Below are 93,901 nucleotides of genomic sequence, written 5' to 3' on the forward strand. Positions count from 1 at the left end.
GCCGCGGTTCAGGAGATCGCCTCGCGCATCAGGGCTGCGGTCTGACGACGTAAAAAAGCCGCCGGAGCGATCCGGCGGCTTTTTTATTGGTCGATCCATTTGGCTTATGCGTGGGCCACAGCCGCACCGCGCTTGGCGTCGACGGAGTAGGCGCCGGGGCCGAAGGCGGCAAGCAGGATATAAGCGCCGGCAAGTGTGATGTTCTTCACCATCATGATGCCGTTCAGCGTGTTGATCCAGCCAAGAGCCGGCTCAGGCCAGCCGGGTACGGCAACGGTGCCGCTGTGGAACACCAGACCGGTGAAGACGCAGAAGACGGCAAGCGCCCAGGCAGCGATTTTGGTCTGGAAACCAGCGAGAATGGCAAGACCGGCAACGAGTTCGAACAGGCCTGCAATATAGGCAAGCGCGGTTGCAGCGGGTAGGCCGGCACCAGTGATCATGCCGGCCGTACCGGCCGGATCGACGAGCTTGCTGAAGCCCGAGGTGATGAAGATGAAGGAAAGCAGAATACGGGCGATGAGAACGAGAACGTTCTGGCTGCTGGACATGGATATCTCCGGTAAATAATCGGCGTGTCGCCGGTTGAACTGCAATGTCTGGAGATATCAATGACCGAAAATCATCCGCCCATAAAGATGAACAATAGAAGACAAATCGTCTTCATTTTGTGAACGGCGCTGGGCGTCTGTCCCGCCATGTTCAGGCGGCGAAGCGAATATCCTCAAAGCGCGGAAACAGGAAAAGCCCTGATATGCGCCCTTGCTGGCCGTCTTCGAAGCCGGAAGATTCGCCCATGCAGATGACCGGCTGCCGCATCGCCGGCAAGATGGAGAGGCCGGATGAAAAACAGAAACGTGAAGGTGCGGTGGAAACCTGCTCGAAAAGTTCCAGAACGCGGGCGTGGTCAGCGCGGTCGTAACAGCGGACAAGGCTGAGCAATCCGCACTCGCCCGGCGGGAGGCCGTGCATGAACGATGCGTGTTCGCCGAGGCGGATGACGCCACTGGAAAGATCGCTGCTCCACTCCTCCGACATGAAGAAATGCGACAGGGTCCGGGGATCGGGCGTGGCTGTTACCGCCGCAGGCAGAGCATCGTTGCGTCTTGATATTTCAAACAAATCGCGCCCCCGCATGAACACGTGCCAGCGCCGCCTCTTCAAGCGCCACTGCAAGGTTGAACCTTTACCGCCACCCGCAGTCGAACGTATTTGCCAGGCATCGAAACCCCTTTCAATGCTGGCCGCCCCGTCGCGGAACCCTTACGGGGGGTGACTTATAGTTTATTTTCCCCTACCTACAACAACCAGCCAGTGAGAAAATCAAAAATATTATGTATTTCTTCTTCAAAATCGCGAGACATGCGAAAAAGCACAACTAAATAGCGCACTTATAAGCCGATCCGAGTGGAAATCGGCCCCGTATGGGGCGGTGATTCGCTCTTGGATGTGCCCCATTATTGCATGGGGTTGCAAAAATAGCCGGATAAAATCAGGCCTGTTCCAAAACGGGACAATACACGAACCCTTCCGCTTTCGGCCTTCAGAATTATGCAACCTGTTGATTTCATGAGGCATCTCTTGCGAGAGCGTCGATAAGGTGTGCCGCCTTCCGTCAATCACACAGGCGCGGCAAAGAAAAAGGGCGGTCCGAAGACCGCCCTTTCTTAATTCCGGTGACAGGACCGATTAGAAGTCCATGCCGCCCGCCGGGCGCGCTTGCGACGCCGGACGCACTTAACGGGCACGGGCGGCAAAGAAAAAGGGCGGTCCGGAGACCGCCCTTTCTTAATCCGGTGACAGGGCTGATTAGAAGTCCATGCCGCCCGTCGGGCGCGCTTGCGACGCCGGACCACTTAAAGGGCATGGGCGGCAACGAAAAAAGGGCGATCCGGAGACCGCCCTTTCTTAATCCGGTGACAGGACTGATTAGAAGTCCATGCCGCCCATGCCGCCGCCCGGCATTGCCGGCATCGGAGCGTCCTTCTTCGGAAGCTCGGCGATCATGGCTTCGGTGGTGATCAGCAGCGAAGCAACCGAAGCTGCGTTCTGCAGAGCCGTACGAACAACCTTGACCGGGTCGACGATGCCGAGCTGGATCAGGTCGCCATATTCGCCGGTCTGGGCGTTGTAGCCGTAGTTGTCTTCGTTCTTCTCGAGGATCTTGCCGACAACGATGGAAGCTTCGTCACCTGCGTTGTCTGCAATCTGGCGAACCAGAGCCTGCAGGGCGCGGCGGATGATGTTGATACCGGCTTCCTGGTCGTCGTTTTCACCCTTTGCGGTGATCTTCGTGGACGAACGCAGCAGGGCAACGCCGCCGCCCGGTACGATGCCTTCCTGAACGGCAGCGCGCGTCGCGTTGAGAGCGTCGTCGATGCGGTCCTTCTTTTCCTTCACTTCGACTTCCGTCGAACCGCCAACGCGGATAACGGCAACGCCGCCAGCGAGCTTGGCAAGACGTTCCTGCAGCTTTTCGCGGTCGTAGTCGGAGGTGGTTTCTTCGATCTGGGCCTTGATCTGGGCAACACGGCCTTCGATGTCGGACTTCTGGCCGGCGCCGTCAACGATCGTGGTGTTTTCCTTGGAGATCGAAACCTTCTTCGACTTGCCGAGCATGTCGAGGGTAACGTTTTCGAGCTTGATGCCGAGGTCTTCGGAAATGACGGTACCACCGGTCAGGATGGCGATGTCTTCCAGCATGGCCTTGCGGCGGTCGCCGAAGCCAGGAGCCTTGACGGCAGCGATCTTGAGGCCGCCACGCAGCTTGTTGACGACGAGCGTTGCAAGAGCTTCGCCTTCGACGTCTTCAGCGATGATGACGAGCGGCTTGCCGGTCTGAACGACGGCTTCGAGAACCGGCAGCATGGCCTGGAGGTTCGAGAGCTTCTTTTCGTGCAGGAGGATGTATGCGTCTTCGAGGTCCGCAACCATCTTTTCCGGGTTGGTCACGAAGTAGGGCGACAGGTAGCCGCGGTCGAACTGCATGCCTTCAACGACTTCGAGTTCGGTTTCAGCGGTCTTGGCTTCTTCAACCGTGATGACGCCTTCGTTGCCGACCTTCTGCATTGCTTCAGCAATGTCGAGACCGATCTGACGCTCGCCGTTTGCAGAGATCGTGCCGACCTGTGCAACTTCTTCAGACGTGTTGATCTTCTTGGCCTTGGCCTGAAGGTCCTTGACGACTTCAGCAACGGCCAGATCGATACCGCGCTTCAGGTCCATCGGGTTCATGCCGGCAGCAACTGCCTTGGAACCCTCGCGAACGATGGCCTGGGCCAGAACGGTCGCGGTGGTGGTGCCGTCGCCGGCGATGTCGTTGGTCTTGGAGGCAACTTCGCGAACGAGCTGTGCGCCCATGTTCTCGAACTTGTCTTCCAGTTCGATTTCCTTGGCGACGGAAACGCCGTCCTTGGTGATGCGCGGAGCGCCGAAGGACTTGTCGATAACGACGTTACGACCCTTCGGGCCGAGGGTTACCTTCACTGCATCAGCAAGAACGTCGACGCCCTTGAGCATCTTTTCGCGTGCTGTGCGGCCGAATTTTACTTCTTTGGCTGCCATTTTCAAAACTCCTGGTTTCGAATGGCCGGACCGGGTCCGGCTTGAAATTTAAGGAAACGATGGGTCGACTGAAATCAGCCGATGATGCCCATGATGTCGGCTTCCTTCATGATCAGAAGGTCTTCGCCGTTGAGCTTGACTTCGGTGCCCGACCACTTGCCGAACAGAACGCGATCGCCAACCTTGACGTCGAGAGCGACGACCTTGCCGGCCTCGTCACGTGCGCCGGAACCGACGGCGACGATTTCGCCTTCCTGCGGCTTTTCCTTGGCGGTATCGGGAATGATGATGCCGCCCTTGGTCTTTTCTTCGGACTCAACGCGACGAACGACGACGCGATCGTGAAGCGGGCGGAAATTGGTGCTTGTCATTGTCTAATCCCTCGATCAAATGACTGCGCGAGCTTTTGGAACTCGCCTGATGGGTGTTAGCACTCTCCTTTATCGAGTGCCAGCGGAACCGAGATAAGGAGGGCTTCTGCCGGAGTCAAGGACGCCCTGTCTGAAAAATTTCATGGCTTATGGTTATCAGCGTTCCATGACAGAAATTTCCCATACGCGGATGCGCGCCGCGACGACATTCTTTTCGTGCGTTCCGGCCGCATCGCATCTAAGGGGCATTTGTGTTCATGCTGCGTCAGGCGGGCCAAAGACCGGTCTGGCGGCGCTTTTTTCCTTGCCATCGGCGTCCCGCTTTGCGATGTCACGCTCACCCTCTTCTCGCATCCGGAAAGCATCTCATGGCCCATCGCATTCTCACTCTCGGCGAAATTACGGCTGGGTTCGACGTTATTCTTTCGGATGTCTGGGGCGTGCTGCACAATGGCGTCAGCGCTTTTCCGGATGCGGCGGTTGCGCTGCGGGAAGCGCGCGAGGCCGGCAAGACGGTGGTGCTCATCACCAATTCGCCGCGCCCCGCTCCCGGCGTCATCGCCCAGCTTCGCGTTCTCGGCGTGCCGGATGAGGCCTATGACCGCATCATCACCTCCGGTGACGTCACCCGCGGCCTGATTGCGGAAGGCCCGAAAAAAGTATTCCTGCTCGGCCCGGAGCGGGATCTGCCGTTGCTGGACGGTCTCGATGTCGAGCGTGTCAGCGAGGCGGAAGCGCAGTCCGTGGTCTGCACCGGCTTTTTCGATGACGAGACGGAAACGCCCGAGGATTATACCGAAATGCTCAAGGGCTTCATTGCCCGCAACGTGCCGATGATCTGCGCCAATCCCGATCTGGTGGTGGAGCGCGGCGAGCGCATCATTCCCTGCGCCGGCGCCATGGCCGCTTACTACGAACAGCTCGGCGGCGAGGTCCGCATTGCTGGCAAGCCGCATGCGCCGATCTATGAAGCCTGCCTTGCGGCGGCCAAAGAAGTGCGCGGCGCTTTCGCCAAGGATCGCGTGCTTGCCATCGGCGACGGCATGCCAACGGATGTGAAGGGCGCGATTGCGAGCGGTCTCAACCTTCTTTATATCAGCGGCGGCATTCACGCCGCCGAATATACGCTGAACGGCCAGACGGACGAGGCGCTTCTCAACGCCTATCTCAAGGGGCAGGGTGCTGCTCCCGGCTGGTGGATGCCCCGTCTCGCCTGAGGACATCTCGCCTCAAGGAATAGCTGGCGCAGGAATGGATCGATTGCCATGACCGTCTTTCACCGCAATGAAAAAAAGGAGCCGCTGCCGGAAGCTCTTCGCGGCGGCGTCATCGCCATCGGCAATTTCGACGGCGTGCATCGCGGCCACCGGGCTGTGCTGGATCGTGCCCTGGAACTGGCGGACGCCCGTGGCGTTCCCGCGCTGGTGCTGACCTTCGAGCCGCATCCCCGTTCCGTCTTCCGTCCCGATACGCCGGTTTTTCGTCTCACGCCCGCGCCCCTCAAGGCGCGCATCCTTGAGGCCATCGGTTTCCGCTCCGTCATCGAATATCCCTTCGACCGGGAATTTTCGCAGCGCTCGGCGGAAGAATTCGTCCAGTCCATTCTGGTCGATTGGCTCCACGCCAGCGCTGTCGTCACCGGCTTCGATTTCCATTTCGGCAAGGGCCGCGAAGGCGGCCCGGCATTTCTGATGGAGGCCGGCAAACGCCATGGCTTCGACGTGACGCTGGTGGATGCCTTCCGCGACGAGGGTGCGGATGTCGTCTCTTCCAGCCGGATTCGCTCGCTTCTATGCGAAGGCGATGTGGCGGGCGCCGCAGGCCTGCTCGGTTATCGCTTCACGGTGGAAAGCGAAGTCATCGGCGGCCAGAAGCTCGGCCGCACGCTGGGTTATCCCACCGCCAATATGGCGCTGGCGCCGGAAACGGAACTGAAAGCGGGCATCTATGCCGTGCGGTTCCGCCGCCCGGACGGTTCGATCCGCGATGGCGTGGCGAGCTTCGGTTATCGCCCGACCGTCACTGAAAACGGCGCGGCGCTGCTTGAAACATTCGTCTTCGATTTTTCCGGCGATCTCTATGGCGAGGTCTGTTCGGTCTCGTTCTTCGGGCACCTGCGCGACGAGCTGAAATTCGACGGTCTCGATCCGCTCGTCGCCCAGATCAGGCGCGATGAAGAAGAGGCGAGGGCGATGTTATCGGGCGTGCGTCCGCTCAGCGAACTGGACGCCAGGATCGCGTTCTGACCGGGTAAGGCCGGTCAGCCTCTGTTCCGGCCGATATTGCCGTCGCTTTTCTCTTCCTTTTTGCCGGAAAACCGCATAAACAACCGGCCATGTCCCAATACCGGTTGATGTTCAAAACTCAGATTGGCCGAATTATTGGCCCGGCCTTCCGCCCGCTCTGACGAGCCGGAAGGTCCGGGATTTTGGCGCTTGTCATGACTTTGGTCATGGCGCTTTCCGTATTTGCCCTCTTTGAAATTGAGACGGCGCGACCGACACGGCGCGCAACAACGGTACGATTATGAGCGACACCGCAGAAAAACTGGATTACTCCTCCACCCTCTATCTGCCGCAGACGGATTTTCCGATGCGCGCCGGCCTGCCGCAGAAGGAACCGGAAACGGTGAAACGCTGGCAGGAAATGGGCCTCTACAAACGCCTGCGCGCCTCCGCCGCCGGCCGCGAAAAATTCGTGCTGCATGACGGCCCGCCCTACGCCAACGGCAATATCCACATCGGCCATGCGCTCAATAAAATCCTGAAGGACGTCATCACCCGCTCGTTCCAGATGCGCGGTTACGACGCCAATTACGTGCCGGGCTGGGATTGCCACGGTCTGCCGATCGAATGGAAGATCGAGGAAGCCTATCGCGCCAAAGGCAAGAACAAGGACGAAGTTCCGGTCAACGAATTCCGCCAGGAGTGCCGTGAGTTTGCGGCCGGCTGGATCAAGGTCCAGTCCGAGGAGTTCAAACGCCTCGGCATCGAGGGGGATTTTGAAAACCCCTATACGACGATGAACTTCCACGCCGAAGCGCGCATCGCCGGCGAATTGCTGAAGATTGCCAAGAGCGGCCAGCTCTACCGCGGTTCCAAGCCGATCATGTGGTCGGTCGTGGAGCGCACGGCGCTGGCGGAAGCGGAAGTCGAATATCATGACGTCGAGAGCGACACGATCTGGGTGAAGTTCCCGGTCGTTGAAGGTTCTGCGGAGCTCAATGGCGCTTCCATCGTCATCTGGACGACCACGCCGTGGACGATCCCCGGCAACCGCGCCGTCTCGTTTTCGTCACGCATCGCCTATGGCCTTTATGAGGTCACGGCGGCTGCGAATAATTTCGGGCCGCAGCCGGGTGAAAAACTCGTCTTCGCAGACAAGCTGGCAGCGGAATGCTTTGCCAAGGCAAAGCTCGAATTTACACGCCTGCGCGACGTGAAGGCGGAAGAGCTCGCGGCTGTCAGCTGCGCCCACCCGCTGGCATCGCTGGGTTACACCTTCCCTGTTCCGGTGCTCGATGGCGATCACGTCACCGACGATGCCGGTACCGGCTTTGTGCATACTGCTCCAGGCCATGGTCGCGAAGACTTTGACGCGTGGATGGCGCAGGCGCGCGATCTGGAAGCGCGCGGCATCTCCTCCAAGATCCCCTTCACGGTCGGCGATGACGGTTTCTACACCGAAGACGCCCCCGGTTTCGGCCCGTCGGCCGAAGGCGGTGCTGCTCGTGTCATGGATGATAACGGCAAGAAGGGCGATGCCAATGACCGCGTCATCAAGGCGCTGATCGCGGAAAACAACCTGTTTGCCCGCGGCCGCCTGAAGCACAGCTACCCGCATAGCTGGCGCTCCAAGAAGCCGGTCATCTTCCGCAACACGCCGCAATGGTTCGTCTATATGGACAAGGAACTGGGCGACGGCACGACCCTGCGCTCGCGTTCGCTTTCCGCCATCGACCAGACGCGTTTCGTTCCGGCCTCCGGCCAGAACCGTCTGCGCGCCATGATCGAAGGCCGCCCGGACTGGGTCTTGTCGCGCCAGCGCAGCTGGGGCGTGCCGATCGCCGTCTTCGCCGACGACAAGGGCGAGGTTCTGGTCGACGAGGCGGTCAATGCCCGCATCCTCGAGGCTTTCGAGGCCGAAGGTGCGGACGCCTGGTTCGCCGAAGGCGCCAAGGAACGCTTCCTCGGCAATGATCACGACCACGCCAAGTGGCAGCAGGTCATGGACATCCTCGACGTCTGGTTCGACAGCGGCTGCACCCACACCTTCACGCTGGAAGACCGCCCAGACTTGAAGTGGCCGGCGGATGTCTATCTCGAAGGCTCCGACCAGCATCGCGGCTGGTTCCATTCGTCGCTGCTTGAAAGCTGCGCGACGCGCGGCCGTGCGCCTTACAATGCCGTTGTCACCCACGGTTTCACCATGGACGAGCAGGGCCGCAAGCAGTCGAAGTCGCTCGGCAACGTGGTCGCCCCGCAGGAAGTCATGAGCCAGTCGGGTGCCGACATCCTGCGCCTGTGGGTGATGACCACGGATTACTGGGAAGACCAGCGCCTCGGCAAGGCCATCATCCAGACCAATGTCGATGCCTATCGCAAGCTGCGCAACACCATCCGCTGGATGCTCGGCACGCTCGCCCATTTTGAGGGCGAGGAGATCGCCTATGACGATCTGCCGGAGCTGGAAAAGCTGGTGCTGCACCGCCTGTCCGAACTGGATGGCGTTGTCCGTGAAGGTTATGACGGCTTCGAGTTCAAGAAGATCACCCGCGCGCTGATCGACTTTGCCAATGTCGAACTTTCCGCCTTCTATTTCGACGTGCGCAAGGACACGCTGTATTGCGACGCGCCGTCGTCGCTGAAGCGCCGCGCCGCCCTGTCGGTCATCGCCAAGCTGTTCGATTGCCTGGTGACGTGGCTTGCCCCCATGCTTCCCTTTACCACGGAAGAAGCGTGGCTGTCGCGCTACCCGGATGCGGAGTCGGTGCATCTCGCCCAGTTCCCGGAAATCCCGGCAAACTGGAAGAACGATGCGCTGGAAGCGAAGTGGGAGAAAATCCGCAAGGTCCGTACCGTCGTGACGGGCGCGCTTGAAGTCGAGCGCCGTGAAAAGCGCATCGGCTCCTCGCTGGAGGCGGCACCTGTCGTCCACATCGCCGACGCCGATCTGCTGGCCGCGCTGAAGGATCAGGACTTCGCCGAAATCTGCATCACCTCAGCGATCACGGTTGTGGGTGACGAAGGCCCGGCCGATGGCTTCCGCCTGCCGGAAGTGCCGAAGGTTGTGGTCGAGCAGAAGCTCGCGGAAGGTGAAAAATGCGCGCGTTCGTGGCGCATCACCACCGATGTCGGGTCTGATCCGGATTATCCTGACGTTTCTGCCCGCGATGCAGCGGCCCTGCGTGAGCTTGCCGCACTCTCGTAACGAAAATGACCGGATGAATTGCGCTTTGCCTCTTCATCCGGTACACCTGCCTGAAAATGGCCGGATTTGCACGGCAATGCGGGCTGCCGCCTGCCGAAAGACGATGTCTGGCGAAGTGGGACGGACGGCTGGAAGGGTTTCAATGAAGACGATGCAGGGTAATGCGCAGGGTTTGGGCATGTTTCGCACGGTTATTGGCATCACGACGATAGGCGTGTTGCTTGGCGCGTGCACGAGCCCGACCTACGGCACGGGCAAGACGGCAGCGGAACAGCTTGTCGACGATCTTGGCAACGCGACCTCGATCACCGGCAATGACCAGGAAAAGCGCAACCTGAAATACAGCCCCCGCCCGGGCCTCGTCGTTCCTGCTCAGGCCCGTGCCGAACAGTTGGCCACGCCGCAGCAGAACATGGCAAGCCGCGAAAACAATCCGCAATGGGTCGAATCGCCGGAAGAAACCCGCGAACGCCTGCGCGAAGAGGCCGATGCGAACAAGAACAACCCGCATTATCGCTCGCCGCTGCTCGCAGGCAACGGCACCGCCGGCCAGATGACCGAAACCCAGAAATGGGAAGCCTTCCGCAAGGCCAAGGCCGAAGCCCAGGGCGGCTCCGTCGTCAACGCCCAGCGCAGGTTCCTCACCGATCCGCCGGCTGAATACCGCAGCGTTCCGCAGGATCAGCTGACCGATCTCGGCGAACCGGAGCTGAAGAAGGAAAAGCGCCGCAAGAAAGAAGCGGCCGTGGCAAATACCGGCAAGAGCTGGTGGAACCCCTTCCAGTAATAACGAATGGCTGATGGCCTGCGGGAAAGCTTGCGTCTCCCGCCGGTCGCTCAATCGTCGAGGCGTTTCTCGCGAAAAAATTGCCGCAGGATTTCCGCACTTTCGCTTTCCGCCAGTCCCGAATAGACATCCGGCGCATGGTGGCATGTCGGCTGGCTGAAGAAACGCACGCCACTCTCCACTGCGCCGCCCTTCGGGTCTCGCGCGCCGTAATAGAGCCGGCGGATACGGGCAAATGAAATTGCCGCCGCACACATGGTGCAGGGCTCCAGTGTCACGTAGAGATCGGCGCCAGGCAGGCGTTCCTGCTCCAGCGCCTCGCAGGCCATGCGGATCACGGCGATTTCGGCGTGAGCCGTCACATCGTTCAATTCACGGGTGCGGTTGCCGGAACGGGCGATGACGCGGCCGTCCATAACCAGTACCGCGCCGATCGGAACCTCCTGCCGCTTAGCCGCGGCGCGGGCTTCCGAAAGCGCCAGCTCCATGAAATGCGTCCTTTCGGCCATTGCGTTTCAATTTCCTCTTAACCCTTGTGCTTGGACCTGATAGGACAGCCCAAACAACAGGCAAACAGCAAATGACTTTTAAAGACAAGCCGAAGCGTGACGGCGGCAAGACATTTAGCCGCGACAGGAAGCCGAAAGGCCCCGGCAAGCCCGCCCCAGAGCGCGAAAAGAAACCGACCGAGGCAAAGGCCGCCCCGGTGCCGGAAACCGTTGGCGCTTCCAAGCCCGAGCGCATTTCCAAGATCATGGCGCGCGCCGGTGTGGCCTCGCGCCGCGATGTCGAGCGCATGATCATGGAAGGCCGCGTGTCGCTGAACGGCGTCAAGCTGGATACGCCGGTGGTGAACGCCACGCTGTCCGACAAGATCGAAGTCGACGGCATGCCGATTCGCGGCGCCGAGCGCACGCGCCTGTGGCTTTACCACAAGCCCGCCGGTCTGGTGACGACCAATTCCGACCCGGAAGGCCGCCCGACCGTTTTCGACAATCTGCCCGGTGAACTGCCGCGCGTTCTGTCCATCGGCCGTCTCGATATCAATACCGAAGGCCTGCTGCTGCTCACCAACGATGGCGGACTTTCCCGCGTGCTGGAACTGCCGACCACCGGCTGGCTGCGCCGCTACCGCGTGCGCGCCCATGGCGAGGTCGATCAGGCCGCACTCGACAAGCTGAAGGAAGGCATTGCCGTCGATGGCGTGCTCTACGGCGCAATCGACGCCACGCTCGACCGCACCCAGGGCCACAATGTCTGGATCAGCATGGGCCTGCGTGAAGGCAAGAACCGCGAAATCAAGAACGTGCTCGGCGCGCTAGGTCTCGAGGTCAACCGCCTGATCCGCGTTTCCTATGGTCCGTTCCAGCTCGGCGATCTCGCTGAAGGCAAGGTGCTGGAAGTGCGCGGCCGCATGCTGCGCGACCAGCTCGGCCCGCGTCTGATCGAACAGGCCGGCGCGAATTTCGATGCGCCGATCTACAATGCGCCCGTTGAGGATGAAGAAGACGACGCGCCGAAGCGGCCCGTGAAATCCGAATGGGCAAAGAGCGATGCGCCGGAAAGCAAGCCGCGCTTCGAAAAGAGCGGCAAGTCCGAGGATCGTCGTGAAAAGGCGCTCGGCCGTCTTGACACCAAGCGCGGCGACAAGCCGGCCGGCAAGTTCGGCTCCAAGCCCGCCGGGAAATTTGGCGCAAAGGGCCGCAGCGAGGATGAAGGCGACGACCGCCGCCCACGCCAGGCCGCCGGCACCAGCCGCACGGCCAATGTCTGGATGGCGCCCGGTGCAAGGCCCACCCGTGACGGCAAGGAGCGCAAGTCTTCCGCCCGCGCGGAAGCCGAAAACCTCTTCAAGAAGCCTTCCGCCCAGGATGAAGCGCGACGTAACGTCGTGCGGCATGCGGATGCCGAGGGCGAGTGGATCCGCTCAGATTCCCCCCGCGAAGAAGAAGGTGGTCGCGGACGTGGCGACCGTCCGCGTGGCGAAAAGAGCTTCGGTGATCGTGGTGGGCGCGGCGGAAAGCCGTTCGGCGACCGGCCATTCCGCGACAGGCCGCGTGAAGATGGCGACCGTCCGCGCGGTGAAAAGAGCTTCGGTGACCGCCCGGCACGCGGCGGCAAACCTTTCGGCGACCGGCCGTTCCGTGACAAGCCTCGCGAAGAGGGTGACCGCCCGCGCAGCGACCGCCCACGTGGCGAGAAGAGTTTTGGTGATCGCACCGCTCGCGGTGAAAAACCTTTCGGTGACCGTCCGTTCCGCGACAGACCCCGTGAAGACGGTGACCGCCCACGCGGCGAGCGCCCGGCGGGCGAAAAGCCCCGTGGCGGCAAGCCGGCCGGTAAATCCGGATTCGGCAAGCCATCTTTCGGAAAGTCGGGCGAGCGTGGCGAACGTTCGGGTTTCTCAGGCAAGAGCAAAGGCCCCGGTGGTCCCGGCGGCGGCAAGCCGGGCGGCAAAGGCCCGGGTGGCAAACCTTCTGGAGGCAGGGGAATGACACGTAATGCGGATCGTAGGCGGTGAGTTCCGCGGCCGGAGTTTGGCCGCGCCGAAATCGAATTCCATTCGTCCGACCATCGACAGGACGCGGGAAAGCCTCTTCAATATTCTAAGCCATGCCTATCCGGAAAGTCTGGATGGCACGCGCGTTCTGGACGTTTTTGCCGGAACCGGTGCGGTCGGTCTGGAGGCGCTTTCGCGCGGCTGTCGCGTGGCGCTCTTCGTCGAAAACGGCGTGGAGGGCAGGGGGCTGCTCTGGGAAAATATCGATGCGCTGGGTCTGCATGGCCGCGCCCGCATTTTGCGGCGTGACGCTACCAAGCTCGGCGGCGTCAACAATATCGAGCCCTTCGATCTTCTCTTCGCCGATCCGCCCTATGGCTATGGCCATGGCGAGAAGGCTTTCGCGGCCGCCCATGGCGGCGGCTGGCTGAACCCCGGCGCCCTCGCCATTCTCGAAGAGCGCGGCGATGTGACGGTCAAGGTCGATCCGGTTTTCAAGCCGCTCGAAAGCCGCATCTTCGGCGATACGAAAATGCATTTTTACCGTTACGAGCCTTAAAGCATTTCCAGCAAAAGTGGAGCCCGGTTTTCCGTCCGGAAATGCGACAGAACAAAGAGTTAGAGTGTTTTCGCGATTCTAAGAAAAGCGAAAATGCTCTAACAGGAGCGTTTCCCGTCACGCCACGGTCTTGTCTTGTTTGCGCAATAGGCAGAGTCTTTGCCGTGGAAAGAATTTGGGTATTCGCATGGAGCAGGGTGTAAACGAGAGCATAACGATTGTCCGCGCCGGGGAAGAGGTTCTCGAAGGCGACGGCTCGAGTGGCCAAGAGCCGACTTTCGGACTGGCGCTCGGCGGCGGCGGCGCACGCGGCATCTGCCACATCAACGTCATCGAGGCGCTGGACGAACTCGGCATCCGGCCCGTGGCGATTTCCGGTTCGTCCATCGGCTCCATCATCGGCGCTGGCATGGCGGCCGGCATGACCGGCCGGGAAATCCGTGAATACACGCTTGAGCTGATGGGACGAAAAGGCTCGGTTGCCAACCGGCTCTGGAGCCTCGGCCCGGCATCGATGCGCCATGCGGTGGACGGTTTTCGCCTCGGGCAGTTCAACCTCGAACTCATCCTGCACGCCCTGATGCCGCAGGCTCTGCCGAAGGATTTTTCCGAGCTTGCCATTCCGCTCAAAGTGATAACCACGGATTATTACGCCCAGTCCGAAGTGGTGGTGGAACGCGGCGAGATCATCCAGGCGCTGGCCGCATCCGCCGCCATTCCCGCATTGTTCATGCCCGTGCGTATCGATGGCCGCATCATGATCGACGGCGGCATTTTTAATCCGGTGCCCTATGAGCATCTGCTCGATCACGCCGATATCGTCATCGGCGTTGATGTCGTCGGTGGCCCGGAAGGTGATGGAACCACCATGCCGAACCGGCTGGACAGCCTGTTCGGCGCCAGCCAGCTGATGATGCAGGCGGCGATTGCCCTGAAACTGAGGCTACGCCCGCCGCATATTTTCCTGCGCCCGCCCGTGCACCGTTTCGGTGTGCTGGATTTCCTGAAGTCCGAAGAGGTGCTGAACGCATCGGCCGGCATCAAGGACGATCTGAAGCGGCAGATCGACATGCAGGTGGAACTGTTTCACCGCGGGCAGGGTGTGGAGGCGTGACGAATGAGGCGAGTTTTCTTCTCCCCGGCGGGGAGAAGAAACAAGCGCTGCGCTCCCAGTCACTAAGTTGAACTCAATTCACAGCGAAACTTCCGTCTCGCTGTCCTCTGCATTCTCTTCTTCTTCCCACTTTTCCGCCTTGGTCTTCGGCTTCATCAGCGGTTCGGGCTTCACCTCGCGCACCGGCTTGTTGTGCAGCATCTGCCGGCCGGCGGCGAGGCCTTCCACGGCCTGTAGCTGCAACCGCTCCTCGTCGCGCTCGCGAATGTCGTCGGCAATCGCCAGCGCCCTTTCGCCCTCCATATCCAGCCCCTCCAGAATGCGCCTGCCGAACAGCAGACCCGATTCCAGCGTTTCGCGGATTTCATATTCCACGCCCTTTTTTCTGAGGTCGAGGGAATGCACGCGGTCATAGGAGCGGGCATAGATGCGCACGCTCGGAAATTCCGACTGGATCATGTCGATGATACGGTCGGTCACCTCCTTCTTGTGGGTGCAGACCGCAACGAGATCGGCCCGCTCGATGCCGGCGGCGATCAGCACGTCCTTGCGGGTACCATCGCCGAAAAAGATGCGGAAGCCGAAACGGGCGGCCTGGCGCACACGGTCGGCCGAGCTGTCGATGACAGTCACGTCGCGCCCGCCGGCGAGCAGGATCTGCGAGGCGATCTGGCCGAAGCGGGAAAAACCGATCATCAGCACATCCGCGCCCGCCCCGTCGAAATCCTCTTCCAGCTTGTCCTCGTCCGCATCCTCCGCCGTCAGCCGGCGTGAAATCACCGCCAGAAGCGGCGTCAGCGCCATGGAAAGCGTGACGACGGCAACGAGGATCGAGGCCGTCGCCTGCGGAAACAGCCCGGAGGCGGCAGCCGTGGTGAAGAGCACGAAGCCGAATTCGCCGCCCTGCGCCAGAAGCAGGGCGATGCGGCTCGATGCATAACGCGACGAGCCGGCGATGCGGCAAAGGCCATAGATCAGCGCCGCCTTCACCGCCATCATCGCCGGCACGGCGATCAGGATGAGCAAAATATGCTCATAGACGATATGGATATGCAGCGACATGCCGACCGCCATGAAGAACAGCGCCAGAAACAGGCCGCGAAACGGCTCGATATCGGCCTCCAGCTCGTGCCGGTAAGAGGATTCAGACAGCATCAGCCCCGCCAGCAGCGCGCCCATGCCCATCGACAAACCCACCGCCTCCATGATGGCGGCGGCGCCAATGACGACGAAGAGGGCGGCGGCGATCATCACCTCCCTCGCACCGGTGCGGGCGATGATCTGGAACATCGGCGTCAGCAGATAACGCCCGGCCAGCACCATGCCGGCCACGGCAACGACGGAGGCGATGAGATCGGACACCATCGAATCCGTCGGCACATCCGGCCGGTTGGAAAGAATGGTGACGAGTGCAAGAAGCGGCACGATGGCGAGGTCCTGAAACAGCAGGATCGAAAAGGAGCGGTTGCCGTGCCGCGTATTCATGTCGCCGTCATCGGCAAGGATTTGCAGCGCAAAGGCGGTGGAGGAAAGCGCAAGGCCGAAACCGGCGACGAGGCTGCCGCGCCAGTCGATCAGCCCTGCCCACCAGGCAATGGCCGCCAGCACGCTGCCTGTCACCAGCACCTGCGCCATCCCAAGCCCTAAGATATGCGCCGCATCTGCCAGATGCGCGACGGCTTCAGTTCGAGACCGATGATGAAGAGCAGGAAAACGACGCCAAGTTCCGAGACGTTGAAGATGTCCTTCGCATCCGTGACCAGATGCAGGAACGGCCCGATGATGATGCCTGCCACCAGATAACCGAGCACGGTGCCGAGCCCGAGCTTGCGGAAAACCGAGGCCGCGATGACCGCGCCGGCCAGAAGCAGCAGGGGTTCGGAAAAGAGAGCGTCGTGCTCGGTCATGCGGGCGGACTTTCGAATAGGGTGGCGACAATACCGTCCGAATGGAGAAAGCGGCGTTTCGCCCTTGATGCGGGGTTCTTGGCACAATAAATGGAACAGGAATGAAAGGCCAACTCATGTCCTCAGAAATAGATTCTTCCAAACTTCTCGATCGCGCCAGCCAGCTTGTCGATCTTGCCCGCGCCGCCGGTGCGGATGAGGCGGATGCCGTTGTCGTCCGCTCCCGCTCGCAATCGGTCGGCGTGCGGCTTGGCAAGGTGGAAAGCACCGAATCCTCCGAAAGCGACGATTTTTCCCTGCGCGTCTTCGTTGGCCGCCGGGTGGCAAGCGTTTCGGCCAATCCGGGCTTCGACCTGAAGACCTTGGCGGAACGGGCCGTCGCGATGGCGAAGGTTTCGCCGGAAGACCCGTTTGCCTGCCTCGCGGACAAGGAACGGCTGGCCACTTCCTATGACGATCTTCAGCTTTTCGATGCGACGGAAGTGTCGGCCGATCAGCTGCGCGAGGCAGCCCTTGCTTCGGAAGAGGCAGCACTTGCGGTCAAGGGCGTCAGCAATTCCTCCGGCGCCGGCGCATCGAGCGGCATGGGCGGCCTCGTGCTTGCCACCTCGCACGGTTTTTCCGGCAGCTATATGGGCAGCCGCTTCAGTCGTTCCGTCAGCGTCATCGCCGGCGAAGGCACGAAGATGGAGCGCGACTACGATTTCGACAGCCGCCTTTATTATGCCGATCTCGATGCGGCTGAAGAAATCGGCCGTCGAGCCGGTGAAAAAGTCGTGCGCCGTGTCGGCCCGCGCCAGGTCGATACCGGCAGCAACATCACCGTGGTTTTCGATCCGCGCATCGCCCGCGGTTTTGTCGGTGCGATTGCCGGTGCCATCAATGGCGCTTCGGTTGCCCGCAAGACCAGCTTCCTGCGCGATAAAATGGGCCAGCAGGTTCTTAAAAAGGGCCTTTATCTCACCGACGATCCGCAGATCGTGCGCGGCCCGTCCTCGCGTCCCTTCGATGGCGAGGGCGTGCGCGGCGAGAAGATGACGATGATTGAGGACGGTGTTCTCAAGCACTGGTTCCTGTCCACCTCGGCGGCGCGGGAACTCGGCCTTGAAACCAACGGTCGCGGCGTGCGCGGCGGCACGGCGGTTTCGCCGGCCTCCACCAATCTGGCGCTGGAGCCAGGCGATCTCTCGCCGGAGGACCTGCTGCGACAGGTCGGAACCGGCTTTTACGTCACCGAGTTGATCGGCCACGGCGCCAATATGATCACGGGTGAATATAGCTGCGGGGCGAGCGGTTTCTGGATCGAGAACGGCGAAAAGACCTTTGCGGTTTCCGAGGTCACCATTGCCTCGAACCTGAAGGACATGTTCATGCGGGTCACGCCGGCTAACGATATCGACCGCAAATACGGCGTCGCGGCCCCGACGCTCGCCATTGAAGGCATGACGATCGCGGGCAAGTGAGACGGCCTGCGGGTTGTTTTCGCCGGCACTTTGTGTGCAAGTGCGAGAAGAAAAACGGGCGCGCCGTGTGAGGCGCGCGGAAAAGACGGCAAAATGAACGATATGGCTGAGGCCCGCTGGGCCTCCGATCTGAGGCTGGTGCTTGAAGCCGCCCGCAAGGCGGGCGAGACGGCCCTCGGTTTCTTCCGCAAGGATCCCGAGGTCTGGTGGAAGAATGGCGGGCTTTCGCCGGTCAGCGCGGCCGACTACGCCGCCAATGAAATTCTCGAAACCATCCTGCGCTCCGCCCGGCCGGAATACGGCTGGCTCTCCGAAGAGACGGATGACGATACGGACAGGCTTTCCCGCTCCACCGTCTTCGTTGTCGACCCCATCGATGGCACCCGCGCCTTCATCGGTGGCCGGGATACCTGGTGCGTCAGCGTCGCGGTGGTGCATGAGGGCCGGCCGGTGGTCGCGGCCCTTGTAGCCCCGGCGCTTGCCGAGGAGTTCACCGCATTGGAAGGCGGCGAAGCGCTGAAAAACGGAGCGCCCGTTTTTGCCGCGCGTGAAAATGCCGGCATCTTCCATCTGGCGGCGCCAGAAGACGTGATCACGCATCTGCCGGAAGAGGTGCGGGGTGGCGTCAAGCGCATTCCGCACGTACCCTCGCTCGCCTACCGGCTGGCCATGGTGGCGGATGGCCGCATCGACGGAACGCTGGTCAAGGCCAACTCGCACGAGTGGGATCTCGCCGCCGCCGACCTCATTCTGGAGAAGGCCGGCGGCCGGCTGGTCGGGCTGGATGGAAAACCTCTGATGTATAATCGCCGGCAGGTGAACCACCCCGCATTGTGCGCTGCAGCAGATTATGCGCTGCCTGCACTTTTGAAAGCGTTTTCACATCTGTCTGACAGTTGACGTTTGCCGGGAAATCCCGCAGATGAAGGCCTCTCTCAGAGTTTAAGAAAGAGACAAAGACATGACGGAATCTGGCAAACAGAAACAGCTGCTGCACCTCGTATTCGGCGGCGAACTGGAAAACCTTCAGGATGTTCAGTTCCGGGATTTGAACGCGCTCGATATCGTCGGTATCTATCCGGACTATGCTTCCGCGCTCACCGCATGGAAGTCCAAGGCGCAGATGACCGTCGATAACGCCCATATGCGTTATTTTATCGTGCATATGCACCGTCTTCTCAATCCGGACGACAAAATTTGAGTCCTTTTGCCCTTGCGTTGTAATACTATTGGGTGAAAGCGAGTTTTTCCGTGATTCCTGCGCGAGCGGCGCAGGCCGGGAATACCGCGGCGAGAAAATGTGATCGCGCTTTCGTTTCCGATGACAAAAAATGACGCAATTTGAGAAGAAGTAGGCGGCGATAACAACCAAAAACAGGGGAAGGGCATTGCGCGGAATGATCAAGGGCAGAATGTCATGAGCAGCCGTATCGCACGTTTCGCTCTTTCCGGTTACCGCATTGCCGGTATCGCCGCTTACCCGTTCGCGAAGCCCTATCTTTCCTATCGGGCGGCGAAGGGCAAGGAAGACAAGCGCCGTCGGCTTGAGCGTTTCGGTTATGCCAGCGCCGAGCGCCCGCGCGGGCCGCTGGTCTGGTTCCATGCCGCAAGCGTGGGTGAAACGCTGGCGCTTATTCCGCTGATCCGCGAAATCCGCAAGCGCGATATCTTCGTGCTTTTGACCACCGGAACCGTCACATCGGCCGAACTGACCCGCACGCGGCTGGGCGACGATGTGATCCATCAATATGTGCCGCTCGATATCAAAATCGCGGTCAACCGTTTCCTGACCTACTGGGCGCCGGATGCCGCCATCACTGCGGAATCGGAAATCTGGCCGGTGACGATGATGGAGCTGGAACGCCGGCACATTCCGCAGATCCGGGTCAATGCGCGCCTCTCCGACCGTTCCTTCGACCGCTGGAAAGCCCGGCATGACATTGCTGAATCGCTGTTTTCCAAGCTGGCGCTGGTGGTTGCGCAGTCCGATCTCGATGCCGAACGTTTCCGCGATCTCGGCTCCTGGCCGGTGGTGATTTCAGGCAACCTGAAGGGCGACACCGACCCGCCGCCATGCGACGAGGCGCTGCTGGAGAGCTATCGCAAGCAGGTCGGCAATCGCAAGACATGGGCCGCCATCTCCACTTTCGACGGCGAGGAGAAGGCTGCCGCCACCGTGCATGCGGCGATCAAGTCGCGCAATGGGCAACTGACCATCATCGTGCCGCGCCATCCCGAGCGTGGGGACGATGTCGAGGCGATGCTGAAGGGCATGAATCTTTCGGTCGCCCGCCGCAGCCGCAATGACGTGATCACCCCGGAAACCGATATTTTCCTCGGCGATTCCATCGGCGAAATGGGGCTTTACCTGCGGCTGACCGAGCTTGCCTTCGTCGGCCGCTCCTTGACTGCCGAGGGCGGGCAGAACCCGCTGGAACCTGCGATGCTCGGCTGCGCCGTTCTGTCTGGCGCACATGTGCAGAATTTCCGCGAGGCCTATCAGAAACTGATCCGCGCCGGCGGCGGTCGTATCATCCGCGATGTGGAGATGCTGGCCAAGGCGGTGCATTATCTGCTGGTCAACGACAATGAGCGTTACAAGATGATCGATGCCGGCAACCGGGTCATTCAGGATATGCGCGGTGCGCTGTCCTCCACCGTCAAGGCGCTGGAACCCTATATCAATCCGCTTACCGTTTCCGCCAAGCTGCAACCGCGGAGCGCCATCGGTTCATGGTAGCGGATATCGAACTCAACGCGGCGCAATCGATCGCCGCAGTCCTTTTCGACAAGGACGGCACGCTTCTCGGCTATGACGCCAGCTGGGGTCCGGTGAACCGCGAGCTTGCGGCGATTGCCGCTAAAGGCGATCCCGTTCTTGCCGACCGGCTTCTTTCCGCCTGCGGCATGGACCCCGTTACCGGTCATGTGGTGCCGGACAGCCTTCTGGCCGCCGGCAATACGGCGGAAATCGCCGCCGGTCTGGTTGCCGCCGGCTCGCCCTGCGATGTCGGGGAACTGACGGCGCGCCTCGACCGCTTGTTCACCGAGGCAGCGGATAAATCCGTGCCGGTGACCGATCTCAAGGCGTTCTTCGCAAGGCTGAAGGCCCGCGGCTACAAGCTCGGCATCGCCTCCAGCGACAATGAAAACTCCATCCGCCAGACGGCCATCCGCTTCGGTTTTGAAAAGGACGTCGATTTTGTCGCGGGATATGACAGCGGTTACGGCACCAAGCCGCAGCCCGGCATGGTTCTTGGTTTCTGCGAGGCGATAGGCTTCCCGCCGGAGCGTGTGGCGGTGGTCGGCGACAATAATCACGATCTGCATATGGCGAAGAATGCCGGTGCCGGTTTGCGTATCGCCGTTTTGACGGGAACAGGCTCGCGCGAAAGCCTCGGCGCGGATGCCGATTTTTGTTTCGATGACATCACGGCGCTTGAAGCGCTTTTGCCGGAACGGGCTCTCTGAGCCCGGTGGAATTTCCGCCGGGCCGGGTGCGGCTCCATCAAGCCCGTTTATTCCATTTTTGCAATTTACGGTTTTTTCTGGCAAACAACCTCCTGACATGTGACGGGCGAACGGAATGCCGTGGGCGACGCGGCCGGGAGCGGGAATAGATGGTTTCTGAAGCGCCGCCGTTCTGGTGGCAGAAAGCGGGCTGGCAGGCGTGGCTCCTGTCTCCTTTCTCGCTTCTTTACGGCAAGATCGCCGGCCGGCGGATGCGAACGGCGAAGAGGGCAAGCGTTGCCGTTCCGGTCATCTGCATCGGCAACTTCACCGTGGGCGGCGCCGGCAAGACGCCGACGGCGATGGCAATTGCGAGAGCCGCCGTTGCAAAGGGCCTGAAACCCGGATTTCTCAGCCGCGGTTACGGCGGCACGCTCGACGTCACCACCCTTGTCGATCCCGGACAGCACCGCTCGGCCGATGTCGGCGATGAGCCGCTGCTCCTGGCGCGGGAGGCGGTCACGGTCATTTCCCGCAAGCGCGTGGAAGGCGCACACCGGTTGGTGAAGGAAGGCGTCGATCTCATCATCATGGATGACGGTTTCCAGAGCGCACGCCTGACGCTGGATTATGCGCTTGTCGTCATCGATACGATGCGCGGCATCGGCAACGGCCATCTCGTGCCGGGCGGCCCGGTGAGGGCGCCGCTTGCCGAGCAGATGCGGCACATGACCGGGCTCCTGAAGGTCGGCAATGGCCATGCGGCCGATGCCCTGGTCCGGCAGGCGGCAAAGGCCGCCAAACCCGTCTTCGTGGCGGCGATCACGCCGCAGGAGCCGCAGGATTTCAGGGGAAGACGCGTGCTGGCCTATGCGGGCATCGCCGACCCGGCCAAGTTCTATCGAACGGTCGAGGCGCTCGGCGGCGATATCGTGCTGCAGCGCTCCTTCCCGGATCATCACCATTTCAGCGACGACGAGATCGCCGATCTTCTGCAGGACGCCGATAAAGAGAACCTGCAACTGGTGACGACGGCCAAGGACGCGGTACGGCTTAACGGGCACCACGGCCGGGCGGAAGAATTGCTGTGGAACAGCCTGGTGATCGAAATCGACATGGTGTTCGACGACCCCAACGCGGCCGCGACGATCATCGATACGGCGGTGAGGAACTGCCGTGCGCGTCTGCTGCGGGACAATGCGCGGACGTCGCTTTAGAGCACCGAAGAAGATAAACCGCCGTATACTCACTTCCCCTCATTCCTGTGCTTGTCACAGGAATCCAGTCGACGCGCGTCCGCGCGGCGGGGAGAGTTCTTTCAGTCCAAGGACTTGGGCTGGCTGGATCCCTGTGACAAGCACAGGGATGAGGGGAGGCACACGCGCCATACTCAATGCGCCGCTTCCCAACTCACGCCGGCAAATTGCCAGCCTTCTTTTCGGCTTCCAGCGAAGCCGCCGCATCCACATAGGCTTCCTGCCGCGCCACGCTCCAGTAGCGCAACTCATCTACGGGGATTGTCTTGCCTGTCACGGAGCAGATGACGTGCGAGCCGGTCTGGACGATGCGGAAGTCACCGTCGAGATATTCGATGACGGCGAGGCGGTTGCCGCCTCCTTCAAATCTGTTCATCCGTTTTCGTCTCCTGCTCTGTCCCGTCAGGGCACCCAGTCCGAAACGGCGCAGCGTTTTCCTGAACAATTGGGTGCTCCAGTTTCTCAAATTTATATAGCCCGGCGCGGCGCAAGGCCAGCCCCACCGTTCGTGCGTGTATGAAGCGTCAGCTACGGCCGAAGAGCCGTTCTATATCGGAAAGTTTCAGTTCGATATAGGTCGGACGGCCGTGATTGCACTGGCCGGAACCCGGCGTGTTTTCCATCTGCCGCAGAAGCGCATTCATCTCCTCCGGCCGCATGCGCCGGCCGGACCGCACCGAGCCATGGCAGGCCATGGTGGCTGCGACATATTCCAGCTTGTTGGCAAGCGTGGAGGCGGCGTCCCATTCGGCGATCTCGTCGGCAAGCTGGCGCACCAGCCCCTGCACATTGACCTCGCCCAGCATGGCGGGCGTTTCGCGAACGGCAACCGCGCCCGGCCCGAAGCGCTCGATGACAAGCCCCAGCGCATCGAAACCGGCGGCATGATCCATCAGCCGGTCGCAATCCTCTTCCGGCAGGTCGATGATCTCGGGGATGAGCAGCACCTGCGAAGGCGGCCGCCTGGAATGCAGCGCATTGCGCATCTGTTCGAACACCAGCCGCTCATGCGCGGCATGCTGATCAACGATGACGAGGCCGTTTTCCGTCTGCGCGATGATGTAGTTCTCGTGCAGCTGCGCCCGTGCCGCTCCAAGCGGATACACCAGCGGCTCTGGTGAAGAGTCAGGGGAGGCCTCGTAAGCCTCGCGCGGTTCGGCCCGCGCCGTCGGCATGGTGATATCGGAAAAGCGCGATTGCACCGCTTCGGCAAATTGCATGTTTCCGGAAACGGCGAGCGGCCGCGACGGGGACGTGGCCGCGGACCATGGCGCGGGGGCCGCCATGGAAGGCGAGGGCCGGAGGCCGGACGGGCTGTAGCCGGGGCGGAAGGCGTTCATCATCTGGCTCGCACCCGTCGTTGCGGCCCTGTCGCCGTCGCGGGTCAGCGCCTGCCGGATCGCGCCGACGATAAGCCCGCGAATGAGGCCTGGATCGCGAAAACGCACATCGGATTTTGCCGGGTGCACGTTCACGTCCACAAAGGCGGGGTCGAGCGTGATGGACAGCACCGCGACCGGATATCGCCCATGCGGCACGGTTTCGGCATAGGCGCCGCGAATGGCGGATAAAAGCAGCTTGTCCTGCACCGGGCGGCCATTGACGAAGACATATTGATGCGCCGAGTTACCGCGATTGAAGGTCGGCACGCCGGCAAAACCGGAGAGCGTCACATCCTCGCGCCCGGCATCGATTTCGATGGCGTTGTCCTTGAACTCGGCACCGAGGATTTGCGCCATGCGGGCAAGATGGTCGTCACCGGTCGAAGGGATTTCGAGCGTCGAGCGGTCGGTGCCGGAGAGCACGAAACGGATATGCGGAAAGGCGATTGCCATCCGTTTGACGACCTCGGTGATGGCCGCCGCCTCCGCCCGTTCCGTTTTCAGGAATTTTAACCGCGCCGGCGTGGCGAAGAACAGGTCGCGCACCTCGACGATGGTGCCGGCATTCGAGGCGGCGGGCCGCACATCGGACACCTTGCCGCCGGTGACGGAAATCACCGAACCCTGTTCCGCGCCCTGTTGGCGGCTGGTAATCGTCAGCTTGGCGACCGAGCCGATGGAGGGCAGCGCCTCGCCGCGAAACCCGAGCGTGCGGATATCATCAAGCGTATCGGAAATCTTCGAGGTGCAGTGACGCCTGACCGCAAGCTCCAGATCGGCGGGCGACATGCCGCAGCCGTTGTCGGTGATCCGCACCAGCCCCTTGCCGCCGCCCGCCGTGGCGATCTCGATCCGGGTCGCGCCGGCGTCGATGGCGTTTTCCACCAGTTCCTTCGTGGCGCTGGAAGGTCTTTCGATGACCTCGCCGGCGGCGATCTGGTTGATGAGGGTTTCTGAAAGCTGCTTGATGGCCATGATCGTCATTTTCGCGGATTCGCCGTGGCTTCGAAAGCAAAAAACTCGAACTGCGGAAATTTGCACATGTTTTGCGGCCTGTCCGGCATTCGATCATTTCCGTCAACTTGGCGTTAAGCGTTAATCCGCCTTTAATCGGCCTTGATTATGGTGAGGCGGCTTGAAATGACCGCAGGAACGGGGCCGCCTTCGCCGGGCGGTGTGTGACGTCGACTATGGGTGAGCGTCATCTTCCCCTCAAGACTGCTTCAAGTTGCAAACCCTGATGTCTCTTTTTCGGAATTTTTCGTTTCATCCCGGCATCAGCTCCGGACGATTCCACTAGAAACATAAGCCTGACCCCTGAAAAACAGGCGGGAGTTTGCAGTTGAGTGATTTGGCGTCCTCTGGCGCGGGCGTTCATACGGTGATGCTTGATGCCCTTTGCGACGCGCTTGGCGCGGCGATCGTCGTTTACGACCGGAACGATCACATTATTTTCGCAAGCCGGAAACTCTTGAGCTTTTTTCCGCTGGAAGAGGCCGTCGTTGGCCCGGGCGCACGGCTGCGCGACTATCTGAGCGCGCTTTACGATTGTTATCTGCTCGAGGCGGAAAGCCTCGCCGCCAATGCTCGCCCGCTCGGCCGGGAGGAATGGATCGGCGAGCGGCTGGCGCTGCACTGGAAGGAAAGATCGGAAAAAACCGAGCGGCTGAAGGGAGAACGCTTCCTGCGCTTCGTCATGAACCGCCTGCCGTCGGGCCTCGGCATCAGCGTGGTGGCGGATATTTCCGAACAGAAGAAGCGCGAAGAGCAATGGCGCATCGACCTCGAGCGCGTGCAGCTCATCGAGGATATTCTCGACAATCTGCCGTTTCCCGTCTTCGTCAAGGACCGGAACATGGCCTATGCCGCCGTCAACAAATCCGCCTGCGCCTTGGTCGAAACCAGCCCCGAGAGCATTCTCGGCCGCACCGTTTTCGATCTCCATTCGCGCAAGGTCGCCGGACGGATCGATATTGCCGATCGCATGGTGCTGGATAGCGGCACGCCGAGCGTCATCCCCGAAAGGGTGCGGCGGCTGAACGGCGAAGAGGTGCTGACCATCACCCGCAAACAGCGTGTGGGCAGGCCCGGCCGATATTTCCTGGTGACGACGATGGAGGACGTGACCGCTCTCGCCACCATCGATGCCAACGGCATGCCCGTCATCCCCTCGCTGGAACATGTCCCTTTCGTCGCCTCCACTTACGGCAGGGATGAGGAAACGGACAAGCGCAGCGGCGTTTTAAAGAGCAAGGCGGTGCTGATCGTCTCTGAAAACGGACGCTTTGCGGAAGCCGCCGGTCGCCGGCTGACGGCAGGCGGCATGGACCATGCGGCGGTGACGAGCGAGGACGAGCAGCGTGCCTTCATCGACGTCGCGGCCTCCGCCGGTGTGAGCATCGATGTGGTCGTTGTCGACGCCCAGATGAGCGTCGCCTGCCTCGATATTGCCGCCGCGCATGATCTGCCCGTCGTCACCATCGAGGAAGAGGAAATAGACGCTTCGCTGTTGCATTATCTTGCGGCCGGGCTGCAATCGTCCCCGAAGGAAAAAACCGCCGACGAGGACTGGGAGATCATGACGGAGGACCTGCCTGAAATCCTCAAGACCGGCGGCGTCTGCGATATACTTCTCGTCGAGGATAACAGGGTCAACCAGATCGTCTTTTCGCAGATACTCGAGGGTCTCGGGCTTTCCTGGCGGCTTGCCACTTCGGGCGAGGAAGCCCTGCGTCTCTTTGCCGAACAGCCGCCTTCCGCCGTCCTGCTCGACACGACGCTGGGCGATATCGACGGCTTCGAGGTCGCGCGCCGCATGCGCAGCCTTTGCGGCGAAAAGCACATTCCCATCGTCGGTGTCATCACCCACGCTTTCGAGGGCGATCTCGATAAATGCCGGGCGTCCGGCATGGACGACATGCTGCTGAAGCCCGTCAGCCCGGATATGGTCGAGGCGGTTTTCCTGCGGCTTTTCGGCAAGGATGTCCTGCGGCTGCAGGCATGACGTAGCCTTTGTCAGGAGGCTATGGCTTTTTTAATACTTGCCCTGCATTGTGAGCGCGGTCGACACAGGATTCACGAGATGCAGGAATGAAACGGGCAGAGCCGCAAACGTTGCAGGTCAGCCAGAACGAGCTGCAGGCGATGGCCTACAGCGACCCGCTGACGGGGCTCGGCAACCGCTACCGTCTGCGGGACAAGATTCGCATGCTTGCCAGCGAGCGCTCCAGCGATCCCGCGCCCTTCACGGTCGGCATCGCCAATATAGACGGCTTCAAACCCATCAACGATCTGTTCGGTGTGCAGGCGGGTGATGAAATCCTCTGCCAGGTCGCGCACCGGCTGAAGGCCTGCATTCCCGATGGCGCGGTCGTGACGCGCCATGACGGCGACGAATTCGCCTTCGTGCTGCCGCTGGTGTTCGAGCGCACGGGCGCCGAGCGCATCGGCAACATGATCAAGGACGTGCTTTCGGCCCCTTACGATCTCGGCGACCGTAACGTCCGCCTGTCCTCCTCCTTCGGTTTTGCCATCTATCCCTTCGCCGGCGATGAATTCGAGGATTTGCTGAAAAGCGCCGAGACGGCGCTCTATCGCTCCAAGAGACGTGGCCGCGGCCAGATCACGGTCTATTCGCGCGAAATCGCGCAGGAAATGAAGCGGGCCACGCAACTGGAACAGGCGCTTAGAAACGCCATCATCACCGATGCCATCGACGTGCATTTTCAGCCCATCGTCAGGCTGGAAGAGGCGAAGGTCATCGGTTTCGAGGCGCTGGCCCGCTGGAACGATCCGGACCTCGGTTTCGTATCGCCCGCGGTTTTCGTGCCGCTTGCCGAAGAGCGCGGCTTCATCGACGCGCTGTCGGAAGCTCTGCTCCGAAAGGCGGCGGAGGCAGCCCTGTTCTGGCCGCGTGAACTCTTCCTGTCCTTCAACCTCTCTTCCGCGCAATTGATGGACCCCAGCACGGCGGACAATATTCTCTCCATCCTCTCGCGTGTCGGCCTAGATCCGCACCGGCTGGAGCTTGAAATCACCGAAACGGCTGTGATGACTTCCGCCGATACCGCCCAGCGCATCATCAGCGAGTTGCAGAGCGCCGGCGTTCGCATTTCTCTGGATGATTTCGGCACCGGCCAGTCGAGCCTCGGCCGCTTGCGCGATTTCACCTTCGACAAGGTGAAGATCGACCGCGCCTTCGTCTCGCGCATCAGCAGCGACCGCCCTTCCGAACATATCATCAAGGCCATCGTCGCCATGTGCGAAGGGCTCGATCTCGAAGTCGTGGCCGAAGGGATCGAAGAACGGGCGGAAGAGGAAAAGCTGCGCGCACTCGGCTGCGCCATGGGCCAGGGCTATTTCTACGGCCGCCCCGCCGATGCCGCCGCGACCCAGCGCTATCTGCACGAGAATTACCGCGAGATATTGTCGGATATTTCCTGAGGCGGTACGGCTTGGCCGTGACGCTTGTTGGAGAAAACTGCATCTCGGCCAAGCTTGTGTGCGCCGGCGCATCCCCACAACCCTCATTCCTGTGCTTGTCACAGAAATCCAGCCGACGCGCGTCTGCGCGGCGAAACGACTCCTTTCAGCCCAAGGACTTGGGCTGGCTAGATTCCTGTGACAAGCACAGGAATGAGGGAGGTCGTTTCGGGAACAACCCTTGCCAGAAGGCTCTCCACGTTTTGTTGCGTGCGGCCTGCGCCGCGCCTTAGAGCCTGTAAAGCGGCTCGAACCGGCCCTTCACCTCAACCCCCAGCTCGAACGTCAACCCATGCTGCGGGTTCGCGGCAAGGGCGTCGTCATCGAGATTTTCGCGCGCCGAGGTGACGAGAAGGCGCGATGCGTCGGGGCCGATGAAGGCCGGGCAGGTCGTCTGTGTGCCGGGCACCTCATATCGGGCAATGTGATTGCCGTCCGCATCGTAACGATCCACAGCGCCCACGCCCCAGCGGGCGTTCCAGATATGCCCTTCGGCATCGCAGACCGACCCGTCGATGCCGCCTTTGATACCGGTGGAATCGATGAAGACTTCAGCCTTGCCTGCGGGAAGGCCGGTCTCGGCATCGAGCGGCACCCGCATCAGCTTGTTCACCTTGGTATCGACGTAATATCCCGTCGCGCCATCGGGAGAAAAGCAGATCGAATTCGGAATGCTGATCTCGGCAAACAGCTTGGTCACGGTGCCCTTCGCGACATGATAGATGCTGCCCGCGCCGGTCTCCGCCTTGCGGCCCATGGTGCCGATCCATAGCGCGCCGGAGGGGTGCATGCGCCCGTCATTGGAGCGGTTGCCGGGCAGGTCCTTTTCCAGCTCCGCATGCAGCGTCAGCACGCCGGTAGCCGTGTCGCGCAGGAAAAGCCCGTCATCGGAGGCGATCAGCTGCTTGCTGTCGCTGACCTTGGCGAGCGCACTGCCCATGAAGGGCAAAGCGTGCACGGTCTTGCGGCCGGAGGCGAGGTGCAGCTCATGCAGTTCCCGCTCGAGAATATTGAACCACCAGGCGGTGCCGGTCGCAGGGTCGAAGGTCGGGCCTTCGCCGAGCAGCATCGGCGTTTCATCCAGAACACGTCCGGCAAAGGGAAAAACAGTCGCCAAGCTCTTATCCTCCGATGGCTGCATCATAGGCTGAAAGTGTGACAGTGGCGCGTTCGCGCACCTCCGCCGCCGTCATGCCCGGCTTGTAAAGGCTGGTGCCAAGCCCGAAAGCCACGATACCGGCCGAGGTATATTCAGCGAAATTCTTGTCCGAGACGCCGCCGACGGCGGCGATGACCAGATCCTTCGGCAGGATCGTCCGGATCGCATTGATGCCGGCGGGGCCGATGATGCTGGCGGGGAAGAACTTCAGCCCTGTCGCACCGGCCTTCGCGGCCACCAGCGCCTCGGTGGGGGTTAGAACACCCGGCATCGTCACCATGCCCTTGACGCGCGCGGCAACGATCACATCTGCGTCGGCATTGGGGCTCACCATCAGCTTGCCGCCGGCCGCATCCAGCGAGGCCACGTCTTCCACGCTGAGCACGGTGCCAGCGCCGATCAGGCAATCGGCGGGCGCCATCTTCGCGGCGATCTCGATGGAGCGGAACGGATCGGGCGAATTGAGCGGAATTTCAATGGCGCGGAAGCCGGTTTCGATCAGCGCGCCGACGACGCCTTCGGTTTCCTCGGGTTTCAGACCGCGCAGGATGGCGATCAGCGGATATTTGATGGAAGGGAAGGGAATACGCATGGTCGATCTTTCTTCTTATGGCCAGATGGCATTTGCAGCGGCCAGCAATCCGCGCCGCACGGCCTCGTCTGCATCGATGACCGTATAATGAATATCAAGGGCGGTGAAGGCGCCTTCGTAAAGCGCGCCGAGCGCACCGGAACCGATCAGCACCACCGGTGTCTCGCGCCGGGCGGTTGAATGCGCGCCGGCGATTTCCAGCCCGATCATGATGCCGGAAAGCTTGGCCTTGGCGTCGGTGGCGGTGAGGCCGTGCAGCAACTGGCCGGAGCGAAGGGTGAAAAAGCGATTGGTCGCAAGCTGCGGATTGGCATAGATGTCGCGCACCGCCGCCGTGAAAGCCGCATGCTCGCCGGTAAAGGTTTCGGCCTCGGCCACCGCATGGGAAAGGATGGTCTGTTTCGAGACGACTTCGAACAGTTCGCCGGTCATGAACGTGGCGAAGCCGGTCACGCCGCCATCCTTCACGGTCACCCATTTGGAATGGGTGCCGGGCATGCAGACAAGTTTCTCACCGGCGTCCGAGGAGGCGAGAGCGCCGAGCAATTGCGTTTCCTCGCCGCGCATCACGTCGGGCGCGTTTTTATCCCGCTGCGCCAGCCCCGGCAGAATGCGCACATCCCGCGCCTGGCCCGGCACGCGAACCGCGCCATCGAGAACCGCCGAAAGCGATGCCGGCACATCGATATAACCCGCCTCGACCCAGCCCTGCCGCGCGCCTGCCATGCCGCAGACGAGAACCGGCAAACCTTCCGGCGCGCCGATGGCGTCGAGATGCGATTGCAGCACATCGGCAAAACCGGTCCGCATGGCGGTGGTCATGCCTTCCGTGCTTCTGCGCTCCGCCAGCACCGCGCCCGATCGGCTCATGAGCCAGAGCCGGAAACTGGTCGTGCCCCAGTCGACGGCGATGAAAGCGGGTTCAGACATTATAGGAGGCCTCCGTCTACGATTATGGATTGTGCCGTGATGGCGCTCGATGCCGATGATGCGAGAAACAGGCACGGACCCGCCAGATCGGCGGCGACGAGCGTGCGTTTCAGACATTGCCGCGCGGTGGTGGCGGCAATGCCCTCATCCGTCAGCCATAGTTCCTTCTGTCGCTCCGTCACGATCATGCCGGGCAGCAGCGTGTTGACGCGGATGTTTTCCGGGCCCAGCCGGCCGGCGAGGCTTTTCGTCAGCCCGATAATGCCGGCCTTGGCCGCCGCATAGGAGGGCAACTCGCCCATGTTGAGCAGAAACGAGATGGACGAGAAATTGACGATGGAGGCGTCCTTCGACTGCCGCAGATAGGGCACGGCTGCCTGAACCGTGAAGAACATCTGCTTGAGATTGACTGCTTGATTGGCGTCCCAATAGGCTTCCGTCACCGTGTCTATGTCGTGGCGGTCGTCCCAGGCGGCGTTGTTGACAAGCACCTTGATGCCGCCGGTGGCGGAGGCCGCGGCCTCCACCGTCTGTCCGATCGCCGCAATATCGCGAAGGTCGGTTTTGAAGAAGTGGACGGGATGCTGCGTCGTTGTCGCAAGCCGCTTGACGAGCGCCAGGCTCGGCTCTTCGGCGATATCGATGAAAGAAACCTTCGCGCCCTGCATCGCAAAGGCTTCCACCAGCGATGCCCCGATGCCGGAACCGCCGCCGGTGACGAGCACGCCCGCATCCTTGAGGTCCGGAAATTGGGCTTGCGTCATCGGCGTCATCTCGTCCATGAAAGGCTTGATTGTTCCATTATTTGGAACTAGATTTTACTAAATGGAATTATTCTCTTGGCGTCACGCTTATGTCAAGGCAGATGATGGTGGCTGTTGCCATGCCCGATGATAAAAAGCCCAATAGGCAAAAGCCTGATGCGGTTCCGGTGATGCAACGGAAAACCGGAGTTGAGACGGGCACGCTCGGCAAGGCCGTCTCGCTGCTGGAGTTGATCGCATTTGCTGAAAAACCGATGCGCTTTACCGATGTGGTCGAAGCCTGCGGCCAGCCGCGCGGCACGGTTCATCGCCAGCTCGCCCATCTTGTCGCCGAAGGCCTTGTCGATCACGCTGCCGATCAGACCTATGCCGTGGGGCTGAGGTTGCTGCAACTGGCCGCGAAGGCCTGGAGCGGCAACGACCTGCGCAGCGTCGCGGCCCCCCATCTGGCGGCCTTGCAGGAGGTGACGCAGGAGTCAGTGCATCTCGCCGTGCTGAACGGCAGGCAGGTCACCTATCTCGACAAGATGGAGGGGCAGCATACATTGCGCATGCATTCGCAGGTCGGCAAAACCTCGCCAGCCTATTGCACCGGGGTGGGCAAGGCGGCGCTGTCGCTGCTCTCCGCCGACGATCTGGCGCAGCTGGCCGCGGAGCTGGATTTTCATCGCTTCACGGAAAGCACGCTCACGACGCCGGAAGCGCTGATGGCGGAGGTGGCGACCATTCGCGACAACGGCTACGGGTTCGACCTTCAGGAGCACGAGATCGGAATTCACTGCGTCGCAGCACCCGTCCGGGCGCCCGGCCGCAATTTTCGCGCGGCGATTTCCGTCACCGGTCCGGCCTATCGCGTGGATGTGGAACAGCTTCGCAAATGGGCCCCCCTGGTGCGCGAGACGGCCGACAGGATTTCCGACGATCTAGCCTGCAGATTATCCCCGGTTGCGGATGGTTGAAGAAAACAGGGCGCGCAGTCCCTGGATTTGCCCGTCCGGAACCGCCGGCCATGTACCCATTCTTATGCGTTCGACATTATTTTCGACTATTATGAATTAAGTTTTCAACTTTTGTTTGCATGAATCGTTTTGCTGAGTAACATCCGCAACGATTTCCGGGCAAGGGCGGGCCTTTGCGGCGGCATTTTCTCATTCTCGAAGAACAGCTTTGATGCAGAAAACAGAGACGGCCGCCGTTCAGTCGATTGGTGTTGATTGCGTTCGCGAGATCGCCGATCTCAACACGCAGTTCGATATATTCCGGTTTTTGAAACGGCTGACGGAGGCCTGGGAATTCAAGGCTTTCATGGTACTCGACCTGTCTTCGGAAGTGGCGAGCGAACTGTCGCAATATACGATCATCACCAGCTGGCCGGCCGAGCTTCTGCAGCGTTACGATGAAGAGGGCATGCTCCAGACCAGCCGGGTGATGGCGCAGTTGAAAAAATCGACCGTGCCCTTTTCCGTCTCCATGGATTTTCTGGTCAGGGGCGACGGAGAAATCGCCAGGAAAACCGTAATCAACCTTTTCGAACGGTTCGAAATGATCAATTCGGTCTGGTTCCCCGTTCACGACATCACCATGCGACGGGGCGCGGTATCCTTTTCCGGCAACAAGACGGCTGTGCCCGCCAGCCGGCTTGCGGAGCTTTTTTACATTTCCAGCCATGTCTTTGCCCGGCTGTCTGAAATCCGTCGCCTCGATCTCAGGGTTCCCGAAACCTTGAGCGAGCGGGAGATTGACTGCCTGAACTGGACCGCCGCCGGCAAGACCAGCGCCGAAATCGCTGAAATCTTGATGCTGTCGGAACATACCATCAATCATTACCTGAACCGTGCGACGAAAAAACTCGACACGGTCAACCGCACCCAAGCCGTCGCAAAAGCGCTGCGGGTCGGCCTGATAAAATAGCGAAATCTTAATTTTATCATTGTGATAAACCGCTTCCTGGGCGATCCTCTTTTCGAATCACCGGAAAGGAGAAATCGTTTGCCGGAACGGCATAAGGTAAAAGCAGGATTTTCTCCGACTATCGATTGCGCCGTGCTGATAGCCGCTGCCGAAAAAGGCTTTGCTGCCGATGAAGGCATAGAACTCGAACTTTTCCGAAAACAGTCCGCCCGCGCCGTGCTTGCGGCGCTTGGCGAGGATGGCGTTCACGTCGCGCATCTGCCCGCTCCGGTTCCCGTCGGCTCCGCTGTCGGCCTCGATGACCTGCCGGCCGATATTGTCGGCGTTTTCACGCTTTCGCTCGGTGGATCCGCAACGACCGTTTCCCACGGATTTTATGACGAGCTCTACCGCGAAGGGCTGAAGCTGCCGGACCCGGCGACTTTTGGACGCGCCATGGCCCGTGTCTGCGCCGCGCGCCGGGCGGCGGGGAAAAATCCGCCGGTCTTTGCGGTCGAGGATATCGTCTCCACGCCGTTTTATGCGCTGCGTTACCTGCTCGGAAGCTGCGGCGTGCTGCTCGGCCGGGACATGGAAATCGTCGAGGCCCTGCCGAAGGCGATGCCGGCGCTCCTGGAAAGCGGCGAGGTCGATGCGCTCTGTACCGCCGAACCCGCGGGCAGCGCCGTGGTGCTCGGCGGCGCGGGCCGGATCGTCACCACCGGCGCGTTGATCTGGCATAATGCGCCGGAAAAGATACTGGCTGCGAAGAAGCGCTGGGTGGAGGACAATCCCGCCCTTCTGGAAGGGCTGCTGCGTGCCCTTTACCGTGCCGGCGAATGGTGCGCCAATGCCGCCAATATCGAGGAACTGGCCGGCATCCTCGCCGCCCCTCAATATATGGATGAGAACGGCGAATTCCTGCTGCCGGCGCTGACGGGCTATATTTCAACCTCGCAGCGGGACATGCAGCGTTTTCAGGAGTTTTTCGTGACCAGCGCCAAGGCCGCCAATTTTCCATGGCAGAGCCAAGCCCTGTGGTTCTTCAGCCAGATGTTGCGCTGGGGCGAGGTTTCCGCCGATTACCGGTTCGATCCCGCCGTGGTGGAGGCGGCCCGCAACGCCTACCGGCCGGATATTTTCCGCAAGGCGATGAAGCCGCTTTTCGTGCCGGTGCCGGGTGCTAATCTGAAGCTCGAGGGCACGCTGCGCGAGCCTGTTCACGTCGGCGCATCGCGAACGGGTCTGGTGCTCGGCCCCGACTGTTTTTTCGACGGCCATGTTTTCGATCCGGAAACGCTGGCGATGGACGACGAAATCTGAAACCGCAGCGTTAAATCGTCGCGAATGCCGGACTGTCGCGCTTTGGCATTGGCGAAGCGCTCCGGCTTCTCTATGGATGGCACGCAATACCGGTCGGATGATGAAGCGGAGCAGGAATATGGCAGAGGTCAGCAAGAGCCAGGTGGAAAAGGCGCTGGAAGCGGTAATTTATCCCGGCAGCGGCAAGAGCATCGTCGCACTCGGCATGGTCTCGGAAATCTTCATCGCCGATGCGAAGGCCTATTTCTCGATCACTGTCCCGGCCGACAAGGCTGCGGAGATGGAGCCGCTGCGGCTTGCCGCCGAACAGGCGGCCAAAAGCGTGGAAGGTATCGTCGGCGCGGTCGTGGCGCTGACGGCCGACCGCAAGCCTGGCCAGCAGCAACCCGCACCCGCGCGCCCCGCCGCCGCAACCGGCCGGCCGGCCCAACAGCCCGGCTCCTCGAAGGTCGGCGTTCCGGGTGTGCGGGCCATCATCGCCGTCGCCTCGGGCAAGGGCGGGGTGGGCAAGTCGACGACCGCGGTCAATCTGGCGCTCGGTCTTCAGGCCCTCGGCCTCAAGGTCGGTATGCTCGATGCCGATATTTATGGCCCTTCGCTGCCGCGACTGCTGAAAATTTCCGGCCGCCCGCAGCAGCAGGAAGACCGCATCATTCTTCCCATGGAAAATTATGGGCTGAAGGTCATGTCCATGGGCTTTCTGGTGGATGAGGAAGCCGCGATGATCTGGCGCGGGCCGATGGTGCAGTCCGCCCTGATGCAGATGCTGCGCGAAGTGGCCTGGGGCGAACTGGATGTGCTGGTGCTGGACATGCCGCCCGGCACTGGCGATGCGCAGCTGACCATCGCGCAGCAGGTGCCGCTCGCCGGCGCCGTCATCGTTTCCACGCCGCAGGATCTGGCGCTGATCGACGCACGCAAGGGCATCACCATGTTCCGCAAGGTGGAGGTTCCGCTCCTCGGCGTCATCGAGAATATGAGCTATTTCATCGCGCCCGATACCGGCGCGCGCTACGATATTTTCGGCCATGGCGGCGCGAAGGCGGAGGCTGAAAGGATCGGCGTGCCCTTCCTCGGCGAAGTGCCGCTCACCATCTCCATCCGCGAAATGTCGGACGCCGGAACGCCGGTCGTCGCCGCCGAGCCCGATGGCCCGCAGGCCGCGATCTATCGCGATATTGCCGAAAAAGTCTGGGCGCGCATCGGTGCGGGCGAGAGAAAAGCGGCGCCGAAGATCGTTTTTGAGTAGCGCGGCAATCATGGGCGCAAAATCGGGCAGGTGTCTGGCCGCTTTGAAAAATCCTTTGAAAACAGAAGATTAATCGCCAGTATCGGGCAGGCTTTCCGGATTTGAACTGCAGAAATGCTTCACCTGCAATGCTGTCGAGAAAAAATATTGCTTGATTGCATCTCGCTTTGGGCGCATACGCCTGCGCCGTTTGGCTCTTGGTCCATCGGGCTGGCGAGAAATCCCGCCCGTTCCGGCGTTCCCTGAAGTGTCGTCCAAGGGTTTGCCGAGCGCAAACAGGATATGTTAAGCAGCATTGCGGCTGAAGCCTGCAATGTGGAGCGGAGAAACGGATTGATAAAAGCCTATCGCGCCAATTGCGAGGCGATCAGCCTGTCGTCAGACGACGGCTCCGGACAGATTCCCGACGACATCGTCTGGATCGATCTCGTCAATCCGGACAGGGCGGAAGAGCAGCATGTGGAAAAGCTGCTGGGCGTGGAACTGCCGACGCGCGAAGACCTGAAGGATATCGAGCCTTCCAGTCGTCTCTATATGGAAGACGCCAATGTCTTCATGACCGCGTCTCTGGTATGGAAGGCGGATTCGGATGATCCCCGTCTCACCGACGTCGCCTTCGTTCTGGTTGGCAAGCGTCTGGTGACAATCCGTTATGCCGAGCCGAAATCGTTCCACCTTTTCATTGCCGCCATTACCCGCGCGCCGCACGAAATGCGCAGCGGCACGGCGCTGCTTTTGAAGCTGCTCGAAACGATCGTCGACCGCACGGCGGAAATTCTCGAAAACTCTGTCGCCGGCATCGACAATCTCGCTGCCGACATTCTCGGCAGCCAGGCTCGTTCCAAACGCAAGGCGCCGCGCTATCTCGAAGACCGCCTCGGCAACATCGCCGCCTATCACCGTCTGATATCGAAGGTCCGCGTGAGCCTTGCATCTCTGGCGCGCCTGCAGACCTTTCTGTCCACCAGCGATCAGGTGCGCGAAGACAAGGGCGCGCGGGAGCAGGGCAAGTCGATAGGCCGCGATATTCAGTCGCTGAACGAACATGCCTCCTTCGTTTCCGGCAATCTGACCTTCCTGCTGGATGCCTCGCTTGGTATCATCAACATCGAGCAGAACAGCATCATCAAGATTTTCTCCATCGCTTCGGTGGTGTTCCTGCCGCCGACGCTGGTGGCATCTGTTTATGGAATGAACTTTCAGCTCATGCCGGAGTTGAACTGGACATTCGGTTACCCACTCGCGCTCATCGTCATGCTGATGTCCGCCATCATCCCGTTTCTCTTTTTTCGTTGGAAGGGCTGGCTCTGAGGAGCCAGGATCATCATGTCCCAGATCGCTGACAAGGATGTTGCCGAGAAACCGGATGCGGATGACGAGCACAAGAACAAGGGGCTTTATGCCGCGATCCTTGGTTCCATCGGCGTCGTTTATGGCGATATCGGCACCAGCCCGCTCTACGCCTTCCGCGAGGCGCTGCGGCCCATCGCCTATGACGGCGTGACGCAGGAAGAAGTCATCGGCCTCACATCGCTGATGATCTGGTCTTTGACCATCATCGTCACCTTCAAATACATTACCCTGCTGCTGCGCGCCGACAATGACGGAGAGGGCGGCACGCTGTCGCTGCTGGCGCTGCTGATGAAAACGGCGGGCACCCATCGCGGCGTTCTCATTGTACTCGGCCTCATCGGCGCGGCACTGTTTCTGGGCGACGCCATGATTACCCCGGCGCTATCGGTGCTTTCGGCGGTGGAGGGCCTGAAGCTCGTCACGCCGGAAATGGACGCCTTCATCATCCCGATCTCAGTCGGCATTCTCATCGGCCTTTTTGCCATCCAGTCCCACGGCACGGGCACGGTGGCGAAATTCTTCGGACCGATCACTGCCGTCTGGTTCATCGTCATGGGTCTGGCCGGTCTCCTTCATATTGCCGATGATTTCAGCATCCTCTTCGCCTTCAACCCGTGGCATGCGGTGGAGTTTCTGGCCAGTGAAGGCTTCTACGGCATCGTTGTGCTTGGCGCGGTTTTCCTGACGATCACCGGGGCGGAAGCGCTTTACGCCGATCTCGGCCATTTCGGCCGCCGTCCCATCCAGTGGGCGTGGTTCTGTCTGGTTTTCCCGGCATTGACGCTGAACTATCTCGGGCAGGGCGCGCTGGTGCTGAAAGACCCGGCGGCGATGTCCAATCCCTTCTACCTGATGTTCCCGCAATGGGCGATCCTGCCGGCCGTCATTCTGGCGACCGCCGCCACCATCATCGCCAGCCAGGCAGTCATAACAGGTGCGTTTTCGCTCGTGCGTCAGGCGATCCATCTCGGCTACCTGCCGCGCATGGAAATCCTCTTCACCTCGGAAACCAATACCGGGCAGATTTACCTGCCGGCCGTCAACACCATCCTGCTGTTCGGCGTTGTGGCGCTGGTGCTCACCTTCAAGAGTTCGGATGCGCTGGCCACCGCTTATGGTATTTCCGTCACCGGCGCGATGGTCGTCACCAGCCTGATGTTCTTCGAATTCGTGCGCAAGCGCTGGCAATGGTCGGTCTGGCTGGCCATTGCCGTGCTGGCTCCGCTTCTGGCGCTGGAGCTGATCTTCCTCGGCGCGAACCTCTTGAAGATTCACGACGGCGGTTATGTGCCGGTGCTGCTGGCAATCGCCTTCACCGTCATCATGACCACCTGGCAGCGCGGTTCGAGAATCCTCTTCGCCAAGACCCGCCGCACCGATGTGCCGTTGAAGGCCTTCGTCGCCTCTGTGGAAAAGGAAAGCCCGCATGCGCCGGTGCGCGTGCCCGGCACCGCCATCTTCCTCACCGGCGATCCCGAGACAGCGCCGGCCGCACTGTTGCACAATCTCAAGCATAACCACGTGCTGCACGACAAGAACGTCATCCTGACGATCCGCACCGAAGACCAGCCCCGCGTCCATCCTGCCGAACGATATACGCTGACGAAACTGAGCGACCGTTTCGCCGTGGTCGAACTGCATTTCGGCTTCATGGAAACCCAGAACGTCACCCAGGCGCTGGGGTATCTCCGGCGCACCGGCTACAAGTTCGACATCATGTCCACCTCGTTTTATCTCGGCCGCCGCAAGCTGGTGCCGGATCCGAAATCGGGCATGCCGGGCTGGCAGAACCGCCTGTTCATCGCGCTCGCCGAAACCGCCGCCGATCCGTCCGATTATTTCCGTCTACCGGCCAACCGCGTGGTAGAACTGGGCTCGCACGTCGTCGTCTGACTATTCGAAGATGATTACACATTAACGTGAAGCCGCGTCCACGCGCGGCGTTAACCAAGCATCAAGGTTAATAAGAGATTCTCGAACACCTGTAGCAAATATGGTTGTCGGTGTTCGGAGTGCTGGTTTTGCGTTCGAAAAGAGTAATGCGTCGTCGGTCCCCCGTGTCCCTTCAGGGGTGGGCGTCAAAATGGACCTCGCCTGTCGTCTTCGGCCTTGCCGCCTGGCTCGTTTTTCCCTCCCTCGCTGCGCGCGCGGATCTGGCCTCGCTTCTGGCTGGTCTGGACAAGGGCGGCGAGCAATGGCGCATGGTGCTGACGGCCTCTCCGGCGGGCTCGGTGCACAATGCCTCGCTCACCTTTAACGATGCGGCAGGGGAGGCGGCGCTGCACGGCGGCGGCATGACCCTGCCCAATGGCAGCAAGGTTGCCTTCGTCACCAACAAGAAGGGCGAGGCAACGACGCCCGACAGCGAGCGCGTCAACCGCGCCGCCAAGAAGGGCCGCATCGTCGCCACCGAAATCATGCAGCCGCCCAAGGCCTTCACAGCCGGTTCCGTCCTGCAGCGCACCAGCATGCTGGATATCGAGCCGCTGAAGCGCAAGGACCGCACCGCTTTCGTCAAGCCGAAGCGCGGCAAGGACGTGGAACTCGCCTCCTTCTATTTCCGCCGTGAGGAAAAGAAGGCGGACAGAAGCGTCTCGCCAATGCTGGCGGAGCTCATCACCAATCGCACGCCGGATATTCTCGCCACGGCCTATGCGCCGGCCGAACCGGATTTCGCCCGCGAGTCGCCCTTCGACGCCATTCTCAAAAAGCCCGAGGCTGGCCGTTTCGTGCCGCAGATCGCCGAGGACGACCACGCCTGGGCAGCCACCCCGCTGCCCGCCACCGTGTTTTCCGCAGCCGAACAGCAATGCCTTGCCTCCGGCATCTATTTCGAGGCGCGCGGAGAATCGGTGAAGGGACAGGCGGCGGTGGCGCAGGTCATTCTTAACCGCGTGCGCAATCCCGCCTATCCGAAAACCATCTGCGGCGTCGTCTATCAGAACAAGGACTGGCGCAACCGCTGCCAGTTTTCCTTCGCCTGCGACAATATCAAGGACCGCGTGAATTCCGAACGCCACTGGAAAATGGCGCGCGAAGTGGCCATGGCCACCACCGCCGGCAAAATCTGGATGAAGGAAGTGGGTTCGGCAACCCATTATCACGCCGTTTATGTGCGTCCCGCCTGGGGCCGCACGATGAAGAAGGTCGGCAGAATCGGATTGCACGTCTTTTACCGTACCTATGGTGGCGGCTGGAGCTGATACCACCGCCGATTTGTCGCATTTTGCGTGTCAAAAATGCCGATTCCTTTGCGAAACATCGCGGTCAAACGGCGATTTGAGGTCAAGCTGTTGTTTTTGCGTGATTAATTTGTGCTGCAACAACCGTCGCCAGTGCCTTGACTAGAGAAGCCCCTAAAACTATGTTGCGCGCGACTTCAGAGCGGGCTGGAACAGGCTTAATCCGTCACCGTTTACAACTCCAAAGGGTTCTGGCATGGCTGGAACGGAGAAAATGGGTGGGATTTTAAGATGACTGGCAACCGTGACGATAGTCTGGACGAGCGCCGCAAGCGCCTTGCTGACGAGTTGGCCAAGGTGAAGGCGGAGGATGAGGCGGAAGTGAGGGCGGAGACCAACGCTGCGGAAAGCCGGAAGGGCTTTGCGATGGCGGTTAAGCTCTCATCGGAGTTCATTTCGGCCATCGTGGTCGGCGCTATGCTGGGTTATCTTCTGGACTATTTTGCCGGCACGACGCCGTGGGGGATGATCGTTCTTCTTCTTCTCGGTTTCTGCGCAGGCGTATTGAATGTGTTGCGCTCGACGGGCGCGGTGGCCAAGCCGCCGCTGCTGGAGAAGGCGGACAGGCGAGACGAGGGTGGAAAAGGCGGCGTTTAAGCTGTTTTTTCTTGCAGTTGAGATGCCGCGACAGGCGGCGACAGGTAAAGAGGGCAGCCGGTGGCAAACGATCCGACCCATCAGTTCTTGGTGCAGCCGATCATTCCGATCGAAATTGGCGGCGTCGATTTTTCCTTCACCAATGCGTCGCTCTTCATGGTCGCGACCGTGGCTGCGGCTTCCGGTTTCCTTTATTTCGCAACGTCGAACCGCGGTCTGATCCCGACCCGCATGCAGTCCGTCGCTGAAATGTCCTATGAATTCATCGCCTCCATGCTGCGCGAAGGCGCCGGCAAGAAGGGCATGGTGTTCTTCCCCTTCGTCTTCTCGCTGTTCATGTTCGTGCTGACGGCCAACCTTCTCGGCATGTTCCCGTATTTCTTCACGGTCACCAGCCAGATTATCGTCACCTTCGCGCTCGCCTGCCTCGTCATCGGTACGGTCGTGGTTTACGGTTTCTGGAAGCATGGCCTGCATTTCTTCGGCATCTTCGCCCCCTCGGGCGTGCCCAAGGCGCTTTTGCCGCTTGTGGCGTCGATTGAAATGATCTCGTTCCTGTCGCGCCCGATCAGCCTTTCGGTTCGTCTTTTTGCGAACATGCTGGCCGGCCACATCACGCTCAAGGTTTTCGCAGGCTTCGTCGCCTCCATGAGCGCGCTCGGCGCGCTCGGCGTCGGCGGTGCAGTCCTGCCTCTCATCATGACGGTCGCCATGACCGCTCTCGAATTTCTCGTTGCCTTCCTGCAGGCTTATGTCTTCGCGGTACTGACTTGCATGTACCTGAACGACGCCGTGCATGGTGGTCACTGAGAAGTAAAGTCGCTGGCCCCGGCAACGGGCGTCAAAAACAGCCGCAACAACCAATATCTCAAGGAGTCTCACATGGAAGCGGAAGCAGCAAAGTACATCGGCGCAGGTCTCGCATGCCTCGGCATGGCTGGTACGTCCCTCGCACTCGGCCGTATCTTCGGTGATTACCTGTCCGGCGCACTGCGCAACCCCTCTGCTGCCGACAGCCAGTTCGGCCGTCTGGTATTCGGCTTCGCCGTTACGGAAGCTCTGGGCATCTTCTCGCTGCTCGTTGCTCTCCTTCTCCTGTTCGCTGTCTAATATCGGCATCAGGTCTGGATCACGGCCCGCAAATGGCGTGCCGTGATCCTTCGCATTTGCAGTACCCCTGGAGGTGAGCATGTTCGTGACCGAGGCTTATGCCCAGTCAGCACCGACCGTAGGTGAAACGCATACGGAAACTCCGGCTGTCGGCCAGCCGCAACCGGAAGCCACGCACACGGAAACCGGTGTGGCGCACGGCGCCGAACACGGCGCTTCCGGCGTATTCCCGCCGTTCGACCAGTCTACTTATGCATCGCAGGTTCTCTGGCTGGCGATCACGTTCGGCCTTTTCTACCTGCTCATGCAGAAGGTCATCGTTCCGCGCGTCGGCGGCATTCTCGAAAACCGTCATGGACGTATCGCACAGGATCTCGATGAAGCGGCACGGCTGAAAAGCGAAGCCGACGCTGCCGTCGAAACCTATGAAAAAGAACTCGCGGCAGCCCGCGCCAAGGCAGGCTCCATCGGCGCTGCGGCCCGTGACGCCGCAAAGGCGAAGGCAGATGCCGACCGCGCCGCTATCGAAGCCGGTCTTGCTGAAAAGCTCACCGCCGCCGAAAAGCGCATTGCCGGCATCAAGGAACAGGCATTCGCCGATGTCGGCGCAATCGCCGAAGAAACCGCGACCGCGATTGTCGACCAGCTGGTCGGCGCCAAGGTCAAGGACACGGACGTGAAGGCAGCGATTGCCGCCGCTTCGAACGTGAAGGGAGCCTGATATGGCATTTGATGCATCATTTTTCGCTCTCGTCGGTCTCGTCCTCTTCTTCGTTCTGGTCGCCTATCTCAAGGTTCCCGGCATGCTCGCCAAGTCTCTGGACGAGCGCGCCCAGAACATTCAGGACGAGTTGGCCGAAGCCAAGCGCCTGCGCGAAGAGGCCCAGCACCTGCTGGCCGAATATCAGCGCAAGCGTAAGGAAGCAGAAGCCGAAGCCGCAGGTATCGTTGCCGCCGCCGAGCGCGAGGCCGCAGCCCTGACGGAAGAAGCCAAGCAGAAGACGGAAGAATTCGTCGCCCGCCGCACGGCCCTTTCGGAACAGAAGATCAAGCAGGCCGAAGACGACGCCATCGGCGCCGTCCGCGCCGCCGCCGTGGATATCGCCATTGCCGCTTCCGAGAAGCTCATTGCCGAAAAGACCACCGCCGCCGCAAAGGCCAAGCTTTTCACCGCCACGATCGGCGAAGTGAAGTCGAAGCTGAACTGAGATTTATCTCGGTATTGTTCAAAACCCCTCCGGCGCAAGCCGTGAGGGGTTTTTTTTTGGAAAAGCTGTTTCGGGATATGGTGCGGCCTGTACTATGAAAATGCGACATGCGCTCCAGCAGGCCTCCCTCGGAGGTGGCGGTGATTGGCTTTATTGTTTGTGATGCTGAATGTCGGATTGCGCTTCCGCTTTGCGCCAGAAGCGGATGGATGAAGTGTGCGTCGCCCGATTGCCGTGGCGCCGAAAACGAAGGCGGCCATTCCATTCCTGCCGAAGCATTTTCCGAGGGTTGACCGTCAACAGCGTGGGCGGAGCCGCCGTTCGCCTAATCGTTGAGGCTCTTTAGAACTTGTTGATAGAACGCGCCTTGTGCATTCTCAGCAGTGGACCTTACGACCCATTCCCAATCCAAATTCAGTTTTCCTGCCGGGACCAGTTGCTGCGCGATTTCAGCCGGTGTGGTTTCATCGCTGGTTCCGTTCTCCCAGTCGTGAAAGGCTGATGAGTATCGAACGACCGCTCCGCTGATCGGCAAATCGAGCAACCCCCCCTCGGCAAAAAAATTCAACCCGTCGCCCATTTCTTCTCCGATGAGTTTGAGCCTACGTCCCAAACGATGTTTGAGGATGGCTACAAACACTATCGCTGCGGAAAACGTGAATTTGTCGACAAGCACAGCAACCCGCCTGCTAGCGTTTTCAGAGATGGCGTCGATCAATGGCATCGTTTGAAGGAAGTCGCCACCGGTGTTTCCGCGAACGTCAATCAAGAGTTTTTGGTTTGAGCAGGTGCTTACATGCTCCGCTGCACCAGAGATGGCCTTCGGCAGCGCAGTTTCGCCTGGATCGAAGAAACTTGGCAATGATATTGAAAGCCCAAGCCCCTGCCAGTCCTTGATCTCCACAAATCTCTCGGGCTTCCAGGCCGGATCAGCCTTGCCATGCTCGTTTCTCGGGTAGAGCATCGATGCAGGAACCGTATGCCCGTTCTCCACTTTCAAATCGGTTATTCGCCCATTCTCGTCTTTCACGCGATATTCGGTCGTATTCTCTTTTGAAGAAAAACCGAGATGGGCCAACGCATACGGCCATGCCAGAAGAATCGGTCCGATGACCCGCTTCCTCTGGCGCGTTCCCGCCAGAAATTTCTCTGCGGCGGCTTCAATATGGCCCAAAGGTCTGCCGTTGACTGCTATCAGCTCTCCTCTTGGCGCAGTCGTTTCCAGTGCCGTGTCAGTTAACTGCACCACCGTCCCGACGCTCACAAATCTCAGCGGGAGCACCGCGATGGAATCGTTCGGGATCAGCCGTGTGTGTCCGTTGTCGGGAAGTGCGAGCAGGCGCATCGCGGAGAACAGAAAGGCCTCTTTGGAGCCCTCCAAAGCGTATCGTCGAGTGTCACAAATGCAGTTGTCTATCGTCGCCTGCTCGATCCGCCGAAAGCTGGGATCGGTTGGCAGGACAGTTTCCAGAATTTTCTCGAGGTCTTGCGTCAGGGACATGATTTACGGTGCGCATAGTTGCTCGTCGATGTCCAGATCGGGTCGATAGCGGAGGTTCTGGTTGGAACTCCATTACTTGTCATCAATCCCGCTTCAGCGGCCTGAAGCTCATCCGGTGCAGCGCGCAGGGCCCGTGGCTTTCTATAGCGCGCAGGTGGGCTGGCGTGCCGTAACCGGCATGGCCTTCAAAGCCGTAGGATGTGTGCACCACACCCGCGCGTTCCATCATCCGGTCGCGGGTCACCTTGGCGATGATCGAGGCGGCGGCGATGGAGAGGGAGCGGGAATCGCCCTTGATGACGGCTTTGGCCTCGCAGGCGATGCCGGGCGGGCGGTCGCGGCCGTCGGCCAAAACGAGGGCAGGGGAGATTTCGAGACCGAGCACGGCGCGGCGCATGGCGTCGAGGCTGGCGCGCAGGATATTCATATTGTCGATCAGGCCGGGGCCGGAAGAGGCGACGGATACGATCGAGGTTTCCATGATCTGTACGAACAGGCTTTCCCGCTTCTGCTTCGTCAGCTTCTTGGAATCGTCCATCCCCTCAGGAATATTGTTCGGATCGAGAATGACGGCTGCCGCAACCACCGGTCCGGCCAGAGGTCCCCGTCCTGCCTCATCCGTGCCGGCCACGGGCCAAAGGCCCTTCTTTTTCGCTTCCAGTTCGAAGGAAAAATCCGGACCGGTATCGGCAATATCAAAAAGAGCAGGAGAATCGGGTGTGGCCGTGCGTTTCATGCGGCGAAACTGGCACACACACCCGATCTCCTGCAAGCCCCCGGAAGCGGGCGATGACAGGTGCGGTGAGCCGGGGTCAAGGGGCGTGGCTCAACGCGCCCCGAAGGTCATCATGACCTTTGATCCTCCAACGGGGCGGCGGAGGAAAAACGATCGCACGCGAGGCGGCGGTTCCGGGAGCGATGTCCGGCGGGCCAGGGAAAACCTGCCGGGCATGTCGTGGGAGCGTGGCCAGTCTAAAAAAGAGGCCGCCGCTTCCTGTCATGTTCTGCCTGATATCGCCGCACGTTCCGTATGGTGCTTCGATCAGGCGGAGTTGTTTTCAGCCTCGGTCTTTCAAAGCAGCGACAATTGCACGCCTGCACCGCCCGGCGGCACGAAGAGATCGTCGCGCAGATGGATGCCGCGGCGGATGAGGCCGAGCCTTTTTGTCGCCATCTCGAAACGCCTGCCGATCTGCCAGGCATAGGGGCCGGCGCCCTTCATGCGTTTTCCGAATTCCGCGTCGTAATCCTTGCCGTCGCGCATGGAGCGCACCAGCGACATGACATGACGGTAGCGGTCCGGATAGTTGCGCAGCAGCCAGTCGCGGAACAGCGGGCTCACCTCCAGCGGCAGGCGCAGCAGCACGTAGGACGCTTCGGTTGCGCCGGCGGCCTTGCCGGCCTCGAGGATACGCTCGATCTCATGATCGTTGAGCGCCGGGATGACAGGCGCCATCATAACGGCCACGGGAATGCCGGCATCGGTCAGCGCCTTGACGGCTTCCAGCCGCTTCTCGGGCGTGGCGGCGCGCGGTTCCATGTTGCGCGCGAGCTTCCGGTCCAGCGTGGTGACGGAAATACCGACCTTGGCTAGTCCCTTTTTCGCCATGGGCGCCAGAATATCGATATCCCGCTTGATCAACGCCGATTTGGTGACGATGGCGACGGGATGATCGGCCTTGGCCAGCACTTCCAGTATCTGCCGCATGATGCGCCATTCGCGCTCGATCGGCTGATAGGGATCGGTATTGGTGCCGATGGCGATCACCCGCGGCTTGTAGCCCGGTTTTGCCAGTTCCCGTTCCAGCAGCTTCGCCGCATCCGGCTTGGCGAAGAGCTTGGCTTCGAAATCCAGCCCGGCCGAAAGCCCCATATAGCTGTGCGTTGGGCGCGCAAAGCAATAGATGCAGCCATGTTCGCAGCCGCGATAGGGATTGATGGAGCGGTCGAAGGGAATGTCGGGCGATTCATTGCGTGTGATGATGCTGCGCGGCTTTTCCACCTGCACCTCGGTGCGGAACTCCGGCATGTCCTCGAGAGTCTGCCAGCCATCGTCGAAAACCTCGTGCTGCAGGGTCTCGAAGCGTCCATCCGGGTTCAGCCCGGCGCCACGACCGCGACGGCGGTCGATCTCAATGCGCAGGCCGGATGCATCGGCCAGCGCATTGGCAATATCCGGCATATGGCTCGGCTGGAAGGCAGCCTGCCCCGAAAGCGTATGGTTTCTCATCTGGATGCTCCCAGGACGCCGCACGCCTCTCAAGGCACGCTCAACGCCCTAAACCGTTTCCGTCCGGACAGGCTTTCAACCGCCTTCCGAATGATTAAATTCCTACATCAGGAATGAGAACAATACAAGAACAAAATTGCAAATTTGGCCGTTCTCCCGAGATGGATGGGTGACCGCGACAGGCAGGGCCACGTCGGAGACCGTGCGGTCGGTGGGCATGGGAAGCCGCGGACTTTTACCGCGATGAGTATAGTGGCAATTTATTGTGCGATGCGTTAGAGCTATGCAGATGTTGACAGTCATAATGGAATGCCGGGATCACGAGCCGGAACTGGCGCACACCTTGTCTGCGCTTGTAACCGGGGCCGTGGAAGGGCTTGTAAGCGATGTTGTGATCCTCGATCACGGCTCGCGCGATGGATCGTCGCGCGTCGCCGATGCCGCCGGCTGCCGTTTTTATGGGCAGTGGGACATCGAAGACGTGGTGAAGTCCGCACGCGGCGGCTGGCTGCTTTTGATCGAGCCGGGCGCGCGCCCGCAGGCGGGCTGGATCGACGAGATTCTCGAATATGTGGCGATCTGCGCGCAGCCTGCGCGTTTCTCGCCCTCGCGCTATCACCGGCGCAATGTCTTCAGCCGTATGCTGCGGCGTATTCCGCCATTGGAACATGGATATCTTCTGCCGAAGAAGCATGCGGTGTCGATTGCGAAATCGGGCATGAGCCTGACGCAATTTGTTGGCGCGCAGAAACCGCGCCGGCTGAATGCGGAAATGGTGCCCGCCTGGGCGCTGCGGGCCTCGGCCTAACCTCGGGGCTGCTTTACCCGGCCAGAACCTTGCCGGGGTTCATGATGCCGGCGGGATCGAAAGCGTGCTTGATGCGCCGCATCAGTTCCATTTCGATGCCGGGGCGGATGGCGGCCAGTTCGTCGCGCTTCAATTGCCCGATGCCGTGTTCGGCCGAAATGGAACCGCCCAGCGACAGCACGATGCCATGCACGATCTCGTTCATGTCCCGCCAGCGGCCGATGAATTCGGCCTTGTCGGCACCCACCGGCTGGGAAATATTGTAGTGAATATTGCCGTCGCCCAGATGTCCGAAGGCGCAGACGCGGGCGCCGGGTATGGCGGCAAGAACCGCCTTTTCCGCCGTCGCCATGAATTCCGGTATTTTCGACACCGGAACGGAAACATCGTGCTTGATCGAGCCGCCTTCGGGTTTCTGCGCCTCCGACATGCTTTCGCGCATGTGCCAGAGCGCCTGCCGCTGCGCTTCGGACGCGGCGATCACCGCATCCTGAACCAGCCCGGCCTCAAAACCGCGCTCCAGCAGCGATTGCATCATGCTATCCGCCGTCTCGGCCGAGTCGGAGGTGGAAATATCGATGAGCGAGTACCAGTCATGCGGCTGTTCCAGGGGATCGCGCACGCCGGGAATATGCCGGGCGGTGAATTCGACGCCGATTCGCGGCATGAGTTCGAAACCGGTGAGCGCCGTGCCGCAAAGGTTGGAGGCCATCTCGAACAGCTTCAGCGCGTCTTCGGTGGAGGCAAGACCGGCAAAGGCCACCTGATGGCCGAGCGGTTTCGGGAAGAGCTTCAGCACCGCGCCGGTGATGACGCCAAGCGTGCCTTCGGAACCGATGAAGAGATCGCGCAGATCGTAACCCGTATTATCCTTTTTCAGCCGGCGCAGCCCGTTCCAGATTTCGCCGGTCGGCAGCACCACTTCCAGCCCGAGGCAAAGCTGGCGCATGTTGCCATAGGCGAGCACCGCCGTGCCGCCGGCATTGGTGGCGAGATTGCCGCCGATGCGGCAGGACCCTTGAGAGCCGAGCGACAGCGGGAACATCCGCTCCACGGAATCAGCAGCCTTGTGGATGTCATCGAGAATGCAGCCGGCATCGGCGACGATGATGTTGGCAACGGGATCGATATCGCGAACGCGGTTCATGCGCTCCAGCGACAGGATGATGTCCGTTCCTTCGGCGCGTGGCGTCTGGCCGCCCACGAGGCCGGTATTGCCGGTCTGCGGCACGATGGCGGTGCCGGTCTCGCTGGCGAGCTTCAGGATGGCGGCAACTTCTTCAACCGAACCGGGCTTGATGAGCAGCGGCGAGGCGCCGCGATAAAGCCCGCGATTTTCCACCAGACGCGGCGCCATTTCCGCCGGGTCGCGGACCGCGTTTTTTTCGCCGACAATGGCGGTGAAGCGGTCGAGGATGTCGGAGGAGGGGATGGCGGTGGTCGTCATGGGCGGCGTCTCGCTGTCTTTTGAAACATGGGCGAAAGGATTGGGTGCCGTCAGCCTCGCGGCGCGGCGGCGCGGGAAAGGCGGTCGTTGATCGCCTCTCCAAGACCATGGGTGGGAATGGCGGTGATGGCGATCATGTCTGCGCCGCTTGCATCGGCGGCTTTCAGATAATCGAAGAGATTGGCGGCGGCCTCGGAAAGATCGCCGGAAGGGCTGAGATCGAGCACGGTGCGCGCCGTCTCTTCGCCGGCAACGGTGATGCCGCCGAAGCGGATCAGCGCTTCGCCCGGCAGAACGGATGTGGCGTGAAGGCGCACGGCCGCACCCGGCGCGTAATGCGAGGCCAGCATTCCCGGCGCTTCAATGGCGGCGGCTGCTTTTTTCGGCCGTTCAAGCCGTTTGCCGGCAATGCGCTCTATGTCCGCGGTAACGATGCCGCCGGGACGAAGCAGCCGCACCCGGCCATCCTCTTCCACCTTGACGATGGTGGATTCGACGCCGACAGCGGCCGCGCCCCCATCGAGAATGAGATTGATCTTCTGGCCGAGATCCGCCTCCACATGGGAGGCACTTGTCGGGCTGATCTTGCCGGAACTATTGGCGCTGGGGGCGGCGAGAGGCCTGTCGAAACGGCGGATCAGATCGCTGGCAAAACCCTGCGGCACACGAATGCCGACCGTATCGAGGCCAGCTGTCGCCAGCGAATGAATGTCGCTCGCCGGTTTCAGCGGCAGCACCAGCGTCAGCGGGCCGGGCCAGAAGGCTTCTGCCAGCTTCAGCGATATGGGGTCGAAGACGGCGTAACGTTCGGCCATGGCGATATCGGCCATGTGGCAGATCAGGGGGTTGAACTGCGGCCGGCCTTTTGTCTCGTAAATGCGGGTAATCGCCGCCGGATTGGTGGCGTCGGCGGCAAGGCCGTAGACCGTTTCGGTCGGCAGGGCGATGGGCTGGCCGGCGGCAAGCTCCGCCACGGATGCCTGCAGGGCCGTTTCCCGCTCTTTCTCTATATCGATATGACGCGCCATGATGCTGCCTTTCAGGGCGGTCAATAGCGTATTTCAGAGGCCTATGGAAAGTTTTATATCGCCTTGATGATCCTGCGCATCTCCTCGGACCGCGCGCCGAGCATGAGCACGTTTTTCAGCGCCACCCGCGGATCGTGGGTCTGGAACAGCAGGCCGCCGCGATGCACGGAGGTATCGACGGCGAGTTCCTGATCGGGAAGCGCGTTGATGGCGACGGCGAAATACATCCGGGAATAGCGCGCATCGATATTTTCGAAGAAGTTTTCGGCCCCGCTCAGCTCAGCGAAGAAATTCGCGAAATAGAAGGACCAGAGCACATGGCGCTCGGCATCGAAGCTGGTTTTCGCCGCCGTGACGTGACAATAGCCGAGATGCGGCCGGTCATTGAGCAGATGGTGAAAAACCATCTTGGGAAAACGGATGGACTGGTGAAAGCCGTTCAGACGGCTATGGGTGGCATCGGCGGCAGCTTCCAGCTTTCGCCCGGTCAGCGCAGCCACTTCGTCATGGCTGTAATAGACGCGTTCTTTCGGCAGCCATCGTTCTTCATAACGGCTGATACGCCCTGTCCGCAGGAAATCGGAATGCGCGGTCTTCGAGCGTATCGGTGTGACCGAATGCCTGCTCGCATCGAAATAGCGTATGCGTGTCGCCTTCTCCACCGGGAACACCCTCGTTGCTGTCGATCCGGCAAGATAATTTAGGGCGCGTTAATACTCCGTTGCGCCGCATCCCCCGTTTTCTAACGGGTGGGGAGCAGGACGCGCGCCATCATGCGTCATATTGCGACGTCATTTCCGTCATTGAATAGCTGTTGGATTTCCCAGCGGAATGGGCTGAGAGGGCGAATTGCGCATGTCGCAATTTGTCGCCAATGCGGAAGGTAATGTCGCTGTTTGTGCTGCCGCAAATGAGCGCCGGTGTTTAGATGAGCACATGCTTCCGCAACCCCGCAAATGGTGTCGGGCAGGGCGGTTTGATCGAGGATTTGGCCATGGAATTGCGTGATACCGTATTGCGCCAGCTGAAAAACCGCCGCGAAGGCTTCAGCCTGGAACAGCCCTTCTACACGGACCCGGATTATTTCAAGCTGGATATGGAAACGATCTGGTATCGAGACTGGCTGTTTGTCGGCCATGATTGCGAAGTGCAGAAGTCCGGCAGCTATTTCACCGTGCAGGTCGGCGCCTATTCGGTGGTCATCGTTCGCGGCCGTGACGGGCAGATCCGCGCCTTCCACAATTCCTGCCGCCATCGCGGCTCGCGCGTCTGCACCACGCAGAAGGGCCAGTCTGCCCGCCTCGTCTGTCCCTATCACCAGTGGACCTACGATCTTGACGGCAAGCTGCTGTTTGCGCGCCATATGGGCGAAGAGTTCGACAAGGGCGATTTCGGCCTGAAGCCGGTCGCCTGCGAAACCGTCGCCGGTTACGTCTTCATCTGCCTTGCCGATCAGCCGGCCGATTTCGAGCCCATGCGCAAGGAAGTCGAGAGCTACATGGCGCCGCACCGCATCTGGGAGGCGAAGGTCGCGCATGAGAGCACGATCATCGAAAAGGGTAACTGGAAGCTCGTCTGGGAAAATAACCGCGAGTGCTACCATTGCGCCGCCAACCATCCGGAACTCTGCCGCACCTATCCCGAAAACCCGAGCGTCACGGGAACGGACGGCGGGGCGAGCGATCCCGAGATCGGCGGCCACTGGGCGCGCTGCGAGGCCGCCGGCCTGCCGAGCCGTTTCAAGATCGACCCAAAGGGCCAGTTCCGCGTCGCCCGCATGCCGCTGATCGGCGAGGCGGAAAGCTACACCATGTCCGGCAAGCGCGCCGTGCGCCGGCCGCTGTCTGACGATGTCAGCATCAGCCATATCGGCGCGCTGCTCCTGTTCCATTATCCGACGACCTGGAACCACTTCCTCGGCGACCACACCATTTCCTTCCGGGTGCTGCCGCTCAGCGCCACGGAAACCATGGTCACCACCAAATGGCTGGTGCACAAGGATGCCGTCGAAGGCGTGGATTACGATCTCGAGGACCTCACCCATGTCTGGAACGAGACCAACGATCAGGACCGCCGCATCGTCGAGGAAAATGCCTTCGGCATTCGTTCCCCTGCCTATGAGCCGGGCCCCTATTCCATGGAGGACGAGGGCGGCGTGATGCAGTTCGTCAACTGGTACTCCGATTTCATGGTCGACCGGCTCTCCGGCGATAAGGCCCGGCTTTCGGCTGTAGCGTGATGCGAAGATGAATATGGTTGTGACCTATAAGCATGTTGACGAGATGAAGCCATGGAGCGACAAGCTCCAGCTTCTGGAGTGCATCTCGGTGACGCCCGAGACGCCTGATGTGATGACCTTCCTGTTCCGCTCGGAGGATCAGAACTGGTTCCGTTATCTGCCGGGGCAGTTCGTCACGCTGGAATTGCCGGTGGGCAAGGAGCCGCTTTACCGCACCTACACATTGTCCTCCAGCCCGTCGCGACCCTATGCGCTGTCGGTGACGGTCAAGGCGCAGGCCAACAGCATCGGCACGCGCTGGATGTTCGACAATCTGAAGCCCGGCATGAAAATCCGGGCGCTCGGGCCGCTCGGCGACTTTTCCTACGTCAAACATCCCGGCGACAAATATCTGTTCATCTCGGCAGGCTCCGGCGTTACGCCGATGATGTCGATGGTGCGCGATATGAGCGACCGCGCCCCGCAGAGCGATATTGCCTTCATCAATTGTTCGCGCACACCCGGCGATATCGTCTTCCGTCACGAGCTGGAATATCTCGCCCGCTTCATGCCGAACCTGTCTCTCGGCTTCATTGTCGAGAAATGCGGCCGCACCGATCTGTGGTCCGGCCTGAAGGGCATGGTCGACAAGGCCAAGATTGCGCTGCTCGCGCATGATTTCATGGAGCGCACCGTCTTCTGCTGCGGGCCGGAGCCGTTCATGGCCGCCGTCCGCTCGATGCTCGATGCCTCCGGCTTCGACATGAGCCGCTATCATCAGGAGAGCTTCGCGCCGGCCGCGCCGGTCACCGTTGGTGAAACAGTTCTCACCGGTGTGGATGGCGAAACGCTGTCGATGGTTGGTTTCACCCTTTCCGGCAAAGAAATGCCCTGCCAGCCCGGCCAGACGGTTCTGATGACGGCGCGCGCCGCCGGGGTCCGTATCGGGGCGGCCTGCGAATCGGGGATTTGCGGCACCTGCCGGGTGCTGAAGCTTTCCGGTGAGGTAGAGATGAACCACAATGGCGGCATTCTCGATGAGGAAATCGAGGAGGGCTATATTCTCGCCTGCTGCTCACGCCCGTTGACCGACGTAAAGGTGGAAGCCTGATACGAGCAGGCGTTTCATTTCATACGTCTTTCACCGGATGGGTGTCTTGGAACCAAATTTTCCGAAACTCGTTTGCACGTCATCGAATTCTTCTCGGGCAAGGGGCTGACCCTGATCTCCGGCAAGAGGGCGGTGAAAGGCGCTGACAAAGGCGTCAAAGCAAATGGAGGAAGATCATGCTGAATTTCCGGACAACGAGCGTCGCTACAGCGATTGTCGTGTTCTTCACCAGCTTCACGCCATCGCAGGCGTTTCAGGTGCCGGTGCCAATCTCCAAGCCGGCGGTAGCCACCGAAAACGTTGTGCCCGTACAGTACCGTGAGTGGGATCGCCGCCGCCATTGGGACGGTCGTCATATGCGTCGTCCGCCCCCGCATCGCGACGGGTTTTACAATGGTCACCGCGGCTACCGTGACCGTCGTCCGGGCTACCGTTATCACAACGGTTACTGGTTCCCGCTCGCTGCTTTCGCCACCGGCGCTATCATCGGCGGCGCAATGCAGCAGCCCCGTCCGGCGTATGGCGGCAGCCATGTCTCCTGGTGTCAGAACCGCTGGCGTTCGTATCGCGCCTACGACAACACCTATCAGCCCAACAGCGGCCCGCGTCGCATCTGCGTCTCGCCATACAGCCGTTAATTGCAAAAGCAAAAGCCCGGTCTTTACCGGGCTTTTGTCTGAGCCCGGAATTGTCGGGGTTTTGATAAACGAAGCGTGATCGCTCCGTTAATCGTGGGTTCAGCCACACGTCCCTAGGCTGTAGAAGTATACGACACCGCCCACACAAAGGCGGAAATCAGAACAACAGAAATTCACGTTATACGGCCTGTCGACCGTCGTGAATGGAGGAAGTCAGATGAAAAGCTATGTGAAGAATATCCTGGCTGTCGGTCTTTCTGCAATCGTGGTTGCAGGCGCGATCGTTCCGGCCGAAGCCGCCATGCCGGTGCCCGTCGCGCCGAAGAGCGTTGAATCCACCGGCAACGACGCCAGCAAGAACATCGTCAACGTCCAATACTGGCGTGATCGCGATGGCTGGGGCGATCGCCGCGGCTGGTATCGCGGCCACCGTGGTTATCGCGATTACCGTCCGGGCTATCGTCACCATGACGGTTACTGGTTCCCGCTCGCAGCCTTTGCGACGGGCGCGATCATCGGCGGCGCACTCTCGCAGCCGCGTGAAGTGTACCGCCCGGTACCGGAATATCGTCCGCGCCCGGTCTATCGCGAATATCGCCCGGTCCGCCGCGGCGGGCTGAGCCAGGCGCATGTGAACTGGTGCTATGGCCGTTATCGTTCCTACGATGCCTATAGCAACACGTTCCAGCCTTACCATGGTCCGCGCCAGCCCTGCTATTCGCCTTACAGCTGATAGAATACAGGCTGAAATTGAAAGAGCCGTCCGGTCATTGCCGGGCGGCTCTTTGCGTTACAGGATTCGCGCGCGTTTCAGCACGAACCAGGCGAGAGCAACCGAAATCGCGATGAAGATGCTGGCCGACAATGTGCCGCCCGTGCCGACGGTAAACGGCAGCTCATCCGTATTCATGCCGAAGAAACCGGTGACCAGCGAGGGCGGCAGCAGGAATGCCGTCATCAGCGACAGGATATAAAGGTGCCGGTTGGTTTCGGACGAGAGTTTGGAATCGATTTCTTCATGCAGCAGCCTTGCCCGCTCCTGCAGGGCGTAGACATCGTGGTCGACAGCCTCCAGACGGCCCATCAGGCGTGAGGCGACATCCTCGAAACCATTCGGCATCTCGTCATCATCGGCGGCCGAAGCCCGCCGCATCAGGGTCAGCACGGTGCGCAGATGCCGGTGCAGGCGAACCACCGTGCGGCGCAGCGGGGCAAGACGCCGCCGTTCGTCACGGTTCTCGCTGTCATAGACCATATCCTCGATGGCGTTCAGTTCTTCCGTCGTCTCCATCACCAGATTGATGAGCGAGCGCTGGAATTCCGCCACCAGCCCCTCGAACACATGCGATGGCGTGAGGTAACGGTTGGAATTCTTGTCGATCGCCGCTTTCAGCCGGTCCACCGAATGCAGCGGCTGCAGGCGGGTGGTGATGATGAAACGGTCGCTCACCGCAAAATGCAGCCAGCCGAAATCGCGCGTTTCCTTGTCGAATTCCCGCTGGAAATCGACAAGCGTGCCGTAAAGCGATTTTTCATCGACCACGATGGACGGATGCGTCTCATGGGTCGTAAGGCTTGCCCGCGCCGCCGGATCGAGACCTTCGATGGTCTCGAGAAAAGCCGCCACACGCTGATCGGCGAGGTTGAGATGCAGCCAGAAGAACCCTTCGCACTCGGCCATTTCGTGAAAGCCGGCATCGGGCGCGAGCCGCCGGCACGGGGCTGTGCCGGGATGAAACTGATAGGCCCAGACAAGGCCGGGAATAACGGGCGTTACGAGATCCATCGTGGCAGTCCTGACCGGCTGGATGGGAGGAGGGAGGCGTCCGTCGTTCCGGTGTGGGAGCGGCGGCGGCGAGGCGCCTTTCAGCGCATGCTGAGCAAATTCATATGACAGTTTTATAACAATCCCGCCGAAATGACGGGAATTTTCAAATTGACGTTTACGTAAAAATCATTTAGCCCGAAGGCAGTAGCAAGATGCCAGAGCTTCGGGAGGAGGCAGCATGTATAGCGCGCCGGTGGACGATATCGCCTTTACACTCAAACATGTAGCGGGTCTTGAAGACGCGCTGTCTGCGGGTGCGCTGGGAGACCTTGGGGAAGATCTGGTCGATGCCATTCTGCACGAAGCCGGCCGTTTCGCCACCGCAGAGGTCGCGCCGCTCGCCGAGATCGGCGACCGCCAGGGCGCAAAGCTTGCCGACGGCGAGGTGACGACTCCGGATGGCTGGCCCGATCTTTACCGCCGCTGGGCGGAAGCGGGCTGGAACAGCCTGACGGCGCCGGAAGAATTCGGCGGCCAGAACCTGCCGCATATGCTGAATGTCGCCGCACTCGAAATGTGGAATTCCGGCTCCATGGCCTTTGCGCTGGCCCCGACGCTGACCATGGGCGCGGTGGAAGCCCTTGTCGCCCACGGCAGCGATGACCTCAAGCGCACCTATCTGCCGAAACTCGTCTCCGGCGAATGGACCGGCACCATGAACCTCACCGAGCCGCATGCGGGTTCGGATCTCGGCGTCCTGAAGACCCGGGCGGAGCGCAATGGCGACGGCACCTACCGCATCTTCGGCCAGAAGATTTTCATCACCTGGGGCGAACACGACGCGGCGGACAATATCATCCACCTCGTTCTCGCCCGCCTGCCGGATGCGCCGGCCGGCACGCGCGGCATCTCGCTTTTCCTCGTGCCGAAATTCCTGCCCGATGACAACGGTGCGCCGGGCAGCCGTAACGATCTGTTCTGCCATTCGCTCGAACACAAGCTCGGCATTCACGGCTCGCCCACCTGCACGATGATCTTCGGCGATGGCAAATTCGGCGAAGAGAAGGGCGCTCTTGGCTGGCTGGTCGGTGAAGAGAACAAGGGTCTCGCCTGCATGTTCACCATGATGAACAACGCCCGCCTTGCCGTCGGCATGCAGGGCGTGGCGATCTGCGAAGCCGCCACCCAGAAGGCCATCGAATACGCCAGGGAGCGCACGCAGGGCAAGGCGCCCGGCTGGCAGGGTTCCGGCATGAGCCCGATCATCGAACACCCCGATATCGCCAGAACGCTTCTGACGATGAAGGCGCTGACGCAAGGATCGCGGGCAATTTCCTTCAGCTGCGCGCACGCCATCGACATGGCGCATGCGAGCGAAGACGCCCCGCAGCGCGCTCACTGGCAGGAGCGCGCTGCCCTTTTGACACCCATCGCCAAATCCTTCTCCACCGATGCCGGCGTCGATGTCGCCTCCATGGGCATTCAGGTGCATGGCGGCATGGGCTTTATCGAGGAGACCGGTGCTGCGCGTTATCTGCGCGATGCCCGCATCGCGCCGATTTATGAAGGCACCAATGGCATTCAGGCCATCGATCTGGTGCTGCGCAAGCTGCCGCTCTCCGAAGGCGCGCAGGTGCGCGGTTTCATCGCCGAATTGCGTGAGGTCGCCGCCCGCACAGCCGCTTCGAACCGCGACGATCTCGGCGAGACAGGCCGTTATCTCGAAGCAAGCCTTGCCGATCTGGAAACGGCGACCGACTGGCTGCTGGACCGCATCAAGGCAGGCGAAACCGAAACCGCGCTCGCCGGCGCGACACCCTATCAGCGCCTTTTCGGCCTGGCGCTCACCGGCGCCTATCTCGCCAAGGGCGCTTTGGCCGCCGTCGATGATGGCAGGAGCGGGCATCGCGCAGCCCTTTGCCGTTTCGCGGCGGAAAATCTGCTGGCGGAAACGGCAGCGCTGAAGGACCGCGTTATCGCCGGCGCGGCAAGCCTTGCCGCCGCCCGCACCGTATTGGCTTGAGGAGGCTCAGATGTCGGACGAACACATTCTCGTCGAGCGCGTCGGCCATGCGCCGGAAGTTTTGACCATCCGCTTCAACCGGCCGGACAAGAAAAACGCCATCACCGATGCCATGTATCTGCGCATGGCAGACGCCCTCCACGCTGCCAATGCGGACCCGGAAATCCGCGTCGTCGCCTTTCTCGGCACGGAAGGCTGCTTCTCCGCCGGTAACGACATGGCCGATTTTCTGGCCTTCGCCATGTCGGGCGGAAAGGGCAAGCTCGCCGCGCTCGAGCTTCTGAAAGCGCTCGTCGCTTTCGAAAAGCCCATGGTATCCGGCGTCGACGGGCTCGCCATCGGCATCGGCACGACGCTGAACCTGCATTGCGACCTGACGGTCGCTTCCAGCCGCAGCCTGTTCAAGACCCCATTCGTGGATCTCGCTCTGGTGCCGGAAGCGGCCTCCAGCCTGCTCGTGCCGAAACTCATGGGACACCAGCGCGCCTTTGCACTGCTTGCCATGGGCGAAGGTTTTACTGCTGAACAGGCGTTGCAGGCCGGGATGATCTGGAAAGTCGTCGCCCCTGAACATGTGGAGAGCGAAACGCTGGCGCTTGCCACCCGGCTCGCGGCCAAACCGCAGCAGGCGCTGAAGATCGCCCGCGATCTGGTTCGCGGCAACCCGGACGATCTTCTCGCCCGCATCGAAGAGGAAGGCCGTCATTTCATTGCGCAGCTGCAAAGCGCCGAAGCGCGCGCCGCCTTCGAGGCATTCATGCGCCGTTAAGCGTTCCGGCAGGAATTCCTTGCGGTTAAGCAACCGGGCAATATGGGTTGGGTTAAATAATGCAACGTCATCGCCCGAAAGCCACCCGCATGCGTCACGTCGTTTTCGCCCTGTCCGTCTTCCTCTGCGCCGCCACTGTCACTGAAGCGGCGGCGATAACGCGCCCTCCGGCGGCTTCCGCCGGCAATGTCATTCTGGCGCAATCCGTCATTACCGAAGACGATGGCTCGGATTATTATTCCGGCCGCAATCGCGACCGCCAGCGCCGCGCCCGTTTCGTCTGCGTCATCACCCCGCCGGAGAGCGCCAATCGCCGCCGGCCCTATGTCTGCCCCATCGAGCGGGGCCGCGTGGGCGGCGCCTGCCGCTGCTCGGGCGTGGTCGGTAACGGCACGGTCGATACGGCCTGGTGATTATTTCTCCAGCGTCGCCACCGCTTCCACATGCGGCGACCACAGGAACTGGTCGACCGGCGTGACGCGGGTGATGCGATAGCCGCCTTCCATAAGGATGGTGAGATCGCGCGCAAGCGTCAGCGGATTGCAGCTTACCGCAACGATCTTCTTCACCGTGCTGCGGGCCAGTTCCTTGCACTGGAATTCCGCACCGGCGCGCGGCGGATCGAACACGACTGCATCGTAATTCTTCAGTTCGCTTGTCATCAGCGGTCGGCGGAAGAGATCGCGTTTCTCGACGCTCACCGGTTTGAGGCCCTGCGTGTTGCGGGCGGCAAAATCCAGCGCCTTCAGCGGCTTGTCTTCTGCTTCCACCGCATGCACCTTGCCGATGCGTGCGAGCCTCAGCGCGAAGGTGCCGGAACCGCAGAAGAGATCGGCAATGCGCTTCGATTTGCCGATATGGGCAAGCACCAGCTCGGCCATGGCGTCTTCCGCCTGCTTCGTCGCCTGCGTGAAACTGCCGGCCGGGGGTGAAACCGCAACGCCGCCGAATTCGATGATCGGCTTTTGCGGTTCGATCAGGATTTCACCTGAGAGCGAAACACGGGCAATGCCGCGCATGGCGAGCACCGTTTCCGTGAGGGTGCGCCGCTGCTTGTCGCTGACCGACTTGATGCCTTCGACCGAAATATCGAGACCCGAGAGCGTTTCGAGAACGGTCATGCGGAATGGTTCGGCATTCGCCACCATGGAAAGCCCGATGGCGCGGATGGCATCCAGCCGCGAGACGATGCCGGGCGAGGTGACGGGACATTCCTCGATAGCGACGATGTGATGGCTGTTCGCCTGGCTGAAACCGAGCAGCAGACCCTTTTCCGTCTTGCGGGCGGCAAACACCGCGCGGCGGCGCTCGCCGGGGCGACAGATGACGAGATCGTCCACCGGCGGCGTCAGGCCCTTTGATTTCAGTGCCGAAACCACCAGCTCCCGCTTGTAGGCATGGTAAGGTTGATCGGAAAGATGCTGCAGCGAACAGCCGCCGCAGGTGCCGTTCTTGCCATCGGGGCCGAAATGGCGGCAGGCCGGTTCACGGCGCTCCGCCGAGGCCTCCGTTATCGACATGACGGTGCCGTGATCTTTCACCTTCGCAATCGCGACCGTTTCGCCGGGCAGCGCGAAGGGCACATAGACCGGGCCGTCGGGACAGTGCGCGATGCCGTCGCCCTGCGCGCCGAGGCTCTTGATGGTGACGGTCTGTGTGCTCATGGCTTTTCGCCTCCGAGAAGAAATTCGATGTTGCCGTCGCCGCCGGAAATCGGCGAGGGAATGAGGCCGAGGCTTTTCCAGCCCATGTCCTCGGTCAGCCAGCGTTCCAGTTCGGCGGCCACGGCAGGCGCCGTTTCCGGTTCTTTCAACAGTCCGGCCTTGCTGATGGCGTCACGCCCCGCCTCGAATTGCGGCTTCACCAGCAGAACCGCGAGAGCGCCGGTTTCCGCAAGCTCGAGTGCCGGCGCAAGCGCAAGCTTCAGCGAAATAAAGGACACGTCGGAGACGATGAAGCCGATGGGCCGGTCATCGATATCTTCCGCCGTCAGGAAGCGCGCATTCAGCCCTTCCAGATTGGTCACCCGCGGATCGTTCTCGATTCTGGCATGCATCTGCCCGTGGCCGACATCGATGGCGGTGACGTGTTTGGCGCCGCGCTCCAGCAACACCTCGGTGAAACCGCCGGTCGAAGCGCCGACATCGAGACAGTCATGGCCCTTCGGATCGAGCCGGAAATGATCGAGCGCGGCCACGAGCTTCAGCGCTGCGCGCGAAACATAGGCCTGCGCCGGATCGCTGATGGCGATTTCGGCATCGCCGGCGACGGTCTGGCTCGGTTTGGTGACGATTTTACCGTTGACGCTCACGGTGCCGCGTGCAACCGCGTCGCGCGCACGCGAGCGGCTGGCGAAGTGGCCGAGCGACACGAGAAGCTGGTCAAGCCGTTCATTTTCAGATGTTTTGGACATGGTCCCGTGTCAATGACCGCCAAACCCCGCCGATGCAAGCGATTTATCGCTGAAAGGGACCGACGATGCCCGCTGTCGCCCATTGATGTTGCACCGCAAAGTCAGAATGTTCGATTAATCCAATATAAAGGCTTGTATTGCACTTTGTGCACAAGGCCCGTGCGGCCACCGGAACCTGCCATGACGGCATCTCCTCCCATCCACAAAATTGCGGCCGTTGCAGCGCAGACGCTTGCTTCGAGGCATCGGGTCGCCGAGAGAGTTTGCGATGTCGCTTAAAAACCTCCCCATCAATCTGAAGCTCATAGCCACCTTCTGTGCCTTGATGAGCGTGTGCCTGCTCGCTTCCGCGGTCGTATTCTGGCAGACGCTGGGGAGCGAGCGTGTCACGATCGAAAACAACCGTACCAAGGATATCATCCAGGCCGTGGATGGCGCGACGGCAGCCATGCTGGAACAGGCCGTCAATCAGCGTGGCTTCCTGCTGTTTCGCAGCGACAGCACCTATAACGATGTATTCGCCCAGCGCGACCTGATGCTGAAGAAGCTCGATGAGGCCCGCGCGCTGGCCGTCGGCCGGCCGGACATTCTGACATCCATCGACGACATGCAGAAATCCGCCACCGTGTTCTTCAAGGAACTGGCGGAACCGCAGATCGCCGCACGCAAGACGACCGAAGCGCCGATTTCCGAAATCATCGAAATCGGCCGCAATCAGGCCAAGGGCCAGCTCGATGGCTTCCGCGCCTCCGCCGCCAAGATCAAGGAACAGTTGAACGGCCTGTCCACCGCTTACGCGGCAGAACAGCAGGCCGCCGCAATGAACCTGAAATATGCGCTTCTGGGTGGCGGTGCCGTTGCCGGTCTTCTGGCCGTTGCCCTCATCTGGGCGCTGTCGCGCTCCATCGTCACGCCCATCGTTGGCATGACGGCGGCAATGAGCAGGCTTGCCGATGGCGATCTGACGACGGAAGTTCCCGCTACGGATCGTGGCGACGAAGTCGGCAAGATGGCGAAGGCCGTTCTGGTCTTCAAGGAAGCCGGGCTGGAAAAATCCCGCCTTGCCGGCGAGACCGACCGCATGCGCTCCGCGACGGAGGCTGAACGCCGCCGCAACGAGGAAGAAAAGGCAAAGGACGAAGCCGCCAGCGCTTTTGCCAGCGCCGAGCTTGGCAAGGGCCTTGCCGCTCTCGCGGATGGCGATCTTTCCTATCGCATCGAGACGCCCTTTGCGCCCGCCATCGACCCGGTTCGCGTGAATTTCAACAGCGCCGTCGAAAAACTCCAGCAAGCGCTGCGCACCGTCGGTGAGAACGCCGCCGCGATCAATGCCGGTGCTTCGGAAATGCTCTCCGCCGCCGACGACCTGTCGCGCCGCACCGAACAGCAGGCGGCCTCCATCGAGGAAACCGCCGCAGCCTTGGAAGAAGTCACCACCACGGTGCGCGACAGCGCCCGCGGCGCGGAAGATGCCGGCAATCTGGTCCAGCGCGCTCGCGCCGGTGCGGAAAAGTCCGGCGTCGTGGTCCGCAAGGCGGTCGCCGCCATGCGTGAAATCGAGAAGTCTTCCGGCGAAATCGGCAACATCATCGGTGTCATCGACGATATTGCCTTCCAGACCAACCTGCTGGCGCTGAACGCCGGCGTCGAAGCCGCCCGCGCCGGTGATGCCGGCAAGGGCTTTGCGGTGGTTGCGCAGGAAGTCCGCGAACTCGCCCAGCGTTCCGCCAATGCCGCCAAGGAAATCAAGACGCTGATCGGCGCTTCCAGCCAGCAGGTGGAAAACGGCGTCAATCTGGTCGACGAGACCGGCAAGGCTCTGGAACTCATCGTGGCGGAAGTCGAGGAGATCAATGCCCATGTCAGCGCCATCGTCGTTGCTGCCCGCGAACAGGCCACCGGCCTGCAGGAAATCAATACGGCCGTGAACACCATGGACCAGGGAACGCAGCAGAATGCCGCCATGGTGGAACAGCAGACCGCCGCCAGCCATTCGCTGGCCCGCGAAGCGGAAGCGCTGAACAGCCTGCTCGGCCAGTTCAGAATGGATGGCGCACGCGCTGCCGTTGCCAGTGCCGGCGGCTATTCCGCGCCGCGCCAGTCTTCCGCCAGGCCCGCCTTCCAGTCCGCGCCGGCCGCACCGGCCCGCAAGGCTCCGGTAAAATCGGCCTCCGCAACCGCAAGGCCTGTCGCCTCGCCGGCCCGTGCGCTTGGCCAGAGCCTCGCCCGCGCCTTCGGCGGTGCGGCCGAAGCACCGGCTGCCAAGGATCAGGACTGGACGGAGTTCTGAGTCGGGCTTTCAGATTGAACCTATGGATTGGGGGCCGAAAGGCCCCCTTTTTGCATCGGTCATTTCAAACGGGAAACGCCGCTTGGAGTTTTTTCGCTTTTCTTCGAAGCACGAAAACACTCTAACTCTTTGTTTTGGCACATTTCCGGACGGAAAGCCGGGGTCCACTTTTCCTGAAATGCTCTATGTGCCCTGTAGCCGGAACATCCGCGCAAAGAACAGCTCGTCCGACAGGCGGTGAAGCAGGGCGGCAATACCGGCGGTCGCGGCAATGGCGAAAACAAGCCGCCCGGCGAGAACGCCATAAACATCCGCGCCAAGCGACATCACCACGAGCGTGTCCTCGATCACGCTATGGGCAAAACCCATGAACACGCAGGACAGAAACACCTGCCGCGGCGAGATCGTCCCCGATTGCGCCTCGCGGATCAGGAAGCCGGCGCCGTAGGAAATGCCGAGAAACAAGCCGATCGCGGTAAGATGTTCAGCCTCGCCGCGAATGCCCGCAAGACGCAGCAGGGGCGAGAGCGCTTTCATCATTAGCGCCAGCACGCCCGTTAGTCTTAGGATTTCAAGGCAAAGGGAAAGTGCAAGCAGGATGACGAGCATCCAGACCATGGTTTCCCCGAGGCCGAGGAAATAGGCGGTCCATTCAGGCGTGGCGCTCATCGCAATCCAGGTGGGGTTTACCGGGCCTGACAGCCATCCCATCGCCTCCAGAACGTAATGCAGCATGAAGGCATAGAGCAATCCGCCGCCGACGCGCAGCGCCGTGGTGACGATCATGCCCGGTCCCGCCTTTTCAATGATCTTCTGTTCGATGGGCAGGCCATGGGCGAACAGGATCAGTGCCGAAAAAACGGTGATATCCGCAACGGTGAGCGACGATGCGGGCACAAGCGTGAAGATGAGCGGCACCGCACCCCATATGCCGACCAGCATTGCTGTCAGCCAGGCAAGACCAAGCTCCGGCGGCAGCCCGATGAGGTTCATGACCGGCGCAAAGGCAGGCGCCACCGCCTCGATCGCGCCCATCCTCGACAAGAGCTCGGTCAGAATGGCAATCGGAACCGTGATCCGCACAAGCACCCAGTAGATTGCAAGCGTTTCCCGCGTTTTTTGCCAGACGGGCAGGAAAAGTGGCATGTGAGGCTCCCTGAAGGTTGTTCCCATTCACTAATCCCGGCGCGTTCGCATTTGCGGTCAAAGATTGCAGTTTCATGCAATTTTATTGCAAATCTAGTGGCGAGCGATATGCTGCCGGCATGGATCGGATCGACCGGAAACTTCTGAACCTTTTGCAGAACGATGCGTCGCGCACGAATGTGGATATGGCCGATGAAGTCGGGCTATCTCCATCCAGTTGCCTGCGCCGCCTGCAGCGGCTGCGCAAGTCTGGCGTGATCGACCGCATCGTGGCGATCCTCAACCCCGCAAAGGCGGGACGGGTGATCAAGGCTCTGGTGACGGTGGAGCTGAAATTGCACGGCGAGCAGCATATGCGCCGCTTTCTGGATATTGTGAGCGCCGAAGAGGCCGTGTCGCAGGCCTATGCCGTGACCGGCGCAACCGATGTCGTGCTGATGCTGCGCTTGCGGGATATGGAAGAATTCGACGCCCTGTGCGACCGGCTCTTCCGCGACCAGCACAATGTTGCGCGCTTTGTCACCATGGTCGTCATCAAGACGGCGAAAGAGGAAACGGCCATAAGGCTTTAACCGGAGCCCTTCGCGGTTTTCCAGAAAGGTAATTTCCAGATGGCGCCTCGCGTTAAGCTACACATTCTGGACGGTTCATATGGGATAGCCCGGCTTCATGCGTCCGAAGCCATTCCGGCATGGGCCGATGGCGGTGGATTTGTCAGTGTCACCCGGACCGATGACGAGCTTTCCATCGTCTGCCGGGCAGAGCGCATACCGCTTGATGTGCGGGTCGATGCGGGTTGGTCGTGTTTCAAGTTTCAAGGCCCGTTTGCCTTTGATGAGACCGGTATCGTTTTGTCGGTCATCGCGCCGTTGTCGACCAATGGAATAGGAATATTCGTGGTTTCGACTTTCGATGGCGACCATCTGCTGGTGAAGTCGAACGATCTGGAGAAAGCGCTCGACCTGCTGGCAAATGCAGGACATTCCCTCGTCTAGGAATCCATTTCGCCACGATGTTTTTTGAAGAGGTGCGTTTTGAATAGTGAAATCGAACTGCCGGTGCAAAAGCAGCTTGAGGCCTACAATGCCCGTGACATCGATGCCTTCATGCTCTGGTGGGCGGATGATTGTCAGTATTACGCTTTCCCGGCGACGCTTCTGGCAGGAAGCGCGGCAGAGATTCGGGAACGTCACATCGAGCGCTTCAAGGAACCGGATCTCTATGGGAAACTGCTGACGCGCATTGTCGTTGACAATGTCGTCATCGACCACGAAACGGTTACCCGCAACTTTCCGGAAGGAAAGGGAGAGGTCGACGTTGCCGGCATCTATGAAGTTGAGAACGGCAGGATCGCCAAGGCTTGGTTCAAAATCGGCGAACCGCGGATATTGTCGCGAAAATCCTAGCGCCTTTAAAAGGATGCACGCGTGAGATTCCTTACGATTCACGTCGCTATGCGGCGTAATCCGCCCGCATGGGGTGCCAGACGGAAATATCGCGTGGGGCGTCCAGAAGCCCGGGCAGGGCGTCGTGCCATGCCTGCCGATAGGGGCGGTGAATCTGAACGTCGATGACGTCCTGATGGTCGCTCCAGGTCTCATGCAGCAGGAAGCGGTTCTCGTTTTCACCGTCCCGGTGCAGGGTTGCGTTCACGAAGGTCTCTTCGTGCCGCATGGCGTCGAGCAGTGCATTCAGCAATTCGAGAAAGCGCTCGCGCTGGCCGGGGCGGACCTGAAAGCCGATGAGATAGGTGGTGTGCACGGGTCTTACTCCTTGGTGCCTTGCATCAGTGCTTCGCGGGTTGCCGCGTCGGCGGGATAAAAACACTCCAGCACCAGTTCGGACAGCGTGACGTCTGTGGCCGTTCCGAAAACCGTGGTGGTTGAAATGAAGCTCAATATGCCGCCCGAAGACGGATCGCGAAGCTGGAGCGGTATGGCCAGGGGGTCGGCCCCGGCGGCATGGGGCGAGGCCTTTGGTGCAGGATAGGCCGCAAGCTCCGCATGCAGCCGGGAAAGCACCTCGTCTCCCGTCTCTTCGACCTGGCGACGCAGGCGTTCCAGCAGGTGATGACGCCATTCGGCGAGGTTGACGATGCGCGAACTCAGGCCCTGCGGATGCAGGCTCAGCCTCAAGGCGTTGAGCGGCGGGAGAAGCAGCTCTTCTGAAACGCCGGCCAGGCGCGACGTGATCGCGCCATTGGCGAGAACGACGTTCCAGTGCCGGTCAACGGCAAGGGCGGGGAAGGGCATATGCCCGTGCACCACAGTTTCGACCGCCTGCCGGGCCGCCGCCATGTCGGGCGCGTCCATCGGCCGTTCGGAATGAACAGGCGCATAACCCGCCGCCAGCATCAGCCGGTTGGCGGCGCGGGCGGGCATGGAAAGCTGCTCCGCCAGTTTCACGAGCATCTCGCGGCTGGGGGATGATCGCCCGCTTTCCACGAAACTCAGATGGCGCGCGGAGATATCCGCCTCCATCGCCAGATCGAGCTGGCTCAACCTGCGGCGCGCACGCCATTCCTTCAGCACCTGGCCGACATGTTCTCGATGATGTGTCATGCCCCGCAGCCTAGCAGAAGAGAGCGGCAATGCGATTACCTCTGAGGTAATTGTTCCGCTTCCCGACCCCCGGCATGTTTGGGCCGCCAACCAGAAGGAGCGCAATCATGACGCAGCATCTCGCAATCGCCGAAACCTATCTCGCAGCATGGAACGAGGAGGACAATGAACGCCGCAGGCATCTCGTCGGTCAGGAATGGGCAGAAAATACGCGCTATGTCGATCCGCTGATGCAGGGCGAGGGACAGCAGGGGATCGCCGCGATGATCGAAGCGGCGCGGGAGAAATTTCCGGGATATCGTTTCGTTCTTGCCGGCACCCCGGATGGCCACGGCAATTTCACCCGTTTCTCATGGCGGCTCATTTCGCCTGATGGGGATGATGTCGCTGGTGGAACCGATGTCGTCAGCCTGAATGCGGAGGGGCGGATCGAAAACGTTGTCGGTTTTCTTGATGGCGCTGCATCCTGAGGCAGAGGCGGGATCGTCCCGCCTCCTGTCCCCGCAATCTTTCAGCCCGCAAATCCCACGCCGGCCTGACGCTGGCCAAGTGCATTGAACACGGTGGAAACGATGCCGGCCCGGTCGAGGCCGGCATTGGCATACATGGTCTCCGGCTTTGCCTGCTCCACCCACTGGTCGGGCAGGGTCAGCGTCCGTACCTTCGGACCATGGTCTAGCAGGCCGGCGCTCGCCATGAAATGCAGCACATGCGCGCCGAAACCGCCGACGGAGCCTTCCTCGATGGTCACCAGCACTTCGTGATGGGCCACAAGCTGGCGGATAAGGTCGAGATCGAGCGGTTTGGCGAAGCGCGCATCGGCAACCGTGGTGGAAAGGCCAGCCGCATCGAGATCTTCGGCAGCCGCAAGGCATTCCGCCAGCCGCGTGCCGAAGGAGAGCAGCGCGACCTTCGTGCCTTCCTTGATGATACGGCCCTTGCCGATCTGAAGAATCTCACCGCGCGCGGGCATCTCGACGCCCACGCCTTCACCGCGCGGGTAACGGAAGGAAATCGGGCCTTCATCGTAAGCCGCTGCCGTGCGGACCATATGTTTCAGCTCCGCCTCGTCGGCCGCCGCCATCACCACCATGCCGGGCAGGGTGGCGAGGAAAGTCGTGTCGAACGAACCGGCATGGGTCGGCCCGTCAGCACCGACAAAACCGGCGCGGTCGATGGGGAAACGCACGGGCAGGCTCTGGATGGCCACATCATGCACCAGCTGGTCGTAACCGCGTTGCAGGAAGGTGGAATAAAGCGCACAGAAAGGCTTGTAACCGTCCGCCGCAAGCCCCGCCGCAAAGGTGACGGCGTGCTGTTCGGCAATGCCGACATCGAAGGTGCGGGCCGGGAAAAGCTCGGCCATCTTGTCGAGGCCGGTGCCGTTCGGCATGGCGGCCGTCACACCGATGATCTTGTCGTCGAGGGTGGCTTCCTGAATCAGCGCTTCGGCAAAGACGCTGGTATAGCTCGGCGCATTCGGCTTGGCTTTCGCCTGCGCGCCGGTGATGACATCGAACTTGTTGACGCCGTGATATTTGTCAGCCGCCGCTTCCGCCGGCGCATAACCCTTGCCCTTCTGCGTCACCACATGGATGAGAACAGGGCCTTTCTGATTGTCGCGCACATTGCGCAGCACCGGCAGCAGATGATCGAAGGAGTGACCGTCGATCGGGCCGATGTGATAGAAACCAAGCTCCTCGAACAGCGTGCCGCCGGTCACATAACCGCGCGCATGGGTCACGGCGCGGGTAATGGCGCGGTCGATGGTCTTGCCGAGATAGGCGGTGAGTTTCTTGCCGAAATCGCGGAAGCCCATATAGGTGCGGCCGGAGGCGAGGCGCGCCAGATAAGCGCTCATCGCGCCCGTCGGCGGCGCAATCGACATGTCGTTGTCATTGAGGATGACGATCAGTCGTGCATCGAGCGCACCGGCATTGTTCAGCGCTTCGAACGCCATGCCCGCCGACATCGAGCCGTCGCCGATGACGGCGATCACCTTGCGGTCGCTCTGATCCAGACCCGCCGCCACCGCCATGCCGAGACCGGCGGAAATGGAGGTGGAGGAATGGCCGGCGCCGAAATCGTCATAGTCGCTTTCGGCCCGCCGGGTGAAGCCGGAAAGCCCGCCTTCCTGCCGCAGCGTGCGAATGCGGTCGCGACGGCCGGTGAGGATTTTATGCGGATAACATTGGTGGCCGACATCGAAGATCAGCCGGTCTTCGGGCGTGTTGAAGACCTTGTGGATGGCAATCGTCAATTCCACCACGCCAAGCCCGGCTCCCAGATGGCCACCGGTCTTCGACACCGCGTCAATCATCTCGTCGCGCAGTTCCCGTGCCAGTTCCGGCAGGTCGCGATCGTCGATCTCCTTGAGATCGGAGGGGAAATTCACCCGGTCGAGCAGTGGGGTCTGGGGCATTCCGGTCAATCGTTCGGCCTTTTCTCGTGGTCAGCAGGGGGCACCGGAGCGGCTTTCATGGTGAAAGCCGAAGGTCCATTCCTGCATGTCGTACACTTCTATAGAATTTCAACCTTCCGGCAAAGGGACAAACTCTTCTTCGTCGCCGGGAACGATATCGAAGCGTCCGGTTCTCCACTCCTGTTTGGCCTGCTCTATGCGTTCTTTTGATGACGAAACGAAGTTCCACCAGATGTAGCGGCGCTGATTGAGCGCCGCCCCGCCGAAGATCATGATGTGACAGCCATTGCTGCCGGCCTGAAGCGTGATGTCGTCACCCGGCCGGAAGACGAGGAGCTGATCGGCGGCGAAGATATCGCCCGCCACATCCAGCGAACCGGACAGAATATAGATCGCCCGCTCCTCGTGATCGGCGGAGAAGGGAAATTTCACACCCGGCTCCAGCGTCAGGTCGACATAAAGGGTATCGGTAAAGGCCGAAACCGGGGAGGTGAGGCCTTCGAATTCGCCGATCACCACCCGGCCGGTAGCGCCCTTGATATCGATCAGCGGCATGTCTTCCCTGGCCGTATGGGCAAAGGCGGGGTCGATTTCTTCCATGTGGTCTGGCAGGGCAAGCCATGTCTGCAGGCCGGACATGGAAAGGGGATGGCCGCGCAGGTTTTCGGGCGTGCGTTCCGAGTGAACGATGCCGCGCCCGGCCGTCATCAGGTTGATGTCGCCGGGGCGGATGACGAGTTCGGTGCCGAGACTGTCGCGATGCTTGATTTCGCCGTCGAACAGATAGGTGACGGTGGAAAGCCCGATATGTGGATGCGGTTTGACGTCGAGTGCCTCTCCGGCCTTCAGGATCGCCGGGCCCATGCGGTCGAAAAAGATGAAGGGGCCGACGAGACGCCGCTGCCGGGTCGGCAGGGCGCGGCGCACGGCAAAGCCGCCAATGTCGCTGGTGCGCGGAATGATGAGGTTTTCGATGGCGTCGCAGGCAAAGGCGTCACCCGCGACGGGATCGTTGCCGGGAAAGAAGGACATATTTTGCTCCTCGTATCTTCGAACGGGAGTTTATCACAACTGATGGTGCGGGGGAGCATCGGGATATCGAACGCTGTGTTTGTGCGTCGTTAGCGGATGAGGGGGGAGCGAATTTAACTCTGCTTAACCTACAAACTCCCTCATTCCTGTGCTTGTCACAGGAATCCAGCCAGACCAAGTCCTTGGGCTGAAAAGACTTTTCCCGCCGCGCAGACGCGCGTCGACTGGCTTCCTGTGACAAGCACAGGAATGAGGGAGGGTGGGGTCGTTTGTCGAATCAACCAAACGTTCCGCCTGCCGGACAATCACTCCCCGTCCAGCGGCTCCACACCCTGCGGCTTGCCGGCCCGGTCGAGGCGAATCTTCTCGATTCGCTTTTCGGCAGCGTTCAACAGTGTTTCGCAATGCTTCTTCAGGGCTTCGCCGCGCTCATAGATGGCGATGGATTCGTCCAAGGCCACGTCTCCGCGTTCCAGGCGTGCGACAATGCTTTCCAGCTCGGCGACGGCTTTTTCAAAGGAATAACCGCTGACATCGGCTGTGTTGGCATTTTCCGTCATGTTCAACCCTTCATCATTCTCAAAATATGCATGGCTGCCGATTCCGCCAGCCCTTCCAGATCATAACCGCCTTCCAGCAGGCTGACGACCCGGTTCGACGTGTATTTATCGGCCATTTCCAGAAGCCGGCCCGTTGCCCAGTCGAAATCCTCGCCCACCAGATTGATCTGCGCCAAGGGATCGCGGTGATGCGCGTCGAAGCCGGCGGAGATGAGGATGAGATCGGGCGAAAAATCGGCAATCGCCGGCAACACGCGGGATTTGAAGGCCTCGCGGAAATATTCGCTGCCGGTGTTGGGCGAAAGCGGCGCGTTGACGATGTTGTTCTTCACGCCGGTTTCGTTTTTGTCGCCGCTCCACGGGTAAAGCGGCATCTGGTGGGTGGAACAGAACAGCACGGAGGTGTCGTTCCAGAAGATATCCTGCGTGCCGTTGCCGTGATGCACGTCCCAGTCGATGACGGCGACGCGCTCCGCGCCGTGCGCATTCTGCGCATGGCGGGCGGCAATCGCCACATTGTTGAAAAGACAGAAGCCCATGGCCTTTGCGGTTTCCGCATGGTGGCCGGGCGGGCGGGCGGCGACGAAGACATTGTCGGCAGCGCCGGTAAACACGTCATCCACCGCCGCCATGGCGGCACCGATGCCGGTCAGTGCCGCCTGCAGGCTTTTTTGCGAGACGTAGGTGTCGGCCTCGACGCGGTTGATCTCGCCATCCTCTTCGGGGATCTGCCGCATGACGGCAAGCAGATGCTCCTCCGGATGCGCCAGCAGCACCGCATCCTCATTCGCCTGCGGCGCTTCTTTGCGTTCCAGCCGCTCGAAATTCGGGTGTTCGAGCGCGATGTTCAGCGACCGCAGGCGGTCCGGCCGCTCGGGGTGGCCGGATGGCGTGATATGCTCCAGGAAGATCGGATGTTCGTATAAACGCGTCGCCATTCTTTTCCTCCCGAAGAAAGTCCGTTCAGGCGCGCTGCGGCAGAAGCGGATAACCGGCCATCACGGCGCGGCCGGCAAGTGCGGCAAGCACGGCCTTCAGCGCATCGCCCGGAATGAAGGCGAGCGAACCCATGAAGGCCTTTTCGAAACCGAGCCCGACGACCAGTGCCAGATAGGTGATGCCGAAAGCATAAAGCACGACCACGCCGCCAATCAGGCTGGCGACGAAGAAACCGATGCCCTGTGTGAGAGCGGACTGGCCGCGATTGACGAGTTTTTCCGAGAGCGTGCCGGTGACGAAGGCAGCTGCGATCCAGCCGATCAGGAAGCCGGTGGTCGGCGTCGTGAAGATCGAAAGGCCGCCGCGTCCGCCCGAAAGCACCGGCAGGCCGATGGCGGCAATAAGTATCGTCAGGAGAACCGCCAGCGTACCGCGCTTCGCGCCCAGCACGACACCGGCCAGCATGACGCCGAGCGACTGCGCGGTGATCGGCACGGGAATGAAACCGAGCGTGATCGGCGGCAGAAGCCCGAGTGCGATGATGATGGCGGAAAACAGCGAAATCAGCACAAGGTCGCGGGTCGTCATGGCTCGGAAACTCCGGATGGTTATCTGGCCGTCAGCTTTGGCCTCTGAAACCGCGCGCGTCAATGGCGTCGGCAATGGCATCGGCATCCTTCAACGTCATAATCACCAGCGGCACGATGATGGTGGCCATCCGCACAGGCAGGCCGCGCGCCCGATGCGCATCGCGCACCGCATGGTAACGGTTGACGATTTCAGGCACGAACCGCACGACGAGCCCGACCGAAAGCCCGATATCGGCGGCATTCACCAGCCCCAGCCTTTCCAGCGGGGCGGCGGCAAGCGCGATCTCGTCCATGAATTGCGAGATGCTGACAGTGATGGTGACGGCGGTGGCAAGCAGCGCCAGCGCCGTCAGCCGCAAAAGATTGACACTGGCATCATGGGCCGGAAGCAGGAGGTAGCTGAAGGCGGCGACGAGGAAGATTGTCAGCATCACCGGCCGCAGCCGCAGGCCGATATCCTTGAAAGGCAGTCGCGTAGCGCCCAGAATAAGGGCGGCCAGAACCGTCGCGCCTGCGAGAACCAGCTGATCGCGGGTGAGGAACAATGCGATGCTGAAACCCATGAGCGTCAGCAGCTTGAGGCGCGGCGAGACGCGGTAGAGCCAGCCAGTGCCTTCCACATGCAGCGATTTCATCGCGATGCCACCTCCAGATAGCACGCCACCGCTTCCTCGGGTGCGGCGTCGGCGACCAGCGCGCCTTCATGGAACACCAGCACCCGGTCGAAACCCGCAACCAGCGGCAGATCGTGGGTGATGACGATCAGCGCCTGCGACAGCGCCGCCATGGTCTTTTCCACGGTGGCTCGGTTTTTGAGATCGAGCTGATTGGTCGGCTCATCGAGAATGAGGAGCTGCGGTTCGGTGACCAGAAGCGCCGCCAGCGCCGCCAGTTGCAATTCGCCGCCGGAAAGCTCATGCGCGCGCCGTTTTTCGAGGTGAGGGATGCCGAGCCGGGCGAGAACGGCTTTCACCCGGGCTTCGGTTTCGGCCTTGCCGAGACCGAGCCGTTTCAGCCCGAAGGCGACATCGTCGCGCACGATCGGCAGGATGATCTGGTTCTGCGGATTCTGGAAGATAAAACCGACCGTCTGCAAGACCGCCTTGGCGTCGCTCACGGTGTCGAGGCCGTTCACCGAAACCTTGCCCTCGCTCGGTTTGTTCAGCCCGTTGATCAGCCGGGCAAAGGTGGTCTTGCCGGAACCATTGAGGCCGATTACGCCGATGCGCCGTTCCGTCAATGTCACAGACAGCGGCTGCAGGGCCTGGCGGCCCTCGAAAGCGACGCCGGCGGCGGTAAAACGGATTTCCAAGCTTACATCCTCGCGTACTTTTTCCGGTTCTATACCCCGTCATCAGCAGAAGTGAAACAAGGAACAAAAAAAGAACATTGCAATCGCGAAAAAGCCGTCATACCTTCTGCTCCATGGTGATCAAGGTTTCAAACGAAGCGGCAAGACGAATTTTTCTGGCGCGGCAGGGGCTTTCCTCTCCGCCCGGCAAGGCGCTTTCCAAGGATGGCCTGTTGCAGCTCATCACCGATATCGGTTTTGTGCAGGTGGACAGCATCGGCACGGTGGAGCGCGCCCACCACCAGATTATTTTCGCCCGCAACCAGACCTACAGGCGCGGCCATCTGACCACGCTTTTGGAAAAGGACCGGGCGCTTTTCGAGCACTGGACGCATGACGCCTCCATCCTGCCGACGGAATTTTATCCCTATTGGAAACATCGTTTCCGCCGCCGCGAGCCGATCATTCAGGAGCGCTGGCGCAAATGGCACGGCGAGGGCTTCGATGCGGCTTTCGGGGAAACGCTGGAGCGCATCGCCGCCACCGGTCCGGTTCTGGCGCGTGAACTGAAGGAGGAGGGGCATCAGTCCGGCGGTTGGTGGAACTGGCATCCCTCCAAAACCGCACTTGAATATCTCTGGCACACCGGCAAGCTCGCGATTGCCGGCCGCGTCAATTTCCAGAAGGTCTATGATCTCGCCGAACGGGTCATTCCCGGCGAGCATCACGAAACCGAAGTAGAACACGCCGAATTCGTTGACTGGGCCTGCCGTGAGGCGCTGAAGCGGCTGGGTTTCGCCACCCATGGCGAAATCGCCGCCTTTTTCGATCTCGTCACCCCGCAGGAGGCGAGGGACTGGGTCAAGAACCATCGCGATGAACTCTGCGAGGTCTCGCTTCTTTCCAGCGACGGGGACAATGCCCGCCCGTCTTTTGCCTTTGCCGATTTCACCGCCGACCTGACAGACGTGCCGCAACCTTCCGCCCGCGTCCGTGTCCTCAGCCCCTTCGACCCGCTGCTGCGTGACCGAAACCGCACGGAGCGGCTGTTCGGCTTCTATTACCGCATCGAGGTCTTCGTGCCCGAGCCGAAACGGCAATATGGCTATTATGTCTTCCCGCTTCTGGAGGGTGACAGGCTGATCGGCCGCATCGACATGAAGGCGGATCGCAAGCGCGGCACGCTGGATGTACGCCGCCTGTGGCTGGAGCCGAGCGTGCGTGCTTCGGCCGGTCGGCTGGAGAAGCTCGACGCGGAACTGGTGAGGCTGGCGAAGTTTACCGGGGTGGAGAGCGTGAATTATCTGGAGGGCTGGCGGGAGGTATAATTGCTTCCCAGGCCACGGTCTTTCGTCATGCTCGGGCCTGTCCCGAGCATCTGCAACGGACAACGTGTTGAAAGCGTTCGCAGATCCTCGGCACAAGGCCGAGGATGACGTAGAGCGGGCGGAGAGCGCACCAAACCGAAGCGCTCCCGCGACGACCCCAAATCAACCGATATCAGTCGCCGAAATCTTGATGCCGAACCCCTCGAGACCGACGTAATGCCGCTCGCGGGTGGTCATCAGCTTGATGGAGCTGATGCCGAGGTCTTTCAGGATTTGCGCGCCGAGGCCGATTTCCAGCCATTCGTTTTCGCGCGAACGGGCCTGCGCATGCGCCTCATCCGGATCACGGGCCTTGCGACGTCCGGCCACCTGGCCGACGCCGACCGAGCCTTCGCGCAGATAGACGATGACGCCGCGGCCTTCTTCGGCGATCTTCTGCATATAATGCCGCACCGGCTGGCGGTCGCCGAACACATCGTCGGCCACGTTTTCGGGGTGCAGGCGCACGGGAATGTCGATGCCGTCGCGGATATCGCCGAAAATCACCGCCATATGCTGCATCGGATCCCAGGGCAGGGAATAGGTCTGCGCCTTGGCGGGTCCGAAGGGCGTCTCGATGGTGAAGGAGGACTCCATCTCCACCAGCGTTTCCTTGCGCTGGCGATAGGCGATGAGATCGGCGACCGAAACGTGCTTCATGCCGTGTTTTTCGGCGAAATCCAGCACCTGCGGTCCGCGCATCACCGTGCCGTCGTCATTCACCAGCTCGCTGATGACGCCGATGGGCGGCAGGCCGGCGAGCCGGCAGAGATCGACCGCCGCTTCGGTATGGCCGGAGCGCATCAATACGCCGCCCTCGCGGGAAATCAGCGGGAAGATGTGGCCCGGCCGGGTGAAATCGGAGGCACCAACATTGGGATTGGCAAGGTTGCGCACCGTGAGCGTGCGGTCATCGGCGGAAATGCCTGTCGTGGTGCCGTGCTTGAAATCGACGCTGACGGTGAAGGCCGTGGTATGCGCGCTGTCATTTTCCGCCACCATGGCGTTGAGGTTCAGCCGCTTGGCTTCCTCGCGCGGCATGGGCGCACAGACGATACCGGACGTGTGGCGCACGATCAGCGCCATTTTCTCCGGCGTGCAGTGAACCGCCGAAATGATCAGATCGCCTTCGTTCTCACGGTCGTCATCATCGGTCACGACAACGATTTCACCGGCTTCGAAAGCGCGGATGGCGTCCACGACGCGTTTCTGGTCATAGGCCATGGCGATATCCCCTCACTTCAAACGGCCGGTCTGGCCGCGATCCCTCAGATAATGGTCGGCAACGGTGCAGGCGATCATCGCTTCGCCGATAGGCACGGCGCGGATGCCGACGCAGGGGTCGTGGCGGCCCTTGGTGCGCACATCCACATTGTTGCCGTCGGTATCGATGGAAAGACGCTCCGTCAGAATGGAGGAGGTGGGCTTGATGGCGAAGCGGGCGATGACAGGCTCGCCGGTCGCAATGCCGCCCAGAATGCCGCCGGCATGGTTGGAGAGGAAGATCGGCTTGCCGTCATTGCCCATGCGCATCTCATCGGCATTTTCCTCGCCGGAAAGCTCGGCGGAGGCGAAACCTTCGCCGATCTCCACGCCCTTGACGGCGTTGATCGACATCAGGCTGGAGGCGATATCCTGATCGAGCTTGGCATAGATCGGCGCGCCGATGCCGGCCGGAACCCCTTCAGCCACCACTTCGACGACGGCCCCGATGGAGGAGCCGGCCTTGCGGATGCCGTCGAGATACTCTTCCCACACTGGCACCATGGCGGCATCCGGGCAGAAGAACGGGTTCTGGTCGACCTGAGCCCAATCCCAGTTGTCGCGGTTGATTTTGTGCTTGCCGATCTGCACCAGCGCGCCGCGCACATTGAGGCTCGGCACCACCTTGCGGGCAATCGCACCGGCCGCGACACGCGCCGCCGTCTCGCGCGCGGAAGAACGTCCGCCGCCGCGATAGTCGCGAATGCCGTATTTCAGGTCATAGGTGAAATCCGCATGGCCGGGACGGAAGCGCTTGGCGATCTCGCCGTAATCCTTGGAGCGCTGGTCGGTATTTTCGATCAGCATCGAAATCGGCGTGCCGGTGGTTATCATCGTCTCGCCGTCCTCATCCAGCATCACGCCGGAGAGAACCTTGACGATGTCATCCTCGCGGCGCTGCGTCACGAAACGGCTTTGGCCCGGTTTGCGTTTGTCCATCCAGTGCTGCACCTCGGCAAGGGTGAAGCGAATGCCGGGCGGGCAGCCATCCACCACGCAGCCAAGTGCAGGCCCGTGGCTTTCTCCCCAGGTGGTAACGCGGAAAAGATGACCGAAACTGTTATGCGACATATTTTCAAAACCGGAAAACAGGGCGCCTGCGGGGAGCGCCGTTTAAGACAAGCGGATTTGTCTTAGTGGAAAATCCGGGCAAGGCAAAAGCCTTTCTTTCGCTACCGTGGGATAAGTGCAGGGCACGGCGCCCTGACTGGAGACCCGCATGTCCGCGCCCTCATTTCTGGCGTGGCACGGGGAAGAGGGCAACGGGGCGATTCGCGCCGGCCGGAGACGTTTTTCGAAATGACGAAAATGTAAAAGCGCCGTCGTTTTCCACGTTAATCCGGAGTTTTCCAATATTGCCGGGAAATGCGGTGTAAAAATCACTAACGGCTTGAACACGATCCCAAATCCGTTCATCAATTGGGCCGAAAATGTCATGGTTGCGGGCAATTTCCGCCACATTCGAAAGGCAATTCTTCATGCATGTAAGGTTTTCACGCAAATCCACGAAAGCTAGATCGATGCGTATGATGATTGCCGCCCTTCTGGCCACCGCCAACCTCCTGATGCCCATCAACGGCTACGCCCAGAGCGTCGACGTGGAAGGCACGATCAGCAAGATCGATGCCAATGGGCTGAGCATTACGCTCAACGACGGCAAGACCTATCGCGTGCCGGAAGAGTTCAATTTCGAAGGTCTGAAAGCGGGCGTGAAGGTCGTGGTTTTCTACACGGAAGTGGATGGGAAACGCGTGGTCGACGATCTTCAGGTCGTGCAGTAAGCACCAGCCCCTCACGCCAAAACCTCCGTTGTGAAACGAGCGGATGCCTCTTGTTTCTTCCCCGTCGGGGAGAAGTCCGCGGCAGCGGGATGAGGGGGCAAGGGTGCGGTCTATAGCTATAGTTGCCCCCTCATCCGACCCTTCGGGCCACCTTCTCCCCGACGGGGAGAAGAAATACGCGGCGGCCTTTGCGCCAAATATACGGGCTGCTCGAGTAGGACGATGCAGAGGGTTATGCCCCGTGATCTCTCACCAAATCCACTCCGCACTATTCCTGTCGATCTCGACCTTCAAAATCCGGTCCTGCGGAATTTGCGTCCTTGACGCCTCGTCCTTGTCCATGCCGGAGACCAGCCGGAAGATCGAGCGGATGACGCCGCCATGGCAGACGCATATCGTCGGAACCTCGACGGAGGAAAGCCATGCGCCGATGCGCCAGGAGAGGATTTCATAGCTTTCGGCATCCTGGCCGGGGGGAATGAAATCCCATTTGTTGGCCTTGCGCGCCTTCACCCGGTCCGGGAACTCTTTTTTCAGCTCCGGCAGGGTTTGCCCTTCCCAGTCGCCGAAGGAAACTTCGATCAGGCGATCGTCGGTACGATAGGCCTTGGGATCGAGGCCCATCGCGCCGCGCATCAGTTCCATGGTCTCGCGCGTGCGCCCGAGCGGGCTCGCCACATAGTCGAAATCCGTGGCCTGTTCTCCCAGCAGCTGCGCAAGCAGTTTGCCGTTACCGACCGCCTGCTGGCGGCCGAAATCGTTGAGCGGAATGTCTTTCTGGCCCTGAAGCCGGCGTATCGCATTCCAGTCCGTTTGTCCGTGCCGGATCACATAGACGAGCAAGGCGATACCCCGTTCTTCACACTTTTCAGGCTTAGTCCTTCACCACCGAAATGTCAGGCGCATCCACCGCCTTCATGCCGATGGTGTGGTAACCGGAATCGACATGGTGGATTTCGCCGGTCACGCCGGTCGAAAGGTCGGACAGCAGGTAAAGCGCCGACTTGCCGACTTCCTCGATGGAAACGGTGCGCTTCAGCGGCGCATTATATTCGTTCCACTTCAGAATATAGCGGAAGTCGCCGATGCCGGAAGCTGCAAGCGTCTTGATCGGCCCGGCGGAAACGGCGTTGACGCGGATGCCGCGATTGCCGAGGTCGACGGCGAGATAACGCACGCTGGCCTCGAGAGCAGCCTTGGCCACGCCCATGACGTTGTAGTTCGGCATGACCTTTTCCGCGCCGTAATAGGTCAGCGTGATGATCGAGCCGCCGTCGTTCATGACCGGCTCGGCGCGCTTGGCGACGGCGGCCAGCGAGAAGACGGAAATGTCCATGGTGCGGTTGAAATTGTCGCGGCTGGTATCGAGGTAACGGCCGGTCAGCTCATCCTTGTCGGAAAAGGCGATGGCGTGCACGACGAAGTCGATCTTGCCCCAGTGCTTTTCCAGCCCGGCAAAAACCGCATCGATCGTCTCGAGATCGGTCACATCGCAGTGACCGGCCATGAAGGCGCCCAGTTCCTGCGCCAGCGGCTCGACACGCTTCTTCAGCGCGTCGCCCTGCCAGGTCAGCGCAACTTCCGCGCCCGCGTCGGCACAGGCCTTGGCGATGCCCCAAGCGATGGAACGATTATTGGCGACACCCATGATGAGGCCGCGTTTGCCAGCCATGAGGCCGGATGCCTGAGCCATTTTATGCTCCCTAGTACTTTTGATCGGTCCTGCCTATGGCATAGGCTGCAATCCTGTTCAAGATTGCCAAAGATCATCAACTGTTAGGGAGCGTAACAAAGGGTGCGTTGTCCCGGCTATTCGCAAAACTTTCACAAATAAAGGCCTTCGCGCATGTGCCGCATCAGGTCGGTCACCTTTTCATCCGGCTTTTCCAAGAGAACGATGCGCAATTCGATGACGAGATCGCCCTGTCCGCCCTTGCCGTCGGCGAGCCCCTTGCCGGTAAGCCTCAGCACACGGTCCGAGCCGGACCAGGCCGGAATGGTGATGTTTTCCTCACCGAGCGGAGTCCTGACTTTCGTTTCACACCCCAGAACCGCGTCGCTGAGCGATATCGGCACCGTCGTGTGAATATCGAAGCCACGAAGGGAAAACGCGTCGTCACGGGCGGTCAGCAATGTCACGGCAAGATCGCCGCGCGCCATGTTGGGTAGCTTCAGCCCCTGTCCCTTCAGCCGGACCACGTGTCCGTCGCTCATGCCGGCTTCGAGCTGGAAACGAACCTCGCGTTCGTCGGCAAGCGACACGGTAATCCACTTGTGTTCCAGCAGATCGGCGACCGTGACGGTGGCCTCCGCGGTGATGTCCGGCGCTTTTTCAGGAGCCGGCTGCGGCGTGCGGAAACGGCGCACCAGAGCGCTGAAAAGATTGGCGGCGAGCGATGCGGGCGCTGTCCTGTCATCGGCGGCGCCGGGCTGCGCGGTCTCGCCGGCACCCGGCATATCGCTTTTTGCGGGGCCTGCAGCAGCCTTTGCCGCTTCCGCCGCCTGCTGCACCTTGGGATCGTTTTGTGCTTCCGCGCCAAAAATCCGTTCGACGATATCTTCGGCGGTTTCCGCCTTGGCGTCGGTTTTCTGGCCGGTCTGCGCCCGGTTGCGGGCGTCCGCACGGGCCAGTTCCTCCATCAGCTTTTCGGCGGCCTTGGCGCGCTCGGCAGCCTCGCGCGCGGCTTCCCGCTGCTGCATGATGGTTTCGCCGCGCTGCTTCTTTTCGGCTGCCCTGCGGGCCTGATCGTAGAGATCGCGCTTTTTCGGGTCTTTGAGAAGATCATAGGCCTGCCCGATCTCGGCGAATCGCGCCGAGGCGTCGGGATCGTCGCGATTGGCGTCCGGATGGACGGTTTTCGCCTTCGTGCGCCAGGCGGCCTTGATTTCCTCGTGGCGGGCGTCACGTTTTACGCCGAGGATAGAATATGGATCGCGCATGCGAAACACCAGTTACGTTGGCTCAGGTGCTGCCGCCCTTCATGGCGCAATCCTGAAACTAACCCCTCCGAAAAGGGATGCCCGCGATCATTCGCCTGCACGCCCTCGGCTTAATCAACGTCGACTGTTGCAATAAGTTGCTAATCACTCCTTTACGGAGGAAGCGCGCCGCACCCGGGCCGGCTCTATTCCATATTTAAGGGTAAACAGATTATTTCTGCTCGAAGCGGGTCAGCAGCCATTCGCCGGTTTCCGACAGGCAGGCCTGTCCCGCATAGCTCGCAACGCCCTCGAAGGAGTGTCGCGTCGTCCTGAAATCGCGGCAGACGAAGCCGCTGGATTTGTCTTCGTGAATGGCGGTGACGACGCCGGCGCTGCCGGTGGCGGCATTGGCCCAGGGCAGCGGCTGGTCGGCGAGCTTGGCGAGATCGGCCGACGTCACCGCATTGCGGATCGTCGCATCGTCCGTCTGCGGCGCATTGTTCGGCTGGTTGGGAATGGAGGCCGTGGAAAGCGAGCGGTCGACCTTGTCGCCGCCGAACAGGTCGAGGCTGACGCAGCCGCTCAGCACCACAAGCATTGACACGACGGCGGAAACTTCCGCTACCGACGAAAGGAGGCTCTTTGTTCGACTGTTCGACTTTGCTATGACGGTCACCATCTTTCACCAGAGATCATCTCTGGGGTCCAAATCAGCTCGGGAGCATTTTAGTCAATATGTCGGAAACGGGGTTAACATCCAGTGACTTCACGGAAGAAAATGAACCGTTCACGCTTTTTGCCGAATGGCTGAAGGATGCGACGGCTTCCGAAATCAACGATCCCAACGCGGTAGCCCTTGCCACCGTGGACGAAAATGGCCTGCCGAATGTGCGCATGGTGCTGCTGAAAGGCGTCGACGACCGCGGCTTTGTTTTCTACACGAATTTCGAAAGCCAGAAGGGCCAGGAGATCCTCGGCCAGAAAAAAGCGGCCATGTGTTTCCACTGGAAAAGCCTGCGGCGACAGGTGCGCCTGCGCGGTGAGGTGGAGATCGTGAGCGACGAGGAGGCGGATGCCTATTACGCCTCGCGCCCGCGCGGCAGCCGCATCGGCGCCTGGGCTTCCAAGCAGTCTCGGCCGCTGGAAGGTCGTTTCGCGCTGGAAAAGGCCGTGGCGGAATATACCGCCAGATATGCCATCGGCGATATTCCGCGTCCGTCCTACTGGTCCGGCTTCCGCATCCGCCCCGTCAGCATCGAATTCTGGCACGACCGCAAGTTCCGCCTGCATGATCGCATAGAATTCCGCCGCGAGACGCCTGACGGTGCATGGTCCAAGGTCCGCATGTATCCCTAAGGGCGGTCAGGGCAGGCCATTTACGGCCTGCCTATTTCAGCAGCGAATCGAACAGCGGCAGGCCGATGACGGCGGATATGGCGATCAGCCCATAGCAGATGCGCCGGAACGCCGCTTCGTCGGCAAGCCCGTGCAGTCGCGCGCCGGCATAAAGTCCGGCCCCGTAAAAGGGCAGGGCGAGCAGGAAAAAGACGAAGACATCGGCGGTGAACAGGCCGCTGACGAAATAGCTGCCGGTGGAGATCACGGTCGAAATCGCGAAATATAAGATGACATTGGCGCGCACGAAGGCGCCTTTGAGCGCGCCGCCGAGCCAGTAGGCGACGACCGGCGGACCGCCCAGTTGCGCAGCACCCGAAAACAGCCCGGCCAGAAACCCGGTGAAGAGGGTCAGCGGCGTCTTCGGCCGGCCGCTGTAACGCCAGCCGGAAAGCAGAAACAACAGTAGCATCACGACGACGGCGGAGATGATCCAGCGCAGCGTCAGCGGATCGCCGTTGGAAAGCAGCATGGTTCCAAGCGGCACGCCGACAAAGGCGCCGGCCGCCATGATGAAGACTTCGCGCCGGTCCGCCATGCGCCATGCGGGCGGTATCATGCCGAGCGTCAGCACGGCGTCCACCACCAGCAGCACTGCCGAGGCGACACGCGGCCCGACGATGGCGCTTGCGAGCGGGATGAAGATGAGCGCCGCACCGAAACCGGAAAAGCCGCGGGCAAGGCCGGCGAGAAAGGCGGCGCCCGCAAACATGGCGATCAGCGTCGGACTATGTGCGGTGATGAGGGACGAGAAAAAATCGAGGTTGGACATGGGCGATGGCACCATTGTTCGAATAGCTTTTCTCTATCCCGCTTGCATGTACATGTCGCGGAAATTTCAGTTCATGGCGGCGTGACGCCCTGACGGGTCGACGCCGTCAGAGAATCATGATTAGAGTTGTAGCGCATGAACAAAGGATGAACAAATGTTTGCTGATATGATGCCTCGGTTTGAAGAGGCCTCGCAAAAATATGCCGCTGAAAACGGAATATTCCGCGACCCGGACTGGTACATGCTGAAGCTTCAGGAAGAGGTTGGCGAGGTCACACAGGCCTGGAATCGGCTGACAGGACGGGGGCGCATTAAGGGCAGGAGCAAAGAGGAGATGAAGCGGGATCTGGCCGATGAAGCCGCCGATCTGCTCGGCCATGTGCTGTTGCTGGCCCATTATAACGGTCTCGATATTGAAGGAGCGATCGAGCGTAAGTGGCGCTTTACGCCGTCAAAACCCTGAAGGCTCCAGCTTTTCCAACATGGCCGCCACCGCATGCAGGTCGTTTGCAACGGCAATGCACTTCTCCCGCATTTCCTCTGTCGGCGGCGCCACGTCCGGCACCATGATCGTCATCATGCCCGCCGATGTCGCGGAGCGCACGCCTGAGTACGAATCCTCCAGCGCAAGGCAGCGGCCCGGATCGAGCGAAAGCCGTCGGGCTGCGGTGAGATAGGGCATGGGTGCGGGTTTCGGCTCGGTATAGTCGCCGCGTGCGACGATGGTGTCGAAACGTTTGAGAAGATCGTGAGGCCCGAGATGGCGCGTCACCGAATCGTGCCGCGATGAGGTGGCGATGGCGCGGCGGATATTGAGCCGGTCGAGCAGATCGAGAATGTCGATGACGCCCGGCTTCAGCGCCACGCCCTCCGCCATCATCATGCCAAGATGCCGGAGCCAGGCGTCGCGGAAGCTGTCGATGGGAAAATCCGCACCATAATCGGCAAAGATGGTGCCGGTGATGACGTCCCACGGGCTGCCGCAGACCTTCTGATAGGTCTCGACCTTCATGCCGTGGCCGCCTTCATCCGAGGCAGCCAGAAATGAATCGCGATAGAGCCTCTCGCTCTCGATCAGCAATCCGTCCATGTCGAAAACCACGGCCTGCGGAAGAAAAGGCAGCATGGCTTAACCGAACCGGAAGGGGCGTTCGCCGAGGCTCTCGAACGGGCGGATCAGATAACCGTCCGGATCGGCGACGATGAATTGCCGGTTGCCCACTTCGACCGTGCCGCGCCTGTACCATTTTTCCTCCAGCGGCATGACGAGGTCGATGGAGGATCGCTCCAGCCGGGAGAGAATGGGTTGCAGGGAAGGGACGGCAAGTTGCAGGTTCATGCCGCGGCCGAGCGGAAATTCGAGCGCGGCATTGTCCGTCACGAATGTCCGGGTCGCGCCGATCTGGTCGATCATCAGCTGGGCATCCCCCAGCGCCAGATAGGTGAAACCCTCCTCGGGGCGCTCATAGACCACATGAAAACCGATCAGGTCGCAATAAAAGGCGCGGCTTTTCTGCCAGTCGCTGACGGCAAGTTCAGGAACGAGGGCATTTCGTATGATGGTCATGGTCTCCTTTGCCGCGCAGGCCCGGGGTGGGAGGAGGGGCCTGCCATGAGGGATGATCTTACCGTCTTACCGGCCGCATGCCAGAGGGAACCTCATCATGGCAGCCATGTGTGGGGTTAGGGGCTGACGGGATGGCGACGCTGCGGGTGAGGACTGTCGCGGCAGTTTCGACATTTCCCGCGGCCGCGCATGCGCCGCGGAACTAAGCCTTCGTACCGCCGACGGTGATCTGGTCCATGCGCAGATGCGGCTGGCCGACGCCGACCGGCACCCATTGTCCGGCCTTGCCGCAATTGCCGATGCCGGTATCGAGCTTGGAATCGTTGCCGATCATCGAGACGCGCTTCATCGCATCCGGCCCGTTGCCGATCAGCATCGCGCCCTTTACCGGCGCGCCGATCCTGCCGTTCTCGATGAGGTAGGCCTCGGTGCAGCCGAACACGAATTTGCCGGAGGTGATATCCACCTGGCCGCCGCCGAAGGAAACGGCATAGATGCCCTTCTTCACGGAAGCGATGATCTCTTCCGGCGTCTTGTCGCCTGATAGCATGTAGGTATTGGTCATGCGCGGCATCGGCACATAGGCGTAGCCCTGCCGGCGGCCGTTGCCGGTGGGCCTGGCGCCCATCAGCCGGGCGTTCTGCCGGTCCTGCATGTAACCGACCAGCCTGCCGTTCTCGATCAGCACATTATAGCCGGAAGGCGTCCCTTCATCGTCGATCGTCAGCGAGCCGCGGCGGCTGTCGATGGTGCCGTCATCCACGACGGTCACGCCGGGGGCGGCAACCATTTCGCCCATCAGGCCGGCGAAGGCCGAGGTTTTCTTGCGGTTGAAATCGCCTTCCAGACCGTGGCCCACCGCCTCGTGCAGCATGACGCCCGGCCAGCCGGAACCGAGCACCACATCCATGGTGCCGGCCGGCGCATCGATGGCGGTGAGGTTGACGAGCGCCTGGCGCAGCGCTTCATCCGCACCGCGCTGCCAGTTTTCCGTGGTGATGAAATCGCTGAAACCGACGCGGCCGCCAATGCCGTAGGAGCCGCTTTCCTGCCGGTCGCCTTCGCCGGCCACGACGGAAACATTGATGCGGGTCATCGGCCGGATATCGCTGACGCGATGGCCGTCGGCCCGCAGGATGTCCACCACCTGCCAGCTTGCCGAAATGGTCGCCGTCACCTGCCGGACCTTGTCGTCCTTGTCACGCAGATAGGCATCGATATCGGTGAGGAGCTTCACCTTTTCCTCGAAGCTCGGGCTGCCGATGGGGTTCTCGTCGCCATAAAGCTTCTTGTTGGTGCGCTGCGGTGCGGCGGCATAAGAGCCGGAATAACCCTTGGTCACCGCGCCCACTGCATCGGAAGCACGTTTCAGCGCACTTTGCGACAGCTCGCCCGCATGGGCATAGCCAACCGTCTCGCCTGCGACGGCGCGCAGGCCGAAACCCTGATCGGTGTTGAAAGAACCGCCCTTCAGCCGGCCATTATCGAAAGTAAGCGATTCGGCCTGGGCATGTTCGATGAAAAGCTCGCCATCGTCAGCGCCGGCAAGCGCCTCGCCGACGAGCTTGCGCAATTGCGTTTCGTCGCAATCGAAGAGTTTTACAAGATCGTCGGTCATGGGAGGCTCCAGTCATTATCGTTCAATGACCGATTTAGGCACTGGAGCGGACGGACGCAAGGCTGTCCGGCAATGGCAGGCTTTAAGGAAGCGCGTCATATCCCTCGGCAAAGCCGGAAAGCTCGATCGGAATACCCACGCGATCCTGATCCACGGCTTCGCGCAGTGCGAAAACGGCATTCTTGCCAGCGCGCAGAACCTTCAGCAACTCGTCGTCGATATCCACTTCCACATAGCAGCCTTCGGAGAAGCAGCGGGTGAAATAGGCGCGGCCGATATTATTATTGTCGATATAAAGCTCCATGCCATCCTTCAAAAGCACGCCAAGCGGTGCGAGGATGCGCAGGATGCGCGACTTGCGGTCGGCCGTCTTCAGCACCACCACCGAAAGCCCAACTTCCGGGCGGTCATCGGCGATCACGTTCTGCATCAGCGCGCATTGTTCTTCGGACGCGCCCGCCGGCTTGTCGCAGATGACAGACCATGCTCCATGCGTCGACTTCGGCGTGCCGGGCGGCTGCTGTTGCGCCAGCGCCGCAGCGGCGGGAGCGATGATGGCAAGACCGGCGGCGGCAAGAAAAGTGCGCGCGAGCGGGGAAAGACGCATGGATACCTCTGGGATTCGAATCAGTGCGGCTATTTTGACGCCATAATCCGGAAAAAAAAGCCTCAGGCCTTCAATTCCAGCGGAGTTGGGCGGAAATAGGACCTGTCTTGCGGTATGGGCGTCTGATTTGCCCGGCGTGACATTCATTATCCGGCGATGAAACTGGCGGCAAAACCGGCTGTGAGAAGGGGCTTTGTCGCATTTGGGCTGTTTGGAACCGCGTTCGGCCGGTCCGGCGAGACATGAGGTGAGAGAAAGTCGCCGTGGATTGACCAATGGCAAAATTGGGGCGCATCCGTGTCCCGACGCATATTGCGGCAGAGGACAAACTGTGGTTTGAAGTTAGTACCATAAGCATGGATTCTGCGTCTGTGATTGATCTAGATCAGACGCGTGAGGGAGAGGGTACCGTGACGAATAGGATTTACGCAGCACTGGCGGGGATGACCTGTCTGCTCACGGCTGTCGGCGCCCACGCCGATCAGCCGGTGCATTGGCAAATGGGCATGCAGGAGGCCGCCACGCCGATCATGCACGAAATACGCTGGTTTGAACAATATACGCTCTGGTTCATTGTTCCGGTTACGCTTTTCGTTCTTGCGCTGCTCATCGTCGTCGCCCTGAAATTCCGCGCCGCGAAAAATCCGGTGGCTTCCAAGACCAGCCATAACACGGCGATCGAGGTGGTCTGGACGCTGGCGCCGGTTCTCATTCTTCTGTTCCTTGCTTTCCCGTCGTTCAATCTCTTGAACGCGCAGCTCACGCAGCCGGAAAACCCCGACGTGACGCTGAAGGCGACCGCCACGCAATGGCTGTGGAGCTATGAATATACGGCCGCCGAAGGCGCCGAGCCGGTTTCCTTCGACAGCTACATGCTGAAGGACCAGGATCGCGCCGCCGCAGGCAAGGAAGACAGGGCCCGCTATCCGCGTCTTCTGGCGGTAGACAATGAAATGGTCGTTCCGGTCGGCAAGACCGTTCGCCTGCTCGTCACCGCCGCGCCGACGGATGTGATCCATTCCTTCGCCATGCCGGCTTTCGGCGTCAAGATCGACGCCGTTCCCGGCCGCCTGAACGAAACCTGGTTCAAGGCGGAAAAAGAGGGCCTTTATTACGGTCAGTGTTCCGAGCTTTGCGGCAAGGACCATGCCTTCATGCCAATCGCCATTCGGGTGGTTTCCGAACAGCAGTACAACACCTGGCTCACCGCCGCCGCTTCTGACCTGAGCGGCGCGAACCGGGCGCTGATGGCCTCTGTCGATGGCGCTCCGCGCACCGTCGACGTTGCCGCCAACGAAACCAACTGACTCTGGAGTGAGGACAATGGCTGGACCTTCCGCACACGACGATCATCACTCGCATGGTCATTCCGCACATGACGATCATTCGCATGATGCGCATCATTCCCATACGCCGGGCTTCTTCGCCCGCTGGTTCCTGTCGACCAACCACAAGGACATCGGCACTCTCTATCTGATCTTCGCGATCATCGCCGGCATCGTCGGCGGCGGGCTTTCCGTCGTCATGCGCATGGAGCTGCAGGAGCCGGGCATCCAGATTTTCCACGGTCTGGCGTCCATGGTTTACGGCTTCGAGGGTGACGCCGCCATCGATGGCGGCAAGCACATGTTCAACGTGTTCACCACCGCGCACGCGCTGATCATGATCTTCTTCATGGTCATGCCGGCGCTGATCGGCGGTTTCGCCAACTGGATGATCCCGATCATGATCGGCGCTCCGGACATGGCTTTCCCGCGCCTGAACAACATTTCCTTCTGGCTGATCGTTCCGGCTTTCATCCTTCTCATTCTCTCGCTCTTCGTCGAGGGCCCTGCGGGCGCCTACGGTGTCGGTGGCGGCTGGACCATGTATCCGCCTCTATCGACCAGCGGCATGCCGGGACCGGCGGTGGATCTGGCGATCTTCGCGCTGCACGTTTCGGGCGCGTCGTCGATCCTCGGTGCGATCAACTTCATCACCACCATCCTCAACATGCGCGCCCCGGGCATGACGCTGCACAAGATGCCGCTCTTCGCCTGGTCGGTCCTCGTCACCGCGTTCCTGCTGCTGCTTTCGCTGCCGGTTCTGGCAGGCGGCATCACCATGCTTCTGACCGACCGCAACTTCGGCACGGCATTCTTCTCGCCGGAAGGCGGCGGTGACCCGATCCTTTACCAGCACCTGTTCTGGTTCTTCGGCCATCCGGAAGTCTACATCCTGATCCTGCCGGGCTTCGGCATCATCAGCCACATCGTCTCCACCTTCTCCAAGAAGCCGGTCTTCGGTTACCTCGGCATGGCTTATGCCATGGTTGCCATCGGCGCCGTCGGCTTCATCGTCTGGGCCCACCACATGTACACGGTCGGCCTGTCGCTCGAAGCGCAGCGTTATTTCGTCTTCGCCACCATGGTCATAGCGGTGCCGACGGGTATCAAGATCTTCTCGTGGATCGCGACCATGTGGGGCGGTTCGCTGACCTTCTCGACCCCGATGGTCTGGGCGATCGGCTTCATCTTCCTGTTCACGGTCGGCGGCGTCACCGGCGTCCAGCTCGCCAATGCCGGTCTCGACCGTTCGCTGCACGATACCTATTACGTGGTGGCGCACTTCCACTACGTTCTGTCGCTCGGCGCGGTCTTCGCGATCTTTGCCGGCTGGTATTACTGGTTCCCGAAGATCACCGGCTACATGTACAGCGAGTTCCTCGGCAAGCTGCATTTCTGGGTCATGTTCGTGGGCGTGAACCTCGTGTTCTTCCCGCAGCACTTCCTCGGTCTTGCGGGCATGCCACGCCGCTACATCGATTATCCCGATGCCTATGCCGGCTGGAACATGGTATCCTCCTACGGTTCCTACATCTCGGCCGTCGGCGTGCTGATCTTCCTCTTCTGCGTCTGGGAAGCCTTCGCAAAGAAGCGGATCGCCGGCAACAACCCCTGGGGTGAAGGTGCGACGACGCTCGAATGGCAGCTGTCTTCGCCGCCGCCCTACCACCAGTGGGAACAGCTGCCGCGCATTCGCTGATGCGCGGGCCGGAAGGAGCGGGCAGGGCCTGCGAATTCCCGGCGCTGAAAATGAGGGACGGCGCGGTTCGGTCCGTGCCGTTTCCCGAACGGGCAGTTTGTCCTGCCGCGTGACATTTTGTCCAAGCGATGCCTGCCGTCCGACGTGATACATGCCCCGGACGTGATAAATGCCAAATCTGGCCTTTATGAAATGCAAGCGCAGACGAATGGCGGCAGGGTGCGGCGAAAAGCCGGAAAATGGCATCGGTTTTGCCCGGCGCCGCTCATGCCAGGACGTTCGGGACCCATGAATTGACGCATCGCGCATGCCGGAAATCACATTTGTTTTCGGGCCGGTGCAAGGGACGTCGCTTCACGCGGCGTTCGAAGGAAACAGGACAGGAAATGAGCATTATCGACAATCGCGACATGCTGGGCGTGAAGGGCTCCGAACTTTCGGAAGCCGGCGCGCGCGATTATTTCGAATTGCTGAAGCCGCGCGTCATGTCGCTCGTCGTCTTCACGGCTTTTGCGGGTCTCGTGCTGGCGCCGGGTGAAATCAACCCGGTGCTCGGCATCATCGCCATTCTCTGCATCGCCGTTGGCGCGGGCGCATCCGGTGCGCTCAACATGTGGTACGATGCCGATATCGACGCCGTGATGAGCCGCACCGCCCGGCGGCCGATCCCGTCCGGCCGCATCGCGCCGCGCGAGGCGCTGGCCTTCGGGCTGACGCTGTCGGCCTTTTCGGTGGTCATTCTCGGCCTTGCGGTCAACTGGTTCTCCGCCGGCCTGCTCGCCTTCACCATCTTCTTTTACGCCGTCATCTATACGATGTGGCTGAAACGCTCGACACCGCAGAACATCGTCATCGGCGGCGCGGCCGGCGCTTTCCCGCCCATGCTCGGCTGGGCCTGCGTCACCGGCGGCGTTTCGCTGGACAGCATCATCCTGTTCCTCATCATCTTCCTGTGGACACCGGCGCATTTCTGGGCGCTGGCGCTGTTCAAGATGCGCGATTACGGCGCCGTCGGCATTCCCATGATGCCGAACGTGGTCGGCGAACGCTCCACCAAGAACCAGATGATCGTTTATGCGGTGCTGACGGCGGCCGCGGCCGTCGCGCCTTATTTCACCGGCCTTGCGAGCGCCGGTTATGGCATTTTCGCCGCCGTGCTGAGCGCGATCTTCGTTTACTGTTCGCTCGATGTCCGGCGCATGCCTGAGGGCGACGAGAAGATGCTGCCGGCCAAGAAGATGTTCGCCTATTCGGTGCTTTACCTTTTTGCGATTTTCTCCGGCCTTCTGGCCGATCATTTCGCGCCGGCCCTGAAGGCCGTCATGTCGGGAGTCCTGTGATGGAAACGGTGGAACTGAGCGCGGCGCAGAAAAAATCGAGACGTGGGCGCAACATCGCGCTCGGCGTCCTGCTCGCCGGCCTGGTGGTGCTGTTCTACATCATCACCATCATCAAGATCGGCTCGCACTGACGCGCTGATTGAGGGGAGAGGAGGAGGAGATGGCGAATATGGAAGCGCAGACGGCAGGGACCGGCAGGCAGCGGGTGAGCAATCGCTCCATCCTCGTGCTTTGTCTGGTGTTTTTCTGCGCCATGATCGGCATGGCCTATGCCGCCGTACCGCTTTATACGCTGTTCTGCCGTGTCACGGGCTATAACGGCACCACCCAGCGCGTCGAGCAATATTCCGACGTCATCCTCGACAAGACCATCAACGTCACCTTCGACGCCAATACGTCGAACGGCCTCAACTGGGATTTCCAGCCGGTCGACAAAAAGGTCATGCCGAAGATCGGCGAAACGGTGCAGGTGACGTTCAAGGCGACGAACCGCTCACCCGTGGCGACCACGGGTACGGCGGTCTTCAACGTCACACCGATGGAAGCCGGCGCCTATTTCAACAAGGTGGAGTGCTTCTGCTTTACCGAAACGACGCTGCAGCCGGGTGAAACGCTGGAGATGCCGGTGGTGTTCTTCGTCGATCCTGACATCGCCACGGCGCGCGAGACCAAGAGCATTCATACTTTAACGCTGTCCTATACGTTTTATCCGGCCAAAACCGAAAAACCGGTTGCGTCCTTGCCGGTAAAGACTTCATCTGGCGAAAGCAAATTGTGAGAGGAGATCTGGCCTTTTATCGAAGGCCGGATCAGGGAAGAGACATTCGGGGATTGTCGCAATGGCAGATACGCATCAGAAGAACCACGACTACCACATTATCGATCCAAGCCCCTGGCCGCTTCTGGCCTCGATCGGCGCCTTCATCCTGACCTTCGGTGGCGTCTGTTATATGCGTTACCTGTCGGGCGGCTCCTTCAAGCTGTTCGGCGCGGAACTGGCCAATCCCTGGCTGTTCTATATCGGCCTCGTCATCGTGCTTTACACCATGTACGCATGGTGGTCCGACACGATCAAGGAAGCCCATGAGGGCAACCACACCCGCGTTGTCTCGCTTCACCTGCGTTATGGCATGATCATGTTCATCGCCTCGGAGGTGATGTTCTTCGTGGCGTGGTTCTGGGCCTATTTCGATGCCAGCCTCTTCCCGCACGAGGCAATTCAGGCGTCGCGCCTCGAATATACCGGCGGGCAATGGCCGCCCAAGGGCATCGAGGTGATCGATCCCTGGCACCTGCCGCTCTATAACACCGTCATCCTGCTTTTGTCGGGCACCTGCGTCACCTGGGCGCACCATGCCCTGCTGCACAATGACCGCAAGGGCCTGATCACCGGTCTGTTGCTCACCGTCGCGCTCGGCGTCCTGTTCTCCACCGTGCAGGTTTACGAATACATGCACGCGCCGTTCGACTTCAAGAATTCGATCTACGGCGCGACTTTCTTCATGGCCACCGGTTTCCACGGTTTCCACGTCTTCGTCGGCACGGTCTTCCTGCTGGTCTGCCTGTTCCGCGCCGTTGGCGGCGGTTTCACGCCCAAGCAGCATTTCGGTTTCGAGGCGGCTGCCTGGTACTGGCACTTCGTGGACGTCGTCTGGCTGTTCCTGTTCTTCGCCATCTATATCTGGGGTGGCTGGGGCGCGCCGCTGCACGGCTGATTGCGTCGGATAGAGGACTGGGTCCGCAGCAAGGCATCCTGTGGAGCGAGCAGGTGCCACGTG

Annotated in this window: 92 protein-coding genes and 1 pseudogene; 50 read left to right on the forward strand and 43 right to left on the reverse strand. The window is 60.9% G+C overall.

All coding sequences use genetic code 11. From position 1 onward, the window contains the following. Positions 1–104: 104 nt before the first annotated feature. The 4 genes from AGR7B_RS03120 to groES form a co-directional block, all read right to left on the reverse strand. The gene (locus AGR7B_RS03120; RefSeq protein WP_003519535.1) at positions 105–551 is read right to left on the reverse strand and encodes a DoxX family protein; all 447 of its coding nucleotides are present in this window, start codon (positions 549–551) and stop codon (positions 105–107) included. A gap of 151 nt (positions 552–702) precedes the next feature. After that, complete coding sequence (locus tag AGR7B_RS03125) at positions 703–1,137, reverse strand: hypothetical protein (RefSeq protein ID WP_065654369.1); 435 nt, start codon at positions 1,135–1,137, stop codon at positions 703–705. A gap of 792 nt (positions 1,138–1,929) precedes the next feature. Next, the gene (gene groL, locus AGR7B_RS03130) at positions 1,930–3,564 is read right to left on the reverse strand and encodes a chaperonin GroEL (RefSeq protein ID WP_063947704.1); all 1,635 of its coding nucleotides are present in this window, start codon (positions 3,562–3,564) and stop codon (positions 1,930–1,932) included. Between the two features lie 74 nt (positions 3,565–3,638). Further along, positions 3,639–3,935 carry a co-chaperone GroES gene (gene groES / locus AGR7B_RS03135; protein ID WP_004440196.1) on the reverse strand — a complete coding sequence of 99 codons (297 nt, stop codon included), beginning with the start codon at positions 3,933–3,935 and terminating at the stop codon, positions 3,639–3,641. A 368-nt stretch (positions 3,936–4,303) separates the two neighbouring features. Between groES and AGR7B_RS03140 the strand changes: the two genes are divergently transcribed. The 4 genes from AGR7B_RS03140 to AGR7B_RS03155 all read left to right on the forward strand — a co-directional run bounded on the left by AGR7B_RS03140 (position 4,304) and on the right by AGR7B_RS03155 (position 10,152). Continuing rightward, on the forward strand, positions 4,304–5,152 hold the full coding sequence (locus AGR7B_RS03140) for a TIGR01459 family HAD-type hydrolase (protein WP_078051202.1): 849 nt from the start codon (positions 4,304–4,306) through the stop codon (positions 5,150–5,152). A 48-nt stretch (positions 5,153–5,200) separates the two neighbouring features. Continuing rightward, positions 5,201–6,181 carry a bifunctional riboflavin kinase/FAD synthetase gene (locus AGR7B_RS03145; RefSeq protein WP_078051201.1) on the forward strand — a complete coding sequence of 327 codons (981 nt, stop codon included), beginning with the start codon at positions 5,201–5,203 and terminating at the stop codon, positions 6,179–6,181. A gap of 280 nt (positions 6,182–6,461) precedes the next feature. Further along, positions 6,462–9,365, forward strand: a complete 2,904-nt coding sequence (gene ileS, locus AGR7B_RS03150; protein ID WP_080855999.1) for an isoleucine--tRNA ligase — start codon at positions 6,462–6,464, stop codon at positions 9,363–9,365. 142 nt (positions 9,366–9,507) lie between these two features. Then, positions 9,508–10,152, forward strand: coding sequence for a hypothetical protein (locus AGR7B_RS03155; protein WP_162934031.1), 645 nt, complete (start codon positions 9,508–9,510; stop codon positions 10,150–10,152). Between the two features lie 50 nt (positions 10,153–10,202). On the opposite strand, the gene AGR7B_RS03160 is transcribed toward AGR7B_RS03155, so the two are convergent. After that, the gene (locus tag AGR7B_RS03160; protein WP_059760756.1) at positions 10,203–10,661 is read right to left on the reverse strand and encodes a nucleoside deaminase; all 459 of its coding nucleotides are present in this window, start codon (positions 10,659–10,661) and stop codon (positions 10,203–10,205) included. A 71-nt stretch (positions 10,662–10,732) separates the two neighbouring features. Between AGR7B_RS03160 and AGR7B_RS03165 the strand changes: the two genes are divergently transcribed. The 3 genes from AGR7B_RS03165 to AGR7B_RS03175 all read left to right on the forward strand — a co-directional run bounded on the left by AGR7B_RS03165 (position 10,733) and on the right by AGR7B_RS03175 (position 14,325). After that, entirely contained in the window at positions 10,733–12,673 is a 1,941-nt protein-coding gene (locus AGR7B_RS03165; RefSeq protein WP_080856000.1) for a pseudouridine synthase, read from the forward strand. Further along, on the forward strand, positions 12,654–13,211 hold the full coding sequence (gene rsmD / locus AGR7B_RS03170; RefSeq protein WP_035259743.1) for a 16S rRNA (guanine(966)-N(2))-methyltransferase RsmD: 558 nt from the start codon (positions 12,654–12,656) through the stop codon (positions 13,209–13,211). Before AGR7B_RS03165 ends, rsmD begins: the two co-directional genes overlap by 20 nt. Before the next feature lie 187 nt (positions 13,212–13,398). Next, positions 13,399–14,325, forward strand: a complete 927-nt coding sequence (locus AGR7B_RS03175) for a patatin-like phospholipase family protein (protein ID WP_080856001.1) — start codon at positions 13,399–13,401, stop codon at positions 14,323–14,325. A gap of 78 nt (positions 14,326–14,403) precedes the next feature. Here the strand turns inward: AGR7B_RS03175 and AGR7B_RS03180 are convergent. After that, positions 14,404–16,232: pseudogene (locus AGR7B_RS03180) on the reverse strand (monovalent cation:proton antiporter-2 (CPA2) family protein). Between the two features lie 116 nt (positions 16,233–16,348). Between AGR7B_RS03180 and AGR7B_RS03185 the strand changes: the two are divergent. The 6 genes from AGR7B_RS03185 to lpxK all read left to right on the forward strand — a co-directional run bounded on the left by AGR7B_RS03185 (position 16,349) and on the right by lpxK (position 22,362). Next, positions 16,349–17,695, forward strand: coding sequence for a TldD/PmbA family protein (locus tag AGR7B_RS03185; RefSeq protein WP_003522934.1), 1,347 nt, complete (start codon positions 16,349–16,351; stop codon positions 17,693–17,695). 93 nt (positions 17,696–17,788) lie between these two features. Then, entirely contained in the window at positions 17,789–18,595 is an 807-nt protein-coding gene (locus AGR7B_RS03190; RefSeq protein ID WP_080856002.1) for a 3'(2'),5'-bisphosphate nucleotidase CysQ, read from the forward strand. A 61-nt stretch (positions 18,596–18,656) separates the two neighbouring features. Continuing rightward, positions 18,657–18,896 carry a DUF4170 domain-containing protein gene (locus AGR7B_RS03195; protein ID WP_003494094.1) on the forward strand — a complete coding sequence of 80 codons (240 nt, stop codon included), beginning with the start codon at positions 18,657–18,659 and terminating at the stop codon, positions 18,894–18,896. Positions 18,897–19,112: 216 nt separating this feature from the next. Then, entirely contained in the window at positions 19,113–20,435 is a 1,323-nt protein-coding gene (waaA, locus tag AGR7B_RS03200) for a lipid IV(A) 3-deoxy-D-manno-octulosonic acid transferase (protein ID WP_003521024.1), read from the forward strand. Next, positions 20,429–21,166, forward strand: coding sequence for an HAD family hydrolase (locus AGR7B_RS03205; protein WP_080852597.1), 738 nt, complete (start codon positions 20,429–20,431; stop codon positions 21,164–21,166). Before waaA ends, AGR7B_RS03205 begins: the two co-directional genes overlap by 7 nt. Before the next feature lie 149 nt (positions 21,167–21,315). Next, positions 21,316–22,362, forward strand: a complete 1,047-nt coding sequence (lpxK, locus tag AGR7B_RS03210) for a tetraacyldisaccharide 4'-kinase (RefSeq protein ID WP_080856003.1) — start codon at positions 21,316–21,318, stop codon at positions 22,360–22,362. A gap of 193 nt (positions 22,363–22,555) precedes the next feature. Here lpxK and AGR7B_RS03215 read toward each other — a convergent pair whose 3' ends face one another. Both AGR7B_RS03215 and mutL read right to left on the reverse strand, forming a co-directional pair. Beyond that, on the reverse strand, positions 22,556–22,777 hold the full coding sequence (locus AGR7B_RS03215; RefSeq protein ID WP_080856004.1) for a DUF2093 domain-containing protein: 222 nt from the start codon (positions 22,775–22,777) through the stop codon (positions 22,556–22,558). 148 nt (positions 22,778–22,925) lie between these two features. After that, positions 22,926–24,758, reverse strand: a complete 1,833-nt coding sequence (gene mutL, locus AGR7B_RS03220; protein ID WP_080856967.1) for a DNA mismatch repair endonuclease MutL — start codon at positions 24,756–24,758, stop codon at positions 22,926–22,928. Between the two features lie 409 nt (positions 24,759–25,167). On the opposite strand from mutL, the gene AGR7B_RS03225 reads away from it, so the two are divergent. Further along, positions 25,168–26,787, forward strand: a complete 1,620-nt coding sequence (locus AGR7B_RS03225; protein WP_162934147.1) for a response regulator — start codon at positions 25,168–25,170, stop codon at positions 26,785–26,787. 86 nt (positions 26,788–26,873) lie between these two features. Next, positions 26,874–28,226 (forward strand): putative bifunctional diguanylate cyclase/phosphodiesterase, encoded by a 1,353-nt coding sequence (locus AGR7B_RS03230; RefSeq protein WP_003521030.1) that lies wholly within the window; start codon positions 26,874–26,876, stop codon positions 28,224–28,226. A gap of 268 nt (positions 28,227–28,494) precedes the next feature. Here AGR7B_RS03230 and AGR7B_RS03240 read toward each other — a convergent pair whose 3' ends face one another. From AGR7B_RS03240 to AGR7B_RS03255, 4 genes are read right to left on the reverse strand one after another with little or no spacing between them, the layout of a single operon-like run. After that, on the reverse strand, positions 28,495–29,382 hold the full coding sequence (locus AGR7B_RS03240) for an SMP-30/gluconolactonase/LRE family protein (protein WP_080856007.1): 888 nt from the start codon (positions 29,380–29,382) through the stop codon (positions 28,495–28,497). Positions 29,383–29,386: 4 nt separating this feature from the next. Continuing rightward, on the reverse strand, positions 29,387–30,016 hold the full coding sequence (locus tag AGR7B_RS03245; protein ID WP_003521032.1) for a 2-dehydro-3-deoxy-6-phosphogalactonate aldolase: 630 nt from the start codon (positions 30,014–30,016) through the stop codon (positions 29,387–29,389). 15 nt (positions 30,017–30,031) lie between these two features. Further along, complete coding sequence (locus AGR7B_RS03250) at positions 30,032–30,946, reverse strand: 2-dehydro-3-deoxygalactonokinase (protein WP_080856008.1); 915 nt, start codon at positions 30,944–30,946, stop codon at positions 30,032–30,034. Beyond that, entirely contained in the window at positions 30,946–31,728 is a 783-nt protein-coding gene (locus AGR7B_RS03255; RefSeq protein ID WP_162934032.1) for an SDR family NAD(P)-dependent oxidoreductase, read from the reverse strand. Before AGR7B_RS03255 ends, AGR7B_RS03250 begins: the two co-directional genes overlap by 1 nt. Positions 31,729–31,799: 71 nt before the next feature. On the opposite strand from AGR7B_RS03255, the gene AGR7B_RS03260 reads away from it, so the two are divergent. The 12 genes from AGR7B_RS03260 to AGR7B_RS03315 all read left to right on the forward strand — a co-directional run bounded on the left by AGR7B_RS03260 (position 31,800) and on the right by AGR7B_RS03315 (position 43,682). After that, positions 31,800–32,669, forward strand: a complete 870-nt coding sequence (locus AGR7B_RS03260) for an IclR family transcriptional regulator (RefSeq protein ID WP_162934033.1) — start codon at positions 31,800–31,802, stop codon at positions 32,667–32,669. A gap of 211 nt (positions 32,670–32,880) precedes the next feature. Further along, positions 32,881–33,621, forward strand: a complete 741-nt coding sequence (locus tag AGR7B_RS03265; protein ID WP_080856009.1) for a helix-turn-helix transcriptional regulator — start codon at positions 32,881–32,883, stop codon at positions 33,619–33,621. 78 nt (positions 33,622–33,699) lie between these two features. Further along, positions 33,700–34,923, forward strand: a complete 1,224-nt coding sequence (locus AGR7B_RS03270; protein ID WP_078051190.1) for a CmpA/NrtA family ABC transporter substrate-binding protein — start codon at positions 33,700–33,702, stop codon at positions 34,921–34,923. 118 nt (positions 34,924–35,041) lie between these two features. Then, positions 35,042–36,172, forward strand: coding sequence for an Mrp/NBP35 family ATP-binding protein (locus tag AGR7B_RS03275; protein WP_080856010.1), 1,131 nt, complete (start codon positions 35,042–35,044; stop codon positions 36,170–36,172). A gap of 333 nt (positions 36,173–36,505) precedes the next feature. Then, entirely contained in the window at positions 36,506–37,483 is a 978-nt protein-coding gene (locus AGR7B_RS03280) for a magnesium transporter CorA family protein (protein ID WP_065654349.1), read from the forward strand. 15 nt (positions 37,484–37,498) lie between these two features. After that, entirely contained in the window at positions 37,499–39,418 is a 1,920-nt protein-coding gene (locus AGR7B_RS03285) for a potassium transporter Kup (RefSeq protein ID WP_065654348.1), read from the forward strand. Positions 39,419–39,564: 146 nt separating this feature from the next. Continuing rightward, on the forward strand, positions 39,565–40,728 hold the full coding sequence (locus AGR7B_RS03290) for a cell wall hydrolase (RefSeq protein WP_065654347.1): 1,164 nt from the start codon (positions 39,565–39,567) through the stop codon (positions 40,726–40,728). 270 nt (positions 40,729–40,998) lie between these two features. Beyond that, positions 40,999–41,364, forward strand: coding sequence for an AtpZ/AtpI family protein (locus AGR7B_RS03295; RefSeq protein WP_035261818.1), 366 nt, complete (start codon positions 40,999–41,001; stop codon positions 41,362–41,364). A gap of 60 nt (positions 41,365–41,424) precedes the next feature. After that, positions 41,425–42,174 (forward strand): F0F1 ATP synthase subunit A, encoded by a 750-nt coding sequence (locus AGR7B_RS03300; RefSeq protein WP_080856012.1) that lies wholly within the window; start codon positions 41,425–41,427, stop codon positions 42,172–42,174. 72 nt (positions 42,175–42,246) lie between these two features. Then, a complete protein-coding gene (locus tag AGR7B_RS03305; protein ID WP_003494147.1) occupies positions 42,247–42,474 on the forward strand; it encodes a F0F1 ATP synthase subunit C in 228 nt (75 codons plus the stop codon). A 79-nt stretch (positions 42,475–42,553) separates the two neighbouring features. Further along, positions 42,554–43,195 carry a F0F1 ATP synthase subunit B gene (locus tag AGR7B_RS03310; protein ID WP_080856013.1) on the forward strand — a complete coding sequence of 214 codons (642 nt, stop codon included), beginning with the start codon at positions 42,554–42,556 and terminating at the stop codon, positions 43,193–43,195. A gap of 1 nt (position 43,196) precedes the next feature. After that, positions 43,197–43,682, forward strand: coding sequence for a F0F1 ATP synthase subunit B (locus AGR7B_RS03315; RefSeq protein WP_020810758.1), 486 nt, complete (start codon positions 43,197–43,199; stop codon positions 43,680–43,682). Positions 43,683–44,007: 325 nt separating this feature from the next. Here AGR7B_RS03315 and AGR7B_RS03320 read toward each other — a convergent pair whose 3' ends face one another. From AGR7B_RS03320 to AGR7B_RS03330, 3 genes are all read right to left on the reverse strand, one after another. Next, on the reverse strand, positions 44,008–45,183 hold the full coding sequence (locus tag AGR7B_RS03320; RefSeq protein ID WP_080856014.1) for a S41 family peptidase: 1,176 nt from the start codon (positions 45,181–45,183) through the stop codon (positions 44,008–44,010). Positions 45,184–45,265: 82 nt separating this feature from the next. Next, the gene (locus AGR7B_RS03325; protein WP_080856015.1) at positions 45,266–45,919 is read right to left on the reverse strand and encodes a ribonuclease HII; all 654 of its coding nucleotides are present in this window, start codon (positions 45,917–45,919) and stop codon (positions 45,266–45,268) included. A gap of 336 nt (positions 45,920–46,255) precedes the next feature. After that, entirely contained in the window at positions 46,256–47,413 is a 1,158-nt protein-coding gene (locus tag AGR7B_RS03330; RefSeq protein WP_161987664.1) for a PA0069 family radical SAM protein, read from the reverse strand. A 289-nt stretch (positions 47,414–47,702) separates the two neighbouring features. Between AGR7B_RS03330 and AGR7B_RS03335 the strand changes: the two genes are divergently transcribed. Next, positions 47,703–48,221, forward strand: coding sequence for a glycosyltransferase family protein (locus AGR7B_RS03335; protein ID WP_003521054.1), 519 nt, complete (start codon positions 47,703–47,705; stop codon positions 48,219–48,221). 13 nt (positions 48,222–48,234) lie between these two features. Here the strand turns inward: AGR7B_RS03335 and AGR7B_RS03340 are convergent, their stop codons facing one another. The 3 genes from AGR7B_RS03340 to AGR7B_RS03350 are packed head-to-tail and all read right to left on the reverse strand — an operon-like array spanning position 48,235 to position 51,358. After that, positions 48,235–49,668, reverse strand: coding sequence for an FAD-binding oxidoreductase (locus tag AGR7B_RS03340; RefSeq protein ID WP_080856016.1), 1,434 nt, complete (start codon positions 49,666–49,668; stop codon positions 48,235–48,237). A 50-nt stretch (positions 49,669–49,718) separates the two neighbouring features. Then, complete coding sequence (locus tag AGR7B_RS03345; RefSeq protein WP_080856971.1) at positions 49,719–50,696, reverse strand: L-threonylcarbamoyladenylate synthase; 978 nt, start codon at positions 50,694–50,696, stop codon at positions 49,719–49,721. A gap of 53 nt (positions 50,697–50,749) precedes the next feature. Further along, on the reverse strand, positions 50,750–51,358 hold the full coding sequence (locus AGR7B_RS03350; RefSeq protein ID WP_065654341.1) for a DUF6656 family protein: 609 nt from the start codon (positions 51,356–51,358) through the stop codon (positions 50,750–50,752). Positions 51,359–51,690: 332 nt separating this feature from the next. On the opposite strand from AGR7B_RS03350, the gene AGR7B_RS03355 reads away from it, so the two are divergent. From AGR7B_RS03355 to AGR7B_RS03370, 4 genes are all read left to right on the forward strand, one after another. After that, a complete protein-coding gene (locus tag AGR7B_RS03355) occupies positions 51,691–52,935 on the forward strand; it encodes an aromatic ring-hydroxylating oxygenase subunit alpha (protein WP_078051484.1) in 1,245 nt (414 codons plus the stop codon). 13 nt (positions 52,936–52,948) lie between these two features. Beyond that, complete coding sequence (locus tag AGR7B_RS03360; RefSeq protein WP_425352579.1) at positions 52,949–54,025, forward strand: FAD-binding oxidoreductase; 1,077 nt, start codon at positions 52,949–52,951, stop codon at positions 54,023–54,025. 176 nt (positions 54,026–54,201) lie between these two features. Continuing rightward, positions 54,202–54,663, forward strand: a complete 462-nt coding sequence (locus AGR7B_RS03365) for a BA14K family protein (RefSeq protein ID WP_065654339.1) — start codon at positions 54,202–54,204, stop codon at positions 54,661–54,663. A gap of 217 nt (positions 54,664–54,880) precedes the next feature. Continuing rightward, a complete protein-coding gene (locus AGR7B_RS03370; RefSeq protein ID WP_065654338.1) occupies positions 54,881–55,396 on the forward strand; it encodes a BA14K family protein in 516 nt (171 codons plus the stop codon). 57 nt (positions 55,397–55,453) lie between these two features. On the opposite strand, the gene AGR7B_RS03375 is transcribed toward AGR7B_RS03370, so the two are convergent. Next, positions 55,454–56,449: a transporter gene (locus AGR7B_RS03375; RefSeq protein ID WP_080856017.1), complete on the reverse strand. Its 996-nt coding sequence runs from the start codon at positions 56,447–56,449 to the stop codon at positions 55,454–55,456. A 220-nt stretch (positions 56,450–56,669) separates the two neighbouring features. Between AGR7B_RS03375 and AGR7B_RS03380 the strand changes: the two genes are divergently transcribed. From AGR7B_RS03380 to AGR7B_RS03390, 3 genes are all read left to right on the forward strand, one after another. Then, a complete protein-coding gene (locus tag AGR7B_RS03380; RefSeq protein ID WP_080856018.1) occupies positions 56,670–58,454 on the forward strand; it encodes an acyl-CoA dehydrogenase family protein in 1,785 nt (594 codons plus the stop codon). Between the two features lie 10 nt (positions 58,455–58,464). Then, on the forward strand, positions 58,465–59,223 hold the full coding sequence (locus AGR7B_RS03385; RefSeq protein ID WP_003521065.1) for a crotonase/enoyl-CoA hydratase family protein: 759 nt from the start codon (positions 58,465–58,467) through the stop codon (positions 59,221–59,223). A gap of 89 nt (positions 59,224–59,312) precedes the next feature. Further along, positions 59,313–59,636: a hypothetical protein gene (locus AGR7B_RS03390; protein WP_003521066.1), complete on the forward strand. Its 324-nt coding sequence runs from the start codon at positions 59,313–59,315 to the stop codon at positions 59,634–59,636. Here the strand turns inward: AGR7B_RS03390 and AGR7B_RS03395 are convergent, their stop codons facing one another. After that, a complete protein-coding gene (locus tag AGR7B_RS03395; protein ID WP_080856019.1) occupies positions 59,637–60,887 on the reverse strand; it encodes a class I SAM-dependent RNA methyltransferase in 1,251 nt (416 codons plus the stop codon). After that, positions 60,884–61,636 (reverse strand): TlyA family RNA methyltransferase, encoded by a 753-nt coding sequence (locus tag AGR7B_RS03400; protein ID WP_065654332.1) that lies wholly within the window; start codon positions 61,634–61,636, stop codon positions 60,884–60,886. The genes AGR7B_RS03395 and AGR7B_RS03400 overlap by 4 nt, the downstream gene beginning before the upstream one ends. Positions 61,637–61,904: 268 nt before the next feature. Between AGR7B_RS03400 and AGR7B_RS03405 the strand changes: the two genes are divergently transcribed. Further along, a complete protein-coding gene (locus AGR7B_RS03405) occupies positions 61,905–63,926 on the forward strand; it encodes a methyl-accepting chemotaxis protein (protein WP_078051178.1) in 2,022 nt (673 codons plus the stop codon). Positions 63,927–64,109: 183 nt separating this feature from the next. Here the strand turns inward: AGR7B_RS03405 and AGR7B_RS03410 are convergent, their stop codons facing one another. Further along, a complete protein-coding gene (locus AGR7B_RS03410; protein WP_080856020.1) occupies positions 64,110–65,072 on the reverse strand; it encodes a nucleoside recognition domain-containing protein in 963 nt (320 codons plus the stop codon). 119 nt (positions 65,073–65,191) lie between these two features. Between AGR7B_RS03410 and AGR7B_RS03415 the strand changes: the two genes are divergently transcribed. The 3 genes from AGR7B_RS03415 to AGR7B_RS03425 are packed head-to-tail and all read left to right on the forward strand — an operon-like array spanning position 65,192 to position 66,478. Next, a complete protein-coding gene (locus AGR7B_RS03415) occupies positions 65,192–65,644 on the forward strand; it encodes an Lrp/AsnC family transcriptional regulator (RefSeq protein ID WP_078051176.1) in 453 nt (150 codons plus the stop codon). Positions 65,645–65,683: 39 nt separating this feature from the next. Beyond that, a complete protein-coding gene (locus tag AGR7B_RS03420; protein ID WP_080856021.1) occupies positions 65,684–66,067 on the forward strand; it encodes an ACT domain-containing protein in 384 nt (127 codons plus the stop codon). Positions 66,068–66,106: 39 nt separating this feature from the next. Further along, complete coding sequence (locus AGR7B_RS03425) at positions 66,107–66,478, forward strand: nuclear transport factor 2 family protein (protein WP_080856022.1); 372 nt, start codon at positions 66,107–66,109, stop codon at positions 66,476–66,478. Between the two features lie 46 nt (positions 66,479–66,524). On the opposite strand, the gene AGR7B_RS03430 is transcribed toward AGR7B_RS03425, so the two are convergent. Continuing rightward, the gene (locus AGR7B_RS03430; RefSeq protein ID WP_080856023.1) at positions 66,525–66,833 is read right to left on the reverse strand and encodes a putative quinol monooxygenase; all 309 of its coding nucleotides are present in this window, start codon (positions 66,831–66,833) and stop codon (positions 66,525–66,527) included. Positions 66,834–66,838: 5 nt separating this feature from the next. Beyond that, entirely contained in the window at positions 66,839–67,633 is a 795-nt protein-coding gene (locus tag AGR7B_RS03435; RefSeq protein ID WP_080856024.1) for a helix-turn-helix domain-containing protein, read from the reverse strand. A gap of 107 nt (positions 67,634–67,740) precedes the next feature. Between AGR7B_RS03435 and AGR7B_RS03440 the strand changes: the two genes are divergently transcribed. Continuing rightward, positions 67,741–68,103 (forward strand): nuclear transport factor 2 family protein, encoded by a 363-nt coding sequence (locus tag AGR7B_RS03440; RefSeq protein ID WP_080856025.1) that lies wholly within the window; start codon positions 67,741–67,743, stop codon positions 68,101–68,103. A gap of 41 nt (positions 68,104–68,144) precedes the next feature. Here the strand turns inward: AGR7B_RS03440 and dxs are convergent, their stop codons facing one another. The 7 genes from dxs to AGR7B_RS03480 form a co-directional block, all read right to left on the reverse strand. Beyond that, positions 68,145–70,064: a 1-deoxy-D-xylulose-5-phosphate synthase gene (gene dxs / locus AGR7B_RS03445; protein ID WP_080856026.1), complete on the reverse strand. Its 1,920-nt coding sequence runs from the start codon at positions 70,062–70,064 to the stop codon at positions 68,145–68,147. Between the two features lie 99 nt (positions 70,065–70,163). Then, entirely contained in the window at positions 70,164–71,087 is a 924-nt protein-coding gene (locus tag AGR7B_RS03450) for a pirin family protein (RefSeq protein ID WP_065654322.1), read from the reverse strand. 305 nt (positions 71,088–71,392) lie between these two features. Beyond that, complete coding sequence (locus AGR7B_RS03460; RefSeq protein WP_003503059.1) at positions 71,393–71,647, reverse strand: exodeoxyribonuclease VII small subunit; 255 nt, start codon at positions 71,645–71,647, stop codon at positions 71,393–71,395. Between the two features lie 2 nt (positions 71,648–71,649). Then, entirely contained in the window at positions 71,650–72,585 is a 936-nt protein-coding gene (locus tag AGR7B_RS03465; protein WP_080856028.1) for a histone deacetylase family protein, read from the reverse strand. A 25-nt stretch (positions 72,586–72,610) separates the two neighbouring features. Beyond that, positions 72,611–73,174: a biotin transporter BioY gene (locus AGR7B_RS03470; protein ID WP_080856029.1), complete on the reverse strand. Its 564-nt coding sequence runs from the start codon at positions 73,172–73,174 to the stop codon at positions 72,611–72,613. 31 nt (positions 73,175–73,205) lie between these two features. Beyond that, positions 73,206–73,811, reverse strand: a complete 606-nt coding sequence (locus tag AGR7B_RS03475) for an energy-coupling factor transporter transmembrane component T family protein (RefSeq protein ID WP_080856030.1) — start codon at positions 73,809–73,811, stop codon at positions 73,206–73,208. After that, positions 73,808–74,488 carry an energy-coupling factor ABC transporter ATP-binding protein gene (locus tag AGR7B_RS03480; RefSeq protein ID WP_080856031.1) on the reverse strand — a complete coding sequence of 227 codons (681 nt, stop codon included), beginning with the start codon at positions 74,486–74,488 and terminating at the stop codon, positions 73,808–73,810. The genes AGR7B_RS03475 and AGR7B_RS03480 overlap by 4 nt, the downstream gene beginning before the upstream one ends. A gap of 113 nt (positions 74,489–74,601) precedes the next feature. On the opposite strand from AGR7B_RS03480, the gene AGR7B_RS03485 reads away from it, so the two are divergent. After that, complete coding sequence (locus AGR7B_RS03485) at positions 74,602–75,795, forward strand: winged helix-turn-helix domain-containing protein (RefSeq protein WP_080856032.1); 1,194 nt, start codon at positions 74,602–74,604, stop codon at positions 75,793–75,795. Between the two features lie 162 nt (positions 75,796–75,957). Here AGR7B_RS03485 and ribB read toward each other — a convergent pair whose 3' ends face one another. From ribB to AGR7B_RS25795, 3 genes are all read right to left on the reverse strand, one after another. Beyond that, complete coding sequence (gene ribB / locus AGR7B_RS03495; RefSeq protein WP_003521085.1) at positions 75,958–77,058, reverse strand: 3,4-dihydroxy-2-butanone-4-phosphate synthase; 1,101 nt, start codon at positions 77,056–77,058, stop codon at positions 75,958–75,960. A 12-nt stretch (positions 77,059–77,070) separates the two neighbouring features. Continuing rightward, positions 77,071–78,168 carry a chorismate synthase gene (gene aroC, locus AGR7B_RS03500; RefSeq protein WP_080856033.1) on the reverse strand — a complete coding sequence of 366 codons (1,098 nt, stop codon included), beginning with the start codon at positions 78,166–78,168 and terminating at the stop codon, positions 77,071–77,073. Between the two features lie 160 nt (positions 78,169–78,328). Next, positions 78,329–78,577: a hypothetical protein gene (locus AGR7B_RS25795; protein ID WP_162933995.1), complete on the reverse strand. Its 249-nt coding sequence runs from the start codon at positions 78,575–78,577 to the stop codon at positions 78,329–78,331. A gap of 40 nt (positions 78,578–78,617) precedes the next feature. Between AGR7B_RS25795 and AGR7B_RS03505 the strand changes: the two genes are divergently transcribed. Beyond that, positions 78,618–78,878 carry a DUF1344 domain-containing protein gene (locus AGR7B_RS03505; protein ID WP_003521088.1) on the forward strand — a complete coding sequence of 87 codons (261 nt, stop codon included), beginning with the start codon at positions 78,618–78,620 and terminating at the stop codon, positions 78,876–78,878. 249 nt (positions 78,879–79,127) lie between these two features. Here AGR7B_RS03505 and AGR7B_RS03510 read toward each other — a convergent pair whose 3' ends face one another. From AGR7B_RS03510 to AGR7B_RS03525, 4 genes are all read right to left on the reverse strand, one after another. Continuing rightward, positions 79,128–79,721 (reverse strand): histidine phosphatase family protein, encoded by a 594-nt coding sequence (locus AGR7B_RS03510; RefSeq protein ID WP_065654316.1) that lies wholly within the window; start codon positions 79,719–79,721, stop codon positions 79,128–79,130. Between the two features lie 31 nt (positions 79,722–79,752). Next, positions 79,753–80,571, reverse strand: a complete 819-nt coding sequence (fabI, locus tag AGR7B_RS03515) for an enoyl-ACP reductase FabI (RefSeq protein WP_003521090.1) — start codon at positions 80,569–80,571, stop codon at positions 79,753–79,755. Positions 80,572–80,702: 131 nt separating this feature from the next. Beyond that, complete coding sequence (locus AGR7B_RS03520; protein WP_080856973.1) at positions 80,703–81,818, reverse strand: DnaJ C-terminal domain-containing protein; 1,116 nt, start codon at positions 81,816–81,818, stop codon at positions 80,703–80,705. Positions 81,819–82,029: 211 nt separating this feature from the next. After that, on the reverse strand, positions 82,030–82,479 hold the full coding sequence (locus AGR7B_RS03525; protein ID WP_065654315.1) for an RT0821/Lpp0805 family surface protein: 450 nt from the start codon (positions 82,477–82,479) through the stop codon (positions 82,030–82,032). 56 nt (positions 82,480–82,535) lie between these two features. Between AGR7B_RS03525 and pdxH the strand changes: the two genes are divergently transcribed. Beyond that, complete coding sequence (pdxH, locus tag AGR7B_RS03530) at positions 82,536–83,156, forward strand: pyridoxamine 5'-phosphate oxidase (RefSeq protein ID WP_078051160.1); 621 nt, start codon at positions 82,536–82,538, stop codon at positions 83,154–83,156. Positions 83,157–83,187: 31 nt separating this feature from the next. Here pdxH and AGR7B_RS03535 read toward each other — a convergent pair whose 3' ends face one another. Beyond that, the gene (locus AGR7B_RS03535; protein ID WP_162934034.1) at positions 83,188–83,967 is read right to left on the reverse strand and encodes a sulfite exporter TauE/SafE family protein; all 780 of its coding nucleotides are present in this window, start codon (positions 83,965–83,967) and stop codon (positions 83,188–83,190) included. 154 nt (positions 83,968–84,121) lie between these two features. Between AGR7B_RS03535 and AGR7B_RS03540 the strand changes: the two genes are divergently transcribed. After that, positions 84,122–84,430 (forward strand): pyrophosphohydrolase domain-containing protein, encoded by a 309-nt coding sequence (locus AGR7B_RS03540; protein ID WP_065654313.1) that lies wholly within the window; start codon positions 84,122–84,124, stop codon positions 84,428–84,430. Here the strand turns inward: AGR7B_RS03540 and AGR7B_RS03545 are convergent. From AGR7B_RS03545 to AGR7B_RS03560, 4 genes are all read right to left on the reverse strand, one after another. Then, positions 84,419–85,093, reverse strand: coding sequence for an HAD family hydrolase (locus AGR7B_RS03545; protein ID WP_080856034.1), 675 nt, complete (start codon positions 85,091–85,093; stop codon positions 84,419–84,421). The two genes, AGR7B_RS03540 and AGR7B_RS03545, sit on opposite strands and share 12 nt — an antisense overlap. A gap of 3 nt (positions 85,094–85,096) precedes the next feature. After that, positions 85,097–85,534, reverse strand: coding sequence for a bleomycin resistance protein (locus tag AGR7B_RS03550; protein WP_003521098.1), 438 nt, complete (start codon positions 85,532–85,534; stop codon positions 85,097–85,099). A gap of 202 nt (positions 85,535–85,736) precedes the next feature. Then, positions 85,737–87,152 carry a metalloprotease TldD gene (gene tldD / locus AGR7B_RS03555; protein WP_080856035.1) on the reverse strand — a complete coding sequence of 472 codons (1,416 nt, stop codon included), beginning with the start codon at positions 87,150–87,152 and terminating at the stop codon, positions 85,737–85,739. Between the two features lie 82 nt (positions 87,153–87,234). Continuing rightward, on the reverse strand, positions 87,235–87,759 hold the full coding sequence (locus tag AGR7B_RS03560) for an invasion associated locus B family protein (protein ID WP_003521101.1): 525 nt from the start codon (positions 87,757–87,759) through the stop codon (positions 87,235–87,237). 443 nt (positions 87,760–88,202) lie between these two features. On the opposite strand from AGR7B_RS03560, the gene coxB reads away from it, so the two are divergent. The 6 genes from coxB (at position 88,203) to AGR7B_RS03590 (ending at position 93,838) form a co-directional block, all read left to right on the forward strand. Continuing rightward, complete coding sequence (gene coxB, locus AGR7B_RS03565; protein ID WP_003521102.1) at positions 88,203–89,066, forward strand: cytochrome c oxidase subunit II; 864 nt, start codon at positions 88,203–88,205, stop codon at positions 89,064–89,066. Between the two features lie 16 nt (positions 89,067–89,082). Next, positions 89,083–90,783, forward strand: a complete 1,701-nt coding sequence (gene ctaD, locus AGR7B_RS03570; protein ID WP_003521103.1) for a cytochrome c oxidase subunit I — start codon at positions 89,083–89,085, stop codon at positions 90,781–90,783. Between the two features lie 386 nt (positions 90,784–91,169). Next, a complete protein-coding gene (gene cyoE / locus AGR7B_RS03575; protein ID WP_003521104.1) occupies positions 91,170–92,123 on the forward strand; it encodes a heme o synthase in 954 nt (317 codons plus the stop codon). Continuing rightward, entirely contained in the window at positions 92,123–92,254 is a 132-nt protein-coding gene (locus tag AGR7B_RS26410; RefSeq protein WP_003521105.1) for a cytochrome c oxidase system small membrane protein, read from the forward strand. The genes cyoE and AGR7B_RS26410 overlap by 1 nt, the downstream gene beginning before the upstream one ends. 29 nt (positions 92,255–92,283) lie before the next feature. Then, positions 92,284–92,901, forward strand: coding sequence for a cytochrome c oxidase assembly protein (locus tag AGR7B_RS03585; protein WP_065654310.1), 618 nt, complete (start codon positions 92,284–92,286; stop codon positions 92,899–92,901). Between the two features lie 61 nt (positions 92,902–92,962). After that, the gene (locus AGR7B_RS03590; RefSeq protein WP_003521107.1) at positions 92,963–93,838 is read left to right on the forward strand and encodes a cytochrome c oxidase subunit 3; all 876 of its coding nucleotides are present in this window, start codon (positions 92,963–92,965) and stop codon (positions 93,836–93,838) included. Positions 93,839–93,901: the final 63 nt, after the last annotated feature.

It is taken from the genome of Agrobacterium deltaense RV3, assembly GCF_900013505.1.
Taxonomy (GTDB): Bacteria; Pseudomonadota; Alphaproteobacteria; order Rhizobiales; family Rhizobiaceae; genus Agrobacterium; species Agrobacterium leguminum.

What these genes read in the sequence shown, in the direction of transcription:
- AGR7B_RS03120 (WP_003519535.1), bottom strand. Translation starts at nt 551, where the DNA reads ATGTCCAGCAGCCAGAACGTTCTCGTTCTCATCGCCCGTATTCTGCTT.
- AGR7B_RS03125 (WP_065654369.1), bottom strand. Translation starts at nt 1,137, where the DNA reads ATGCGGGGGCGCGATTTGTTTGAAATATCAAGACGCAACGATGCTCTG.
- groL (WP_063947704.1), bottom strand. Translation starts at nt 3,564, where the DNA reads ATGGCAGCCAAAGAAGTAAAATTCGGCCGCACAGCACGCGAAAAGATG.
- groES (WP_004440196.1), bottom strand. Translation starts at nt 3,935, where the DNA reads ATGACAAGCACCAATTTCCGCCCGCTTCACGATCGCGTCGTCGTTCGT.
- AGR7B_RS03140 (WP_078051202.1), top strand. Translation starts at nt 4,304, where the DNA reads ATGGCCCATCGCATTCTCACTCTCGGCGAAATTACGGCTGGGTTCGAC.
- AGR7B_RS03145 (WP_078051201.1), top strand. Translation starts at nt 5,201, where the DNA reads ATGACCGTCTTTCACCGCAATGAAAAAAAGGAGCCGCTGCCGGAAGCT.
- ileS (WP_080855999.1), top strand. Translation starts at nt 6,462, where the DNA reads ATGAGCGACACCGCAGAAAAACTGGATTACTCCTCCACCCTCTATCTG.
- AGR7B_RS03155 (WP_162934031.1), top strand. Translation starts at nt 9,508, where the DNA reads ATGAAGACGATGCAGGGTAATGCGCAGGGTTTGGGCATGTTTCGCACG.
- AGR7B_RS03160 (WP_059760756.1), bottom strand. Translation starts at nt 10,661, where the DNA reads ATGGCCGAAAGGACGCATTTCATGGAGCTGGCGCTTTCGGAAGCCCGC.
- AGR7B_RS03165 (WP_080856000.1), top strand. Translation starts at nt 10,733, where the DNA reads ATGACTTTTAAAGACAAGCCGAAGCGTGACGGCGGCAAGACATTTAGC.
- rsmD (WP_035259743.1), top strand. Translation starts at nt 12,654, where the DNA reads ATGCGGATCGTAGGCGGTGAGTTCCGCGGCCGGAGTTTGGCCGCGCCG.
- AGR7B_RS03175 (WP_080856001.1), top strand. Translation starts at nt 13,399, where the DNA reads ATGGAGCAGGGTGTAAACGAGAGCATAACGATTGTCCGCGCCGGGGAA.
- AGR7B_RS03185 (WP_003522934.1), top strand. Translation starts at nt 16,349, where the DNA reads ATGTCCTCAGAAATAGATTCTTCCAAACTTCTCGATCGCGCCAGCCAG.
- AGR7B_RS03190 (WP_080856002.1), top strand. Translation starts at nt 17,789, where the DNA reads ATGAACGATATGGCTGAGGCCCGCTGGGCCTCCGATCTGAGGCTGGTG.
- AGR7B_RS03195 (WP_003494094.1), top strand. Translation starts at nt 18,657, where the DNA reads ATGACGGAATCTGGCAAACAGAAACAGCTGCTGCACCTCGTATTCGGC.
- waaA (WP_003521024.1), top strand. Translation starts at nt 19,113, where the DNA reads ATGAGCAGCCGTATCGCACGTTTCGCTCTTTCCGGTTACCGCATTGCC.
- AGR7B_RS03205 (WP_080852597.1), top strand. Translation starts at nt 20,429, where the DNA reads ATGGTAGCGGATATCGAACTCAACGCGGCGCAATCGATCGCCGCAGTC.
- lpxK (WP_080856003.1), top strand. Translation starts at nt 21,316, where the DNA reads ATGGTTTCTGAAGCGCCGCCGTTCTGGTGGCAGAAAGCGGGCTGGCAG.
- AGR7B_RS03215 (WP_080856004.1), bottom strand. Translation starts at nt 22,777, where the DNA reads ATGAACAGATTTGAAGGAGGCGGCAACCGCCTCGCCGTCATCGAATAT.
- mutL (WP_080856967.1), bottom strand. Translation starts at nt 24,758, where the DNA reads ATGGCCATCAAGCAGCTTTCAGAAACCCTCATCAACCAGATCGCCGCC.
- AGR7B_RS03225 (WP_162934147.1), top strand. Translation starts at nt 25,168, where the DNA reads ATGCTTGATGCCCTTTGCGACGCGCTTGGCGCGGCGATCGTCGTTTAC.
- AGR7B_RS03230 (WP_003521030.1), top strand. Translation starts at nt 26,874, where the DNA reads ATGAAACGGGCAGAGCCGCAAACGTTGCAGGTCAGCCAGAACGAGCTG.
- AGR7B_RS03245 (WP_003521032.1), bottom strand. Translation starts at nt 30,016, where the DNA reads ATGCGTATTCCCTTCCCTTCCATCAAATATCCGCTGATCGCCATCCTG.
- AGR7B_RS03250 (WP_080856008.1), bottom strand. Translation starts at nt 30,946, where the DNA reads ATGTCTGAACCCGCTTTCATCGCCGTCGACTGGGGCACGACCAGTTTC.
- AGR7B_RS03255 (WP_162934032.1), bottom strand. Translation starts at nt 31,728, where the DNA reads ATGGACGAGATGACGCCGATGACGCAAGCCCAATTTCCGGACCTCAAG.
- AGR7B_RS03260 (WP_162934033.1), top strand. Translation starts at nt 31,800, where the DNA reads ATGTCAAGGCAGATGATGGTGGCTGTTGCCATGCCCGATGATAAAAAG.
- AGR7B_RS03265 (WP_080856009.1), top strand. Translation starts at nt 32,881, where the DNA reads ATGCAGAAAACAGAGACGGCCGCCGTTCAGTCGATTGGTGTTGATTGC.
- AGR7B_RS03275 (WP_080856010.1), top strand. Translation starts at nt 35,042, where the DNA reads ATGGCAGAGGTCAGCAAGAGCCAGGTGGAAAAGGCGCTGGAAGCGGTA.
- AGR7B_RS03285 (WP_065654348.1), top strand. Translation starts at nt 37,499, where the DNA reads ATGTCCCAGATCGCTGACAAGGATGTTGCCGAGAAACCGGATGCGGAT.
- AGR7B_RS03290 (WP_065654347.1), top strand. Translation starts at nt 39,565, where the DNA reads ATGCGTCGTCGGTCCCCCGTGTCCCTTCAGGGGTGGGCGTCAAAATGG.
- AGR7B_RS03295 (WP_035261818.1), top strand. Translation starts at nt 40,999, where the DNA reads ATGACTGGCAACCGTGACGATAGTCTGGACGAGCGCCGCAAGCGCCTT.
- AGR7B_RS03305 (WP_003494147.1), top strand. Translation starts at nt 42,247, where the DNA reads ATGGAAGCGGAAGCAGCAAAGTACATCGGCGCAGGTCTCGCATGCCTC.
- AGR7B_RS03310 (WP_080856013.1), top strand. Translation starts at nt 42,554, where the DNA reads ATGTTCGTGACCGAGGCTTATGCCCAGTCAGCACCGACCGTAGGTGAA.
- AGR7B_RS03315 (WP_020810758.1), top strand. Translation starts at nt 43,197, where the DNA reads ATGGCATTTGATGCATCATTTTTCGCTCTCGTCGGTCTCGTCCTCTTC.
- AGR7B_RS03320 (WP_080856014.1), bottom strand. Translation starts at nt 45,183, where the DNA reads ATGTCCCTGACGCAAGACCTCGAGAAAATTCTGGAAACTGTCCTGCCA.
- AGR7B_RS03325 (WP_080856015.1), bottom strand. Translation starts at nt 45,919, where the DNA reads ATGAAACGCACGGCCACACCCGATTCTCCTGCTCTTTTTGATATTGCC.
- AGR7B_RS03330 (WP_161987664.1), bottom strand. Translation starts at nt 47,413, where the DNA reads ATGAGAAACCATACGCTTTCGGGGCAGGCTGCCTTCCAGCCGAGCCAT.
- AGR7B_RS03335 (WP_003521054.1), top strand. Translation starts at nt 47,703, where the DNA reads ATGTTGACAGTCATAATGGAATGCCGGGATCACGAGCCGGAACTGGCG.
- AGR7B_RS03340 (WP_080856016.1), bottom strand. Translation starts at nt 49,668, where the DNA reads ATGACGACCACCGCCATCCCCTCCTCCGACATCCTCGACCGCTTCACC.
- AGR7B_RS03345 (WP_080856971.1), bottom strand. Translation starts at nt 50,696, where the DNA reads ATGGCGCGTCATATCGATATAGAGAAAGAGCGGGAAACGGCCCTGCAG.
- AGR7B_RS03355 (WP_078051484.1), top strand. Translation starts at nt 51,691, where the DNA reads ATGGAATTGCGTGATACCGTATTGCGCCAGCTGAAAAACCGCCGCGAA.
- AGR7B_RS03360 (WP_425352579.1), top strand. Translation starts at nt 52,949, where the DNA reads ATGGTTGTGACCTATAAGCATGTTGACGAGATGAAGCCATGGAGCGAC.
- AGR7B_RS03365 (WP_065654339.1), top strand. Translation starts at nt 54,202, where the DNA reads ATGCTGAATTTCCGGACAACGAGCGTCGCTACAGCGATTGTCGTGTTC.
- AGR7B_RS03370 (WP_065654338.1), top strand. Translation starts at nt 54,881, where the DNA reads ATGAAAAGCTATGTGAAGAATATCCTGGCTGTCGGTCTTTCTGCAATC.
- AGR7B_RS03375 (WP_080856017.1), bottom strand. Translation starts at nt 56,449, where the DNA reads ATGGATCTCGTAACGCCCGTTATTCCCGGCCTTGTCTGGGCCTATCAG.
- AGR7B_RS03380 (WP_080856018.1), top strand. Translation starts at nt 56,670, where the DNA reads ATGTATAGCGCGCCGGTGGACGATATCGCCTTTACACTCAAACATGTA.
- AGR7B_RS03385 (WP_003521065.1), top strand. Translation starts at nt 58,465, where the DNA reads ATGTCGGACGAACACATTCTCGTCGAGCGCGTCGGCCATGCGCCGGAA.
- AGR7B_RS03390 (WP_003521066.1), top strand. Translation starts at nt 59,313, where the DNA reads ATGCGTCACGTCGTTTTCGCCCTGTCCGTCTTCCTCTGCGCCGCCACT.
- AGR7B_RS03395 (WP_080856019.1), bottom strand. Translation starts at nt 60,887, where the DNA reads ATGAGCACACAGACCGTCACCATCAAGAGCCTCGGCGCGCAGGGCGAC.
- AGR7B_RS03400 (WP_065654332.1), bottom strand. Translation starts at nt 61,636, where the DNA reads ATGTCCAAAACATCTGAAAATGAACGGCTTGACCAGCTTCTCGTGTCG.
- AGR7B_RS03405 (WP_078051178.1), top strand. Translation starts at nt 61,905, where the DNA reads ATGTCGCTTAAAAACCTCCCCATCAATCTGAAGCTCATAGCCACCTTC.
- AGR7B_RS03410 (WP_080856020.1), bottom strand. Translation starts at nt 65,072, where the DNA reads ATGCCACTTTTCCTGCCCGTCTGGCAAAAAACGCGGGAAACGCTTGCA.
- AGR7B_RS03415 (WP_078051176.1), top strand. Translation starts at nt 65,192, where the DNA reads ATGGATCGGATCGACCGGAAACTTCTGAACCTTTTGCAGAACGATGCG.
- AGR7B_RS03420 (WP_080856021.1), top strand. Translation starts at nt 65,684, where the DNA reads ATGGCGCCTCGCGTTAAGCTACACATTCTGGACGGTTCATATGGGATA.
- AGR7B_RS03435 (WP_080856024.1), bottom strand. Translation starts at nt 67,633, where the DNA reads ATGACACATCATCGAGAACATGTCGGCCAGGTGCTGAAGGAATGGCGT.
- AGR7B_RS03440 (WP_080856025.1), top strand. Translation starts at nt 67,741, where the DNA reads ATGACGCAGCATCTCGCAATCGCCGAAACCTATCTCGCAGCATGGAAC.
- AGR7B_RS03450 (WP_065654322.1), bottom strand. Translation starts at nt 71,087, where the DNA reads ATGTCCTTCTTTCCCGGCAACGATCCCGTCGCGGGTGACGCCTTTGCC.
- AGR7B_RS03460 (WP_003503059.1), bottom strand. Translation starts at nt 71,647, where the DNA reads ATGACGGAAAATGCCAACACAGCCGATGTCAGCGGTTATTCCTTTGAA.
- AGR7B_RS03465 (WP_080856028.1), bottom strand. Translation starts at nt 72,585, where the DNA reads ATGGCGACGCGTTTATACGAACATCCGATCTTCCTGGAGCATATCACG.
- AGR7B_RS03470 (WP_080856029.1), bottom strand. Translation starts at nt 73,174, where the DNA reads ATGACGACCCGCGACCTTGTGCTGATTTCGCTGTTTTCCGCCATCATC.
- AGR7B_RS03475 (WP_080856030.1), bottom strand. Translation starts at nt 73,811, where the DNA reads ATGAAATCGCTGCATGTGGAAGGCACTGGCTGGCTCTACCGCGTCTCG.
- AGR7B_RS03485 (WP_080856032.1), top strand. Translation starts at nt 74,602, where the DNA reads ATGGTGATCAAGGTTTCAAACGAAGCGGCAAGACGAATTTTTCTGGCG.
- ribB (WP_003521085.1), bottom strand. Translation starts at nt 77,058, where the DNA reads ATGGCCTATGACCAGAAACGCGTCGTGGACGCCATCCGCGCTTTCGAA.
- aroC (WP_080856033.1), bottom strand. Translation starts at nt 78,168, where the DNA reads ATGTCGCATAACAGTTTCGGTCATCTTTTCCGCGTTACCACCTGGGGA.
- AGR7B_RS25795 (WP_162933995.1), bottom strand. Translation starts at nt 78,577, where the DNA reads ATGAAGAATTGCCTTTCGAATGTGGCGGAAATTGCCCGCAACCATGAC.
- AGR7B_RS03505 (WP_003521088.1), top strand. Translation starts at nt 78,618, where the DNA reads ATGCGTATGATGATTGCCGCCCTTCTGGCCACCGCCAACCTCCTGATG.
- fabI (WP_003521090.1), bottom strand. Translation starts at nt 80,571, where the DNA reads ATGGCTCAGGCATCCGGCCTCATGGCTGGCAAACGCGGCCTCATCATG.
- AGR7B_RS03520 (WP_080856973.1), bottom strand. Translation starts at nt 81,818, where the DNA reads ATGCGCGATCCATATTCTATCCTCGGCGTAAAACGTGACGCCCGCCAC.
- AGR7B_RS03525 (WP_065654315.1), bottom strand. Translation starts at nt 82,479, where the DNA reads ATGGTGACCGTCATAGCAAAGTCGAACAGTCGAACAAAGAGCCTCCTT.
- pdxH (WP_078051160.1), top strand. Translation starts at nt 82,536, where the DNA reads ATGTCGGAAACGGGGTTAACATCCAGTGACTTCACGGAAGAAAATGAA.
- AGR7B_RS03535 (WP_162934034.1), bottom strand. Translation starts at nt 83,967, where the DNA reads ATGTCCAACCTCGATTTTTTCTCGTCCCTCATCACCGCACATAGTCCG.
- AGR7B_RS03540 (WP_065654313.1), top strand. Translation starts at nt 84,122, where the DNA reads ATGTTTGCTGATATGATGCCTCGGTTTGAAGAGGCCTCGCAAAAATAT.
- AGR7B_RS03545 (WP_080856034.1), bottom strand. Translation starts at nt 85,093, where the DNA reads ATGCTGCCTTTTCTTCCGCAGGCCGTGGTTTTCGACATGGACGGATTG.
- AGR7B_RS03550 (WP_003521098.1), bottom strand. Translation starts at nt 85,534, where the DNA reads ATGACCATCATACGAAATGCCCTCGTTCCTGAACTTGCCGTCAGCGAC.
- tldD (WP_080856035.1), bottom strand. Translation starts at nt 87,152, where the DNA reads ATGACCGACGATCTTGTAAAACTCTTCGATTGCGACGAAACGCAATTG.
- AGR7B_RS03560 (WP_003521101.1), bottom strand. Translation starts at nt 87,759, where the DNA reads ATGCGTCTTTCCCCGCTCGCGCGCACTTTTCTTGCCGCCGCCGGTCTT.
- coxB (WP_003521102.1), top strand. Translation starts at nt 88,203, where the DNA reads ATGACCTGTCTGCTCACGGCTGTCGGCGCCCACGCCGATCAGCCGGTG.
- ctaD (WP_003521103.1), top strand. Translation starts at nt 89,083, where the DNA reads ATGGCTGGACCTTCCGCACACGACGATCATCACTCGCATGGTCATTCC.
- cyoE (WP_003521104.1), top strand. Translation starts at nt 91,170, where the DNA reads ATGAGCATTATCGACAATCGCGACATGCTGGGCGTGAAGGGCTCCGAA.
- AGR7B_RS26410 (WP_003521105.1), top strand. Translation starts at nt 92,123, where the DNA reads ATGGAAACGGTGGAACTGAGCGCGGCGCAGAAAAAATCGAGACGTGGG.
- AGR7B_RS03585 (WP_065654310.1), top strand. Translation starts at nt 92,284, where the DNA reads ATGGCGAATATGGAAGCGCAGACGGCAGGGACCGGCAGGCAGCGGGTG.
- AGR7B_RS03590 (WP_003521107.1), top strand. Translation starts at nt 92,963, where the DNA reads ATGGCAGATACGCATCAGAAGAACCACGACTACCACATTATCGATCCA.